The sequence below is a fragment of the Sphingopyxis sp. genome (assembly GCF_016704835.1).
Lineage (GTDB): Bacteria > Pseudomonadota > Alphaproteobacteria > Sphingomonadales > Sphingomonadaceae > Sphingopyxis.
Window position 1 is genome coordinate 283347 of sequence record NZ_JADIZJ010000001.1, and the last position, 110186, is coordinate 393532.

Below are 110186 nucleotides of genomic sequence, written 5' to 3' on the forward strand. Positions count from 1 at the left end.
ATATGCTCGAGGGTGGCGGGTCGCGGCCCTATGGCCGCGACACCGGCTGGGTTGGGCGGCTGCTGACGCTGCTCCCCGCCGCCGAACGCGACGCGATCGCGATCGCCCCCGCAGTGCCGCTCGCGCTGCGCGGCACGGTTCAGGTCGGCACCTACGCGCCCAGCCGGCTGCCGCAGGCCGACAGCGACCTCATCGCGCGACTGACCGCGCTCTATGCCGACGATCCACTGCTCCATCCTTTGTGGGACAGCGCGGTCAAGACGCAGGAGCTGGCGAGCGACATCGGCGGTAACAACGGCCGCAACGGCGCCGATCTCGGTAAGCTCGCCGCCTCGCTGATGCTGCCTGCCGACGGCGCACGCGTAATGATGGTCGAAACGGGCGGCTGGGACACGCACAGCGGCCAGCGCGGCCGACTCGCGGCGCAGCTGCGCGGGCTCGATCAGCTCGTCGCCGCGCTCCAGACGGGTCTCGGGCCTGCGTGGGCGGACACACTCGTTCTCGTCGCCACCGAATTCGGCCGGACGGTCGAGGTCAATGGCACCGGCGGCACCGACCATGGCACCGCATCGACTGCGATGCTGCTCGGCGGCAGGCTGGCTGAGGGTGGAGAAATTTCGGCGGATTGGCCCGGACTGGCGTCGTCCGCACGCCTCGACGGTCGCGACCTCAAGCCGACGCGGTCATTGGAAAGTGTGATCGCCGCAGCGGTCGCGCATCATTATGCCTTCAGCCCGACGCGCGTGATGACGACGCTTTATCCCGACGCCTGAACCCAAGATCCAGCGTCCTTGCTTCGCTACGCGCGCAAGGACGCTTCGATTAGACTAGCACAGCGCGCTTTACGCCAGAACCGCCCATGTAGGCGCATGGTCGCTCGCTTTTTCGCGGCCGCGGTGATCCTTGTCGACCCCGGCGTCGACCAGCCGGTCGGCAAGCGCCGGGCTGAGCAGCAAGTGATCGATGCGAAAGCCATGATCGCGCTGCCAGCCGCCCGCCTGATAGTCCCAGAAGGTCCAGACGTGGCCGCCGGGATGGCGGCTACGGATCGCGTCGGTCCACCCGTCGCCGAGCAGGCGGAACCAGGCATCGCGCGATTCAGGCTGCATCAGTGCGTCGGTGGCCATGGCGCGCGAATCCCACACATCGTCGTCGTGCGGGATGACGTTGTAATCGCCGGTCAGGATCGTCGGAATCTCGGACGCAAGCAGGAATTTCGCGCGCTCGCGCAGCCGCGCCATCCAGCGCAGCTTGTAGTCGAATTTCGGCCCTGGCTGGGGGTTGCCATTGGGAAGATAGATCGAAGCGACGCGCAGGCCGTGAACATCGGCCTCGAGATAGCGCGACTGCTCGTCTTCTTCCTCGCCTGCGAGGCCGCGCTGCGTTTCGACCGGCTGGGTGCCTTTGGCGAGGATCGCGACGCCGTTGAAGCCCTTTTGCCCATGATAGAGAAACCCGTAACCCGCCGCCTCGATCTCCTTGGTCGGCATGGTTTCGTCGCTCGATTTCAGTTCCTGCAAACAGGCAACATCGGGCTGTGTTTCCTCGAGCCATTCGACGAGGCGCGGCAGACGGGCCTTGATCCCGTTGATATTGAAGGTCGCGATTTTCATCGCGCACCTATGCCAGCAAGCACGGCGCGGCGAAAGGCGTCAGATCGAGAAGCTGGACCCGCAGCCGCAGCCCGAGGCCGCGTTAGGATTCTCGACCTTGAACGACGATCCGCCCAGCGAATCGACGAAATCGACGATGCAGCCGCGAACAAGGTCAATGCTGACCGGGTCGACGACCAGCTTCACCCCGTCGGTCTCGGCAATGATGTCGTCGGCGTCGATACGCTCCGCCAAGCCGAAGCGATAGGTGAAGCCCGAACAGCCGCCGCCATCAACGGCAAGGCGCAACGCCGCGTCGGCCTCACCCTTACGGTCGGCGATCCAGCGGACGCGCGCCGCAGCGGCGGGCGACAGGGTGATAGTGGAAAGCTGCGTGGCCATGGTCGTTAGATAGGCGTTCTGAACCAAATGAAAAGGGCGCCGCGACGGTTGACCCGCCTGGCGCCCCTCCTCTCCGACCCAGGAAAGCTCATATAGTCTTATTCAGGACCGCCCATCGCGACATTCTTGCCGGTGATCGCTGCGATCGCCATCTGATCCGACCGCACGAACGGCATCGGGTTGACCGGTGCGCCTTCGATGCGGACTTCATAATGCAGGTGGTTGCCGGTCGAACGGCCGGTTGAACCGACGTAACCGAGGACGTCGCCCTTCTTGATCGATTGGCCGGGAATGACGACGTAAGAAGACATATGGCCGTAGCGCGTCTGGATGGCGTTGCCATGTTCGACTTCGACATAATTGCCGTAGCCGCCAAGGCGCTGGGCGCGGCCGACGATGCCGTCAGCGGTGGCGTAAATCGGGGTGCCATGCGGCGCCGGGATGTCGATGCCGTTGTGCCGGGCGACCTTGCCGGTAACAGGGTGGACCCGCATGCCGTACGACGACGACAGCGACATCTGGTCAATCGGGCGGCGCGACGGCACCGCAACGCCGATCGAGGCGGTCAGGCCGGTGTCGAGGCGCTTCCAGGCTTGGAAAATGGCGCGGGCTTCGCTGTCTTCGCCGACCGACGGAATGCCAGCGGTAAAGCTGTCGTCATCGGGTTCGTCAGGAGCGATAATACCAGCATCGGCGCTGGTTTCAGCGGCTTGAACAGCCGGAGTGGCCAGAGCGAAACATGCTGCGGCGCAGACGATTGCGACTTGATGCAACTTCTGCGTCAGAAAAGTGTTTATCAAAATACGACCCCGCGTGTGCCATGTCGCCAAAGTCATAAGAAGGCCTTGGCGCCGGTGTTTGTTGGTTTGGATGATTGCTCATCCCCCGCGGAAGCCTGTGTGCTGCCCCAATGGTTAAGACGCAATAACAGCATAGTATTCTTGCGTTAAACCGGCGTCGTGGCGCGCCGAGTCGTTGAACGGAGCTTTGATCGCCCCGCGAAAGCGCGCTTTGACGAGCGCATGCCACGTTTCAACGGCGTTGAATCCCCGTTCGTCGCACAGCCAGCCGAACCAGGCTGTGCCCGCGCGCACATGGCGGATTTCATCGCTGTAAATACGCGATAAAATCTTCGCCGATGACTCGTCGCCTGCAGCGTGAAAGCGCTCAACCGTTGACGGTGTGACGTCGAGTCCGCGCGCTTCGAGCACCATCGGCACGATTGCGAGCCGCGCCAGGACGTCATCCGCAGTGTCCTGAGCCGATTCCCATAATCCGGCGTGTGCAGGAAGCGCGCCATAATAGCTGCCAAGGGCGCGCAAGCGCCGGTCGAGCAGCGCGAAATGCATCGCCTCGTCGGCAGCGACTCCGATCCAGTCATCGACGAACTCACGCGGAAATTGGTTGCCGAACCGACCGAGCAGATCGACCGCGAGATCGATCGCGACGAACTCGATATGCGCGAGCGCATGGAGCAACGCGATCCGGCCCCGTTCGGACCCGCCCTTGCCGCGCCGCGGCATCCGGTTAGGCGCGAGCAGTGCGGGCGCGGCCGGCCACGCCGGCTGATCGGGCATCGGCGTGTCGCAGCGATGTTCGAGCGTCCCCTGCCGCCAGGCACGCGCCATGCTGCGCGCCGCGCGGCGCTTGTCGTGCGGGCCCGCCGTCAGCAGGACCGCACGCGCGGCTTCACCCAGGGACTGCATGTCAGAGCGCTTTTGCCGCCTCCAGAACCGCGTCGGCATGACCCTTCACGCGCACCTTGCGCCACTCTTGGGCCAGCTTGCCATCGGCACCGAACAGGAAGGTCGACCGCTCGATGCCCATATAACTGCGGCCGTAATTCTGCTTTTCGACCCAGGTGCCGAACGCCTCGCACACCGCGCCCTCCTCGTCCGACGCGAGGCGAACCGTCAGGCCATATTTATCGCGGAACTTGCACAGTTTTGCGGGTGCATCGCGCGACACCGCAAGGATCTGTGCGTTCAGTTTCGCAAATTCGGGCGCAAGCCGCGTGAAATCTTGCGCTTCGGTCGTACAGCCGGGCGTATCCGCCTTGGGATAGAAATAGACGACCAGCGGCGCGCCCTTCACTGCGGCAAGGTCGATCGCCGCGCCGTCGGCGTCCAGAAGCTTCACTACGGGGAAAGCATCTCCGATTTGGGGCGCGCTCATTTTATCGTCTCCTTGATAAATAGGGACAGTTCTTATTCATTATTCTGCCGTGGGCGGGCGAATCGACGCCCACCAGTTGGCGATCTCCTGCCGCGCCGCATCGTGCGCGGCAAGCAGTTGCGGCCAGCCGGGCTCGCCGCACTGGCTCGCCACCAGCTGACGCGCGGCGGCGGTCGGCGGCTCGCCCTCGGGCGCCGTGAGGCGCAGCATCACGAGCATCCGCGCGAGCAGACCGTGCGCCTCGATCACCTCGGGCGCGACGAGTCCCACCGCCTTCATGCACGCGAGCGCCGCGGCGATATTCGGGTCGTGGCATTGTCCGCTCACCAACTGTGTAACCTGCATCGCGAATTCGAGGTCGACGAGCCCGCCCGGCCCGCCCTTGATGTCGAGCGCGCCCATCGCGGGCTTGTGCGCCGCGATCTTGCCGCGCATCTCGGCAGCGTCGGCGGCGAGCTTTACCGGATCACGCTGAATCGTCAGCAGTTCGGCAATGATCCGCCCGACCTCGGCGCGCGCCTTGTCCGACCCATAGACCGCCCGCGCGCGGAGCAGCGCCATATGCTCCCACGTCCAGGCTTCCTCGCGCTGATAGCGTTCGAAGCTGTCGAGCGTCACGACGAGCGGCCCCTGCGCCCCCTGCGGGCGCAGCCGCGTGTCGACGTCGTAGAGCTTGCCCGCCGCGGTCGGCACCGACATCGCCCCCGACACGCGCTGTGCGAGGCGGTTGTAATAGGTCGTCGCGCCCAGCGGACGCGCGCCGTCGGATTCGGCGAGATGGTCGCCGGTGAACAGATAGATGAGGTCGAGGTCGGACGCATGCGTCAGGGCGCGGCCGCCGAGGCGCCCGAGCGCGAGCACGACCAGTTCGCTGTCGGGGACGACACCGTGCGCCGCGACGAATTCGGCGACCGTCGCGTCTGCGAGCACCCCGAGCGCCGCTTCGGCCAGGTCTGAATAACCGCACGCGACGGTCAGCGGGTCGGTCGCGCCCGCGACAAGCTGCGCGCCATAGGCGAAGCGCCGCTCGCCGACATGGTCGCGCACGCGGTCGAGCACGCGCTCATAGTCGAGCCCAACGAGCCCCGGGCCCCATTCGGCGCGCAGCTGGGCCACGTTCGCCGGCGCGTCGAACGCCCGCTGATCGATCAGCCCCTCGATCAGTTCGACGCGCACGCCGAGCGCGTCGGCGAGCGTCGGCGCGAGCGACAGGATGCGCGTCGCGATCCGGGCGAGCGCGGGTTGCGCGCCGAGCAGATGAAAGAAATTGATCGCGCTCGGCAGCCCCGCGACGAGTTTATCGAAGCGCGTCAGCGTCGCGTCGGGATCGGGCGCCGCGCCGAGCGCCTTGATCAATTCGGGCAGCATCGTTTCGAGCGCGTCGAGCGCCGCCGGGCTGCGCAGCGCGCGCAGCTTGCCGCCGCGCCATTCGGCGATTGTGCGCAGCGCCGCTTCGGGCGGATCGAAGCCCGCCGCGATCAATTGGGCGGCAAGGCTGTCGTCGTCGCGGGGCAAGCCGGTCGCGACCGCGCGCTCGGCGACAATCCGGTCGTAACAGGCGCCGACGTCGGCGGCGACGGGTGCAAGCATCGCGAGCAGCGCAGCGCCGTCGGCTTTGCCGTCGAGCCGCGCAACGCCGTCGAGCGCGGCGGGCTGAATCGGCAAGCAATGCGTCTGCTGGTCCTCGACCATCTGCAAACGGTGCTCGATCCGGCGCAGCGTCGCATAATGGCCCGACAGACGCGTCGCGACTTCAGGCTCGATTCGCCCCGCCGCCGCGAGCGCCGCGAGCGCGTCGACCGTCGCGGGGACGCGCAGCGACGAATCGCGCCCGCCATAGATGAGCTGGTGAACCTGCGCGAAAAACTCGATCTCGCGGATGCCGCCGCGCCCGCGCTTCAGGTCGAAGCCCGGGCCGAACGCCTGCCCCTGCGCGAAATGATCGCGGATGCGATCGCTCATCGCGCCGATTTCCTTGAGCTGGCGGAAATCGAGGCTGCGGCGCCAGATGAACGGCTGGATCGCGGAGAGAAATTGTTCGCCGAGCGCGCGGTCGCCCGCCGAGGCGCGCGAGCGGATGAACGCTGCCTGCTCCCATGCCAAGGCTTCGGATTCATAATAGGAAATTGCCGCATCCACCGGCAGCACGATCGGCGTCACTTCGGGATGCGGGCGCAGCCGCAGGTCGACGCGCAGGACATGGCCGTCGCCGGTGCGCGCCGACAATATTTCGGTCATGCGCCGCGCGATTCGCACCGCCGCCTCGCCCGGATCGTCGCGCGACCGACGCGGCAGCGTGTCGGGGTCGAAGATCAGGATCGGGTCGATGTCGGAGGAATAGTTGAGCTCGTGACTGCCGAGCTTGCCGAGCGCGATCACCGAAAGCCCGCGCGCTTCCTCCCCCGGAATGCGCTCGGCAAAGGCAGCGTCGAGCGCGGTATCGCACGCCTGATCGGCAAAGTTCGACAACAACCGCGTCGTTGTCGCCACATCATGTTCACCCGACAGATCGCCGAGCGCGAGCAGCAGCGCGATGCGGCCGCGCCATTGGCGCAGCGCGCGCATGATGTCGTCATCGACAGGCGGCGCGGAGACAGCCGAAAGCGCGGCGTTAGTACCGTCGGTCAGGAAGCGCGTGACGTCATCGGGGTTGAGTTCGGCGAGCCGCGCCAAAAATGGCGCGTTGGCGGTGAGCCGGTCAAGCGCCGAGTGGCGGCTGGAAGGGTCGAGGATTGTCATCGAACGCCGCTATCGCTCGCACCCAATGAGGTAGCAACCCCCGCCCCGTCATTGCGAGCGTAGCGAAACAATCCAGAGCGGTTTACGCGGGCTCTGGATTGCTTCGCTATGCTCGCAATGACGGCTTTTCCATCTGGGCCTGCCTCAGGCGGGAACCGTGTTTTCGTCGAAGAACAACACCTGCGAAATCGCCGCGCGCAGCGTTGCGGGCTGGTACGGCTTGGTGAGCAGGAACGCCGGTTCGGGACGATCGCCGGTGAGCAGCCGTTCAGGGAAAGCGGTGATAAAGATGACCGGCACCTTCAGCGCGGTCAGGATTTCCTGCACCGCCTCGATCCCCGAGCTGTTGTCGGCGAGCTGGATGTCGGCAAGGACGAGACCCGGTTGATGCTTCTGCGCCTCGGCGACGGCTTCGCGATGCGTGGTGGCAACCGCAACAACGTCATGGCCGAGGTCGCGAACGATCATCTCGATGTCCATCGCGATGATCGGTTCGTCCTCGATGATCAGGATGCGCGCGCGGGTCTGACGGTCGATTTCGTGGGTCGCCTCGGCGATCAGCGTCTTAACGTCGTCGGTATCGCGGCCAATGATGCGGCCCGTATCCTCGGCATTGAACCCTTCCACCGCAGTCAGCAGCAATGCCTGCCGGGCCAGCGACGGAATGCGGCGTAACCGCGCGTCGGCGATTGCGATGTCGGTCAGGTCGGCGGTGTCGCCAGCATCGGCAGCATTTGCCATCAGGCCGAAATTATCATGGACCATCCGGTACAACTGAATTCGCAGATCATTGCCGGTATCGACAGCCGCGGGATCTGCGACCAATGTTTCAAGCAAACGCGCGACCAGCGCGTCGCCATTCTGCTGGCTACCTGAAATCGCCCGACCATAACGTCGCAAATATGGAAGATGCGGGGCGATCGCCTGACCCAATGACATAAATTTCCCTCCTGATGCGGGTCTTAACCCGCCGAAAACCCAGCAAACACGGCTCACAGCCGCACTCGCCGACATAATTTCACCCCATGGGAACGATTTAGCCGCAAATTAGTTTCATGGGGAAGAACAAACGCGCCATTGCGGTTTGATAAATGCGCGGTTAGCAACAGGCCCCATGTTCAGCGGATGCCCCGATAATGTCGTCTAAGACCGGTTCGCCACGCGGCGTGACTTCGGCGAAGGACGCGGAAAAGAAATCTTCCACCAAGGGACAGGACGTCAATGGCGCCCTGCGCCGCGCTTATGAATCGACCGTCGATGAGTCGATTCCGCAGACTCTGTTGGACCTTCTCAGCAAGCTTGACTGAGCTTATCGCCGGTAGCGCGCGTCAAAATCGCTTTGAAATGCTGCGAATTTTCCGGCCGCAATCGCATCACGCATCGCCTGCATCAGCGCCTGATAGAAATGCAGATTGTGCTGCGTCATCAACATCGCACCGAGCATCTCGCCCGATCGCACGAGATGATGCAGATAGGCGCGCGACCAGGTTGAGCACACCGGGCAGCCGCACGCCGCAGCGAGCGGCTCCCGATCGTCAGCAAATCTGGCGTTGCGAATATTGATTGGGCCGTCCCAGGTAAACGCCTGTCCGTTGCGCCCCGACCGCGTCGGCAGCACGCAATCGAACATGTCGACCCCGCGCGCGACTGCGCCGACCAGATCGTCGGGCTTGCCGACACCCATCAAGTACCGCGGGCGGTCGGCGGGTAGCTGCGCCGGCGCATAATCGAGCACGCCGAACATCGCCGCCTGCCCCTCGCCGACCGCCAACCCGCCGATCGCATAGCCGTCGAATCCGATGTCGGTCAGCGCCGCCGCCGATCGGGCGCGCAATTTTTCGTCGAGCGAGCCCTGCTGGATGCCGAACAACGCTGATCGCGCCGCATGCTCGCCGCCCGCATCAAACCCGGCGCGGCTGCGCGACGCCCAGCGCATCGAGCGTTCCATGCTCGCCTCAGCGCGCTTGGCATCGACGCCGTTCGGCGGGCATTCGTCGAACGCCATGACAATATCGCTGCCCAGCTGCCGCTGGATTTCCATCGACCGTTCGGGGGTCAGCATATGGCGCGAGCCGTCGAGGTGGCTTTTGAAAGCCACGCCCTCTTCGCTCTGCTTGGTCAGCGCCGACAGGCTCATCACCTGATAACCGCCGCTGTCGGTCAGGATGGGCCGGTCCCAAGCCATGAACTTGTGGAGGCCGCCCAGCCGCGCCATGCGTTCGGCGGTCGGGCGCAGCATCAGATGATAGGTGTTGCCGAGGATGATGTCGGCGCCGGTGGCGCGCACTTCTGCGGGGCGCATCGCCTTCACCGTCGCGGCGGTGCCGACGGGCATGAAGGCGGGGGTGCGAATTTCGCCGCGCTGCATCGCGATCACGCCGGTGCGCGCGGCGCCGTCGGTTGCGGCGATCGAAAAGGCGAATCTGTCGGTCATGGCGGGCGCCTATGGCGGGGAAGGCGCCGAAAGTCGAGCGCTAGGCCGATCCTCCCCGTCGCGCAGCCATGGGCAGGGGGAGCGTCGCCGAAGGCGATGGTGGAGGAGCGGCGACAGCAGCGCTAAGGTCGCTCCGCCACCGCTGCGCGCTGCCAACGCCCATGGCTTCCCCACAGGGAGGATGGGGACTTGGCTATTCCTTATCGTCCTCGCTCGACGGCTCTTCGGCCGCCGCCTTGGCCTTTTCCTTCGGCTTTTCCTTCTCGAAAATCGCCGCGAGTTCCTTCTTTTTCGCCTCGGACAAGCCCTCCTCGGCCTCGGGGAACATCTCCTCCTCCTCCTCGTCGATATGGTGGAGGTAACGATGCTTCATCGTGCGGAACCGTGTCAGCCAGCCGGTCGAGGCAAAATCCATCTCGTAGAGCTCGGTGAGCATATCGTCGATTTCCTTATGCTCGGACACACTGTGCTGCGCGTCCTCGCGCAGATCGGGCTTGCCGAGCATCGTCGCATAGAGCGACATTTCTTCCGACGCAGCGTGCGCGGTGACCTCGACGCGGAACGCCTCGAACAGTTTTTCGCGCTCGGAGCTGTCACCTTTGGTTTCGTCGATCTGGTCGAGCAATTTGCGGTGCCGGTCGTGATCGGCCTTCAGCCGCGCAAAGATTTTGGTTTCGGCCATGTTCGTCTCCTGTTTCGGAGCAGAACGGGCGATCACGCGGACGGTTCCCCGCCGTCAATCAGACGGCTTTCCAGTCGCTCGTTGTCGTAAACATCGGCAACGCCATCGCGGCGGTCGATTGCGTTGCTGCGGCGATCAGATAGGGGGACACACGGTGGCGTGTGCACAGCCCGCCATTGCCGTCGCTGACCATCGTCTGTTCGAATTCAACGCCCTGCTGGTGCTTCATCGACCGACGAACGGTGGCGGTGACCAGTTGGCCTTCGCCGAAATCGATGACGAACTGGGTACCAAGTGGCACGTCCAATATCCCCTCGATAAAAGCGCCGGTCGACGACAGGTTGCGGATGACGACATCGTAGCGGTGATTATCATGGATCGCCCCGACCTTGCGGAAGAGCGAAAATCGATCGTTGCGCTGCCGTGCAGGGCCAGCGGGCTTGATCGTCCACGATCCCGCCTCGGCATGATCCAACAGCTCGGCATGCGGCACCGGCTTGCTGTAAACATAGCCCTGCACATGGCTGACATTGAGCTTACGGATGAGTTCTAGCTGATCGAGCGATTCGATGCCTTCCGCCGTCGTCTCCATTTCGAGCGCCTCGGCGAGCGCGACGATCGCCGCGATGATCGCGCCATTGCGCGATCCGGCGACCGTGGCATCGCGCACAAAACTCTGGTCGATCTTGATCTTGTCGAACGGCGCGGTCTGAAGGTAGCTTAGCGACGAATAGCCTGTGCCGAAATCGTCGAGCGCGAGGCGGACGCCGAGCCCCTTTAACGCCTTGAACATTTTGGCCGTGTCGGCCGAATCGCCGAGGAAGACGCTTTCGGTGATCTCGAGTTCGAGCCGATCGGGCGCCAGCCCCGTTGTCGCCAACGCATTGGCGATGATCTTGGGCAAATCGTCGTTCGCAAACTGGATCGGCGATACATTCACCGCGACGCGCATGTCGCCTGGCCAATTGACCGCATCCTCGCACGCTTTGCGCAGCACCCATTCGCCGAGCGGCCAGATCAGATTGGCTTCCTCGGCGATCGGGATGAAGACGCTAGGTGAGATTACGCCGCGATCGGGGTGCGTCCAGCGAATCAGTGCCTCGACCCCCGTCACCATGTTCGACTTGGCATTGACGACGGGCTGGTATCGCAGTTCCATCTCTCCGCGGACCAGCGCGTCGCGCAGATCGTCCTCGAGCGCGCGGCGGATCTCGGCAGCCTGATGCAAATCGCTCGAATAGAAGCTGAAGCGGCCGCGCCCATTGCCCTTCGCGGCATAGAGCGCCAGGTCGGCGTTGCGCACGAGATCGTCGCTGCTCAGGCCGTCGAAAGGTGCAATCGCCACCCCGACCGATGCCCCTATGATACAACGGCTGCCCTCGACCGAATAGGGTTGCGACAGGCTGGCGATGATATCGGCGGCCATATCGCCGAGCTTGCCGCGGTCCTCGAGGTCAGGAAGGATGATCTGGAATTCGTCACCGCCCAGCCGGCTGACCATTTCCTTGTCACCGACAATCTTGAGCAGCCGCTGAGCAACCTGTTTGAGCAGCGCGTCGCCCGCCGGATGGCCGAGCGTGTCGTTGACCTGTTTAAAACGATCGAGATCGAGCAGCATGATCGCGCAGACGCGTTGCTGCTGGGCAAAGGCGGCGAGCGTGGAGTCGAGTTTTTTTGAAATGTTGAAGCGGTTGGCAAGCCCGGTCAGCGAATCATAGAGCGCCAGCCGCGAAGCATCCTCGGCCGATCGGCGCTGCGCGGTGATGTCCGTACCGCTGCCGCGATAGCCGGTGAACTTGCCGCTGCCCTCGAACTGCGGCCGTCCCGAAATCGCCCACCAGCGGTCGTCGCCCTCGAACGCGCTGCGCAGTGGCAGTTCGTCGAACTTCGACTGTTTGGTCAGCAGGAACGGCAAGGTGCGTTGGCGTTCGCCGTGGCTGTCGACCGGCAGGAACAATTCGGTAAAGCTCGTTCCGAGCAATTGCCCACTGGTCCGCCCCATCAGCCGCGCGACCGAATCGGTGATATAGGTCAGCTGCCCCTTGGCATCGGTCGACCAGAACCAGCCCTGCCCACTTTCTTCGTAATTCTGGAGCAGGAGCAGTGCTTCGCGTGTGTGCAGGTTCGGCACGACGTCGCCCCGCTGTTTGCCGATGCGCGATCCGATCATGCCAAAAAAGCCACGCTGGCTGTCATCGGCTCCATCATCCCGCCGCTCGTCGGAATCGATCCGCGATGGCACTTCCATCAAATCAAACTCTTGCTGATCCCCACATTGCATCCGATATGCGCCCAATGCCTTGCGATATTGTAAATAAATGGGCAACCACATGCCCGGGACCATTCCTGCCGCGGAACGACAACGCAGGAGCAAATTGTTAACCAGCGTTGGCGAACGCATGGCCGCACTGTTGCCCCGCCCCCCCTAGCTCCGCTCCGCCGACCAACGCGCGCAATGTCAATTCCAGCAGGTATCGACACAATGGCGCCATTCGGCACCAAGAGCAGCCGCGCGCGACGAAAACTTCGTCTGCAATTGCAAGGAACCAAGGCGAGCGGCATCGAGGTCGAAGTGCTGGTGCATAATATTTCGGCAGCAGGACTATTGCTGGAAGGCAACGCTGGCGCTTGGTGACGCGATCGAAGTCGCCTTGCCGCACGCTGGCGCAACCGCCGCCAAGATGATCTGGGTCAGCGGCATCCATGGCTGCCAGTTCGATACGCCCAGCTCATCTGTCACGCTCGGCGCCGCGCAATTGTGCGCCGTCGTTGCCGCGGATCGCGGCGCGGCGCTAGATCCAATGCGCATCCAACCGAAGCCTTTGGCGACCGGCTGCATCGGCTGCACATAATCAGGCGGCTGACCTACGGACATAGCCGCCGATTCAGGCGTTAGCGAACCTTCCATCCCGGCGTGGAAAGAGGTTGAGGCACGGCCCAAGGCTGATGAATCGATACGCGTGCAGCGCTGCTTGGTGCAGAGGCCACCGAACTGCTTGGGATCGACGAACCGAAACGCCCTCGACGTGGTCGCGCGCGCCAAAGCGCAGCTTGCCGACGCCGCCGACGTCAGCGCCGACAACGTCAAAATCATCATCGAGATTTAACCCGCGCGGCATTGCTCAAGCCGAGTAATCGGGCAGCAGCAAGCTGGCATCACCATAGCTGTAAAAACGGTAATCGTTGGCGATGGCGTGGGCGTATGCCGCCTGCATCGTCTCCAGTCCCATCAGCGCACTGACCAACATGAACAGCGTCGAGCGCGGCAGGTGGAAATTGGTCATTAGACCGTCGATCGCCTTGAACCGGTAACCGGGGGTGATGAAGATCGCGGTGTCGCCGGCGAAGGGCGCAATCGTGCCGTCATCCTGCGCCGCGCTTTCCAGCAAGCGCAGGCTGGTGGTGCCGACCGCGATGATCCGGCCGCCAGCGAAACGCACGGCGTTGAGCCGCGCCGCGGTGTCGGCGTCGATCCGCCCCCATTCGGCGTGCATCACATGGTCTTTGGTGTCATCGGCCTTGACCGGCAGGAACGTGCCGGCGCCGACGTGCAAGGTCAGTGTCTCGGTGGTGACGCCCGCGGCTCCAAGCGCGGCGAGCAGGCTGGGCGTGAAATGCAGCGCCGCGGTCGGCGCGGCGACAGCACCATCTTCGCGCGCAAACATCGTCTGGTAATCGGCGCGGTCGTCGTCATCGGTGGGGCGCTTGCCAGCGATATAAGGCGGTAGCGGCATCGTGCCTGCGCGTTCGAGCAGGACGTCGACCGGCTCGTCACCTGCAAAGCTCAGGATAAAGCTGCCATCGGCCAGTCGTTCCTCGGCCAGCGCCAAAACATTGGCGCCGAAATCGACCGTCTCGCCCACCCGCAGCCGTTTAGCGTTGCGAACGAACGCTTGCCAGCGGCGCAGGTCGATCCGCTTATGCAGCGTCGCGCCGATTTTTGCGTCGCCCCTCCACCCCTCTAGTTGGGCCGGGATCACGCGGGTATCGTTGAACACCAGACAGTCGCCGGGCCGCAGCCACGCAGGCAGGTCGCCGACCCCCGCATCGATGATGGTTTCGCCGTCGACCACGAGCATCCGCGCCGTATCGCGCGGTCGCGCTGGCCGCAGCGCGATCCGTTCGTTGGGCAGGTCAAAATCGAAGGCGTCGACGCGCATGGCTTTCGGGCGCGCCTCCGCGCTTACTGCCCGATCGGCGCGTTGAGCTGGTCGACGGTGACCTCGGCGGCGGGCGCAGGAGCGGGTACCGCTTCGACCAGCGTCGACACCGGCGGCATCGGCTTGTTGTCAGCGACAACCGCCAGCTGAACGATGCGCGACATCACCGCGGGGGGTTCGCCCTTCTGGATCGCATCGACATATTGCATCCCCGATACCACCCGCCCGAACGCGGTATAACGGCGGTCGAGTGCGAAACGCGGCTGGAGCATGATGAAGAACTGGCTGTTGGCGCTATCTTCGCTTTCGGCGCGCGCCATCGACAATGTGCCGCGCAAATGTGGAGTCACGTTGAATTCGGCCTTCAGGTCGGGGAGCTGCGAACCACCCTGTCCGGTCGCGGTCGGGTCGCCGGTCTGTGCCATGAACCCGTCGATTACGCGGTGGAACTTGATCCCGTCGTAAAAGCCCGCGCGCGTGAGCTGCTTCAGTCGCTCGACATGGCCGGGCGCGACGTTTGGATAGAGCTGGATTACCACCCGGCCGCCCGTCGAAAGGTCGAGGTTGAGCATAAATTCCGGGTTATTGATGTACTGGTCGGGCGTCATCGCAGGAACCACCGGGGTTTCCGCGGCAGCTGGCGCGGCGATGGGCGTTTCTGCGGCGGGCGGGGCTTCGACCGGCGGCGGGGGTGCCTCGATCGGCAACGCGGGCTGCGCGGTCTCTGGCATCGGGTTCGGCGCGGGCGGTGCCTCCTGCGCGACGGCCGCAGCCGCGAGACCGAACGCCATCGCCGCGAGAATCATGGGGCGGAAGGAAAAAATCATGCTGGATCGGCCTCTGATAAGTAAACAGGATTTGCGCCCCGACTGGCGCGCCCTAGCGGGAAAAAGCTGAACGCTCAATGATCGGTATCAGCGATCGCCTTGCAGCAGCCCATGTTCGGCGATGCGCGCCACGACAGCATCGCGCACCGAAGGCGTCACGAATTTATGGATGTCGCCGCCAAAGATCGCGATTTCCTTGACCAGCCGCGACGCGATCGGTTGCAGGCCGACGTCGGCCATCAGGAACACCGTCTCGATACGATCGTTGAGCTGCTGATTCATCCCCGCCATCTGATATTCATATTCGAAGTCGGCAACCGCACGTAGACCGCGCACGATCATGCCCGCACCTTCGCGCTCGGCAAAATCCATCAGCAGCGAGTTGAAGCCGACGACGCGAATGTCGCCGCCCAGTGCCGCGACTTCACCGCGGACCATCTCGATCCGCTCGTCATCTTCGAACAAAGGTGATTTGGTGATGTTCGTGGTGACGCCGATGACCAGCCGGTCGACCAGCTTCGCGCCGCGGCGGATGATGTCCATATGCCCCAGCGTGATCGGGTCAAAGGTTCCGGGATAAACCCCAATGCGCATCAACGGTCCCTTTCCACCACATAGCGCGCAATGGCGCGCAGCAGCGTTGCTTCGTCGCCAAAACTCGCCAGATGCCCGATCGCCTGATCAACCAGCGCGGTCGCCTGGCCACGCGCGCGTTCGAGTCCCATCAGCGTGACAAAGGTACCTTTGCCCGCAGCTTCATCCTTGTGCAGCGCCTTGCCCGCGAGCGCCTCGTCGCCCTCGACATCCATGATGTCGTCGGCAATCTGGAACGCGAGGCCAATATCGCGCGCATAGGCGCGCAGCGCGGTGCGCCCCTCGGGCGGGATACGCGCCAGGATCGCGCCGGCCTCAACCGAAAAGGCGATCAGCGCCCCGGTCTTGAGCTGTTGCAGCCGCGTCACCGTCGGCAGGTCGAAGTTCGACGTTTCGGCAGCAAGGTCCATCATCTGGCCGCCCGCCATGCCCGCCGGTCCCGCCGCGCGCGCGAGCTCGCCGCACAATTCGCCGCGTACGAACGGATCGCTGCTCGTCGCCGGATCGCACAGCCACTCAAACGCCAGCGCGTGGAGCGAATCGCCCGCGAGCACCGCGGTCGCCTCGTCGAACGCCTTGTGCACGGTCGGCTTGCCGCGGCGCAAATCGTCATCGTCCATGCACGGCAGATCGTCGTGGATCAACGAATAAACGTGCATCGCCTCGACCGCCGCGCCGACGCGCAGGCTCAGTCCACGATCGACATGAAACAGATCGCCCGCCGCGCGGACGAGCAGAGGGCGCAACCGCTTGCCTCCCGCGATCGCGGCGTGGCGCATCGCTTCGTAGAGCGGTGCCCGCGGGTCTTTGGGGACGGGCAACAGCTGGTCGAACAGCCGGTCGATGCCCGCCATCACCTCGGCCTGCGTGTTCAGCAGCAACTGCGTTCCGCCCGAAATATTATCGCTCGCCGCCGTCATGATGCGATCAGCTTTCGCCGAAGGGAGTGGTTCCCGTCGGCCGCCCATCGGCGCCCAGGCTCACTTGCTCGATCCGCGCCTGTGCGGCGGCGAGCCGCGCTTCGCAATGCCCGCGCAGCGCATGGCCGCGTTCATAGAGCGCGACCGATTCTTCCAGGCTGACATCGCCGCTTTCCAGCCGCCGCACGATCGTCTCGAGCTCGCCCATCGCCGCTTCGAACGATAGCGCGGCGATAGCAGGGTCGGGGGCAGGGGCAGCAGCAGCGTCGGGGGTGTCCGTCATGGCCCTGCTTTGGCCCTTTCGCCCCCTTGCGGTCAAGCTTGACGTCGCACCATGTGTGCCTACGCTGCTGTCCTAATAATCGGCCAGGACATTCGTCGGACGGTCGCCATGGGAGCCTCGCCTTGACCCTGCAAACCATCGGCGCCTACGTCGCCACTGCGCTCATCTTCGGCATCATCGACGCGCTTTGGCTTCGCACGATGTTGGTCAAAGTCTATCGCCCCGAAATCGGCGCGTTGTTGTTGGACGGCTGGCGCCCCGCCCCGGCACTGATTTTTTACGCGCTCTATATGCTCGGAATCCAGATTTTTGCTGTTGCGCCCGCGCTGGCGGCAGGAAAATGGCAGGTCGCGGCGCAGTGGGGCGCGATGTTCGGCTTCTTTTGTTATATGACCTATGACCTTACCAACCATGCGACGATGAAAATCTGGTCGACCAAGGTGACGCTGCTCGACATTGCGTGGGGGACGCTCGCGACCGGATTTGCCGCGGGCGCGGCGGCGTGGCTGGTGCTGACCCTGATGCCGCGCGCCGCTTAGGCCCGCTTCACTTCCGACAATAACGATTCCGCTTTTTGCAATTGCCGTGCAGCGCGCGGCCAATCATGCTGCGCTGCACAAGGGAGAGGGGCGTAAAGGCGAGTTTTGTTCTCACAAACAAGGACTTGCATCATGAAGAAGATCATTCTCCCCGTCCTGACGCTGTTCGCCGCGGTTCCGTTCATTGCCCACGCTGAGGAGGCCGCAACGCAGCGGTTCGAGCATCAGGGCAGCAGCTACAGCTACACCGTCACCCAGGTTGGTGACGTCCGCGTCATCAGCGGCGTCGAGGAACGCACCGGCAAACCGTTTACACTGCGCGTCGGTACCCACCGCGTGCGCGGTACCGTCGGCTCGCAGCAGGTGAGCTTCCCGCTCCGCGACGTCGAGCCGCTCGCCAAGCCCGCGACCACCCTCGCCTCGCGCTGATACCCTCTCCGACTGCAGACCCCATGGTGCTTTTCGCATCATGGGGTCTGTTCGTTTTGCGCCTACATCGCTAAAGGCGCGCCATGACTCAGACCGCAACCGCGCCCGCCTCCGTCATCACCCCTCAGGTCGTTGCCGACCATGGCCTGTCGCCCGAGGAATATGAGCGCGTCCTGCACGCGATTGGGCGCGAGCCGAACCTCGTCGAGCTCGGCATCTTCTCGGTCATGTGGTCCGAGCATTGCAGCTACAAAAGCTCGCGCCTCCATTTGAAAAAGCTGCCGACCGAGGCGCCGTGGGTGATCTGCGGCCCCGGCGAAAATGCCGGCGTCATCGACATCGGCGAAGGCGCCGGCGGCAAGAAGCTCGCCGCGATCTTCAAGATGGAGAGCCACAACCACCCGTCGTACATCGAGCCCTATCAGGGCGCGGCGACCGGGGTCGGCGGCATCCTGCGCGACGTCTTCACGATGGGCGCCCGCCCCGTCGCGAACCTCAACGCGCTGCGCTTCGGCCGCCCTGACCATCCGAAGATGAAGCATCTGATCTCGGGCGTCGTTCACGGCATCGGCGGCTATGGCAATTGCGTCGGCGTCCCGACGGTCGGCGGCGAGGTCAATTTCCACAAGGCCTATGACGGCAACATCCTCGTCAACGCGATGACCGTCGGCATCGCCGAACAGGACAAGATCTTCTATTCGGCCGCGAGCGGCGTCGGCAATCCGATCGTCTATGTCGGCTCGAAGACCGGCCGCGACGGCATCCACGGCGCGACGATGGCGTCGGCCGATTTCGGCGAGGATGCCGAGGAAAAGCGCCCGACGGTGCAGGTCGGCGACCCCTTCACCGAAAAACTGCTGATCGAGGCGTGCCTCGAACTGATGGCGTCGGACGCGATCGTCGCGATCCAGGACATGGGCGCCGCGGGCCTCACGTCTTCGTCGGTCGAAATGGCGTCGAAGGGCGGCGTCGGCCTCCATCTCAAGATGGACGATGTGCCGCAGCGCGAAACCGGCATGACGGCGTATGAGATGATGCTGTCGGAAAGCCAAGAACGCATGCTCATGGTGCTCAAGCCCGGCCGTGAGGATTTCGCCGCAGCGATCTTCCACAAATGGGAACTCGACTTCGCGGTCATCGGCACCGTCACCGACACCGGCCGCATGGTGCTCGAACATCATGGCGAGATCGTCTGCGACATCCCGCTCGCCCCGCTCGCCGACGACGCGCCGCTCTACGACCGGCCGCATGTGCCGACGCCGAAGCCAGCCGCGCTGACGAACCTCCCTGAGACGAAGGACATCGCGGCCGATCTCAAGACCTTGATGGGCACCCCCGACATCGCGAGCCGCCGCTGGATCTGGGAGCAATATGACAGCCAGGTCGGCGCCGATACGGTGCAGACGGGCGGCGACGCCGCGCTTGTCCGCATCCACGGCACCAACCGGGCGCTCGCGATCTCGACCGACTGCACCCCACGTTATTGCTACGCCGACCCGGTCGAGGGTGGCAAGCAGGCGGTCGCCGAAACCTGGCGCAACATCAGCGCGGTCGGCGCAACCCCGCTCGCGATCACCAACTGCCTGAACTTCGCCAACCCGCAGCGCCCCGAAATCATGGGCCAGATCGTTGGCTGCCTCGACGGCATGGCGCAGGCGTGCCGCGCACTCGACTATCCGATCGTGTCGGGCAACGTCAGCCTCTATAATGAATCCAAGGCGACCGGCGGCGGCAGCGCGATCCTGCCGACACCCGCGATCGGCGGCGTCGGCGTGATCGAGGACCTGAGCAAGGCGGTCGGCATCGGCTTCAAGCGCACCGGCGACATCGTGCTCGCGGTCGGCGAACGCGCCGGCCATCTCGGCCAGTCGATCTGGCTGCGCGAAATATTGGGCCGCGAAGAAGGCCCGCCTCCCGAGGTGAACCTGCGCTGCGAAAAGCGCACCGGCGACTTCATCCGACATGCGATCACCGCTGGCTGGATCACCGCCTGCCATGACGTGTCCGACGGCGGCATCGCAGTGACGCTCGCCGAAATGGCACTCAAATCGAACATCGGTGTGCTGGTCAGCGAAGAACAGCCCTTCGGTATCGCCGAAAGCTTCTTCGGCGAGGATCAGGGGCTGTACCTCGTCACCGTCTGCGACACCTGCCTCGCTGACTTCCTCGACGCCGCGGGCCGTGCCGACGTGCCCGTCGATCCGCTTGGCCGCACGATCAAGGACCGCATTGTCTTTGAGCTGGAGGGCAGCGATCATCAGGTCACGCTCGACGAACTTCGCGAAGCGCATGAGGGGTTTTTCCCGACGCTGATGGGAGCCGACGCGGCGCTCACCTAGTTCGTCATCGCGAGTGTAGCGAAGCAATCTCCCGCAACCGTCCATTCAAGACGACAGCACAAGATTGCTGCGTCGCCTTTGGTTCCTCGCAATGACGAGACAAGGCTTGCGGGTGGAGGAATGAAGTCATGAGCATCCATATCGGCATCGGCGGCTGGACCTTCGAACCGTGGCGCGGTCCCTTTTACCCCGCGGGCCTCGCTCAAAAGCGCGAGCTCGAATATGCGGGTAAGCGGCTGACCGGGATCGAGATCAACGGCACCTATTATGGCAGCCAGAAACCCCAAACCTTCGCCAATTGGGCCGCATCGGTCCCAGACAACTTGCAGTTCAGCGTCAAGGCGTCGCGCTTCGCCACCAACCGCAAGATCCTCGCCGAAGGCGCCGCATCGATCGAGAAGTTCCTGGCCCAAGGCATCACCCGCCTCGGCGACCGCCTCGGCCCGATCCACTGGCAATTCATGGCGACGAAGAAGTTCGTGCCCCACGATTTTGCGGGCTTCCTCGACCTGCTCCCCGACAGCCAGGACGGCCTGCCACTGCGCCACGCGATCGAGGTTCGCGACGAAAGCTTCCGCGATCCGGCGTTCGTTGACATGCTGCGCGAGCGCAACATGGCGGTCGTTTACGCCGACAGCGACGAATTTCCGTGCATCGACGAACAGACCGCCGACTTCACCTACGCGCGGCTCCAGCGATCGCAGGAGGATATCGAAACCGGCTATGACGACAAGGCGCTCGACCATTGGGCCGATCAAGCCCGCGATTGGGCGAAAGGCGACCGCGACGTCTACATATTCTTCATTTCCGGCGCAAAGGTCCGCAACCCGGCAGCCGCGCAGGCGCTGATCGCGAGGCTAAAATAGTTCCTCCCCGTCGCGTAGCGATGGGAGGATCAAAGGTTCAGGCCGCCATCGCCTGTTTTGCCGCGAGGAAATTATACGGATCGATTCCGCGGTTGCGGTAAGCGCGATGCGCTTCATGATACAGCGTCGGCTCGCCAATCCCGAGCCGCGCACGCGCGGCTTCGAGCGGTTCGGCGAGCAGCGCGCGGATATCCTGCTCGATGATCGCCTGCGATGCCTTGCCATGGCGCTGGCCCTGCCGGATCGCGCCGAACACGGGGGCGTCAGCTTTCACCCCGCGCTTCACTTCGTAGCCGCCAGCATAGGCGATGAAGAAATTGCCGTAATTGCCCGTCTGGCCATAGGTGAAGCCGAGCACGCACTGTTCGCCGAGCGCGTCGCGGCCATAGCCGGTCAGGATGTGGAACAGGTCGTGCGTGTCGCGCAGGCGATTGGCATACCATTGCACCTGATCGTCAAATTTGGGACGACCCATTTTGTCGGCTTCGGCGACGAGGCCAGCGGCCGACAGGCCCTCGCGGCGCATGAAGGTGACATAGGCGTGGCCGACGCTGCCTTCGGGCAGCTGGTCAATCCAGGCATGATCGTCGAGCAGGTCGGGCAGATAGGGCTCGCTCGCCATCAGCTGCCTCCCCTTGTCGCTTTCGACGAAGGCGCGCGCATCGTCCATGAAGCCCTTGCGCGGCAGGCTTTCAAAGATGTGGAACACCTGTTCGGTGTCTTCCTTGTCCTTGATCAGCTTGCGGAAATGCGACAGCGCCTTGAATGGCCGAAACGTCGGCATCTTGCGGTCGGGATGAGAGAAGATGGGCGGGGTCATGGCGGGTCTCATGCGAATCAGGGTGTGGAATCGCACTAGCACTACTGACATATATGTCAATAGTGCGTTGATCGTCGACATGAGAAAGCGCTCGACGCTACCGAACCCGCGGGATAGCTCTGCCGCTTGCGCAAAGGGGGAGTAGACCGTGACCACAGCCCGATACGAAAGCCTCGATGCCATTCGGGGGGTTGCGGTGATGGGCATATTGGCGATGAACATCGCTGCGTTCGCCCTCCCCTTCGCCGCTTATTCGAACCCGGTCGCGGGGGGGCCGGTGAGCGGGATCGACCTTGGCACCTGGTTCGTCAATTTCGTGCTGATCGATTCCAAGATGCGCGGCCTGTTTTCGATGCTGTTCGGGGCGAGTACCTTGCTCGTCATCGAAAGCGCGACCAGCGGGAACCGCAATGCGGCGGGTGCGCATTTTTCGCGGATGGTCTGGCTGGGCATCTTTGGCCTGCTGCACTTCTACCTCATCTGGTTCGGCGACATCCTGTTTCTTTATGCGATGTGCGGCCTGCTGTTGTTCGCGTTCCGCAACCTGTCGGTGAAGGCTCTGACGATCTGGGCCATAGCGTTTTTCGTCGTCGGAATCGGCTTCCTCGCGCTCGGCTGGGCGACGATGGCGCTGACCGAAGCGGGCAAAATGCCCGCCGAAATGGCTTCGAAATTGAGCGCCGGCCTTGCCGAGATGAATGCCGAGATGGGCCCGGGCGCCACCGGCTACGCCAAGGAAATGGCGATCTATCTGGGCAGCTATGCCAACATTGTCGCGCACCGCACCGGAAACATGCTGACCGAGCCGTTCGTCATGGTGCTGATGTTCCTGTGGGAAACGATGGGGCTGATGCTGGTCGGCATGGCGTTGTTCAAATCGCGAATGCTGACCGGCGACTGGGAGGCCGCGCGCTATCGCAAGTGGGCGCTGCGCTGTTTCCTGTTCGCCGTGCCGCCGCTGGTGGCGCTCGCGCTCTATCAGGTCCGCAGTGGGTTCAGCGCGGTATCGACGTTCGGCGCGTCGCTGTCGCTGTCTGCGCCGTTCGACATCGTGATGACGATCGGTTGGGCGGCGCTGATCATGTGGCTGATCAAGGTGAAGGCGAACGAAGCGCTACGCGCGCGGCTCGCGGCAACCGGCCGCATGGCGTTCACCAACTACCTGGTCACCTCGATTATCATGACCACGATCTTCTACGGATATGGGCTGGGACTTTTCGGCAGTGTGGGACGCGCTGCGCTTTACCTGTTCTGCTTCGGCATGTGGGCGGCGATGCTATTGTGGTCCAAACCGTGGCTCGAACGCTTCCAATATGGGCCGCTCGAATGGCTGTGGCGGAGTCTTTCGCGCTGGCAGGTTCAACCAATGCGGAAAATTCCGGTGGCTTAATACCCGACCGCGCGGCCAAACCCAGCCGGGCGGCGCTGAACGAGCGGATTGGCCTCACGCTCGAGCGCTCCCAGCGTTTCCTCAAACAACCGCCGCAATTCGACGACGCGCGGCAGATATTCTTCGGGGCTGACCTGGCTTTCGACGCAGTGGCGGGCGAACATTTCAATGTCTTCGGCGACCGCGCCGAGCTTTTCACCACCAAACTGGCGCGCTTCGCTTTTCAACGTGTGCGCCGGCATCACCATGCCGCCTGCATCGCGGGCGCGCATCGCCTCTTCGATCGCCGCCACCGACTTGGTGCCGTCTTCGCGAAAATAGCCGAGAATCCGCACGAACGCGGCGCCCAATTGGGTGCGCGTAGCGCGGAATTCATCCCAATCGACCAGGATTTCGTCCAATGTAATGTCCCTTGGTGTGCAAAGTTGGTCGTGGTCCCAACCGATGCATGCCCAAGTTCGGTAAAAAAGACGTTACGACGCACGGCGCTTGTCAGCAAAGCCGCCCCAATTTGGGTCAGCGACGCACGCGCCAGCGGCCCGCGTTATCCGCCGCGGTTTCCGCCTCGACCAACCAGCCATGTTCGGTAGCCAGCGCCGCGACTTCGCGCCCCGCCTGCGGATCGTCGGCGATCAGCAGCACATCAGCGGCATCGCGCAACGCGCGCGCCAGCCGGAGCGCGGGCCAGGGGCAGCGCATCCCGCGAGCGTCGACGACCAGCGTCGACACCTCATTCGTCATAGGGATTGCGCGAATTGCGGAAGTTGAGACGCACCGGTACACCCTGGAACCCCAATTCCTTGCGCATGCCGTTGACCAGATAGCGTTCATAGCTGCCGGGCAACGAGTCGGTTCGCGTTCCGAACACAACAAAGGTCGGCGGGCGCGTGCGCGCCTGGGTGATGTAACGCAGCTTGATGCGTTTACCGCCGGGGGCGGGCGGAGGATTGGCATCGACCGCGCGCTCGAACCAGCGATTGAGCGTCGATGTCGAGACGCGATTGGTCCAGATCGCGCGCTGTTCGAAGGCAACACGCACCAGCGTATCGATGCCTTTGCCGGTCGCGCCGGAAATCGTCAGTACCGGCACGCCCTTGACCTGGCTGAGCCCGTCCTCAAGCGCGCCTCGCACGCCATTGAACAGCGACGACGGCTCTTCGGCGACGTCCCATTTGTTGAGTGCGACAACCAGCGCGCGGCCTTCCTGCAGCACGCGGTCGGCGATATGCAGATCCTGCGATTCCAGCCCTTTGGTCGCATCGAGCAGCAGGACGACAACTTCGGCGAAATCGACCGCGTGGAGCGCGTCGGCAACCGACATTTTCTCCAGCTTGTCCTGCACCTTGGCGCGCTTGCGCATTCCTGCGGTGTCGAACAGCTGGATTTCGTGAACCTCGCCGTCGTCTTCCCATTTCCAGTCGACGCGGATCGAATCGCGGGTAATTCCCGCCTCGGGTCCGGTAATCAGGCGGTCCTCACCGATCATCCGGTTGATCAGCGTCGATTTGCCCGCGTTCGGGCGGCCGACAATCGCCAGCTTCATCGGGCCAAGCGGCGCATCCTCATCGTCGGACGCGGCGGCAACCTCCTTCTCGATCTCATCGAACGGCTCGACGATCGGGCGCAGCAGGTCGAACAGGTCGACCATCCCGTCGCCATGCTCGGCGCTGAGCGCGACCGGATTGTCAAAGCCGAGCGAATAGGATTCCATCAGGCCGTTTTCGCCCTGCTTGCCCTCGGCCTTGTTGACCACCAGGATGATCGGGGTGTCCTCGCTGCGCAGCCAGCGCGCGATTTCTTCGTCGAGCGGGACGACGCCGGCGCGGCCGTCGATCATGAACAAAGCGGCATCGGCCTCGCGCACCGCCTTTTCGGTCTGGACGCGCATCCGCCCGGGCAGGGTCGCGGCGTCCTGATCTTCGAAACCAGCAGTATCGACAATGCGAAATTCCAGCCCGAGCAGATTGGCGTCGCCTTCACGCCGGTCGCGCGTCACCCCGGGCTGGTCGTCGACCAGCGCGAGACGCTTGCCGACCAACCGGTTGAACAGCGTCGATTTGCCCACATTCGGGCGGCCAACAATGGCTATCGTCGCGAATCGCGACATCGTTGATTCCTTTAATAAATAGGGACAGTCCCTAATGAATAGGGACCGTCCCTATCTAATCAGCGCCAGGCCGTGATCTGCCCGTCATCCGCCAAAATATACAAAATATTGTTCGCCACCACCGGCGCCTGTGACAGCGACGATTTGAATTCAGTCGATCCGAGCAGCGTACCGTCGGTCGGCGAATATTCCGCCATGATCCCCTCGCTGTTAACCGCGATCAGGCGGCCACCCGCCAGAATCGGTCCGGTCCAACGAATGGGATCCTTTTTCTTCTTTTCGGTTTCGACGCGAAAGCGCGCGAGCTGCTGAAGCCAGCGCACCTTGCCCGACGTGCGCGCGACGCACAGCAATTTGCCGTCGTCGGTCATCGCATAAACCCACTCGCCGACGACATAAGGCGTCGAGATGCCCGCGATCGAGATTTCCCAGGTGCGCTGACCGGTCAGCAGTTCATAGCTCGCCATGCGGCCACCCTGACCCAGCGCGAAGACGCGGCCATTGTCGACGACCGGATCGGCATCAACGTCGGTGAGCGTCGAAACCGACAACGCCATCGAGGTGCGCGCCAGCGCGTCTTCCCAAAGATCGCGGCCGTTTTCGTACCGATAGGCCTGAACCTCGCCCGACGAGAAGCCGGCGACGATCGTCCCCTGCCCCGCCGCGGGCGATGCCGCGCCGAACACGCTGCCGGGTTCGAGTGACGCCGTCGCCTGCCACAGAACAGCGCCATTGGCAGCGTTGAGTGCGATAATCTGATTGTCCTGGGTGATCACATAGACACCGCCAAAGGCGATTGTCGGGGCGCCGCGCAGCGGCCCCGCGGGTTTGACCTTCCAGATCACCGATCCGTCGGCGACATTCAGCGCCGCAACGTCACCCGCACCGCTGGTCGCATAAACGACCGATCCGTCGACCCCCGCGCCGCCGCCGAACAGCGAATCCTTGAAATCCTTGCCCGTGCTGCCGATTGCGGTTCGCCACAACGGCGCGCCGGTGTCGGCGGCCAGCGCGGTCACGACGGCATCGGTGCCGACGGCGAACAGACGGTTGTCGGCGATCACTGGCGACGCGGCGAGGCGCTGCTTGTTGGTGCTGCCGGCGATATTGCCCTGCCACAGCTTGCTACGCGTCGCGGCCAGCGCCGGGTGACCCATTGATTTCGACGCGTTGCCGCCCGACTGTGCCCAGGCCGCGTTGACCGCGGGTTCGGGTAGGACGACGGCAATCGCGGCGGTGGCCGGATCGACCTTGATGCTGGCATCGTTCGACAGAATCGACACGCGATCACCGATCGTCGGCGTCTTCGGTCCACCATCGCCTTTGAACACGCCGCAACCTGCAAGCGACAGCGCCAGCAGTGCTGCGGTCATTCCTAAACGCGTCTTCCGCATATTAATTGGCTTTCTCAACTGGGGCGGCTGCCGCTGCTTTCGACGCGGCATTGCCTGTCTGGTCCTTGGCGGCGCTTTCATCGGCGCGATCGGCGACGGCATCGACGCCGAGCATGCCCGCCATCTGCACCGAGCGCGATTGCAGTGATTTGGCGACGCCGGGCAGCTTGGCGATGCGGCCGTAAAGGGCGCCCGCCTGATCATATTGGCCGAGCTGATAATGGGCGGTCGCCGATAGTTCGGCGGCGCTGGCGAACCAGCTCGAAACGGGATCGTTGGCATCGACCAGCGGCTTCATGCGCGCAATCACGGCTTCGGGCTTCAGGCTGTCATATTCGAAGGCGGTCTGGCGGATCAGCGCCAGATCGCGCAGCGCCTGGTCGAGCTTGGTATCCGCAGCGACTTTCGCCATGAGCGCGGCAGCGGCCTTCAGGTCGCCGGCCTGCGCCTTGGCATTGGCCTGCTGCATAACCGCGGCAGCGCGATAGGCGGGATCGCCGCCGGCAGCGATTTTCTCGAGGTCGGTGGCCGCGGCGCGGGGTTGGTTCGTCGAGAGTTTCTCGAACGTCGCGATCAGTTCCTCGGCCTGTTCACCACGAGCCACATCCTGACGATGGTTCCAGTACAGATAGCCGCCGAACGCCAGCAAGGCAGCCAGCACGCCGCCGATGATCCACCGGCCATAGCGCTGCATGATCGTATCGAGCCGGTCCTTGCGGACCGCTTCATCGACTTCCTGCAACAGCGCGGCATCGTTGGTCGGGCTCAGGGCCAATCAAACCTCCATTTATCATTCAGGGCTTTGGGCATATATCCCGCCGCGGCTTCCTTAGCGACGGTGCGGAAAAAGGCCAAGCGATTCACTTGGCCCGAACCTTGCCAAACGCTCGCGTCAGCCAGCGTAGATCTGATCCTCGGTCGGGAATGAACGAGACCTGACCTGCTCGGCATATTCCTTGACCGCGCCGCTGACGACGCCAGCCATGTCCTGATAGCGTTTGACGAATTTCGGGACGCGCTCGAACATGCCCAGCATGTCCTCGGTGACCAGCACCTGTCCGTCGCATTGCGCCGATGCACCGATGCCGATCGTCGGGCAAGCGACCTTGCTCGTCACCTCGATCGCGATCGATTCGAGCACGCCCTCGATCACCAGCGAAAAGGCGCCGGCCTGTGCCACCGCGATCGAATCGTCGACGATCGCCTTGGCCTCTTCCTCGCTCTTGCCGCGCACGCCGTAGCCGCCAAGGATATTGACCGCCTGCGGCGTCAGCCCGACATGCCCCATCACCGGAATGCCACGCTGGGTCAGGAATTCGATCGTCGGGGCCAGGGCCCGCCCGCCCTCGAGTTTCACCGCCGCGGCGCCGGTTTCCTTGAGCAGATGGGCAGCGTTGGTGAACGCCTGTTCGGGGCTCGCTTCATAGCTTCCGAACGGCATGTCGACGATGACCGCGGCATGATAGCTGCCGCGCACCACCGCGGCGCCGTGCAGCGCCATCATTTCCATCGTCACTCCGACCGTATGCGGCAGGCCGTAAATCACCTGCCCCAGCGAATCGCCAACGAGCAGCATATCGCAATGCGGGTCGAGCAGCTGCGCCATGCGAACGGTGTAAGCGGTCAGCATTACGATCGGCTCACCGCCTTTGCGCTGGCGGATGCGCGGCACCGTCAGGCGCTTCATCGGCTGCGGCGTCGGGTTCGCGCGGCTGGTCGAGGTGTCGAAGGTGAGCGTTTTGGGCAGGGTGGACATGGGGCGGTGGCCTAGCGACTAATCGGAGCGGACAAAAGGCGGAAAGCATCTCAATGTGATCTGCACTTGACTCAATGTTATATATTTTTTACACAAAGTGTATCAGGACTAACAATGGAAAGCATGTCATGTCATTTCGGGAAAAAACGCATTGGGTCGCGTTCATCGCCATCGCGCTCGCATTCGGCTGGTATTTTCTGAGCTATCCATGGGCGCTGTCGCATAGCAACGCGGGCATGGGCGCCGCGGGCGGGATGCTGGTGGTGGTCACATTGGCGATCATTCTGATGATGAGTATCGTCGTCGGCGTCATCGCCGCACGCGCGCCCGCAGACGCAAGCCTGAAGGCTGACGAGCGTGAACAGCATATCCATCAGTTCGGCACGCATTTGGCCTATTACCCGCTGGTGCTGGGCGTATACGCCAACATCGTCGCTGCGTTCAATCAGGTCAGCCCGGCGATCATGCTCAACCTGCTTTTGGCAACGGTGGTTCTGGCCGAGCTGGTGCGCGTTGGGGCACAGCTGTGGCGCTATCGCCGGGGCATTTGACGTGGCGCTCCCTTTCACCAACGACATCCGCACGCTGCGCTTTCTGGCGGGCGAAATGACGCAAGGCGACCTTGGCAACCGGGTGGGCGTGACGCGGCAGACGATCGCAGCGATTGAGCAGGGCAAATATTCCCCTTCGCTCGAGGTCGCGTTCCGCATCGCGCATGTTTTCGGCAAGCCGCTCGACGCGGTGTTCCAATGGGAAACCGGAACGGTTTAACGACCGCGCCGCCGCGCGGTACGGCCCACGCCTCTCCCCGGGGGCGTCGGGCCGGGTTTGCACTTATGGCTCTACCGGTTTTCTGACCGCCGTCACCGCCTCGCGCGGGTTATCGCTGAACAATCCGTCGATCCCGGTGCGCAAGTATGCTGCGATCTCGGCTCCCAGATCGCCATGCCCCGCCGGGTTCACCCCGCCCTTGTCGCCAAGCGGCAGAAAATAATTCTCGCGGCGAAACGTCCACGGATGCACTTTCAGCCCCGCGGCATGGGCGTCGCGGACTAGGCTGGTCGGTTCGGCCAGCGATCCCAGCGCCCCGCGCGGGATCACCATCGCCTTGTTGGGGCCGATCCCATCGGCATAGGATGCGACGGACTTGAGGCCCGCGGGCGACGTCATGGCGGCATAACTGGTTTCGGGCATGTCGGGCGGTCCGCCTTCGGCGTCCAACAGCTGGATCAGCGGCAGATCGCTTTTGGCGCGCAGGTCCATCAGGTTCCGCACTTCGAAGCTCTGAATATAGACTGGCGCGTTGCGTCCGCGATAACCAAAGCGGTCGAGCAGCGCGAGCAGCGGCGCTTCGTGCGGCAGGCCGATCGATGCGAAATAGCTCGGGTGCTTGGTTTCGGGATAGATTCCGACCGGCTTTTCGCGTCCCCGGTTTACCTCGGTCAGTATCGTCAGGATTTCTTCGAAGGTCGGAATTTCGAACTGATCATCATAATCGGTCGAGCGCAGCTTCGGCAGCCGCTCGCGGGCGCGAAGGGTCTTTAATTCGGCGAGCGTGAAGTCTTCGGTGAACCAGCCGGTCGCCTTGCCGCCGTCGATCGTCTTGGTCGTCTTGCGATCGGCAAATTCGGGGCGATCGGCGACGTCGGTGGTCTCAGAAATTTCATTCTCGTGCCGAGCCACCAGCACGCCGTCCTTGGTCAGCACCAGGTCGGGTTCGATAAAGTCAGCACCCTGCTCGATCGCGAGGCGGTAGGCGGCAATCGTGTGCTCGGGCCGTTCGCCTGACGCACCGCGGTGCGCGATGACGATCGGCGGCTGGCCGTCGAGGGTCGATCGCGCGGTCATCGGGTCAGCGGAGCAACCGGCGGGCAGCGTCAGGGCCAGCAAGGCCGCCATCCATCGGATCATGCCGCAAAACGCGCCTGCCAGTCAGCGGGCGAAAAGCCGACGCAGATCCCGTCGGCGGTTTTGACGACGGGGCGGCGGATCATCGCGGGCTGGTCAAGCATCAGCGCTTTGGCCGATGCTGTGTCGAGGCCGCCTTTCTGTGCTTCGGGCAGCTTGCGGAAGGTCGTTCCCGCCTTGTTGAGCAGCCTTTCCCAGCCTAGCGCATCGATCCAGCTTTGCAGCATAGCCGCGTCGAGCCCATCCTTGCGAACGTCGTGAAAGCGATACGCCACGCCCTGCTCGTCAAGCCAGCGCCGCGCCTTTTTCACCGTGTCGCAATTCGAAATGCCGTAGAGAATCATTGTCATGACGCGGCGATTAGCAGGCAGCGATGACAAGTTCGAGGCGTGCGATCGCAAATATGGTCAAACGATCGGCGCCCGATCGGCCAGCCGCGTGTTCGCGCTCGCCAGTTTGCCGCGTAGCGCGCGCGCGAAGCCCTCATGCAGCGCGCTCGCGATCGCGGGGTTCGCCGCCAGATACGCGCGAAGCGCTGCCGCCGGCACAAACCACAACCGCGCGTTGCTGCCCAGCAGCACCGTGCCGGTCGCATGCGTGCCGTCGAGCACCGTCGCCTCGCCAATCAGCGCGCCGTCGATCAATTTGCCGACCTCGACGCCGTCGCGCTGGATCGCCGCCTGCCCTTCGGCGAGGTAGAACAAACTGGGGGCTGCCTGGTTTTCGCGGATCAAAATCTCGCCGCGGCGCGCCGTAATCCAGTGGCCCTGATCAATCAGGCCGCGTGCTGCAACGGGGTTGAGGGCGCCGAAATGCTCGCGCCGAAGCGCCTCTTCCTCAGTTGAAAAACTGACTTTATTCTCGCGCAGCCACAAACGCGCCAAAATGCCGATGTTGACGACCAGGATCGCCAGCACCAACATCCCATAGCCGACATCGGGTTCGCGGAACAGCACCAGCGGCACTGCCACCAGCGCCGCCGCGGCCAGCCCGATCCGGACATAATCGATGCGCACGACAAAGCTGGTCGCCAGCAGCAACAGCAATGCCCCATATACAAACCATGCGGACTCGAAATTCGCCATAGCCGATCGCTTCGCGTGGAGACCCAAGATCAGGTCGCTGGATGTATAACGTCGCCGATATCCAGATGCCTTGGATGCACTGGCTACATTTCAAAACGCTGAAACAAACTATCAGTTTTTGGTCCCCAAGAAAAGTATAGGTGCGCAAACGTCACGAAAATGCTAATTTTATCGTTCGCGGGATGGCGTGCATTGCGTCCGACCGACATTAGCGCCATGGCGGCGCCCAGATTGAACATAGAAGAACAGGCTGATGACGAAAAACTGGCAACCGCATAGCTGGCGCTCGCACGAGGTCCGCCAACTCCCCACCTATCGCGACGCCGATGCGCTCGCGGCGGCGGAACGCGAACTCAGCAATTATCCGCCTCTGGTGTTCGCCGGCGAGGCGCGCGATCTGACCGCTGACCTCGGCCGCGTCGCCGAGGGCAAAGCGTTCCTGCTCCAGGGCGGCGACTGCGCCGAAAGCTTTGCCGAATTTCATCCCAACAATATTCGCGACACTTTCCGCGTGCTGCTCCAGATGGCGGTTGTCCTGACCTTCGCGTCCAAAATGCCCGTGGTGAAGCTCGGCCGCATGGCGGGCCAGTTCGCCAAGCCGCGCTCGGCCGATATGGAAGATATCGAAGGCGTGTCGCTGCCGAGCTATCGCGGCGACATCATCAACGACATCGCGTTCGAGGATGCCGGCCGCGAGCCCGACCCGCAGCGCATGGTCAAGGCGTATAACCAGTCGGCGGCAACGCTGAACCTGCTGCGCGCCTTTGCGAACGGCGGCTATGCAAATCTGCGTCAGGTCAATGCCTGGACGCACGACTTCATGGACCGCAGTCCATGGGCGAAAAAATATCAGGAAACAGCAGGCCGCATTTCCGAAGCCCTTGCCTTCATGGAAGCTTGCGGCGTGACGCCGGAGACGGTGCCGCAGATCAAAGGCACCAGCTTCTACACCAGCCACGAGGCGCTGTTGCTCCCCTATGAGCAGGCGCTGACGCGGCAGGACAGCCTGACCGGCGGCTGGTACGACACCTCGGGTCATTTCCTGTGGGTCGGCGATCGCACCCGCTTCGAAGGGTCGGCCCATATCGAATATTTGCGGGGTATCGGCAATCCGGTCGGCATGAAGTGCGGACCGAGCCTCGAACCTGACGTGCTGCTGCGCCTGCTCGATACGCTAAACCCGAACCGGGTGCCCGGCCGCATGACGCTGATCACCCGCTATGGCCATGACAAAATCGAGGCGCATCTGCCCAAGCTGGTCCGCGCGGTGAAGGAATCGGGGCATCCTGTCGTCTGGTCGTGCGACCCGATGCACGGCAATGTCATCAAGACGAACAACGGGTACAAGACGCGCCCGTTCGAGCGCATCCTGGCCGAAGTGCGCGGCTTCTTCGCCGTCCACCGCGCCGAGGGCACGCATGGCGGCGGCATCCATATCGAGATGACCGGGCAGAATGTCACCGAATGCACCGGCGGTGCGATGGACGTGACGCAGATGGACCTCGCCGATCGGTACCACACGCATTGCGACCCGCGGTTGAACGCGGGGCAGTCGCTGGAACTGGCGTTCCTGCTGGCCGAGATGCTCAATCAGGAAATGTCGGAGCGGGCGAAGCAAGCGGCGTAAAACTAGCCTCTGCATTGCGAGGAGCGAAGCGACGCGGCAATCCAGAGTTTGCGTAAACCGCTCTGGATTGCTTCGCTTGGCTCGCAATGACGATGTGGAAAGTTACTTCCCCGGCCACGCCTTCACATCGGCAAACGCCCGCCCCAGCATGACATGCAGATCGGCATCTTGCGCCGCTCCGCCGAGCGGGATCTTGTCGCTGAAATTGTCGTTTGGGCCGTGATAGTCGCTGCTCAAAAATGCCTCCAGTAGCGGCATGTCCGAAAAACTGCCGCCGACCATGAGCGACGTCACGCCCTTGGCGCCAAGCGCCCAGCCGTCCTGTCGCTGGATGAAGGCATCGGCGTCGCCATCTTCGTCGAGCGTGCGGCCAAGCTTGGTCGCAGCGGCGCGAACGACCGCGTCGTAGGCGGGCTTGCCGCGACCGATCGTCGCGACCGGGGTGCCGCGCGGTGAGATGGCGATGGTGTCGATATTGAGCGCGACGGTGATGTCGGTGAGTGGCACAACCGGATGATCGGCAAAATATCGCGCGCCGAGCAGACCTTTTTCTTCCGCCGTCGTGGCGAGGAAATAAATGTCACGATCGGGACGGCGGCCCGACGCCAGCCGCTTGGCCACCTCGATCAGCACCGCGATGCCGCTCGCATTGTCGACCGCGCCGTTGCAAATGCGATCGGCCTCGCCGTCCTTGCCGCAGATACCGAGATGGTCCCAATGGCCGAGGAACAGCACGGCTTTGCCGTCGGGCTTGGCGCCGGGCAGCTTGGCGATGACATTGTTGCTAACGAAGGGTCGGACTGCCGATTGGGTGGCGAGATCGGCGGTCACCGGCAACACAATGCCGCGATAGTCGGGCGACTTAGCTGCCTCACGCGTCGCCGCACCATCCTGCCCCGCCTTCTTCAACAGCGCGTCGGCGGATTCGAGCGACAGGAAGCCGCTCACCGGCGCGCCGGGCTGGGCGTCGGCCAGTCGCACCGCGGCGCTGCCGGCGCTGTCGCGCAACTGCGCCCAGGGCAACGCGTCGGTCGCGATCACCAGCACCGCCGCAGCGCCCGCGTCAGCGAGCATCTGCCGCCGTTCGCGATAGCGCGGCAGTTTGTCGCCGAACGGCGCATTGTCGAACAACATAATCGCGAGCTTGCCGGTGACGTCGGCGTTAACCTTGCCCGCGCCATCGACGCCGTAACCCACAAAGATTGCCGAAACATTGGTCAGCGCGACCGACGCGTCGCGTCCGGTCAGAATGATGCCATCATTCTCCAACTTGAAATCGCGGCCATGCACCTTGAACTTGGCGCTGCCTGCGACCGCCTTGCTCTCGACGAACGGCACCGGCTGCAACCATGGCGTCGCGCTGCCCGGCACCGCTTCTAGTCCGGCTTTCGCCCATTCGCCGACGATATAGGCGATGGTGCGGTCCTCGCCATCGCTCCCCGGCGCCCGGCCTTCGAACGCATCATCGGCCAGCGCCTTGATATGCGCGGCAAGCTGCGCCTCGGTGACTGGCGGGTCAGCTTTGGCGGGCGCCGCCGAAGCGGCGGAAGGGGGGCAGGCGATGAGGGCGACGGCCGCAATAACGGTGTGGAATCGAATGATCTTCATGGGGCCGCCGCATGGCATTTCCGCCCCGGTCAGGCAAGGCGCGTTCGTCGAACGACGAATGGCCCACACCTTCATCATCCCGGCGGAGGCCGGGTTCTCAACCTCGCGGCCGAACGTGCCGGCGAGATCCCGGCCTTAGCCGGGATGACAGACTTGCTCAGCGCCCCGCCCGCGCCAGCAGCGCCCGCGCCGCCGCGACGTGCATATCCTCGATCATCCGCCCGTGGTAGCGCTGCGCTCCGCCGGTCGCTGCAGCGACCAGCGCCTCGGCTCCGGCGATCTCGCGCGCCGACGGCGCGAAGGCGGCGTTGCACGGATCGACCTGCGACGGGTGGATGAGCGATTTGCCATCGAAACCGAGCCGCCTTCCTTCGGCCGCTTCGGCCGCGAAACCCGCGGCATCATCAATCGCGTTATAGACCCCGTCAAAACCCCACACGCCCTCCGCGCGCGCCGCCAGCACGATCGCCTGGATCGCGTGGCTCATCGCACCGCGATCCATACCGTCCGGCAACTTCAATTCATGTGCCAGATCGTTAAGCCCTGCTATCAGCCCGACCACCGCCGGATCGGCGGCAATGTCGCGCGCGGCATAGATCGCCGTCGGGGTTTCGATCATCGCCAGCACCGGCAGGCCCAACCCGCGCGCGGGGCCAAGGTCGGCGGGCGCATCGACCTTGGGCAGCACCAAGGCGTCGAGCTCCAAATCCGCTAGCGCGTCGATATCCGCCGCCTGCTCGGCCGTCCCGGTTGCGTTGATCCGCACCGCGACGCGCTTGCCCGGAAAACCCGCCGTTACCGCGGCGCGCATCGCGACGCGCGCTTCGCCCTTGCGATCCGAAGGCACTGCGTCCTCCAGGTCGATGATCAACATGTCAGCGGCCAGTCCGCTCGCCTTTTCGAGCGCGCGAGCGCTCGAGCCGGGGACATAAAGCAGCGATCGCGGAGCAAATTCAGGGTGAGTCATGCGCTTTTGTCTGGCGCACTGCGGCCATTCTCGCAATAACGGAGTGAGGCCACACGGTCAGGTTCGCAGAGGGGATTTTCGATGGACTATTGGTTTCCGATCGCACTCGTCGTGCTGGCGGCGGTGTTCCTGTTGTGGGCACTGACCCCGGTTCGGCAGGGTTTCAGCTACACGATCGAACGCTTTGGTCGCTACACGCATACCGCGCAGCCGGGGCTGAACTTCATCATGCCGATCTTCGATCGCGTCGGCCGCAAGGTCAATATGATGGAGCAGGTGCTCGACATTCCCGGCCAGGAAATCATCACCAAGGACAATGCGATGGTCGCCGTCGACGGCGTCGTCTTCTTTCAGGTGCTCGACGCCGCAAAGGCTGCTTATGAAGTCAGCGACCTCTATCTGGCGATCATGAACCTGACGACGACGAACCTGCGCACCGTCATGGGGTCGATGGACCTCGACGAAACGCTGTCGAAGCGCGACCATATCAACGCGCGCCTGCTGGTCGTGGTCGATGAGGCGACGACGCCTTGGGGGGTCAAGATCACCCGCGTCGAGATCAAGGACATCCGTCCCCCCGCCGACATTTCGAACGCCATGGCGCGGCAGATGAAGGCCGAGCGCGAGAAGCGCGCCAACATCCTCGAAGCCGAGGGCATGCGCGCTTCGGAAATCTTGCGCGCCGAGGGTGAGAAGCAGGGCCAGATCCTGCAAGCTGAAGGGCGCCGCGAGGCCGCCTTCCGCGACGCCGAAGCGCGCGAACGCGAGGCCGAAGCCGAAGCCAAGGCGACCCAAATGGTGTCCGACGCGATCGCCGGCGGCAATGCGCAGGCGATCAACTATTTCATCGCGCAAAAATATGTCGAAGCGGTCAGCCAGTTCGCTACGAGCCCGAACAGCAAGACGATCCTGTTCCCGGTCGAGGCGACGCAGCTGATCGGCACGCTCGGCGGTATTGGCGAACTCGCCCGCGATGCCTTCGAGCGCGGCCCGACGCCGCCGACCGCTCCCGGAGTGCGCTGATATGACCGAATGGCTGAACAGCATGGCGCCGCACTGGGCCTGGCTAACCGTCGGGGTGCTGCTGTGCGCCGCCGAAATCATCGCGCCAGGGTTCTTTCTCGTCTGGCTCGGCGTCGCCGCGATTGCGACCGGCGTGCTGGCCTTTCTGCTCCCGATCGGGGTACCGATGCAGCTCGGCGTCTTTGCCGTGCTCGCCTTCATCGCACTTTATGGCGCTCGGCGCTGGCTCAAGGCCAATCCGATCGTGTCGAGCGACCCGTTGCTTAACCAGCGCGGCGGACGGCTGATCGGCGAAGTGCTGACGCTGGTGACCGCGATCGAAAACGGCCGCGGCCGCGCCCGGGTCGGTGACGGCGAATGGCCTGTGCGCGGGCCGGACGCCGCCGAAGGGACCAAGGTCCGCGTTGTTAGCGCCGACGGCGGGGTGCTGGTGGTCGAGGCGGCCTGAACCCGTTCACATGCGTCATTGCAAGCGAAGCGAAGCAATCCAGGGCGGTTTACGCAACTCTGGATTGCAGCGTCGCTTGCCTCGCAATGACGAAGATTGATTACCCCCCGCGTGGCCGCCCGTAGATTCCGACCACATGCCCGAGCGCATCGCTCCTGCCAATCCACCGAAACCCTAGTTTCGCCGCAACGCGCTCCGACGCGTCATGCCCCGGATCGATGATGCAGCGCACCTCGGCGGCATCAAGATTGGCATCGGCCCAACCAAGCGCCGCGGTCATTGCTTCGGTCGCATAGCCCGCGCCCCAATGGTCGGCGTCGAACGCCCAGCCGACCTCGGGATAGCCCTCCAGCTCCGCTATTCCGCGGCCGAAATAGCTTAAGCCTCCCATGCCGATCAGCGCGTCGTTTGCCTTCTCTGCGAACACCCAATATCCGAACCCCATCACCGGCCATAGCCCCGCTGAGCTCAAAAACTTACCCCAGCTGACGTCGGGCGCGCGCGGTTCGCCGCCAATGAAGCGCGTGACCCGGGCGTCGGCCCACATCGCAATGTGGGTGTCCTTGTCGGACAGGCGACCCGGGCGCAGACGCAGGCGATCGGTCTCGATAACGGGGGCGATACTGAGCATGCGCGTGGGTGTGCCGAAGCACGTTCGGTGGGTCAATCGGGGATCAGATAATGGTCGAACAGATCATGCAGCACCGCCTTGCCATCGACCTGCTGTTTTGCGCGCATTACCGCGAGCGTATCGACGCGGGTCAGCACATCAACGTGCTTCAGCACGACGTGATAATGCGGCCGATTGGTAAAATCGTGGAAGAGCAAGATGCAGTCGGGTTTGCAGTGAATGATCGCCTGCAACAGGCACGCGACGCGAAACCGTCCGTCGATCAGCACCGCGTCGGGGCTGCCGCTCATGCCTTGCCAGATCCGCGTGTGGTACCGCGGCCAGTCGCGCAGGCGGCTTTCGTCGGTCGGATAGCCCCATTCCCCGACCGCGCCGATATCGGCGTGAAAAGGCGTGAATTCGATCGCCTCACCCGCAATGTCCGCCTGCACTTTGGCCAGCCAGACAGGATCGCTGTCGACGCTGACGATCCGCCGCACCTGCCGCGCCGCGACCAGCGTGCTTCCACCGCAGCCGAATTCGAGCAGCGACGATAGCCCCGCCAACTGCAGCTCGAGCTGCGTGACTTCCGCCGCGGTCATCTGTGGTTGCATGGTCCCCTCCACCCGCAGGGGGATATGGGACGGCGGCCACCGCGTCCAGCCCGGCATTGTCGGTCGCGCGCGGGGCTGATAATGTCGCGTCATGTTGACGCCCCTCTGGCCGCAGCGCCTGCTCGCCCTTCCCTTCTTGATCCTTGGCGCCTGGTGCCTCGTCGCGCCGCACATGGTCGAACGGCTCGGAGTAAATCCCGAATATCAGCATCTCAGCACGACGAGCGCGCTCTTGATGGGCTGTTTCGGGGCGCAGGCGGTGCTTGGCGGGCTGTTCATCGCCTTCAGCCGCTGGACGAAGGCCACTTTCGTGATCTACGGCGTCGCCCTTTTGCCCTTCTTTTGGTTTAACTATTATTTCGTGTTCGTCGTGCCAGTGATGACGCGCTGGATGGCGCTCGATCTCGTCTCGAACCTGTTCATGCTCGGGCTGTGCTTTTGGGGCTACCGCATTGCGCCGCGGTCACTCGTCGCTGCCGACGGCTGAACCTCAGGCCGCCGCGGCGACCAAATCCGGCCCCGATGCATGCGCCGGCATGACGGCGTCGGCATAGTCGCTTTCATATTTCTGGATCAGCGCGCGGTCGTCGTGGTTCCACGGGTGGAAGCCAGGCATAAAATAGCTGAGCCACGGCAGGAAGCTTTTGCGAAGCACTCCCGGAGAACCGAGCAGATACCACCAGATGCGGGCGGTGACGCGCCAGCCGGTCAGGCCGTCCTGCTTGAGCAAATTCTTCATGCCCTTCACCCGCTTGGGCCAGAAGCGCGTCGTGACGAGGATCATCATCAGCGACTTGGCGCGCCAGCGTTTCCAGCGGCTCCAATCCTTCGTCGCGTGCAGCCAGGTGTCGTAAGCGACGCCCTTATGCTCGATCTCTTCGATCGCGTGCCATTTCCATAAGCTGGCCCATTCGGGCTCGGCGCCCGCGTACATGCTCTCGTCGCGCAGCATCACCGACGCCATCATCGCGGTATAATGTTCGAGCGCAATCGTCGCCATCAGGTTGACGATCTGCGGGCGCTGCTTGATCAGGTCGAGCACCTGATTGACGTCGGCCTCAAGTTCGCTGAGGTCATAACCCGCTTCTGCCGCCTTTTTGTTGAACACGACATGTTCGCGACTGTGGATCACTTCCTGCTGCGTAAACGCCCGGATTTCGCGCGCCAGCTTGTCGGGTACGCCGTCACGGTGCGCCTTTACCGCTTCGATGAACATCGCCTCGCCGCGCGGAAAGGTGACGGACAAGGCGGTGTGGAAGGCCGACGCGATCGGGTCGCCGTTCAGCCACCAGCGGCCCTGGTTGTCGTCGCGGCCAAAGCGCATATCGCGCGGAGTGATCGACAGGTCGGCGGGGGTCGGGGAGAGGGAAAGGCTGGACATATGGATCATACCGTCGAAAAGGGACAATGGGGAATAAGAATAGGGTTTACTTACATACATGTCAATAGTGAAGAAGCGCCTGAGTCCCGAGGAAAGCCGGTTCGTTGCCCTGCAAGCCGCGCGCCAGATATTGATTGAAACCGGGCCGGCGGCGGTGACGCTGAAGGCCGTGGCAGGGCGCATCGACCGCACCCACGCCAACCTGCTCCACCATTTTGGCAGCGCCGCAGGGCTGCAAAAGGCGCTCGCCGCCTATCTCGCCGAAACGGTGTGCGCGACGATCGGCGAGAAAATGGCCGAATCGCCCGCGGGCGAGCGCAATGTGCGCGAGATCGTCGACCTGGCTTTTGACGCCTTCGACAGCGGCGGCGCGGGCGCGCTCGCAACATGGATGGCAGCAACGGGCAATGAGGACGCACTCGACCCGATCGTCGATGCGATCCACAAGCTGATCGATGGCATGGCCCCCGATGCGCATGAAAAACGGCTGATGCACGAGGACACGCTGGCATTGGTGCTGATGGCACTCGGCGATGCTCAGCTGGGGGGCGCGATGGCCGAAGCGCTCGGCTTGCCCCGCGACACCGCGCGCGCGTTGGCGTGCGAGTTGATCACCGGGCGCATCGCGAACTTCTGGGCGGCGCAGAACGCCAAATAGAAACGACGGCCCCGATTGTTCGGGACCGCCGTTTCCATGCTTCTCCGGGAGGGTGGGAGAAGGTCTTAGCTGGCGTTCAACTGATGCTTGAGCGCCGACATCTGGTCATGGCCTTCGCGAACCGAGGCAAAGCTGGATTGGATCAGCTGCTGCACGACCGGGTCCAGATCCCCGTCCTTCAGCGCGCTTTCAAACTTCGCCTTGATATGATCTTCGCCGCGTTCGACCTCGGCAACGACCGCCGAATCGTTGCGGTCACCGGTCAGCGCGTCGCGCAGGCCCAGAAAAGCGCGGTGCGCCGACGCGAGCACGGTACCATCATCTTCGGGATTGCCGCCGAGCTCTCGGACCTTTGCTTGAAAAGCGGTGACAATCGTCTGGCGCTCGTTCGCGCGGCTGAGAAAGATTTCGCGAAACTGCGCTGCGTTCGCTTCTTCGGCGGCCTTGCGATAGCCATCGACGCTGTCGAGCGTGGTGGCAATCAGGGAATTGAGCGTGCTGACATTCTTGTTGTCAAACATTTGAAATCCTTTCGGGAAAATATGGGGCAAGCATCGTACGATGCCTTACCCACCCAACGAGCACTGGCCCGTAAAGTTGCGTCGCCTCGGCGCTAGGCCAGCGCATTTCATCGAACTGATGGCTGACGCATGACAAAACTGGCCATTTCGGTGCGCTGCGACTAAGGGGAGCGCCACCCACCCACCATATTCGTGCCGAGCAACGTCGCCAGATGCGACGCTGCCACACGAACCAGGACCACCGCCGACGCCGCTTCACGTGATGCGAACGCGATTGTTTCCGCTCCAGAGGCTCCCCATGCATTTCCTTGATCAAGCAAAAATCTACATCAAGTCTGGCGACGGCGGCCCCGGTGCCGTCAGCTTCCGGCGCGAAAAATATGTCGAATATGGCGGTCCCGACGGCGGCAATGGCGGCAAGGGCGGTGACATCATCTTTGAGGCCGTCGCCGGTCTGAACACGCTGATCGACTTTCGCTACACCCAGCATTTCAAGGCGAAGCGCGGCACCCCCGGCGCGGGGCGCGACCGCACCGGCGCGGGCGGCCCCGACCTGGTCATCGAGGTCCCGATCGGCACCCAGATCCTCGACGACGATGAAGACCGCAGCCTGCTCGCCGATCTGACCAAGGAGGGCGAAACGCTCGTATTCTTGCGCGGCGGCGACGGCGGGCGCGGTAACGCATCGTATAAGACGAGCACCAACCGCGCCCCGCGCCAGCACGGACCGGGCTGGCCGGGCGAAGAAAAATGGGTGTGGCTGCGGCTCAAGCTGCTCGCCGATGCAGGCCTCGTCGGGCTGCCCAACGCGGGCAAATCGACTTTCATCAACGGTGTCACCAACGCGCAGGCCAAGGTCGGCGCCTATGCCTTCACCACCCTGCGCCCGCAGCTTGGGGTGGTCAGTCACAAGGGCAATGAGTTCGTCGTCGCCGACATCCCCGGGCTGATCGAAGGTGCCGCCGACGGCGCCGGGGTCGGTGACCGCTTCCTTGGCCATATCGAACGCTGCCGCGTGCTGCTGCATCTGGTCGACGCCAATGATGAAGATGTCGCCACCAGCTACCGCATCGTCCGCGACGAGCTGGAGGCCTATGGCGCCGATCTGACCGACAAGCCCGTGATCGTGGCGCTGAACAAGATCGACACGCTCGACGACGAACTCGTTACGGCACTGTCGGCCGAGCTTGCCGAAGAAAGCGGCCATCCCGTGATGGCGTTGTCGGGCGCGAGCGGCGCCGGGGTGCCCGCGATCCTCGACAAGCTGCTCGAGATCATTGGCCCCGAAAAGCGCGTGGTTGTCCGCAATGACGATGGCGAAGAAACGACCGATTGGTCGCCGGTCTAGGAACGAATGGGTGCGGAAAGCCTTGTAGCATAAACAACAAGGAATTCCGGATGTTCACTGCCCCTCGTGCAATCAAGTTTCTGCTCTGCGTTTCGCCCATTCTCGGCGTCGCCGCCCTTCCGGCCCATGCGCAGGACACCGCGAGCGGGGCCGAAAACCGCACCCGCGTCATATTTGGACCGCAACTGTCGCCGTCATGGCCGGGATCGAAAGATCTGTCGATCGGTCCCTATGTCGATGTCTCGCGCGAGCGGGTAGGAACCGAATTTACCTTCGAGGCGGCTGACGAGAGCTTTGGCGGGCCACTGATCCAATCGGGCAACTTTGCTTTTGGACCGGCGCTGGGATTCATTGGCAAACGCACCGGCGCCAACATCGGCGCCGATCTGCCGAAGGTCGGCTTCTCCTTCGAAGCCGGCGGTTTTGCGCAGGTTTCCCTCACGCCAGCCATCCGCGTCCGCGTTGAAGGCCGTAAGGCGCTAAGCGGCCATAAGGGCTGGGTCGGCGAAGTCAGCGCGGACTATATCGCGCGCGAGGGCGACGACTGGCTGTTTTCGATCGGCCCGCGCGTGACGTTGGGCGATGCCAAATATACCAACGCCTATTTCGGGGTGACCCCCGCTGCCGCCGCGACCTCAGGCCTCGCCGCCTACGACGCGGATGGCGGGATCCAGTCGGTGGGTGTGACCGTCGGCTATCACCGGATGCTCGGCCGAAATTGGGGCGTCGCCGTTTACGGGCGCTATGACCGGCTGATCGGCGATACGGCCGACTCGCCGGTAACGCGCCAACTCGGTAGCCGCAGCCAGCCGTCGGTCGGCCTCGCGCTTAGCTACACGTTCGGCGGCTCTCGCTGACGTAATAGCATTGGCGCGGGGGCCGCCGCGCGCTATCGGCGGCGTCATGTTGTTCGCGCCCTCCTCTTGTTCCAGATTGATCGTGAAGATCGGATCCGCGCTGCTGGTCGACCCCGATGGCACGGTGCGACGAGAGTGGTTGACAGGAATCGCCGCCGACATTGCCGAGCGAACGCGCGCGGGTCAGCAGGTCGCCGTCGTCTCATCAGGCGCGATCGCGCTTGGCGCGCGGCGGCTTGGGTTGGCGAAGGGTGGCCGGGGCACATTGGAAGACGCGCAGGCCGCGGCGGCGACCGGTCAGATTGTGTTGTCGCAAGTCTGGGCCGAAGTGCTGGCCGCCGTAGGGTTGACCGCCGCACAGATTTTGGTGACACTCGACGATCTGGAAGAGCGGCGGCGTTATCTCAACGCCAGCGCCACCCTCGACCGGCTGCTCAGCTTGGGCGTCGTTCCGATCATCAACGAAAATGACAGCGTCGCGACCGAGGAAATCCGCTTCGGTGACAACGACCGCCTCGCCGCCCGCGTCGCGCAGGCGGCGGGCGCCGGCGGCGTCGTGCTGCTCTCCGATGTCGACGGATTATACGACCGCAACCCGGTGCAGCCGGACGCGGTGCATATCGCCCGGGTCGAACGCATCGACGCCGCGGTGGAGGCAATGGCCGATACCGGCTCGGCGTCAGGTATGGGATCGGGAGGCATGGTGTCGAAAATCGCCGCCGCGCGCATCGCCAACGCCGCGGGCGCGCATCTGGCGATCGCCTCAGGACGGATCGACCGGCCGCTGTCGACCGCGGCGCGGCACACCTTATTTGTCGCCGAAAAAGGCGCGAGCGCGCGCAAGGCGTGGCTCGCGGGCGGGCTGACCGCCAAAGGGCGGGTGACGATCGATGCTGGTGCGGCGCGCGCACTGCGCGGCGGGGCGAGCCTGCTTGCGGCCGGAGTGAGCAGCGTGGTTGGTGTATTTGCCCGCGGCGACGTGCTCGACATAGCCGGTCCCGACGGCGTTATCGTCGCGCGCGGACTGTCCGAATACCCGGGACTGATGCGGCCGCAATCATGGGGCTTGGTCGCGACGCGCAGGAGGCCGCGCTCGGCTACGCGCCGCGCAGCGCGATGGTCCACCGCGACCATATGGTGCTGCTGTGACTCAGCACCTGCTGGCGATGACCGGCGCGACCGGTTTTGTCGGCGGCGCGACGATGCGGCAGGCGATCGGCGCGGGCTGGCACATCCGCGCGCTCACCCGCCGCCCGCAACCCGCGCGCGAAGGCGTGACCTGGATCGCGGGCGCGCTCGATCGGCCCGACAGCCTTGCCGAGATGGCGGCGGGCAGCGACGTGGTTATGCATATTGGCGGCGTCGTCAACGTCCCGACCCGCGCCGCCTTCGAAGCGGGCAATGCTACCGCGACGCGTCATGTCGTGGACGCAGCGCGCGCCGCCGGGGTGACGCGCTTTGTCCATGTCTCGTCGCTTGCGGCGCGTGAGCCCGACCTCTCCGACTATGGTTGGTCGAAGGCGCGCGCCGAAGTCATCGTGCGCGACAGCGGGCTCGACTGGACAATCGTTCGCCCCCCCGCCGTCTTCGGCCCCGGCGACACCGAAATGCTCGACCTGTTTCGTATGGCGCGGCGCGGCATTGCGCTGCTGCCTCCCAGCGGACGCATGTCGGCGATCTATGTTGACGAGCTGGCGCGCCTTCTCGTGGCGCTCGCCGCCGATCGCAGCACGAGTATCGGCGCGATTTACGAGCCCGACGACGGTCGTCCGCAAGGCTGGTCCCACCGCAGCTTTGCGCGCGCGATCGGGCGCGCGGTTGGGCGCAATCATGTCGCGACGCTCGCCATCCCAATGACAGTGCTCAAGGCGGGCGGCCGGATCGACACGTTCGTCCGCCGCAGCCGCGCCAAGCTGACCCCCGACCGCGCGCGTTACATCGCGCACCCGGACTGGGTCGCGGCACCAGGTGCCCATCCGCCTACCACCCTGTGGCGCCCGGAACGCGGCACAGACGTAACACTCACCGAAACCGTACGCTGGTACCGCCGCGAAGGCTGGCTCTGACGTCGTCGACAGGCCCCGGTGACCCGCCGGTCGAAGCGTGCATTGCCAAGGGCGAGCCGCACCCCTAGATCTGCAGCATGACCGAAACCACCGCCACCACCCCGAACGATCCCGCTGGCCCCTGGGCGATCCCCGTGCGCCGCCCCCTCCCCGGCGACGACAAGTCAAGGTCGCGGACCAGTTTCCCGCGCAAGGTTTGGAACCTGCTCGTCGGGATCAAGGACGCGCTCGCGCTGATCTTCCTGCTGCTGTTTTTCGTTGCGCTGTTCGGTCTGCTCGCCGGACGCCCCAACGCCGGGTTGCCGGTCAGCGAAGGCGCGCTGTTGATCGAACTCGACGGGGTGGTCAGCGAACAACCCGCAGAGGTCGACACCCTCTCTGCCCTGTCGGGCAACGCCCAGCTTCAGGAAATCCGGGTCCGCGACGTCGTTCATTCGCTCGAAACCGCCGCGAATGACAAGCGCATTACCTCGGTCGTTCTCGACCTCGACCGCTTCCTCGGCGGCGGCCAGGTCTCGCTCGCCGAGATCGGCGCCGCGGTCGACAAGGTCCGCGCCAAGAAAAAACCCGTGCTGGCCTTTGCCACCGCCTACACCACCGACAGCTATCAGATCGCGTCGCACGCCAGCGAAGTGTGGGCCGACGGCATCGGCGGCGTCGCCATCGCCGGTCCCGGCGGATCACGCCTCTATTACAAGGGGTTGATGGATCGGCTGGGGATCACCGCCAACATCTACCGCGTCGGCACGTTCAAAAGTGCGGTCGAACCATATCTCCGCAGCGATCAATCGCCCGAAGCGAAGGAAGCCAATCTCGCTTATGCCAGTGTGCTGTGGGACAATTGGCTGACCGACGTCAAAAAGGCGCGCCCGGCAGCCAAGATCGACGCCTTTATTGCCGACACTGCGGGCGCAGTGCGCGCCGCAGGCAACGATCTGTCCAAGGCATCGCTCGACGCGGGCCTGATCGATAAGCTCGGCAGCCGGATGGCGTTCAACACCCGCGTCGCGGAAATTAGCGGCGCGTACGACGACAGCAAGCCGTGGGAATATAACGCGATCCCGCTCGAAAACTGGGTCGCAGCGAATCCGCCCAAGACGAAAGGCAGCGCGATCGCGGTCATCCCCATCGTTGGCGAAATCGTCGATGGCGAGGCGCCGACCGGCACCGCCGGCGGTACCACCGTCGCCCAGCATATCCTCGACGCCGCCGCCGACAGCGGCACCAAGGCGATTGTGCTCCGCGTCGATTCGCCCGGCGGATCGGTGCTCGCGTCCGAAGAAATCCGTCAGGCGTTGCTCGCCGCCAAGGCCAAGAAGCTACCGATCGTGGTGTCGATGGCGAATGTTGCGGCATCAGGCGGCTATTGGGTCTCGACCCCCGCCGACCGCATCTTTGCCGAACCCGAGACGATCACCGGATCGATCGGGGTGTTTGGCATCCTGCCGAGCTTCGATCAGGCGCTCGCCAAGATCGGCGTCACCGCCGACGGGATCGCAACGACACCTTTGTCGGGCCAGCCCGACGTGTTCGGCGGCGTCAACGAAGAGTTCAACACGCTGGCGCAGGCGAGCGTCGAGGACATCTACGCCCGCTTCACCGGGCTGGTGGCGAAGAGCCGTAAGCAGCCGATCGAAAAGATCCGCACGATTGCCGAAGGGCGCGTTTGGGCGGGCGGCACTGCGCGCCAGCTGGGCTTGGTCGATCAGTTTGGCGGTCTGCCCGACGCGCTCGCCGCAGCGGCCAAGCTCGCCAAGGTCGACGGAGATTTCCACGCCAAATATTATGAGGACGAGCCGAGCGAATTTTCGAAAATGCTCGCCAGCTGGGGCAAAGGCGAAGAGGAAACCGCCGCCGCGCCGCGCGGCTGGTTCGGCATTGCAGCGATGAACCGCCAGCTGACCGAACGGCGGCTGATGCAGGATATGGCGATGCTCACCCAAACCGGCTCGGTGCAGGCATCGTGCCTCGATTGCCGAGGCTACCTGCCTGCGGTGCCGCGCCCGGGCAAAGCTGGGGCGAAGGGCTTCTTTGCGACTATGGCGCTGCTGCTGAAGTAGCCGTTCGTCATGACGAGGAGCAAAGCGACGCGGCGGTCCAGAGTTTGCGTAAACCGCTCTGGATAGCTTCGCTTCGCTCGCAATGACGCACGTTGAAAGCTGGGCGGTTCGCTACGCAGCGACCCCATCACTTTTCGCATGCCCCGCAATCGCATCAGCCAGCGTATCAACCAGCGCCAGCGGCAGATCATGCCCCATGCCGGGAATCGTCAGCAACCGCGCCCCCGCGATATTATCCACCGTGTCGTGCCCCGCCGCGAGCGGCACGAGGGGGTCATCCTCGCCGTGGACAACCAACGTCGGCGCGATGATCGATTTCAGCAGCGCGCGCCGGTCGCCATCGGCGACAATCGCCGCCATTTGCCGTGCGACGCCCTGCGGATACCAGCCGCGTTCGAAATCGGCACGTACGCGGCGCTGGAGGCGCTCTTCGGCCGCCGGATAGCCGGGGCTTCCAATCACCCGCGCAGCGCGCACCGAATAGGCGATCATATCCTCGGGGTCACCGCTCATCGGCCGGTTCGCCAACACCTGCATCGCTTCCTTGCGCGCGCGCGGCAGGCGGCGGTTTCCGGTGCTCGACATGATCGAGGTCAGCGACAACGTGCGATCAGGGTAGCGCGCCGCGATATGCTGCGCGATCATTCCGCCCATCGACGCGCCGACGATGTGTGCGTGCGCGACGCCGAGGTGATCGAGCAACGCAACCCCGTCGGCGGCCATGTCTGCCAGCGTGTAGGCGGGGCGCACCGGCAACCCGATTGCCGCCTTCACAAACATCCATTTGAGGTTTGGCACCCCCGCCGCGTCAAAGCGCGTCGAAAGACCGACGTCGCGATTGTCATAGCGGATGGTGCGAAACCCGTGGACATTCAGCGCGTCGACGAACTCGTCGGGCCACAGCGTTAACTGCCCGCCCAACCCCATCACCAGCAGGACCACCGGTGCATCCTTCGGCCCCTTGTCGTCATAGGTGATGCTGATGCCGTTGGCAGTCGTTTGCGCGATGGTCATTCTGCGGTGTCCTTTGGCCGAATATCCGCCACCATGGCGCAGTTGACGCGAACGTCAAGCCGGGCGCCTAAGCACCTGTTTTGGGATCACGATAGGCGGGCAGCGCGAGCGACCAGCGGATCGCCGCGCCGCGCAGGATGAATCCTGCAACCGCACCAACCACCGCGGCAACCGGCGTGCCGACGCCGAGCCACATCAGGAACAGAAACAGGCCTGACGCCAGCGCCGCCGCGGTGACATAGATTTCGGGGCGCACAATGATCGACGGCACCCCCGCCAATATGTCGCGGATGGTGCCTCCGACGCACCCGGTGATCACCCCCATCAAAAGCGCGGGCGCAGGTGGCACGCCCCACGCCAGCGCCTTGGCCGTGCCGAACACGGCATAGGCCGCTAGCCCGACGGCGTCGGCCCATTCGAGCAATTGCCCCTGCCACCAGCGTTCGGGGGTGAGCCAGACGATCAATGCGATCGCGATGCATACCGCCGAAATCGCTCCATCCTGCACCCAGAACACCGGCGCGCCGATCAGCAGGTCACGCACGCTGCCGCCGCCGACGCCCGTCACCAGCGCAAAAAAAGCGGCAGTGACGAGCGTCTGCCGCAGCCGCACCGCCATCAACGCCCCCGACAGCGCAAAGACGCCGATGCCCGCCAGGTCGAGCAGGCGAACGATCAGCGCATTGTCGAAATCGGGCATGATGCCCTCCGCGTCAGACGTGGATCGGCTTGCCCGTCACCGCCATCGCCGCTTCCTTGATCGCCTCACTGTGCGTCGGATGCGCGTGGCAGGTGTAGGCGATGTCTTCGGACGTGGCGCCAAATTCCATCGCCTGCGCAGCCTGCGCAATCATTGTGCCGGCGACGCTGGCGATGCACCACACGCCGAGCACGCGGTCGGTCTTGGCATCGGCAATGATCTTCACGAATCCATCGGGTTCGTGATTAGTCTTGGCGCGGCTGTTGCCCGCCATCGGGAACTTGCCGACCTTGACCTCGCCGCGTTCCTTCGCCTGCTCTTCGGTCAGGCCGACCCCGGCGATTTCGGGCCAGGTGTAGACGACCGACGGGATGACATCATGGTTCACGATGCCCGTCTGGCCCGCGATATTCTCGGCGCAGGCGATGCCTTCGTCTTCGGCCTTGTGCGCGAGCATCGGGCCGGGGATGACGTCGCCGATGGCCCAGATGCCGGGGACCTGGGTGCCGAATTCATTGTCGGTTTCGATCTGGCCGCGCGCGTTGACGGCGAGCCCCGCCTTGTCGAGCGCCAGCCCATCGGTGTTCGGGCGCCGCCCGATCGACACCAGCACGACATCGGCTTCGAGCGTTTCCGCGTCGCCGCCTGCGGCGGGTTCGAGCGTCAGCACGGCCTTCTTGCCCTTGACCGCGGCGCCGGTGACCTTGGTCTTCAGCTTGAACTCGATGCCTTGCTTCTTGAAGATGCGATTCGCATCCTTTCGGATATCGGCGTCCATGCCGGGCAGGATCTGGTCGAGGAATTCGACGCAGGTGACCTTGGCGCCCAGTCGGCGCCACACGCTGCCAAGCTCAAGCCCGATCACGCCGCCGCCGATGACGACCATATGACCCGGCACCTTCGCCAGTTCGAGCGCGCCGGTCGAATCGACAATGATCTGCTTGTCATTATCGACATCGACACCCGGCAGCGGGGTCACCGACGAGCCCGTCGCAATGATGATGTTCTTGGCGCGATAGGTCTTGCCCGCAATCTCGACACTGTCCTTGCCGGCGAACGCAGCATAGCCTTTCAGCCAGTCGACCTTGTTCTTCTTGAACAGGAATTCGATGCCGCCGGTCAATCCTTTGACCGCGTCGATCCGCTGCGCGTGCATCGCGGGCAGGTTCAGCCTGGGGGTCACGTCGATCCCCATCTTCGCCATCGCGCCGTTTGCCGCGGCGTCATAATATTCGGACGCATGGAGCATCGCCTTCGAAGGGATGCAGCCGACGTTGAGGCAGGTGCCGCCGAGCGTTGCACGGCCATCGGCGCACGCGGTCTTGAGCCCAAGCTGCGCAGCGCGGATAGCCGCGACATAACCGCCGGGACCGGCACCGATGACAAGAACGTCGTAGTCGTAATCAGCCATTTGTCGTTCCTTTACCCCTCGGGGGGACGGGGAGAAGTCTTTTAGAGGTCGATGAGGAGGCGCGTCGGATCCTCGATCGCTTCCTTGATCGTCTTTAGGAAGGTCACCGCCTCACGCCCGTCGATTAGGCGGTGATCATAGCTGAGCGCCAGATACATCATCGGGCGGATGACGATCTCGCCATTCCGGACGACCGGGCGGTCCTCGATGCGGTGAAGGCCGAGCACCGCCGACTGCGGCGGGTTGATGATCGGCGTCGACATCAGGCCGCCGAACACGCCGCCGTTCGAGATGGTGAAGGTGCCGCCGGTCATGTCGTCCATCGTCAGCGTGCCCTCCTTGGCGCGCTTGCCGAGGTCGGCGATCGCTTTTTCGATTTCGGCAAAGCTCAGCCCGTCGGCGTTGCGGACGACCGGCACGACGAGGCCGTTCGGCGCGCTGACCGCGACCGAGACGTCGAGATAGTCGTGATAGACGATCTCGTCACCGTCGATGCGGGCGTTGACCGCGGGAATGTCATGCGCGGCGAGTGCCACCGCCTTGGTGAAAAAGCTCATGAAGCCGAGGCGTACGCCATGCTTCTTTTCGAACGTCTCGCGATATTTGTCGCGCGTTGCCATCACCGCCGACATGTCGACGTCGTTGAACGTCGTCAGCATCGCCGCGGTGTCCTGCGCCGCCTTGAGGCGCTTGGCGATCGTCTGGCGCATCCGGGTCATCTTGACGCGCTCTTCGCGGCGGCCCGGCGCGCCCGCTGCGGCGGGAGTCGCCGCCGGCGCTGGAGCCGCGGCGGGCGCCGCCTCCGGCGCCGCGTTCGCCGCGGCGAGGACGTCTTCTTTGGTCAGTCGGCCATCCTTGCCGGTGCCCTTGATCTTGCTGGGGTCGAGGCCATGCTCGAGCACCAGGCGGCGCACCGCGGGCGACAGGGTGGTGACGCCATCGCCGCTGTCCTCGGTTACGGGCGCGGGGGCGGTCGCACTAGGAGCCGGAGCCGCCACCTCGGCTTTTGCCGCAGGGGCAGCCGCGGGTGCAGGGGCCTTGCCGTCACCGGCGTCGATCGTCGCAATGGTCGCACCGACATTGACCGTATCGCCGACCGCGGCGACCTGCTGGCCCATCACCCCGGCCACCGGCGAGGGCACTTCGACCGCAACCTTGTCGGTCTCTAGGCTGGCTATTGGTTCGTCGAGCGCAACCGCGTCACCCGGCTGTTTCAGCCATTCGCCGATCGTCGCTTCGGTAACGCTTTCGCCCAGCGTGGGGACTTTGACTTCGGTGCTCATCGATACAGTTCCTTGGGGGCTCAGGCTTTGTTCTTGCTTCGGCGGATTTCGGCGCGGACGCTCAGGCCCAGCGCATCGGCGACCAGCGCCGCCTGCTCAGTCTGGTGGCGGCTCATCAGGCCCGTCGCGGGCGATGCCGCGGCGCCGCGTCCGGCATAGCGCGGGCGCATGCCCTTCTTGCCCGCTGCGGTCAGCGCGTCTTCAATGAACGGCTCGACGAACGACCAGCCGCCATTGTTGCGCGGTTCCTCCTGCGCCCACACCACATCCTCCAGCTTCAGCATGCGCTTCAGGCGCACCGCGAGCGGATCGCCGGGGAAGGGATAGAGCTGTTCAATGCGGATCACCGTGGTGTCGGTCAGCCCCGCGGCGTCGCGCGCTTCCATCAGGTCGTAACCGACCTTGCCCGAGCACAGCACCACGCGTTTGGTATCAGCGTCCGCGGGCGGGGCGCGGTCGGACATGATGCGGCGGAAATGCGCTTCGCCGATGAAGTCGCTGCGCTGCGACACGGCCAGCTTGTGGCGGAGGAGCGACTTCGGCGTCATGATGATCAGCGGCTTGCGGAACGGGCGCAGCATCTGGCGGCGCAGGACGTGGAAATAGTTCGACGGGGTTGAAATATTGCACACCTGGATATTGTCGCCCGCGCACAGCTGCAGGAAGCGTTCGAGCCGCGCCGAGCTATGCTCCGGCCCCTGTCCTTCATAGCCGTGCGGGAGCAGCAGCACGAGCCCGTTGGCGCGCAGCCATTTGGCCTCGCCCGACGCGATGAACTGGTCGATCATGATCTGCGCGCCATTGGCGAAATCGCCGAACTGGGCTTCCCAAAGCACGAGGCTTTTCGGATCGGCCATCGCATAACCATATTCGAAGCCGAGCACGCCATATTCGGACAAGGGGCTGTCGAGCACTTCGAACCGGCCGTGTGGCACGATGGTCAGCGGCACATATTTGCGTTCGTCCTTCTGATCGACCCAGACCGCGTGACGCTGGCTAAAAGTACCACGCCCCGAATCCTGCCCCGACAAGCGGACCTGATAGCCCTCGCTGAGCAAGGTACCAAAGGCGAGGCTTTCGGCGGTCGCCCAGTCGAACACTTCCTTGTCGCTCTTGTCGGCGAACATCGCACCCCGCGCGTCGATGACGCGGCGCAGCGTCTTGTGGACGTCGAGGTCGGCAGGGACAGTGGTCATGATCCGGCCGATCGAATCGAACAATTTGTCGCTGACCCCGGTCGAGATATTGCGGCGGGCATTTTCGGGATCAGCGGGGGCGTGCAGCCCCGACCAGCGCCCAGCGAACCAGTCCGCCTTGTTCGGCTTGTAACTTTTAGCGCCCTCGAAATCATCTTCGAGCCGCGCGATAAACTCGGCGCGGCGAGCATCGGCCCAACCCGCGTCGATCACGCCTTCGCTTTCCAGCTTGGCGGCGCAAAGCTGCGACACCGGCGGATGCTGGCGGATACGCGCATACATCAAAGGCTGGGTGAACGAAGGCTCGTCGCCCTCATTATGGCCAAAGCGGCGATAGCACCACATGTCGATGACAACGTCGCGCTTGAACTGCTGGCGGAAATCGATCGCGAGCTTGCAGGCAAAGGTCACCGCTTCGGGATCATCGCCGTTGACGTGGAGGATCGGCGCCATGACGCCCTTTGCCACATCGGACGGATAAGGTGACGAGCGCGCATATTGCGGGCTGGTGGTGAAACCGATCTGATTGTTGACGATGAAGTGAATGCAGCCGCCTGTGTTGTAGCCGCGAATGCCCGAAAAGCCGAGGCATTCCCAGACGATCCCCTGCCCCGCGAACGCTGCGTCGCCGTGGATCAGCACCGGCAGCACCTGCTCATGCTTTTCCAGGTCGTCACGCACCACCTGCTGCGCGCGCACCTTGCCGAGCACGACCGGGTCGACGGCTTCGAGGTGCGACGGGTTGGGGACCAGCGACATATGCACCGATGCGCCGCCGAAGTCGCGATCGGTCGAGGTGCCGAGGTGATATTTGACATCGCCCGAACCGCCGATGTCGTCGGGGTTCGCCGATCCGCCGGCAAATTCGTGGAAAATGATTTTGTACGGCTTTGCCATCACGTTCGCGAGCATGTTGAGGCGCCCACGGTGCGCCATGCCATAGACGATTTCCTTGACCCCGTACTGGCCGCCATATTTGATGATGGCTTCCATCGCGGGGATCATGCTCTCGCCGCCATCGAGCCCGAAACGCTTGGTCCCGACATATTTGCGCGCGAGGAATTTCTCCCATTCCTCGGCCTCGATCACCTTGTTCAGGATGGCGCGTTTGCCCTCGACCGAAAATTCGATGATCTTGTCGGCGCCTTCCATCCTCTCCTGCAGGAACTGACGCTCTTTCAGGTCGGCGATGTGCATATATTCGAGGCCGACATTGCTGCAATAATTGGCGCGCAGGATCGCGACAATTTCGCGCACCGTTGCGCGCTCGAGCCCCAGCGTCCCACCCAGCCACACCGGGCGGTCCTGATCGGCGCCGACAAAGCCATGATATTCGGGGGTCAGATCGGCAGGGAGTTCGCGCTGGGTCAGCCCGAGCGGGTCGAGATTGGCGGCCAGATGCCCGCGCACCCGGTAGGTGCGGATCAGCATCATCGCGCGGATTGAGTCATTCGCGGCGCGTTCGACTTCGGCGTTCGACAGCGGCGCGCCGCCCTTCGCAGCGGCCGCCTTGACGGCGATCTGCATCTGCTGCGGATCGAGCGCAGCGGTCAAGTCGTCGCTGTCGATCTGCGGCCAGTTTTTCGGCGCCCAGCTGGGGCCGGCCTGCGGCGCGTCGATGTCAAAGCTTTGTCGTTCGAGGTTCATTGTCTTTTCCATTCTCGACAGAGAAATGGCTCCGGGGAGGATATTGGGGAGCAACGCCCGCTAACAACGACTCTTGCCAGCGGGCGCTTAAATCAAACGCGTTCTTTCAGCACTTCGACGAGCGTGGTGCCGAGCTCGGACGGGCTGGCCGACATGGTGATGCCCGCGGCTTCCATCGCCGCAATCTTGCTTTCGGCGTCGCCCTTGCCGCCCGACACGATCGCACCGGCATGGCCCATGCGGCGGCCCGGGGGCGCGGTACGGCCCGCGATGAAGCCCGCCATCGGCTTTCTGCGGCCGCGCTTGGCTTCGTCGATTAAGAACTGCGCCGCCTGTTCTTCGGCGTCGCCGCCGATTTCGCCGATCATGATGATCGATTTGGTGGCTTCGTCGGCGAGGAAGAGCTCGAGCACGTCGATGAAGTTGGTGCCGTTGACCGGATCGCCGCCGATGCCGACCGCGGTCGTCTGACCCAGCCCCGCATTGGTCGTCTGGAACACCGCCTCATAGGTTAGCGTGCCCGAGCGCGAGACGACGCCGACGCTGCCCTTCGAGAAGATGCTGCCCGGCATGATGCCGATCTTGCATTCGCCCGGAGTCAGCACGCCGGGGCAGTTGGGGCCGATCAGGCGCGATTTCGAACCCGAAAGCGCGCGCTTGACCTTGACCATGTCGAGCACCGGAATGCCCTCGGTAATACAAACGATCAGCTCCATCTCGGCATCGATCGCCTCGAGGATCGAATCGGCGGCGAACGGCGGCGGAACATAGATGCAGCTCGCGGTCGCGCCGGTCGCGGCCTTCGCTTCTTCAACCGTATTGAAGTTCGGCAGGCCGATATGCGTGGTGCCGCCCTTGCCCGGCGTCACGCCGCCGACCATCTGGGTGCCATAAGCCAGCGCCTGTTCGGTGTGGAAGGTGCCGGTGGCGCCGGTCATCCCTTGCGTGATGACCTTGGTATTCTTGTCGATGAGGATGGACATAATCAAATTCTCCTGGGGAGAGCCAGCGCGCCCAACGCGAAGCGCCGGGCGCGCCAAAAAGGAATCAGGCGAGGCTGGGATCCAGCGCCTTGCATGCGTCAAGCAGTTCCTTGACCGCATCGACCGAGACCTGAAGACCGGCCTTGTCGTCGGCATCGAGTTCGATCTCGACGATCTTCTCGACCCCACCTGCACCGATCAGCACTGGAACACCAACATACAGTCCGTCGAGCCCATACTGGCCATCGACATAAGCGGCACAAGGCAGGATGCGCTTCTGGTCGCCGAGGTACGCTTCAGCCATCGCGATGCCGCTCGCGGCCGGGGCGTAAAAAGCCGAACCGGTGCCGAGCAGCGCGACGATTTCGCCGCCGCCGCCGCGCGTGCGCTTGACGATCGCGTCGATCTTGTCCTGGCTCGACAGGCCCATCTTGACGAGGTCGGGAACGGGGATGCCGTTGACGGTCGAATAGCGGACGACCGGGACCATCGTGTCGCCATGGCCGCCGAGCACGAAGGTGTTCACATCCTTCACCGACACGTCGAACTCGTCGGCGATAAAGTGGCTGAAGCGCGCCGAATCGAGCACGCCGGCCATGCCCACAACCTTGGTGTGCGGGAGCCCCGAGAATTCGCGCAGCGCCCAAACCATGGCGTCCAGCGGATTGGTGATGCAGATGACGAACGCTTCGGGGGCGTTGGCCTTGATGCCCTCGCCGACGGCCTTCATGACCTTCAGGTTGATACCGAGCAGGTCGTCGCGGCTCATCCCCGGCTTGCGGGCAACACCGGCGGTGACGATGATGACGTCGGCGCCGGCGATGTCGGCATAGTCGTTCGTGCCGGTGATCTTCGCGTCGAAGCCCGCGATCGGGCCGACCTGCGACAGGTCGAGCGCCTTGCCCTGCGGCACGCCTTCGACCACGTCGAACAGGACGACGTCGCCGAGTTCCTTCTGTGCGGCGAGCAGCGCCAGCGTCCCGCCGATATTTCCGGCTCCGATCAATGCGATCTTCTTGCGTCCCATGGCGCGCGGCACTCCCTTCCTGGCAAGCCCGGCAATGCTTCACAGACCGGCGGCACACGGGCTAAAGTGCCATGCCGATCCCAAGACTGGGGTCGCCCCTACGCCGATTCCGTTAACGAAACAACCGCGAAAAGCTCGAAAAACTGGCTTTTTTTGCAAATAGTTCGCAATACTAATAAACAGCATCACCGACGGCTTTTTGACACTGAAACGCGCAATCCGCAGCGCGCACATGGCATTGACTTGGCCTCGGACCACCATCGCGCTAGACCTGCACGGTGACCAAAGGGAGAGCCTTTCGGGAGAGACGCATGCGCAGGAAAACCACCACCGGATTCGCCCTTGTGCTGGCACTTGGCGTGGCGGTGCCCGCACAGGCCAGTGAGGATGACTGGAACGACGCCGGGACGATCGCCAAAAATGCACTTGTCGTCGCCGCTTTTGGCGTACCCGCTGTTCAGGGCGACTGGGACGGCGTCCTTCAAGCGGGCGGAAGTATTGCAGGTACGATCCTGATCACCCAGGGGCTCAAGGAAGCATTCCCATCGCGCCGCCCCGATGGCAGCGACAATAAGAGCTTTCCGTCAGGCCACACATCGACCAGCTTCGCTGCAGCCGCGACGCTCCACAACCGCCACGGTTGGGAAGCGGGATTACCCGCCTATGTGGTTGCTTCCTTCGTTGGGCTTTCGCGCGTCGAGGCGCGAAAGCACCGAGTCGGCGATGTACTGGTTGGCGCGGTCATCGGCACATCGGTTGGCCATCTCATCACGAGCAAGGCGGACGCGCGAGTCCAGATCGTACCATGGGGCGATACCCAAGGCGCAGGAGTACATGTGTCGGCGCGCTTCTAGATACGGTCGGCAACCGATGACTGCGCCTGGTCACAATCGCCGGTTAACCGTCCCTTATTGCCATGCCGCTAGGATTCGAGGGTGACGCGGGCAATCATCAGTGTCGATACCGAGCTGTCCGCCGGGCTGTACCAGCGCGGCGCCGATGCACGCGCGAATTTCGAAAGCTCGATCCTCGGCCGGTGCCGCGACGGCGATTTCGGCATTTATTTCCAGATGGATATGCTCGAGCGCCACGGCCTGACCGGGGTGTTCTTTGTCGATCCGATGCCAGCACTGGTTTACGGTCCCGAGGTCATCGACGCAATCGTGCGTCCCGTCGTCGAGCGCGGGCACGAAGTGCAGGTGCATATCCACACCGAATGGCTGGCCTTCGCGCGCTTCAATCCTGTGGGGCGGTTGACCGGCCGCAACATCGGCGATTTCCCGCTGACGGCGCAAAAGAAGCTGATCAGTCTCGCCCGCGATATCCTGGTCGGCGCCGGTGCCCCGAAACCGACCGCTTTTCGCGCCGGGAATTTCGGCGCCAACGACGACACGCTGCGCGCGCTGGCGGCGCTCGGCTTCCGTTTCGACAGCAGTTTTAATGGCGCCTATTTGGGCCATGGCTGCGCGATATCGCTTGATGTCGGCAACATGGGTATGCGCGTTCACCACGGCGTGGTCGAAGTGCCAGTGAGCGGGCTGATGGATCGCGCCAGCCGCTTCCGCCCGGCCCAGTTATGCGCGATGTCCGAAGAGGAAATGCGCGACGCGCTCGACCATAGCGCCGCCAGCGGCGCTATCCAGTTTTCTGCGTTCAGCCACAGTTTCGAATTGCTCAGCCGCGACCGCCGCGTCGCCAATCGCCTCGCCATTTCGCGGATGGAGGCACTTTGCCGCGCCGTCGCTGACGATCCGCGCGTCACCAGCGGCGGGCTTGCTACCCTCCCCGCGCCGCCCGCGCGTCCGGCACGGATCCATGTTCCCGCGCCGCGGCCGCTTCGCACCTTACGCCGTGTCATTCAACAGGGGTTCGGACATCTCGCCCATGAGGTGCGCTATGTCCGCGACGTCGTCGCGGTGACGATCAACTCCTCACGTTGGGGAAAGATTGCCAGCGGCGTCCTGTTGGCCATGGCCTAACGCCAGATAATCGTCCGACTGCATCTCGGACAGGCGGCTTGCGGTGCGTTCAAATTCGAATGCGCCATCGCCCGCGACATAGAGGGCATCAGGCATCGTCGCCGCGCTCGCGAGCAGCTTGACCTTATACTCGTAGAGTGCGTCGATCAGGGTGACGAAGCGCGCCGCCTCGTTGCGGTTCTCTGGGCCCATGCGGGGAATGCCGACGATGATGACGGCGTGAAAATGCCGCGCGACCGCCAGATAGTCGGCCGCCCCGCGCGCTTCGGCGCACAGCCGTTTGAAGGAAAAGACTGCAACGCCTTTCAGCGCCTTGGGAACATGCAGCGTCCGCCCGCCACCGAGATCAAGATCGAGGGTCGGGACATGCGCGCGATCCTCGGGCGGATAGTCGGTCAGGCGGAAAAAGGCGGCCGACAGCGCCGCGCTCGCCGCCTCGTCGGCGGGAACGAACCAGCGCGCGCCGTCACCGAGCCGGTCGCGGCGATAATCGGTCGGGCCATTCAATCCCATCACGTCGAGCTTTGCCTCGACCAGCGCGACGAACGGCAGGAAGTGCTCGCGGTTGAGCCCGTCCTTGTACAGGTCAGACGGCGGGCGGTTCGAGGTCGCGACCACCGTCACCCCGCGGTCGATCAGTGCGGTGAAAAGGCGCGAGAGGATCATCGCGTCGGCGCTGTTGTTCACCACCATTTCGTCGAACGCCAGACAGCGGACGTCGGCAACCAGTGCATCGGCAACGAGCGGAATAGGATCGCCCGCCTCGCTTTTGCGCACCTCGCGCATACGCAAATGGACATCGAGCATGAAGGCGTGGAAGTGGACGCGCCGTTTGCGCTGGATGTGAAGCTGGTCGTAAAACAGGTCCATCAACATCGACTTGCCGCGCCCGACCGCGCCCCACAAATAGACGCCGCGCGGCGCCTCGGGCTTGCGCCCGGTCAGCCGCCAGAGCAGGCTGCCGCGCGGCGGCACCGCTTCGAGTTCCGCCTGCAGTGCGTTCAGCCGTTCCGCGGCGGCGCGCTGCTCGGGATCGGGCTTGAGTTCGCCCGCCGCGACGAGCGCGTCATAAGCCGACAGCACCGACATCAGCCCCGATCCTTGCTCGCTTTGCGAATGGTTCCGGCGAAGGTCAGGACGATATGTTCGTCGGCGTCACCCTGCACCACCAGCCCGCGCAGGAAGATCAGGCGTCCAGTCTCGCGCACCAGCTCGACCACGGCGTCCAACGGCTCGCCCAGGCGGCCCGCGCCGACAAACTGCGTCGACAGGTCGAGCGTCACCGAATGCCCTGCGTTGAGCGACCCGAACTGATGCGACGCGGCAAATAACGCGATGTCGACCAGCGCCAGCGTCACCGCGCCATGAACATTGTCGCCCAGATTGCTGTGTTTGCGCTCGGCGACCATCCGCACCCGCGCGCAGGGGCGGCCATCCGCTGTCGGCGGCTCGACCCGCACCGTCAGCGGCTCGATAAAGCTGTTGAAGCGGCTCGCGTCCTTGAGATCCCAGCTCAGCCAGCCATTGTCCAGCGCCTCGGCGCTGAAATGGTCGCGGCGCTTCGGTTCCTCGATCCCGTCGTTCACACCTGCCGCTCGGCCTCGAGTTTCTTGATCTCGGCGATCGCACGTGCCGGGCTCAGCCCCTTGGGGCAGGCGTTCGAGCAGTTCATGATCGTGTGGCAGCGATAGAGGCGGAACGGGTCTTCCAGCTCGTCGAGCCGCTCGCCGGTCATCTCGTCGCGGCTGTCGGCGAGCCAGCGATACGCCTGGAGCAGGATCGCGGGGCCGAGGAACTTGTCGCTGTTCCACCAATAGCTCGGGCAGCTCGTCGAGCAGCAAGCGCACAGGATGCACTCGTACAGCCCATCGAGCTTTTCGCGCTCGGCGGGCGACTGGAGCCGTTCCTTGCCGCTCGGCGTCGTCGTCTTGGTCTTCAGCCACGGTTCGATCGACGCATATTGCGCATAGAAATGGGTGAAGTCGGGGACCAGATCCTTGATCACATCCATCGCCGGCAGCGGGGTGATCGTGATGTCACCCTTCAGATCCTCGATCGCGGTGGTGCAAGCCAGACCGTTCTTGCCGTTCATGTTCATCGAACAGCTGCCGCAAATGCCCTCGCGGCACGAGCGGCGGAAGGTCAGTGAGCTGTCCTGCTCGCTCTTCATCTTGATCAGCGCGTCGAGCACCATCGGACCGCATTTTTCGGTGTCGATCTCGAAGGTATCGAAGCGCGGATTCTGGCCGCTGTCGGGATCGTAGCGATAGACTCGGAACGTCTTGACCGCCGCCGCGCCTTCGGCCTTGTGGGTCTTGCCCGTCTTTTGCGGGCGGCTGTTCTTGGGCAGGCGGAATTCGGCCATGTCGCGGGCTCCCTGTGCAATTGCGGGCTGACTAGACCCGATTGGCGGGGACGACAAGGGGGTGATCGGGGCCTGCGCGCGCGAAAGCCGCTGGCAGGGGCGCGGGCAAGTCGCTAGGGCGGCAACGATGAGCGAAAGCGCCGCCCAACCCGCCGTCACCAGTCGCAGCGTCGCACGCGGGCTTGGCACCACGGTGCTCGCACGGCTCGGCGCGGTCGTCGAAATCGTCGCGCAGCCACTCTATGTGCTCATGTTCGGACTCGCCGGATACGGCCTCTATGCGGTGCTGTGGGCGACGATCAATCTGCTCGAAAATATCTTCGACATGGGCATGACCAGCGCAATGCAACGCACCGTTCCGCAATCGGCGAGCGATGCCGAGGCGGCGGCGGCGCTGCGGACCGCGATGATTTTTGGCGTCGGCCCGTGCATCGTCGTCGCCGCGACGATTGCCATCTTTGCCGCTGACCTTGGCCCGCTGCTCAATGTCGCCGCGAAGGACCGCGAACTCGTTACCCCGGCAATCCGGATTTTCATTTGGGCACTGCCACTGTGGGCCTTTGTCGAGATTGCAACCTCGGCGATGCGCGCGCGGATGGTGTTCGGCGCGGAAATCCGGCTGCGGATCGTGTGGGAACAGATCATGCGGCTGGTATTCGCAGGGATGTTCTTTGGGGGCGGCCTCGGGCTCAAGGGGCTGTTTATCGCCCATCTTTGCTCGCTTGGTATCACTGCGATCCTCTGCGTCCGTCTGCTCGCGCGCTATTATAATTTCGCCGACCTGTGGCGCGGCGGGCGCGGTAGTGACGTCGAGCGTCAAACCTTCTGGGCCGGTCTTTCGATCCTGCCGTCAAATGTCATTGCGCGGCTGTTCGGCGACGCACCCGCGCTGATCCTGAATCTGCTGCTCCCCGGTGCAGCCGGTGCCGCAGCCGCCGGTCTGTTCACAATTGCGCGCAAGCTGTCGAGCGTTGTTCAGCTCGTCCGAATTGCCTTTGTGTATGTGATGGCGCCACTTGCAGCCAGCGCCGAACGCGAAGACCGTGCGCAAGTCGCCGACATCTACGCCTATGCAACACGCCTGATTTCGGCGATCGCGCTGCCCCTCACCGCGGTGCTGGCGGCGGGCAGTTCATCGCTGCTTGGCCTGTTCGGGGCTCAGGCGCAGGTCGCAGGGGCTGCTTTGATCATCCTTCTCTTTGCGCGCGCGATCGAGGCGGTCCTGGGCATTTCACTCCCCGTGCTGCAGGTTGTTGCGGCGTTCCGACATCAACTCACTGCCAGCATCGTTGGCGTCCTCGTCGCCATCGGCGCTGGCTGGCTGATCGTCGGCCATATGGAGGCACTGACCGGCGTGACGCTCGCCATGTCGATCGGCCTCGTCGTCATGGCCGCAATTCCCATGGTGCAGCTGGCAGTTGGCGAACGGCTGCACCCGTTCGATCATCAATTCCCGAAAGTCGCGCTGCGCAGCCTTGCAATCACACTCGTCGCCGGCGGGTTGGCTCTCCTTGTCAGCCGCTTGCCCGACGCGGCGGCGCTACCGTTGATCATTGCCATTGCGGCGGCTGCGATCTGGTTGTCGCTGCGCTTTGCGCTACCCCACGCCGACCGCGCTTCACTCGGCAAGACTGGGCGCAAGCTGCGAATCGTGTGATTCGGTCTTAATTTGGCCGCAAAATCGGTTAGAGGAGACGCCACGTATTTGCCGCGATCTGCGGCCAACAGGCGGAATCCTATGTACCAACAAGAACTCGCCCGCAGCGGCAAGCGTCTCTTTTTCATTCGCGGCACCTATATTTACATCACGATCGCGATTTCAGTCCTGATTGCCTGGTGCAGCAAGGATTGGGGTCCGTTCCAGACCGCCACCGGCGACTGCACCTGGTTCTGGCTGTCGCTCGGCGTCGCCAGCGCAGGCGCGATCGTCCGCGTTTTCACCAGTGGCTGGGCCGCGCTCGGCACCTCGGGCCGCGCGAAAGTCGCTGCCGAGGCAAGCGAACTCAATACGACCGGGCCTTATAGCCTGGTGCGCAACCCGCTTTACGTCGGCCGCATCCTCAATTTCACCGGGCTGGCGATGCTGTCGGGAAGTTGGGTGTTCGGCGCAATTGTCTTCCTGCTCGCGATCCTGATCTACGAACGCATCTCGATCTACGAGGAAGAATATTTGCGCGAAAAATTCGGCGCAGCGCATGCAGAATGGGCGAAAGACGTCCCCGCGCTGCTCCCCCGCCTGCACGGCTGGGTGAAGCCCAAATACCCCTTCTGGTGGAAGCGGATGATCTGGCGCGAACAGAACAAACTGTTCCTGCTCGCCACGACCGTTTTCCTGACCTGGTTCGCACGCCTCGACTTCGACTTCGGCGCTCTGACCGCCGAGCAGTGGAACTGGGTCTATGCATATGCCGCGCTCGTCGTCGTCCGCTTCATTGTCGGCGGGCTGAAGATGATCGGTTTTTTCAAGGAACTGAGCTGAGCACATGGGGGACGAAATCGGTCCCCCCATTTCTGCAGAGTCAACACTCGCTCCCCTCGTTGCTGTGGTCGGCAGCGACGGGTCAGGAAAATCGACCCTTTCGGCCGACCTGCTCGCGCATATCCAGAAGACGCGCGCAGCGGAAAGCGGTTATCTTGGCCTCGGTTCAGGCGAACAAGGGCGACGCATCGGACGTTGGCCGATCATCGGCCCGCCGCTGCATCGCTTCCTTGATGGTGTTGCCGATAGCCTGCGCGAACCCGGTGGGCCGATCCCGGGCTACCTCGCAGCACGCTACGCACTGATAAAGTCGAGCAAACGCCGTGCGAAGTTCGAGCAGCTGGTTGAGCGCCGCCGCGCGGGTGTCACCGTCGTCACCGACCGCTATCCGCAGATCGAAGTGCCGGGCCTCCACGACGGCCCAATCCTCGCCGGCTACGCGACGGACGCGCGTCTCGCCGCCATGCAAGCCAAGGAACGCGCGCTTTATGTCGAAATGGCGGCCTATGTTCCAACGCTCGTCATCCGTCTGCACGTCGACGTCGAGACGGTGATGGCGCGCAAACCCGACCATAACCGCGCCCTGATCACGCGCAAGGTCGAGACGGTGCCAATGCTCGCATTCAGCGGCGCGCCGATCGTCGATATCGACGCGACGATTCCGTATGAAGAAGAGCTGGCGTTGGCGATTGCGGCGGTGGACGACGCGCTCGGCGCAGCCGAAAGCTAAGGTACGGACTTGGCCGCCTTAATCCGCTCAATCAATTCGATATCAACAGGCTTGTCGGCGTCGATGCACGCTTCGGCCTCAGACATCGGCACCACTTTCGCCGTCAGCCCGAAACGCAGCCCGGCGCGCGCTACGCCCTGCTGAATCGTGAACAGACGCAGCAGCGCGCCAATCAGCAGCCACGGGCCGAAGGCGGCAATGATCTTGAGTCCCTTTTTGCGGTCGCGTTCGATCCGGCCCCAGAAATCGAGCAGCGGCAGAACCCGGCGCCCGCGCAGGTAGAACATGTTCGCCCCCGACCACCAGCCGCCGCGAAACTTGAGCCACGTCCGCTTCGATTCCGGATAACGTAGGAGCAGCACGGCGCGCTCGACCATCGCCACCGCCACATCGCTGTCTGCCGCGCCGCTCAGAAATTCGGCGATCATCGTGGGCGTCAGCAGGACATGGTCGGCAGTGGTTACCAGCAGGGGGGCGTCGCCGGGGGGCAGTGCTGCGGCAAGCGAACTGCTGATCCCCTGCCCCGAATCCGCAAAATGGAGGTTCGCGAGCTCCGTCAGCGCCAGTTCGGCTGCAAGTTCGGCGCTGTTCTGCGCCAGGATCGTGATTGGACCGACCAGCGGCGAGGCGCGCAGCGCGCGCACGACATGAACCAGCATCGGCTGCCCGGCGATCGGGAGCAGCGCCTTCGTCAATACGCCGCTGCCGGTGAGCAACGGGTCGAGACCGGGGCGGCTGCCCGCAAGGACGATCGCCGGGATCATTGGGCAATTGGCGCTTGCGAGACGCGGCGCGCGGTGACGCCGCGCAGGAAATCGGTCATCTCGGGCAAGATCGGCCCCTTGTACGCCAGCGGCTTGGTCAGCGCCATCACCAGGTCATTGTGGCTGAGCCCGCCATATTCGCGCAGCGTCGCCGAACCGCCAACCTTGTGCATCGCCGCAGCCAATCTTTGGCTGTTGCGCACCCGCACGACGGTGTCGGCGGTGCCATGGCCCAACCACAAAGGCGGCGCATCAGCGCGGACGAACGTAATTGGCTGCGTTTGCTCGACCGGCCTGATGTCGCCCATCGCGACGTCGGCCCGGCCGCCCTTTTCGAACGGGTAAAAATCGGCCGGCCCGGCGAGCGCTGCGACGCCGCGGATGACCGACGCATCGCTGCCCGCCGCTTTCATCCACCGCGGGTCAAGCGCCAGCATCATCGCATTATACGCGCCCGCCGAATGGCCCGACAGCGCGATGCGATCGGGATCGCCGCCGTAGCGTGCTATATGCGCGTCGGTCCAAGCTACCGCGGCGGCGCTGTCGTGCAGGAAATCGGGCCAATGGCCCTCGGGCACGATGCGGTAGTCAGGGATGACGACAACAAAGCCCTGCTTGGCGAAGGCGCGACCAGCAAAGCCATAATCGTCGCGCACACCGCTGTACCAGCCACCGCCATAGAGGAAGACAAGCACCGGCAGCTTGTCGGTTTTCTTGGTCCCCGTCGGTACCCAGATATTGAGCTTGTTGCGCTCCCCCGCACCATAGGGCTGCCCCGCAACCTGCAATGTCGCGCCAACGCTGTCGCCGAGCACTCGGTCGCCAAGGTTGAGCGACTTCGCGCCGCCCGCGACGATCATCCGCGCCGCGCCGCCGAACAAAAGCACGAGCAGGGCGGCCACCACCAGAAACTTGATCACTCGCGGTCCTTTGGTAGCCTGTGCGTTCATCGTTTCGCCCTACAGGGCGGGAACGCGGGGAACAAGGAGGGCGGTGAGACCACACCCTACTTCGTCTCTCGGACTTGATCCGGGGTCCTCGAATGCTCAAGCGGGTTTGCGGTAAAGGGTCGATGGATCCCCGATCAAGTCCGGGGTGACGAAAGAACCGTCCGCCACCTTTTTCGCGCTCATGCGTAGGACAGGGCGATGCCCAGCCCCTTCTCCCGCCCCGCCCTTGTCTGCAATACCCAGAGCGGCAGTCATGACGACGCTGTCCGGGAGCAGATCGTCGAACTCTGCCGCGACTGCGGCGCCCCGCTCGTTGCGACCTTTGCCTTGCCCGACGGCGACATTCCCGACGCCGCCGAGCTGACACGGCAGGGCATCAATCTGCTGCTCGTGTGGACCGGCGACGGCACGATTAACGCGGCGGCGACGAGAGCGGCGGGCTGGGACGGCGCAATCCTGGTGCTGCCGGGGGGGACGCTTAACCTGCTGTCGAAGGCGCTGCACGGCGACCGGCCGGCACCGGAGATTTTGGCCGATGCCCTGCAGGGCAAGGTGCGGCGCAGCCCGATCCCGACCATCGTTTCCAACGCCGGCACCGCCTTCATCACCGTCGTCGCCGGCCCGGCGACGCGCTGGGCCGAAGTGCGCGAGACGATGCGGCAGGATGGACTGATAGAGGCGAGCCGCGCAGCCCCCGACGCGCTCGACGAGATGATGAACGCCCCCGGCGTGCGTATCGGCACGGACGGCAAAGCCTATCCGGCGGTGATCCTGACACCCACGCCCGGCGGCATCCGCGCCGATGGCATATTGACCGAAGGCACCGGCGATGTGCTGCGTCACGGCCTCGCGTGGCTGGGCGGCGATTTTCGCGACGGGCCGAGTGAACCGATCGTGACCGGCGCGACGGTCGTGCTCGAAAGCGACAAACCGATCAGTCTAGAGTTCGACGGCGAAATGGCCGACATGGCGTCGCCCGCGAAATTTTCGCTCGGCTCCAGCGCGGTCGACTTCCTCGCGACGGCATGACGCGGCTATTCCACATCAGCGACCTGCATTTCGGACTCGAGGATCGCGCCGCGCTCGACTGGTTTCGGGAATGTGTCCGCCGCGAACAGCCCGACGCGGTGCTGATCACCGGCGACCTCACGATGCGCGCCCGCAGCCGCGAGTTTGCGGCGGCATGCGACTGGATCGAAACGCTCGATGTGCCGGTCACGGTCGAGGTCGGCAATCACGACCTGCCCTATTTCAATCCGCTTGCGCGCTTTTTCTGGCCCTATCGCCGCATTCGGCGGATCGAGCGGCTCGTCGAACGCGAGCTTAATCTCGCGGGGGTCGCGGTCGTGCCGCTCAAGACCACCGCGCGCGCACAGTGGCGGCTCGATTGGTCGAAAGGCTGGGTGACACGTCATGCGCTCGCCAAGACGCTGGCTGCGATCGACACGCTGCCCGCCCAGACTCTGACACTGGTCACCGCGCATCACCCGCTCGTCGAAGCAGGCACCAAAGGCCGCGCTCTAACCCGCGGCGGAGCCCGCGCACTTGAGACACTGGCGTCGCGCGGCGTCGCCGCGGTACTGACGGGCCATGTCCACGACGCGTTCGATCTGGTCGCGCCGACTGCCGCTGGTCCGATCCGTATGATCGGCGCCGGCACCTTGTCGCAGCGCATCCGCTCAACCCCGCCCAGCTTCAACGAACTACGTATCAAGGATGACGACGTGGCCGTCCGCGTCCGCAACGTAGAAGCGGTGCCGACCCCCGATATGCAGATCGCCGACGTTCCGCCAGACGCGCTGCCCCCGCGCGAACCCGGCGAGCCAGTGGCGCCTATCCATGCCGTTCCCCCGGTCGATCCGCCGGTGCATTGACGCCGCGTCCCATCGCGTTAGGTTGCAAGAAAAAACGGGATGAGGAACGACGATGCTGACCAAGGGCGACGATTTCCCGCTGCACCAGAGCGCCGAGCCGATCGCGTTCGCCGGCACCGACCGCAATTTTTACGACCGCTATTTCTTCAACGGCTATGCGCCCGACGGATCGATATTCTTCGCCGCCGCGATGGGATTTTATCCTCAGCTGGGCATCGTCGACGCGGCATTCTGCGTCCTGATCGACGGGGTGCAGCATAACCTCCGCGCCAGCCGCCGCTCGGCGGGCGAGCGGCTTGACCTGGCGGTCGGCCCGATTGCGATCACCATCGACGAACCGCTGGAGCGACTGACGCTGACAATTGCCGCCAATGACGGACCGCTCGCCGGCGAGCTGCATTTCACAGCGCGCCATTTCCCTATCGAGGAACCCCGCTTCACGCGCCGCAACGGCACCCGCCTGTTCATGGACTATACCCGCATGACGCAGAACGGCCACTGGTCGGGCTGGCTGGCAGTCGATGGCGCGCGGATCGAAGTGGGAGCCAACTGGGCTGGAACACGCGACCGCAGCTGGGGCATCCGCCCGGTCGGCGCCGCCGAACCGCAGCCGCCGCCGCAGGGCAATTTCAACCAATTCTTCTGGCTGTGGACGCCGTGCAACTTCGCCGATCGCTCGCTGTTCTTCCACAGCAATGACGATGGTGAAGGCAATGCGTGGAATCGCCGCTCAGTACTGGTGAGCGGAAATGGCGGTGAACGCCATTTCGCCGATCCGGCGTTTGCCGCCGAATGGCAGTCGGGGACGCGGCGCCTGACCAGACTGACCGCCGATTTCGATGGCAGCACGCGCCTGATCCTTACCCCCATCGGACCGCTATTTGCAATGAGTGGGCTCGGGTACACGCATCCCGCCTGGGGCCATGGCTTCGACCATGGCGACCTCAAAGTCGCGCACGACCGCCTGTCCGAAGCCGAGCGGGAGTGGGGCAACCCCCTGGCGATGCATGTGCAGGCACTGGTTCGCGCCGAGCTGACGGACGGCGATCGCACCGATCACGGCCTCGGGGTGCTCGAACAATTGTTCGTCGGTCCGCATGCGCCCACTGGCCTCGCAGGCCTGTTGGAACCCACCCCATGAGCTTTCCGACGTCGCCCGAGGCGATCAGCGCCGACTGGCTCGGCGCCGCGCTTGGGCAGCCGGGAAGGCTGAAGGGTTTCAGCGCGGCCAAGGTCGGCACCGGGCAGATGTGCGACAGCTACCGCCTCATGCTCGATTGGAAGGATGGCGACTGGCAGGATGGCGCCGACGCCCCCGCTACCGTCATCGCCAAATGCCCAAGCCATGACGAGGCCAGCCGCAATATCGCTAAACTCACTGGCACCTATGTCAAAGAAGTCAGCTGGTATCGCGAGCTTGCTACCACAAGCGGCGTTCCGGCACCGCGCTGCTACCATTCGGAGATTGCGGACGACGAGGTCGACTTCATCCTGATCCTCTCCGACCTCGCCCCGGCGCGGCAGGGCGACCAGCTGACGGGGCTAGGCCTCAGCGGCCTCATACCGTGCATCGAGTCCGCAGCGAAGCTCCACGCCTACCTCTGGAACGATCCACAGCTGGCACAAATGCCATGGCTCGCGCGCGACAATGGTGATCTGATCCGCGCGCTGTTCCCGCAACTCTACTTGGGATTTCGTGAACGTTATTCGGGCCGCCTCGTGCGCGAAATCCTCGACATCGGCGCGGGCATCGTTGCTAAGCTCGACGCTTATCTGTCGCGCGAACCCGCAGCGCGGACGCTGGTCCATGGCGACCTGCGCATCGACAATATCCTGTTCTCCCCCGACGGCAACGCCTGCTGGCTCGTCGACTGGCAGACACTGGGGCGTGGCAGCGGCGCGGCGGACCTCGCTTATCTGGTCGGCACCAGCATCGCCGACCCGCTCGAGCGTGCCGCCGCCGACCGACCTGCCTTCGACCACTGGATCGCAGCGCTGGGCTCGCACGGCGTCGATTTCGATACGGCGGCACTTTGGGACGATTACCGCGTCGGCGCCTTGAGCGGGTATTTCATGGCGGTCTTTGCGTCGATGAACGTCGAGCGCACTGACCGCGGCGACGAAATGTTCGCGGTGATGGCCGAGCGACCAGCGCGGCAGGCGCTGGCGCTCGGGAGTTTGGATTTGTTCTGATTGTTCCGCAATCAGGCTTCAACGCGGCTTTCAGCCACCGCTTCAATTATTGCATCGCAAAAAGCAGGCAGAGCGTCGGGACAGCGGCTGGTGATAATATTGCCGTCGACCACGACCGCCTCGTCGACAAATTCGGCGCCCGCGTTGACGACATCGGTGCGGATCGACTTGTAACTGGTCAGGCGCTTGCCCTCGGCGAGTCCCGCCTCGATCAGCAGCCACGGGGCGTGACAGATGGCGGCGATCGACTTGCCAGCGCGGTCAAAGTCGCGAATGAGCGCCACCGCGCTTTCCTCGACGCGCAAGAGATCGGGGTTCATCTGACCGCCGGGCAAGACGAGAGCGGCGTAATCATCGATATTGACGTCAGCGATCTTCAGGTCGACCTCGACGTCATCGCCCCAATCGTCGCCGTCCCAACCGGTAATGTCTCCTGTGGCGAGCGACGCGATATCGACTTCGGCCCCTGCCGCCTGGAGCCGCTCCAGCGGCACCTCGAGTTCGGACTGTTCGAAGCCGTCGGTGGCCATGATGAGAATACGCTGCGATGCGAGCGGTTTGGAATTGGCCATAAAATGTTCCTTTCAAGGTTGAACATCTCCAACGCCGCCTCCAGCGAGGATGTTGCGTCGCGCCGCAGTCGCCGCGCCACGAAAAAAGGGCGGCCCGTCGCCGGACCGCCCTTCCCCCTTTGTTCGGTTTTCGCTCAAAAGTGGAAGGTCACCGAACCGCGATGACGCGGGGTCGATACATCCTTGCACCTGATCGTCGTGTCGGCGCCGATCGACAGATGGACATGCCGGTGGTGACGGTGATGCCGCCGCCGATTCGAACCCGTCCTTGCCGGTCCCGGGCAAGCCGCACACCGACGCCAGCAAGCCTCTGCGGCGCACGCGCGCCGAATCGAAACTAAGCCTTACCAACTACCCCCTTAGCATTGGAGCATACCTCGTCCGGATCAGGACTTGGCGCATTGGGATAGGTTAACTGCCCATGACGATCGGATAATTACTGAATGACCAATATTAACTCCGTTCGTCGCGTTCGCCGCAAGCATGAAAAAGGGCGGCCCGTTGCCGGACCGCCCTCCTCTTCTCCACCCGTCGGTGGAAAAAGCTCTTATCGCTTCGAGAACTGGAAGCTGCGGCGGGCCTTGGCCTTGCCGTACTTCTTACGCTCGACTGTGCGGCTGTCGCGGGTCAGGAAGCCGGCCGTCTTGACGACACCGCGCAGCGCGGGCTCAAAACGGGTCAGCGCCTGCGCGATACCGTGCAGCACGGCGCCCGCCTGGCCCGACAGGCCACCGCCCTTGACGGTGGCGACAATGTCGTAGCTGCCGATGCGATCGGTCAGGCCGAAAGGCTGGTTGATCACGAGGCGCAGCGTCGGACGCGCGAAATATACTTCCTGGTCGCGGCCGTTGATCGTGATCTTGCCCGTGCCGGGCTTGAGCCATACGCGGGCGACGGCGTCCTTACGGCGGCCGGTCGCATAAGCGCGGCCTTGCTTGTCGACGATCTTCTCGCGCAGCGGTGTGGTCGAGACCGGAGCTGCGACAGTGCCTTCGACGGCGCCGGCGAGGTCCTTGAGATCGGTCATGGTCTGTTCGTCAGCCATTATGCACCCACCTTGTTCTTGCGGTTCATCGACGCGACGTCGATCACTTCGGGGCTCTGCCCTTCATGCGGATGTTCCGATCCAGCGAAGATGCGCAGGTTGCGCATCTGCTGGCGGCCGAGTGGGCCACGCGGGATCATGCGTTCGATGGCCTTTTCGAGCACGCGCTCGGGGAAACGGCCTTCGAGGATCTTCGCCGGGCTGGTTTCCTTGATGCCGCCGGCATAGCCGGTGTGCTTGTAATAGCGCTTGTCCTGCAGCTTCTTGCCGGTGAACGCTACCTTCTCTGCGTTGATGACGATGACATTGTCACCGCAGTCGACATGCGGGGTGAAGCTCGGCTTGTGCTTGCCGCGCAGGATATTGGCGATGATCGTTGCCACGCGGCCCACGACCAGGCCCTCGGCGTCGATCAGCACCCATTTCTTTTCGACCGTTGCGGCGTTTGCCGATACAGTCGTCTTGGTCAGCGCCTTCATCATGGCACGCTCCTTGACAGATAGGGACTGGGCGATGGAGCAATGCCCCAAGGCCCGAAACAAACTGCGCCGCCTGATCCACGAGGGACGCAGCGGCGCTTCGGAGCGGGCCAATGACGCCAAGCGGGCGTAAAGTCAAGCATATCGCGGCTTTGCTGACGGGTATTATGATACCCTATGCTTCACGAGGCAGGCTCGAACGCCCGCATCCGCTCTTCGACGAGCGTCTGTCCGGCGCCCCCGGCCTCGACAATCCAGCTCTGTCGCCTTTCCTGCATCACCAGCCCGGTGGCGGTACGACGGTCCACAGATGGTCGATTTGCAGCGGGGCGCTGTCCCCGGCTGCCATCGGACTGTGCTCAACCTTTGAGATCGTGCGCAGCGTACCGTCGTGCATAATCCTTACGTTCGCGCCATCGAGCGCTGCCTTAGCGGGATCGCGGCATTCGCGGGGGCGACCAGTGCGCGCACGTCGGCGGTCGCCAGCCGGCCGCGTTTGGCGGTCGGCAGTCGGCAGTCGGCAGTCGCCGGTCGGCGGTGCGGCGATCAGCTGCGCCAGCTGCTTGGCAAGCAGCATCATGCGGCGGTGCGGCCCAGCCGGTGCAGCGCCGCGGCGGCGATGCCGACCAGGAGGGCACCCACCACCTGATGCGCGACGGCGACCCACATCGAGACGCCCGACACTACGGTCCAGATGCCCAGCATCATCTGCGCCCCGACGACCACGATCAGCAGCCCGGCTTCGCGCTTGGCCCCGAAACGCAACAAGCTGCGCGCGAGCAGCAACAACGCCAGCGCGGCGATCCACGACCACCAGCGATGCAGGAAATGGATCAGGAAGGGATCATTGGTCAGCGCCCACCACGCGCCGCCCGTCCAGTCGATTCCTTCGGGTACGAAATGTTCGTTCATTAACGGCCAGCTGCTGGCAACGAACCCGGCATTGAGACCCGCGACCCACGCGCCGAGCAGCAGCTGGACGAACAGGATCGCGATCACCGCGATGCTGCCGCCGGTCAGCCGCGTGGGCCGTTCCGCCGGATCGCGCGCCAGTGCGTCAAGGTCGCGCGCAGTCCAGACAAGGCCCGCGAGCAGAAAAAGCGCCGTCAGCAAATGCGCGGCAAGGCGGAAATGACTGACGTCGGTGCGATATTCGAGCCCCGATGCGACCATCCACCAGCCGAGCGCGCCTTGCAGCCCGACGAGCGAAGTCAGTGCCAGCAGACGCCCGCCATACCCCGCCGGGATCGCGCGCCGCCAGGCGTACCAGGTCAGCGGCACGACCATCGCCATACCGACCAAGCGTCCGAGGATGCGGTGCAGCCATTCCCAGAAAAAGATCGCCTTGAACCCGGCCAGGGTCATGCCGAGGTTGATCTCCTTATATTCGGGGATCTGCTTGTATTTTTCGAATTCCGCAATCCAGTCGGCCTCGTTCAGCGGCGGCAGAACCCCCGAAACCGGACGCCATTCGGTGATCGACAGCCCCGATTCGGTCAGGCGCGTGATCCCGCCAACCCCGACGACGATGACCACCAGCAATGCGACCGCCCACAGCCAGCGCGCGAGCGCGGCGGGGCGGGCTTGGCGGGTGGCGGGCGGGGACAATGGCGAGGCGTGCGTCATCGCTTCGCCCTATCGCCGCTTGGCCGTCGATAGGCAAGCGTCAGGCAGGTACGAACAGCGGGAAATTCATGGCCGCGACAGGCGCGCGTTGATATGCGGTGCCGATGCTGCATCGTGCTTCCGTCCTTTCTGCCGCCCTGTCGCTGCTCGCCGGTGCACCAGCGAGCGCGGCGGCGCCCGCCGATCCGTCGCTATATGCATCGCTGGCGGCGCTGGAGGCGCGCGTTGCCGCGATCGGCTTTCGCCTGACCACCGCCAATGCCGCCTGGTGCCCCGTGCAGCAGCCCCAATTCGGTTGGGTCTGGGGCGATCCGCGCCTTTATGACGCGGATCGGCGGCCAGAGGCGCTCGCCGCCTATGGCGCCGTGGATCGCGACGCGCCCTTTGTTGCGGCGCTTGCACCAGCCTCGCCAGCCGCAAAGGCGGGACTGCGCGTCGGCGTGGCGGTCGTTGGCATGCAAGGCAGGGCGGTGCCCGATGGCGCGGACGGCCACCCCTTCGCCCGGATCACCGCTGTCGAGATAAAACTCGCGGCTTTACCGCCCACCGCCCCGCTCGCGCTCGACACTGGCGATGCTGGCGCGATGAACCTCACCCCCGTCGCCGGTTGCGTCAGCGATTTTCGCGTCGAGGCGAGCGAGAAGGCTGGCGCTGTCGCCGACGGCCGAATGGTGCTGGTCAATCAGGGCCTCACCGAATTTGCTCACGACGACGATGAACTGGCGGCGGCGATCGCGCACGAGCTGGCCCATAACATCCTGCGTCACCGCGCCCGCCTTGATGTCGCGGGGGTCGATCGCGGGCTCGGCAAGCAGTTCGGGCGCAGCGCACGGCTGTTCAAGCAGACCGAGGTCGAGGCCGATCGGCTGTCGGTTTGGCTACTCGCCGGTGCGGGGTACGACTCGCTCGCCGCGGCACGTTTCTGGACCTCTTTCGGCCAGCGCAAGGGTCGCCCGCTGTTCCAGGCCGGAACGCATCCCAATTGGCGCGACCGCGTCGCGTCGCTGGAAACCGAAGCAGCACGGATTGAAGCGGCGCGCGCCAAGGGCGAAGCGCTCCACCCGCCGCTGATCGACGCGCCGCCGCCCTTGGAATAGCGCCGCGCACCTCCTATTTTGGGGGCATCCGCTTCCCCCGAGCTTTCCCAGACAAGGATCGATGCCATGACCCAAGAAATCGCCATTTTTGCCGGAGGCTGTTTCTGGTGCACCGAGGCGGTGTTCCAGTCGCTGGCCGGGGTCGAGCGCGTCGAAAGCGGTTACATCGGCGGTCATGTCGCTGATCCGACCTATAAGCAGGTATGCGGCGGCGACACCGGCCATGCCGAAGCGATCCGGATCACCTTCGATCCCGCGGTCATTTCCTATGACGACCTGCTCGATGTCCATTTCGCGACCCATGATCCGACGACGCTCAATCGCCAGGGCAATGACGTCGGCACACAGTATCGCAGCGCGCTTTTCCCACTCGATGCCGGGCAAGACGACGCTGCGCCCGCCGCGATCGAACGGGCGCAAGGCGATTGGCCGGCGCCGATTGTCACCACGATCGAAGCCGCATCCGACTGGTACCCGGCTGAGGATTACCACCAATCCTATTGGGATGGCGAAGGGCAGCGCAATCCCTATTGCATGGCGGTCATTCCGCCGAAGCTTGCGAAACTGCGCAAGGGTTTTGCTGACCGCTTGCGCGCCTGATTTCGTCGGACCGTCATTCCAGCGAAGGCCGGGATCTCGATTTGGCATCGTGATGCAATGGCGAGATCGCGGCTCTTTCGGCGGCCTTCGAGGCGCTCAGGATAGGCTTCGCCTGGATGAAAAAATTGGTGCGTGTTGGCTTGGCATTCGGTCCCGGAGGACCCTTGCCAAATGGCCGCATGACGTCACTTTTCCTTGACTTTCCAATCCTTTTGACTAGCGGACACCCCCTCGCTCGGGCAGACCAGGTCCAGGCGCAGTTGGGGGTCGCGGCAAGGTGCTGGCATCGCTGTTTCTGATCGGCGCGTCGCTGACGACGCCCCAGATGTCGGTTCAGGCCGTAAGCCAGACGATCGTCGTGGACAGTGACGATGCGATGGCGCGCGCGGTCAACCGGATGGTCGGCGGTATCGTCAGCTATGCGCGCTGGCCTGACGGATCTATGGGTTCGGCGCGCGTGATGTGCGTGATCGGAACGCCGCAACTGACCGATCGCATGGCGCCCGATGTCCCCGGTGCTGGTTCGGTGACGGTAAGGCGGCTCGCTGTAGGGGCAGCGACCAGCCGCAAAGACTGCGACATCCTGTTCCTCGGCCAAATGGCGGTAACCGACCGGCGGCAACTCATTGCATGGGTCCGCGGCCGCCCCATCCTGACGATCACAGATGATGACGCCGCGTGCATTTACGGCGCGATGTTCTGCGTCAGTGGCCGCGCCGCAAGCCTCAGCTTTTCGGTCAACCTCGACGCTATCGGGCGCGGGCCACTGCGGATCGACCCGCGCGTGCTGACGATCGGGCGTAGCACGGGAGCCCCGCCATGACGGGAAAAAGCCCCGAACGGATCGGCGCGCGCACGACACTGCAAAAGCTGCTCTCGCGCTTTCACTTCGGCATCACACTGTTCGCGGTCGCGCTGTCGGGCCTCACCATCCTGCTCGCCGGGGTTTCGGCGCTGCGCGGCTATGCCGATCGCAACATGGAGCTGGCCGCGCAGCTTGGCGCTTATGGCATCGAGCCCGCGCTGGTATTCAACGATCCGCAGGCAGCGCGCGAGGGATTGGAACCGCTGACCCGTATCCCCGGGATCGCGCGGCTGCGCGTGCTTAACGATGTCGGGCAGCCGCTGACGCAGTGGACCTCGCCGCTCGCGGACCCCGCGCCGTTACTGACCCGGATGTTTTTCCCGCGCCCCTTCGCAGTGGCTGTCAAACGCAACGGCTCGGCAATCGGGACGATCGAGGTCTGGGGCGATAGCTCGACGCTGATCGACTATGTCCGCATCGGTCTGCTCGCCGGACTCGGCTGCCTGCTCATCACGGCGTTCGGGACGATCTTCCTGGCGCGTCGGTTCGAATATGAACTGGTCAAGCCTTTGAACGAGATCGCGACCGTCGCACATGACGTTCGGCTCCACCGCCGGTTCGACAAGCGCGTCAAACCCTTAGGCATCGCCGAACTCGATCGGCTGGGCGGCGACATCAACGCGCTGCTCGACGAATTGCAGGGCTGGCAGGGGCATATGGAAAGCGAACGCGCGATGCTTGCGCACCGCGCCTCGCACGACACGCTGACCGCGTTGCCGAACCGCGATTCCTTTGACGAGCAGCTCGCGCTGCGCATTGCATCGACCGAAGCGCGCGGCGAACGCTTTGCCCTGCTGTTTATCGACGCCGACAATTTCAAGGCCGCAAACGACAGTTTCGGCCACGCCGCGGGCGACGCGGTGCTGATCGCATTGTCAGCGCGTATCAAGGAAACGCTGCGCAAAGGCGATTTCGCCGCGCGCGTTGGTGGTGACGAATTCATTGTCATCGTCGATCCACTCGACGCTGACGCCGCCCCCTACAACCTGGCGAATAGCATTCGCGCCTGCGTCACCCAGCCGGTCGTACTTCCCGGCGGCGCGACTTATCACGCGTCGGTCAGCGTCGGCGTCGCCGTCTATCCCGACAACGGCGGTGATGCGACGGCGCTGCTGACCGCGGCCGATGCCGCGATGTACGCCGACAAACTGAGCAACCGTTCCTGAGTTTAACCATCGGAGTGATGCCGTGACCCAGACTATGCTCCAATCGGTCAAAAGCTTGCTACTTGTCCTCGGCGCTTCGCTGCTCGCGGCCTGCCAAAGCGTGCCGCCGCAGGTCGGGTTCTCTCCGCAACAAATTGCCGTGCTGAAGGCCGAAGGCTTTGTCGACAAGCGTTTCGACTGGACGTTAAACATGCCCGAACGCTTGCTGTTTTCCACTAATGAAAGCCGAGTGTCGACTGAGCAACTGGACTATGTTGCCGGTATGGCGGAAAGGCTCTTAGCGGTCGGAATCACGACAGCGCGGGTCGAGGGCCATACCGATTCAATGGGGACGGCCGCCTATAATCTGACACTGTCCCAAGCGCGCGCAGCGGCCGTCGCCGTGCCGATGCAGGCCAGCGGGATGCAAATCACCGCCGATCAGATCGTCGGCCGCGGCGAAGCGGTACCGATGTCGAGCAACGATACCGATGAAGGGCGTCAGGACAACCGCCGGGTGGTGGTGATCGTGACGCCACGATAGCCGAGGTATCGGCGGCTCGTTCGACTTTCCTTGTCAACCTTTCGCAGCTAAGCCCCGCGCATGAAACCGATCCGCAAAGCCGTTTTTCCCGTTGCCGGTCTCGGCACGCGCTTTTTGCCGGCGACCAAGGCGATTCCGAAGGAGATGCTGCCGATCGTCGATCGGCCGTTGATCCAGTACGCGGTCGATGAAGCGCGCGAGGCGGGGATCGAGCAGATGATCTTTGTCACCGGCCGCGGCAAGAGCGCGATCGAGGATCATTTCGACATCGCGTTCGAGCTGGAAAAGACGATGTCCGAGCGCGGCAAGGATCTCTCGGTGCTTGCGCCGACGCGGCTCGGGCCGGGCAATTGCGCCTATGTCCGCCAGCAGGAGCCGCTGGGGCTCGGTCATGCGATCTGGTGCGCGCGGTCGATCGTCGGCGACGAACCCTTTGCGATCTTCTTGCCCGACGAGTTCATGCACGGATCGCCCGGCTGCATGAAGCAGATGGTCGATGCCTACCACCAGGTCGGCGGCAATCTGATCTCGGTGCTCGAAGTGCCGCGCGACCAGGTGTCGAGCTATGGTGTCATCGCGCCCGGCGCGCAGGACGGATCGCTGACCGAAGTCACCGGGCTGGTCGAGAAACCGTCGGTTGCCGATGCGCCGTCGAACCTGATCATCTCGGGCCGCTACATCCTCCAGCCCGAGGTGATGCGCGTGCTTGAGGGGCAGGAGAAGGGCGCGGGCGGCGAAATCCAGCTGACCGACGCGATGGCTAGCATGATCGGCACCCAGCCGTTCCACGCCGTGACCTTTGACGGGGCGCGCTACGACTGCGGATCGAAGGCGGGCTATATCCAGGCCAATCTGGCGGTGGCGCTGCAACGCCCCGATATCGCCGCCGAAGTGCGCGCCTTTGCGATCGATTTGCTGACATAAGACCGGCGGAGGCGGCTAGCCCCCGCCGGATCGGCGACTATGCGCCTTCGATATTCGGTTTCGGGAAGGTGTCGGCCCCTAACGTCTTGTACAGCAAGCCGCCCACCGCGCCGCCGATCAGCGGTGCGAGCCAGAACAGCCACAATTGCTGGATCGCGAGCCCGCCGACGACGAGCGCCGGGCCGGTGCTGCGCGCCGGGTTGACCGAGGTGTTGGTGACCGGAATCGAGATCAGATGGATCAGCGTCAACGCCAGCCCGATGGCGAGCGGGGCAAAGCCTGCGGGCGCGCGCCCATCGGTCGACCCCATGATGATCCACAGGAAGAAAGCGGTGAGCACGATCTCAATCAGGAACGCCGACCAGATGTCGTAACCGCCCGGCGACCCGGCATCAAAACCATTGGCTGCGAGGCCGTTGGTTGCCAGATCATAGCCGGGATTGCCGCTGGCAATGTAGAACAGCAGGAACGCCGCGATCACCGCGCCGACCACCTGCGCGCCGACATAAAGCGGGATATCGCTCGCCTCGAAGCGCCCGCCCGCCCACAGCCCTACGGTCACCGCGGGATTGAGGTGACAGCCCGAGATATGGCCGATCGCATAGGCCATGGTGACGACCGTCAAGCCGAACGCGAGCGACACACCGAGCAGGCCAATGCCGACATCGGGAAATGCTGCCGCCAGCACCGCACTGCCGCAGCCGCCGAAGACAAGCCAGAATGTGCCGATCAGCTCGGCCAAGCCTTTTTGTATGTTCGTCATATGACCCTCCTCCCCACCGGTGGCCATGGACGCCCCCGGCGCAGCGTCAACCTAACACCGCGAGGCGCCGCCGCAAGCCTTCTAATCCTTCGCGCAGCGCTTGGTCTGGGCCGTCCGTCGCAATCTGCTGTTCACATCCCGGCCGCTATGCAATGGGCGAAATTCCGTAAGGGAGACGACGACCATGCGTGCCATCATCATCACCCTTGCGGCGCTGCCGCTACTCACCGGCTGCATCAGCGCGGTGAAAACCGTCGTCACCGCGCCGGTCAAGGCCGTTGGGCAAGTCGCCGACTGGACGACGACTAGCCAGGACGAATCCGATCGCAACCGCGGCCGCGAGATGCGCAAGCGCGAGGAGCAGCTGGGCAAGCTGTCGCGCCAACGCGACAAAGCCGCCGGGAAATGCCGCGACGGCAACGAAGAACAATGCCAGCGCGCCGAAGTACTCGAGCATGAAATCGAAGCGGTGATGGCGGCGCCGCGTTAACGCGGCGGAACGCTGCCTGATCCCCCCTCCGCGAAGCGATGGGGATGATCAGGTTACCGCACCCGCCGCCCCGTCCACACAACGCGGCCCACCAGCCGCACCGACGCCATCGGCAGGTCGTCCCAGCTGCGATAATGCGGATTGTCGCTGATCACCGAAATCCGCCCCGGTCCCGGTGCGCGCGCGACGCGCTTGACCATCAGCACATCGTCCATGCGCAGGACATAAATGCCGTCGCGCAGCCGCGCCGCGGTGTCGCCACCGTCGACGAGTATGTCGTCGCCATCGTCCAGCGTCGGCGCCATCGAATCGCCCTCGACGCGAATAATGCTGAGCGCACGCGGATCAGCGCCGAGGTCGCGCAGCCATTTGGGGTCGAACGCGACCTCGCCCTCGACCGGTTCGCCCTCGACGCTGGCCCCCGCGCCCGCCGAGGCGCCGATCGCCAGTTTCGGGACCAGGATCATCCCCGGGCCGCGCATCCACGCCGCGCTCGCAACACGCTGGATCGGCCCGCCGAGCAGGGCTTCTGACACCCCCAAATAGGCGGCGATCCGCGCGCGGTCCTGTTCGGCGAGCCGCCGCGGTGAGCCGCGCTTGATATATTGCTGGATATAAGCAGGGTTGCGCCCGATCACCTGCGACAGACGCGCATAATCGATGCCCTTGTCGATCAAGAGGCGGTCGAGCGCGGCGCGCGGGTCGGCAACATGGTCGCTCATGGGGTAGTGCAATTGTCCTTCCTATTTCGTCCCTAGCAAGCGGATTTTTCCTAGACAAGTAGGAAAATGAGCATCAGATAGGATTTCTCCTATCGGGTGAGTCGCCCGGTTGTCAACACGATCACGGAGGAAATTATGGAGCGCACATTGTTGCAACGGATCGACGCCTTTTTGAAGGAGTCGGCGATGCCGCCCACCGTGTTTGGCCGCGCCGCGGTGCGCGACCCGCGGCTGGTCCGCGATTTGCGTGACGGTCGCGAACCTGGCGTTCAGCTGATCTGTCGTGTGGAACATTACATGAACGCGTGGCGTACCGAGTGTCATGCGGGCCGGGTCGCACCGCAGGGCGACCGGCGGACACGGCTCTTTCGGGAATCCGCCAGGGGAGCACAGGCATGACGCGCTGGTCGCCCGCGCAGTCGCCCCGTCCCGGCTGCCCGCACCGCCGTTTGCGCCACCTACTTGGCGGCGCTTTACCGAGCGGACTGGCGATCGGCGCGTCGACGCTCCGGCCGTGGGCGAGCGCGAATTTTGTCGGCGCGCGCCACATCTTTCCCTGCGTTCTGGCGGAGGGTGACGCAAAAACGGTCGGCGCCGCGTTACAGGGCGCGTTGAACGCGGCCGAATGGCCGCTGCCCGGTCATGTCGTCGCCGATGTCGTCGCTGAATGCGGCAAGGCGCCGGCCGCATTGCAGATCGAAATTCTGACGGTGGAAGATTGAGCGGGCGGACGCTAGCCGACCGACTGACGCGTCATCCGCTGCAGGGTGCTGAGCGCAGCTTCGAGCGCAAAATCAACCTCGGGATCCGCGACGGCGCCATCACCAGGCGCCGGACTCGCAGTCGTCGCAGCCACCTCGCTTGCCGGTTCGCGGCGGCGGGCAAGTCCCGCCTCGAGCCGTGCGACCATCGCGCCCAGCGAATTGTCCGTGGGCGCGGGCAGCGGCGGCGCGTTCATATCGGCGGGCTGGAGCCAAGGCTCGTCGCCGGTGACCACCACTTCGCCGGGGGCGAGATCGGCAAGCACCAGCTCATCGGCATTTTGTTCGGTAAATTCATCGAGCCACAGGTCGGCCTCGGCGCTATGGTCGGCAGCGGTGGCGCCAGTCAGCGGTCCTAGTCCGCCCGCGGGAAGATCGCGGCCGGCACGGATCGGCGGGCGCAGCGGATCGTCGGGATGCAGATCGACACGGCGGCGGCGCGTCCAGAAGGCGTCGCTATCCTCGTCTGCATCCGCATCGGGCGCGCGGCGGAAACGTCCGCGCAGAGAGGTCAGGCCCGCCGCTTCGGGCTGCGCGATCAGCAGCGCGACCAAGCCCGCGATCAGCGCGGCGATCGCTGCCATGCCGAGCGCCAGCACGAGCCGTCCGGCATTGCCGATCGGCGGCACAAAATAGTCTGACAGCCGATCGAGATAGAGGTTCCAGCCGATCCCCGCGATCCACGACATCGGCATCACGGCGGCGAACAGAAAGATCAGCGCCGCAGCGCCAATCACGGCCGGCACGGCGGGGCGCAGCGCACGGAGCAGCGCGCTCGATACGGCCTGGCCGGGGTTGTCGCGGGTCTCGTCCATAACGTCCAGTTCCGTGCGGCCCGTCGGGCCAAAAAAAATCGTCGCGGCGCTGGTGCGTTCAGGCGGCGCCGCGCAGCAATCGCTGGTAAACCGGCTCGTAACGTAAAATGTTTGATGACCAGTTACGATGGGTTTCCACAAAAATACGTGCTGTCCGCCTTCGTTGCGCCCAAATCCCCCGATTTTCGAGTAGCTTCGCCAGCGCATCGGCAATCGATTTGGGTTCGTCGGGGGCGAATAGCGTCCCGGTGACGCCGTCCTCAATCAATTCGCGGTGGCCGCCGACATCCGAGGCCGCGACCAGCTTGCCCTGCGCCATCGCCTCGAGCGGCTTGAGCGGGGTAACCAGATCGGTGAGCCGCATCTTCTTGCGCGGATAGGCGAGGATATCGATCAGCGAATAATATCGCTCGACCTCGTGATGCGGCACGCGGCCAACGAAATGGATCTGCGCAGCAGCACAGGACACCGCGGCCTGCGCCTTCAGCGCCGCCTCCATCGGCCCGCCGCCAACAAGCAGCAGCCGCGCGCGAGGCTGCACAGCAACCAGCGCGGGCATCGCGGCGATCAGGTCGTCGATCCCCTCATAATCGTAAAAGCTGCCGATATAGCCGATCACCGCGTCGTCGGCGGCAATCCCCAGCGTGTCCGCCAAACTATTGTCGCGCGGTGGCGGATCGCCGAACAGCTCCAGGTCGACGCCGTTTGGCGAGACAGTAATTTTGTCCGCATCGATCCCGCGCGCGATCAGGTCGCCGCGCAGTCCCTCACAGATCACCGCGACTGCATCTGCCGATTTCGCCGCATGCGTCTCAAGCTGCCTGGTCAGCCAGTAACGCAGGCTTCCCTCGCGCCCGGTGCCGTTGCCGACCGAGGCATCCTCCCAGAACGCGCGGATTTCATAGATGACCGGGATGCCCAGCCGCTTGCCGACGCGCAGCGCCGCGAGACCGTCGAGCACCGGCGAATGCGCGTGCAGCACATCGGGCTTCCATTGCCTCGCCAACGCTTCGACCCGCTTAGCCAGCGCGCCGATTTCGCGCCATTCGCGGATCGGCGCGCGCGCGGGCGCGATGGGCGGGGTGCGGTAAAAGGTCAGCCCGTCGACCGTTTCGCCGTCCGGCCCAGGCTCAGGATGGCGCAGCCCGGTTACCCCAGCAACGTCCCAGCCCTTTGACGCCTGCGCCTTCATCAGCGCGCGGGTGCGAAAGGTGTAGCCGCTGTGCGTCGGCAGGCTATGATCGAGGACGTGCAATATTCGGGTCATTATGTTGGCCTCTGGCAGACAAGGCTTAACGCCGCGTCAACCCAGATAGCCTAGGCGAATGGCGACATGGTCGACAATTTTTCCATTGGTCTAACGCACGCCTTGATGGCGATTGCATTATGGCGACTGCTCCATCGCGACGATCTCGATCGCGAGGTCAGCCCGCGTATGCAATGGCAGCAAAACCGCGACGCGGAACCGGAAGACCACCCCGATGCGTGACATTGCGTTCGTCGCCTTTCTGTTCGCCTTCATCGGGGTCGGGGTCCGCAAACCGTTCCTGTTTGTGCTGTGCTTTTGCTACATCGACATCGTCGCGCCGCAGCGGCTAAGCTATTTTCTGATCAACTCGATCCCGATCTCGCTGATCGTCTTTGGGCTTGCGATCCTCGGCTGGCTTGCCGCCGACGACAAGCGCGATACGCGCTGGTCGGGGCGGCAGATGCTGCTCTTGCTGCTCCTCGCCTATTGCGGAATGACGACGATGTCGGCCGACTTCCCGGTCGAAGCGCAGGATAAATGGAGTTGGGTTTGGAAGGCGCTCGTTTGGGCGATTTTCCTGCCGCTCACACTACGGACCAAACTGCGGATCGAATCGCTTGCGCTGATCCTGCTGCTCTCGGCCGCCTCGATTGCGATTGCGGGCGGGATCAAGACCGCTGCGGGCGGCGGCGGCTACGGGTCGCTACAGCTGCTGCTCAACGAAAATTATGGGCTGTACGAAGGCAGCACGATGTCGACCGTCGCCATTTCGATCATCCCGCTCATCCTGTGGTATCGCCGTCATGGCACCATTTTTCCGCCTGACTGGCGTGTCTCTTTATTCTGTTTTGCGCTCTGTTTCGCCTGCATGTTGCTGCCGGTGGGAACGCAGGCGCGCACCGGACTTGTGTGCCTGGCTGTCCTGGCAATCCTGTCGCTGCGCGCGGTCAGGCATCGCTTTCTCTATATCACAGGCGCCGGGCTGCTAGCCATCGCCGTAGTCCCGTTCCTGCCCCAAAGTTACACCGAGCGGATGGAAACGATTCAGGGCTACAAGGCCGACCAATCGGCATCGACTCGGGTCGCGGTATGGGCCTGGACATGGGACTATGCGAAGGAGCACCCCTTCGGTGGCGGCTTCAACGCGTATATCCAGAACCGTGTCCGCGTCGAAAAAGCCGGAAGCGCTTACGACCCATCGGCGCCACAGGACGCCGCGGCCACGGTTTATGAGGAACAGTCGCGCGCCTATCACTCGAGCTATTTCGAGATGCTGGGCGAACAGGGCTATCCCGGCCTTGCCCTGTGGCTGCTGCTCCACGCTGTCGGGCTGGCCCGGATGGAAGGATTGCGCCGTCGTTATCTCAAGACGCGGCGGGCCGAGGAGCAATGGATCGCGCCGCTGGCCACTGCGCTCCAGCATGGCCATATCGTGTATCTGGTCGGGTCGCTGTTCGTCGGCATCGCATTCCAGCCTTTCATTTACATGATGCTGGCGCTCGAGATCGGGTTGTCCACTTATTGCCGTCGCCGCGAGCGCCAATCGGGGATGCGGCCGATGACGCCGCGCCAGGTCGGTGTCGCGGCATGACTGCATCTGCGCCGGTGACCATGCTGCCAACGCTGACCGGCTTGCGCGGGATCGCCGCGCTGGCGGTGCTATTCTATCATATCCGCGGCGCGATGACGGGCTTTCTGCCCGAACAAGGCATCGCCGTTCTGGCGCAGGGCTATCTGGCAGTTGACCTGTTCTTCGTCCTGTCGGGCTTTGTCCTGTGGTGGAATTACGGCGCGCAGTTCGGCGAGCAAGGCATTCGCGCCGCGCCGCATTTCATCGTCCGGCGCTTCGCGCGAATCTTTCCCTTGCATCTGGCGATCTTGACGGCAATGGCCCTCTTCGCGGTGGCGCTGATCATCAGCGGACGCGACCCCGGCGCACAATATCACTTCAGCGCGTTGCCCGCGCATTATCTCCTGGTCCAAAATTGGGGATTCGGCGATCAGTTGGCATGGAACGATCCGGCGTGGTCGATTTCAACCGAATGGGCAGCCTATCTGGTGCTCGCCGTCACGGGCGGCTGGCTGGCACGCCTGCGCATCGACGCGTGGCGTTTTCCGCTGCTCGCTCTTGCATTGGCGGCGGGGGTTGGATGGTGGTTTGCGGCAACCGGACGGACCAGCATCGGCGACGCCATTCCAACCACGGGACTGATCCGCTGCCTCGTCGAATTCGGCCTCGGAATCATCCTCTGCCAATGGTGGATCGGGCAGCGCGAACGAGTGCATGGCTCCGTAATCATTTACGCCACCGCGTTTGGGCTGGTCGGTGCGAGCACGTTGCTGCTGATCGGCGCCCATTCGCAGCCGGCGGCGGTACCGCTGATCATGGCGGCCGTCGTCATTCTGGCGCTCCAGGCATCGACGGCGCCGCGCCCGATGTTGTCCGGCCGGGTCGCGCAATGGCTCGGCGATATCAGCTACGCAGTCTATCTGTCACACTTCTTCCTGTGGATCCTGTTCAAGCTCTTTTTCGTCGATGACCTGGCGCTGGTACATCCGGCGATGATCCTGGCCTTTGTCTTGCTGACGCTCGCCGTGTCGCATATTGTGCATGTTGGCCTGGAAGTGCCTGGACGGCGGATCGTCCAGCGCGCCGGCGACCGCCTGCTCGCCACACCGCAAACGGCTTTCGCGGCGGACCCGGGCAAGAGCTAATATGCTTTTCGGGAACCATCGGCCACATCGGGGCGCTAATGCGCCATGTCCACTCCGCGCCTGATCCATGTTGACGATGGCTTGCCAGGCATTACGCGCGAACGTGTCGGCGAGGGATGGCGGTACCGAGACAGCAGCGGGAAAATCGTTCGCGACCGCCACGAAATCGCGCGGCTCAATTCGATCGCGCTGCCCCCAGCCTATGAGGATGCGTGGTACTGCCCCGCTGCCAACGGCCATATCCTCGCCACCGGTTTTGACGCACGCGGACGCAAGCAATATCGTTATCATCCCGATTTCCGGCTGGCGCGCGAAGCCGACAAATATGACCGCTGCGCCGCCTTTGGCCATGCGCTGCCGCTGCTGCGCGCGCGGCTGGTGGACGATCTGGCGCGGCGTAACCTGTGTCAGGAACGCGTCGTCGGCGCGGTCGTCCGGCTGCTCGACCTTGCGGCGCTACGCGTCGGCAACGAACAATATGTCGCAGCGAACAAAAGCTTCGGTGCAACCACGTTGCGTCAGCGGCACGCCAAACTGATCGGCAAGACGCTGCGGCTGAGCTACCGCGCCAAGGGCGGCGCCCAAAAGGAGGTAATGATCAGTGACCGCAACCTGACGACATTGGTACGCCGCTTGCAGGATCTGCCGGGGCAGAATCTGTTCCAATATGAAGACGATAGCGGAGTCTGCACGGTCGCGTCCGAAGATGTGAACGCCTATATCCGCGAGGCGATGGGCGACGAATTCAGCGCCAAGCATTTCCGTACCTGGTCGGCGAGCGTCGAGGCCTTTTCGTTCCTGTATGACGCCGCTGAACCACCCACCCTCAAGGCGATGCTCGAACATGTCGCCGACCGGCTCGGCAACACCCCGGCGATCGCGCGCAAGGCCTATGTCCACCCTGCGATGATCGCAGCGGCGCAGGACCGGAGCGACTTTGCCGCGGCAGTCGGACCGTTGCCGCGCGTGGCCAAATATCTTTCGCGTTACGAACGCGGATTTTTGGCCTATCTGGAGCGCGCCCCCGCCGCTGCGGCGCTGCTGCAATCCGCCTGACCCCAGACCCAAGAGGACCGACGTGACTTTCTCCATCCTTGCCGCGGCGCAGTCTGTTGCCGCCAAGACCGTCGCCGAGGCTCCGACCCGCAACCCGCTTGCCGACATACGCGCCTGGTGGGACAGCAGCGTCGCGTGGGTGAACAGCCATTGGCTCCAGATCGGCATCGCGATCGCCGCGGGTCTCGCGATCTATTTCCTGCTTTCCATGATCCGCGGCTTTGCGCTGAAGCGCGCGCAGGCCACGCCGGGCGAATTCACCCTGACCCACATCGTCGGGCGGGTGATCCACAAGACCAAGTCTTTCGTGCTCGCCATTGTCGCGGTCCGCATGGTCGCCGGCTATGCCCAGCCCCCCGCGGTGATCATGCAGATCATCCAGCTGGTGTTCACCGTCGCGGTCGTGCTGCAGGTCGCGATCTGGGCGCGAGAGGTCATCCTTGGGCTGATCCAACGCCGCGCATCGGACGGGCATAACGAGACGCTGGCGAACGCGATGGGGATCATCCGCCTGCTGATCAGCGTCGCGCTGTTCGCGATCGCGACGATCGTCATTCTCGACAATATGGGGGTCAATGTCACCGGACTGGTCGCGGGTCTGGGCATTGGTGGTATCGCTATCGGTCTTGCCGCGCAGGGTATTTTTTCGGACTTGTTCGCGTCGCTGTCGATCATTTTTGACCGGCCGTTTCGCGTCGGCGAGACGATCAAATATGACACCAGCACCGCGACGGTCTAGGTGGTTGCGTCGGGGCAGGAATTCATCCGCTCGAGCTTCCTGACCTTTGGTCCTTCCAGTCTCGATTTCGAATTGCTGTTCGATGTGTTCAGCGACGAATTCGACGTCGTCGCCGCAGCGCGCACCGACGTCGGCATTCGCGTGTTCGAGGCGATGGCCAAGGCCGGTTACGAATTTGCCTATCCAACCCAGACGACCTTCACCGCCGCGCCCGACGGCACGATGATCATGCCTTTTGCCGAGTCCCCGAAACCCAAGGCCAATGCGGAGAAGACCGCCAAGCGCAGCTGACGCTACGGCGCCTTGGGATGGCGGCTTGGGCCTTGTGCAAGGCGTCCAGACAGGCCTAGAACGCGCGCCGAACCAATGATCGAGGGGATGAGCGATGGCCACAATCACGCCGCAGGAATTGCAGACCAAGGTCGGTGAACATCTCGGCACTTCCGATTGGGTGCTCGTCGATCAGGACATGATCAACAAGTTCGCCGACGCGACGGGCGACCACCAGTTCATCCATATCGACGAAGAAAAGGCCAAGCTGACGCCGTTCGGCGGCACCATCGCGCACGGTTTCCTGACCCTGTCGCTGATGCCGATGCTCGGCCAGAGCACCGACGGCCCCAAGGTGGGCGGCGTCAAGATGGGCGTCAATTACGGCTGCAACAAAGTGCGTTTTCTGTCGCCGGTTCGCTCGGGCAAGCGCGTGCGCAGCCATATCAAGCTGCTCGAACTGGAAGAAAAGCGTCCCGGCCAGTGGCAACAGACCAATGAAGTGACCGTCGAGATCGAGGGCGAGGAAAAGCCCGCCCTGATCGCCGAATGGATCAGCCAGTTTTTCGTTTGAGCGCCGCCCTCCCCGGCAAAGATTCTCTCAAACTCTTCGAAGAGGAATATCAACATGCGTGACGCCGTCATCGTTTCCACCGCCCGCACTCCGCTGACCAAGTCAGGCCGCGGCTCGTTCAACAACACCTTGTCGCCGACGCTCGGCGCTTACTCGGTCAAGGCCGCGGTTGAACGCGCCGGCCTCGACGGCGGCGAGATCGACGACGTGCTGTTCGGCGCCGCCATGCAGCAGGGCTCGCAGACGATGAATGTTGCGCGCCTGATCGCGTTGCGCGCCGGGCTGCCCGTCACTGTCCCCGGCATGTCGATCGACCGCCAATGTTCGTCCGGCCTGATGACAATCGCGACCGCCGCCAAGCAGATCATCGTCGACCGCCAGGACATCTGCGTCGCCGGCGGGGTTGAAAGCATCTCGAAGGTCAGCGGCAGCGGCAAGGTCTTCATCGAGACCGACGCCGAGCTGATCGCGATGCACAAGGACACCTATATGCCGATGATCGGCACCGCCGAGGTCGTCGCCAAGCGCTACAACATCAGCCGCGAAGCACAGGATGAATATTCGCTCCAGTCGCAGCAGCGCACTGCCGCGGCGCAGGCCGCGGGCCTCTATGCCGACGAAATCGTCGCGTGCAACGCGACGATGGGCGTGATGGACAAGGAAACCAAGGAAGTTTCGTTCAAAGAGGTTACCGCTGACAGGGACGAGTGCAACCGCGCCGACACCACGCTCGAAGGGCTGTCAAGCCTGAAACCGGTGATGGGTGAGGGTCACACGATTACCGCGGGCAACGCCAGCCAGCTCGCCGACGGATCGTCGGCGTGCGTCGTAATGGAAGCCAAGGTCGCCGAAAAGCGTGGCCTCCAGCCGCTTGGCCGCTATGTCGGCATGGCGGTCGCGGGCACCGAACCCGACGAAATGGGCATCGGCCCCGTGTTCGCGATCCCCAAGCTGCTCGAACGCTTCGAGCTCAAGATGGACGACATCGGCCTGTGGGAACTCAACGAAGCCTTCGCCGTGCAGGTGCTGTACTGCCGCGACAAGCTCGGCATTCCGAACGAGCTGCTCAACGTCAACGGCGGCTCGATCTCGATCGGCCACCCGTTCGGTATGACCGGCGCGCGCTGTGTCGGCCACGCGCTGCTCGAAGGCAAGCGCCGCGGCGTGAAATATGCCGTTGTCACGATGTGCATCGGCGGCGGTCAGGGCGCAGCGGGCCTGTTCGAGGTCTTCTGATTTGCGCCTAGGTAAATCGCGTATCGAGCCGGTCGATCTGGGCCGGCTCGATACCGATCAGCGCGCGGCGCTTGAACCCTTCCTTGCCTCCGATGGAGGCAAGGTCGGCGGCGGCAAGATCCTCAATATCTTCCGCACCCTCGCCCATGCGCCACGGGCGCTGACCGCCTTCCTCGCGTGGGGAAATTACATCCTGTCGAAGCGCAATGCGCTCACCGCGCGCGATCGCGAACTCGTTATCCTGCGCACCGGCTACAACTGCCGCTCGGGCTATGAGTGGACGCAGCACAAGCGCATCGGCCTCGACTGCGGCCTCACCGAAGCCGAGATCGCGCGCGTCAAGGCCGGTCCCGATGCCGTCGGCTGGAGCGACCTCGACCAAGCCATGCTGCGCGCTACCGACGAACTCACCTGCGATCATTTCGTCACCGATGCCACTTGGGCGGCGCTCGCCCGCCTCGGCAACAAGGGCCGGATGGATCTGGTGATGACCGTGGGCCAATACACCCAGGTTTCGATGATCCTGAACAGCTTCGGCGTTCAGGTCGAGGACGGCTGGGACGTCGACCCCGATTTGAAAGCCTGAACTTTAGGGAGAATGACATGAGTGCCATCGGTATCATCGCGACGATCCGCGTCCAGCCCGGCAAGGAAGCCGAATTCGAGGGCGTCTTCGCCGAGCTTGCCCCCGCGGTCGCCGCGAACGAGCCCGGCAACAGCTACTATCGATTGTTCCGCACCGACGAGACCGGCATTTACAAGGTCATGGAATGCTATGACGACGGCGCGGCGGTCGATGCGCACCGCGCCTCCGACCATTTCCGCACCCTCGGCGCGAAACTTGGTCCGTGCCTGGCGGGCGCACCGGAGATTGAAAAGCTGAGCGCAGTTTAAGGCCCTCACGGCGTAGCCGACTTCAATCCTCAGATTGTCGGCTTTTCGACGGTGGTTGCAACGGATGGGGGCAACGCATTAATCTTTGGAAGAAGATGATGTTGAGCTCTGTCAGGCCTTCGAAAACGGGATAGTGGCCGACTGGGACCGTCGGCATTGAGAAACGGCTAGGCGGAAAGCGGCCTTTCCTTTTGGCGCGTCGACGACAGCTTCTGCCAGCTGGCTAGCAGCAAAGCCGAACCCATTTACGGCAGCCTGTGAGCGGAATGCCCACGCACGCGCTTGGCTCCCAGCATCATCTCGCTGATATCACCCTGATGACGAAAGCTGAGGATGATCAGATAGACCGAGAGAAATAGCATTCCGCCCAATACCGCGAGCAGGCCAAGCGCAATGCCGCTAAGGGTGAAGTCGTTGCGCCAAGCGGTCCAAAGTCCTGAGAGCAAAAGGAAGGTGAAAAAGTCAAAATTGAACTGGCCGGGCCACGCCATGGCAGCCATGTCGCCGAAGAAAATTGGCAGCAGATTCCATCCATGCGCGCCAATCGTGACGCCGGTATAAATGAGAATAGACAGCAGGCACGCCGCGAGAAAAGTTCTAAACCAAATCATCGTCCCCTCCCCTATTGAAGCATTTCGCGAGAGGAGAGATCACAATTCGCCTCCGCTGACAATTACCTCCAAATTCGCGCCCCTCCCAAAATGGCCGTCAGCGGTCCGCAAGTGCTTCGCCCCACAGGACTGGGGGTGGCCGCTTGCCGACTGGCGTCTATGGATGGCTCCCGCCTTCCAAGTGCAAAGTGATGATCTGGCCCTTGTCGGGTGCAGTCGTTTGTCCGGCCTGTTGATGCAGTCGGTATAGGCCGCTGTCCCCGACGGGTTCACGAACAAGGTCCGGTCGGCATTGCAGAATCAAGGCCAGATCGTGAGAAACTTGCTTTGTGAGGTCTACATCATTCATTTCGTTTTGCGACCATATGTCCACCACTCCCAAAACCTGCACCTTTATGGCGTAGGTCAGGTCGTCATGATTGATAGAATCGATTCTTAATTGGGAAGATAAGCGACCGGCTTTGACCAGACCGGATAGCGTCTCATGGAGAAACCAGAGAAACGTCGTGGACCACGTTAAATTAAAATTCTGAACGCTAAGCCATTGAAAATGGTGCACCCGGCGGGATTCGAACCCACGGCCCCCAGATTAGGAATCTGATGCTCTATCCTGCTGAGCTACGGGTGCGCTGCGATTCGTTTAGCGGCGCCGGATGCGCAGCGTCAATTAGCTTGGCTCAATTGACGGCGTCCGGCGGGACGATCGGGACCAGCAAAGGCATCGCCGCAATCCCGTCGTCGCGTAGCGCCTGCGCCTCCTGCGGCGAGGCCTGCCCGTGGATCAGAACCTCGGCGGCGCGGCCTTCGTGCATGGCGCGCGCTGCGTCAGCAAAATCGCGCCCGACCCAGCGCGACTGCGGCAGCATCTCGGCCTGTTTCGCTGCGATTTCGGCCATCACTTTACGCACCAGTTCGGGCGAAATTTCGGTCGCAGCAGGGGAATGGTCGCGAGTGGTCGGCACTTTGAATGTCAGCTGGTTCGACTTGGCGCCAATACGCGGCGCCATCACCGCTTTTACGACCTCACTGTCGCCGCACACCGGACAGCCAATCAGACCGCGCGCCTGTTGGTCGGCAAAGCTGTCGCTGCTCGCGAACCAGGCTTCGAAACGGTGATCTCCGGCAGCGCAGCAAAGGTCAAAAACGATCAAGGTCAGCCGAGCCCCAGCAGTGGGTCGAGCCCGCCGCGCGCGTCGAGTGCAGCCATGTCATCGCTGCCGCCGATATGCTGTCCGTCGATGAATATCTGCGGTACGGTGCGTGCACCGCCGGCGCGTTCGATCATCGCGTCGAACCCGGCGCGGTCCATCGTCACGTCAATCTCTTGATATTCAGCGCCCTTGCCATCGAGCAGCGCCTTGGCGCGCGAGCAATAGGGGCAAAGAAATTTGGTAAAAACTTCGATCTTGGCCATTTGGCTATCCTGTCATCATCTAATCCGACATATCGGAATCCAACGAAGCAAAGTCAAATATGTTGCTCGTCATCAGTGCCTCGGGAATAACCGCGCCCAAGTCAGCGCCGACACGCGCACCGCGACGCTGCGCCGCAGCACTTTTACCGCAGCGCACAATGTTGCGCCGCTGGCATGGGCATCGTCGATCAACATGATGTGGCGCCCTGTAGCGCGCGCTGTGGCATCGCCCGCAAGCGCAAACGCCCCGGCGACGCTTCGCTCACGCTCGCGCCGCCCATTGCCGCGGAGCGATGCGGTCGATTTGACCGGTACAGAAGATGATGGTCGCGTGGCGCTCCGCTTACCCGCGCCAGATCGTCCGCGACCGGTGCCGCCTCGTTGAAGCCGCGCGACCACAGGCGCCAACGGTGCAGCGGCGGCGACCAGCAGGTCAGGCAACTGGCGATCTTCGCCGACGATGAGGCCGCAGCTGGGGCAACGCGTAATCGACGATCGCACGCGCCGCGATGCGCAAACCGCCGAGCAACTCGCCGGCCGGCGCATCTTCTTTTTCGACATCACCCGTCGCACTCGCCATCACCAGCTTGTGAAGCAACGCCGCGGACGGCACAAGCGGCGCATGTCGCAGTCGCCCCGCCCGCTTTTTTCGTCCGCCCGCCACGGTGCCCAACGCGACCGCATGGCGTGGCAGCCCGCATCGGCCAATTTCCTCGCGCCCATCGTCGCCGAAACCCTGCTCGACCGACTGGCGATGGTTACGCGCAAATTTCCGCGCGCATTGCTCATCGGTGCGCATGATGCTGCGCTCGCCGAACATCTGCGAGCGCTCTGCGCCGACCTGACCATTGTCGAGGCGGGGCCGCGCCTCGCAGCCGAAAGCGGCGCCATCGTGGTCGAGGCCGACGCCATCAATCTGCCTTTTGCCAGTTTCGACCTCATTCTCTGGCCCGGCGGGCTCGATAGCGTCAACGACGTGCCCGGCGCGCTGGTCCGCCTGCGCGCGCTGCTCGCGCCGGACGGCCTCCTGCTCGGCGCGTTCGTGGGCGACGGCAGTCTGCCGCGGCTGCGCCGCGCGGTGATGGCCGACGGCGTCCGCCCGATCGCGCGGCTGCACCCACAGATCGACCTCGCGGCGATGGGCAATTTGCTTCAACGTGTGGGTTTCACGCTGCCCGTGGTCGATGTCGAGGCACTGACCGTACGCTACGGCGACTGGTTCGCGCTGGTCCGCGACTTACGCGCCGCTGGACTGTCGAGCCGACTTGCGCCCGCCCCGTCGCCGCTGACGCGCGAGGAAGTCGGAAGGATCGCCGCTGTCTTTGCCGCGCAGGCCGATCCCGACGGACGCATCGCCGAAAGCCTGCGCATCATCCATTTCAGTGGCTGGGCGCCGCATCCGGACCAGCCGCAGCCGGCCAGACGTGGCAGCGGCACCGCCTCGCTCGCCGCCGCTTTGAAGCCGAAAAGCTAGATCAACGCCTCCAGCAGGCCGATCAGCGGTTTGTCGGCGGGCGGCATCGCCAGACCATGCAGTTCGACCGGCCTCGCCCAGCGGAGCGCGCTGGCGTGCTGAGGCGTCGGCGTACCGCGCCATTTCCGGCACACATAGAGCAGTAGCAACAGATGCCGGTCGCCTAGCATGTCGCTGGCAAAACAAGCTGGGGCCAGACAGGCCTGCTCGACGTCGATAGCCAGTTCTTCGGCCAACTCGCGCACCAGCGCCTGTTCCGGCGTTTCGCCAGGTTCGATCTTGCCGCCGGGAAATTCCCATAGCCCCGCCATCGACAGGCCTTCGGGGCGCTGCTGTACCAGCAGCCGGCCGTCACGATCGACAAGTGCGGCAGCAACGACAATCAGGCTGCTTTTCGGCGGTTTTCCGGGGTTGGTCGCGGACAAATTGTTAACTTTCCTGTGCGATCATGGGCATCCTCGGGAACTATACTTCAGTCAGGGGTGGAACAATGCGCAATCTTTACAGGCTGATGCGGTCGACCAGGGCCGCTACAGCCGTCGAATATGGGCTGCTCATAGCCCTTATATTTCTGGCGGCTGTCACCGCCGTCGGCAATGTGGCGAATAGCACCGGAACCATGTGGAATGAGGTTTCGACAGCCGCCCAAACCAACATGTAGCGTTACGATGGCTGTCTCCTTTCTGGACTGTCGTTCCAGTTTTTCGGTATCGGCCATTAAGATTTTCAAAACCTATTCGCCTTAAACCAGCCAGTGTTGACCCAGACCAGACCGTCAACAGGGTAAGTGAAATTAGGAGACCAGTCATGAAGTTCATCAAAAAGTTCGTCCGCGACACCAAGGCCGCTACCGCCATCGAATACGGCCTGATTGCCGCTCTCATCGCCGTCGCCGGCATCACTGCGATGACTGCTGTTGGCGAAAGCGTCGGCAACACCTTCAACGAAGTTTCGACCGAACTGGACAAGTAAGGTTCGGCGTTCGCGCCTCTGGGCGCGAGCGGCAAAAGAGAGGGCGGTGGAGCAATCCACCGCCCTTTTTTTTCTCGCGCTTCTACCGACTGGCGTAAACGACAATTTTCACCTTCTGCCCCGGGGTCAAGCGGCTTGATGCGGTCAGCCGGTTAAGCACCTGAAACCGTTCGGCCTGATAATTGCTGTACGCCATACGCCGCGCCAAGCTAGCCATCGTATCGCCGCGGGCCACCGTCACCACATCGATCCGCCGCGGTTTGATCGCCGCCGCCTCAACCGCGCTCAGGCGCCGGACGCTGTTGAACATCGAATTGAACGCACCCGTTCCGCCAGCCTTGGTCAAGGTGACAAAGTGGAAGGCGCTGCTCCGCGAAAATTCATAGGCGAAGACGGTCACATCGACCTGCCCCGACTGGCTGGCGACCCGCGCCGTCGAATAGGATGCGGGGATGCCGCCCACGGTGGTACGCTGGACCGCGCTGGGGCTGATCGCAGTGTTGCCCGCGACCGATTTGAACGCGGCCGCGATATAGGCGTTCATGTCGCCGTTAAATGGGCCGGTCGTGAATTGCGCCTGCCCGCCATTGCCGCTGATCGACACCGCAGTCGCGCCGTTTTGCATCGCGTAGCCGCTGGGCACCGAGAAGCGCAACTGCAGGTCGGGGTGGAGGAACTCATTGCCCTCAACCACGCCCTGCGCCGGATCGTCGCCATAAAGGACATTATCGATCGAGTTCAAAAATGCATCGGTGTTCCGCGTCCCCCCGGTACCGCCAACGCGGCTCGCCAGTATCTGCGCGTTGCGGACGCGCGAGGCCGGGTCGGGGTGCGTGCTCGCCCACGCAGGCAGCGACCGCGCATCGCCGCCCGACAGGCGTGCGTCGAGATTGGTCTGATTGGCAAGGCTGGCCAGCATTGTCGACAGCGCGAGCGGGTCATAGCCTGCGCTGCGCAAATATTGCACGCCAAGCTGGTCGGCCTGCAATTCCTGGCTGCGTGAAAAACCCAGCGTCGCAAACTGCGCGACTTGCATAGCATTGTTCTGGAGCAACCCGCCAAGCCCACCGAGCACACCGCCGCTATCGCCGATCGCGCCGCCCAGCACCGCCCCCAGGACGCCAAGGATCGTGTTGCGCGTCGCCGCCGACTGGCGTTTCTTGCTGTGTTGGGCCGCGACGTGGCCAACCTCATGCCCCAGCACCCCGGCAAGTTCGGCCTCATCGTTCATCAACGCCATCAGCTGACGGGTGACATAGACATAGCCACCCGGGATCGCGAAGGCATTGTTCACCGGCGAATTGAGCAAGGTGACGGTGAAGTCGCTGCGCGCGTTCGACAATCCCGATTGCAGTGCGATATTCTGACCGACGCGATTGACGTAGGCCGCTTGCGGGCCGCTGTACGGGCCGCCGAATTCGGCCAACAGTTGTGGATGGGCCTCGTCGCCCTGCTTTCGTTCGGCGGGTGAGATATTGGTCGCGGTCTTGATCGCTTTGAGCTGCGCATCGGCGACGCCGGTGAGGGCGAGACTGCCGAGCGCGACCGATGCTGCGAGCGTGATCGCCATACCATTTTTCCTGATTTTGGTCATCGATGCACCTCCCACATGCTGCTCGTCATTCGAAGGATATCCCTAATTCACCGCCAGGCAAGCGCTCGCTGAACCGCAGCTTGCCGGTGCCGTGGCCAATATCGTGCGGATGAACGCAAATTGCAGCGCTCGGGTTCCGCTATCGCGGTGCCTCAGGCGCGCCCCATGGCGAGAAACTTCTCCTCGCGCGCCGCCAGAATCGTATCGCGCGGCAACCCTGACAGACTGTCCAGTTCCTGCGCAATCGCGTCGCCAAGCGCCGCAATTGCGACGTCGGGATCGCGATGCGCGCCGCCGACCGGTTCGGGAATGATGCGATCGATAATCTTCAATCCGAGCAGATCCTGGGCCGACATCTTCATTGCGGCGGCGGCATCGGCGGCCTTGTCCGATGTCCGCCACAGGATCGATGCGCAGCCTTCGGGCGAAATCACCGAATAGACGGCATGTTCGAACATAAGCACGCGGTTGGCCGCGGCAAGTGCGATCGCGCCGCCTGAACCACCCTCGCCGACGATCGCCGCAACCATCGGGACGCCGAGTGCAAGACATTGTTCGGTCGAGCGCGCGATGGCTTCGGCCTGACCGCGCTCTTCCGCCTGGATGCCTGGAAAGGCGCCCGAGGTGTCGACCAGCGTGATCACCGGCAGCCCGAAACGGTCGGCGAGTTGCATCAACCGGATCGCCTTGCGGTAGCCCTCTGGCTTCGCCATCCCGAAATTATGCTTCATGCGCGAGGGAATATCGTCGCCCTTTTCATGGCCGATCACCATCACGCGGCGGCCGCGAAAGCGCGCAAGGCCGCCGAGGATCGCCTGATCGTCGCCGAAATTGCGGTCGCCGGCGAGCGGCATCCAAGCGTCGAACATCTCCGCAATATAATGTTTGAAATGCGGCCGATCGGGGTGGCGCGCGACCTGCGTCTTTTGCCACGGTGTCAGCTTCGTGTAGATATCGCGCAGCAATTTCGAGGATTTGTCCTCCAACCGCGCAATATCATTGTCGATGTTGAGCGTGGGGTCGTCGCCCATTTCGCGCAGCTCGGCAATCTGCCGATCGAGCGCGGCGACCTGTTTTTCGAAGTCCAGAAAGGCTGTCATCGTCGGACCGCTAAGCCGATGGCTCGGCAACGTCAACGTCTGCTGATGCGTGTCCGACGTGCATCGTTGCGAGCGGATGGCGGCGGTTGACCAGTTCGACCAGGCGTTGGCTGTCGACATGGGTATAGATTTCGGTCGTCGCGATGTCGGCATGGCCGAGCATCAGCTGCAGCGCGCGCAGGTCCGCACCGCCTTCGAGCAAATGGGTGGCAAAGGCGTGGCGCAGCACATGCGGGCTGACGGCAGTCGGATCGATCCCGGCGCGGCCCGCGAGGTCACGCAGCATCTGGAACAGCCGGACGCGCGAGACATGGCTCTTGCCCGACGGAAACAGCCAGGGCGAACCGTCGGCGAGCAACTCAAGCCAGCGAATGAGCGCGCCGCGGGCGCGATCTGACAGCGGCACCAGACGCTCCTTGTCGCCCTTCCCCCGGACGATGAGATATTCGCGCTCGCCAGTGATCGCGCGCCGCGGCAGCGACACCAGTTCGCTCGCGCGGAGCCCCGATCCATAAAGAAACTCGAGTAACAGTAGCATCCGCACCGCGGGCGCAGGCGGCGCTTCGCCCGCGGCTTCTCCTTCGGCCTGCGCGAACAGCCGCTCGACATGCTCATGCGTCAAGATGCGTGGCAGCGGGCGGCGAGTGGTGGGCCGCGCAATATCAAGCGCGGGATTGTCCGCCCGGTCGCCCTCGTCGAGCAGAAAAGCAAAGAACTGGCGAAGCGCCGACAGCTTGCGCGCCGCACTGCTTGCCGCAAGCGATTGATAATCGGCCATCAATTTTCGAAGTGCTGCCAAGTCGGCATCGGCCAGTCGGCCCGTCAAAAACTCTGCCGCCTGCTCCAGATCGCGGCGATAAGCCGCGAGCGTGTTGCGCGAAGCGCCGCGCTCGGCCGCCATCATCTCCAGAAAACGGTCAATCGCCATCCCGTCAGACATGATCGATGTCCGACGCGTTTACGGGTTCACACACGCACCAGCGCTTCGGCGGCGATCATCCGCGCTTCGGACGCCAGGCCCACCTCGCGCAGCGCGCGGACAATATAATAGAGATGATAGGGCGGCACTTTCGACCATTCACCCTGCATTCCTGCCGCGGCCAGCAAGGCAACCATCCCGGGTTCGCGCCGTTCGGCCGCGGCCATGATGGCGCGCGACCAGCGCGTCTGCTTGCCAAGATCGACCTCAAGGTCGCTCGCCGCCGACGCCGCGGCGGCCGCATCGATCCTACCTAGACCCGCCAGTCCGGCAAGCAGGAACTTCGAGCGCAGAAAATCAACGCTGTCGTCATCGCCCGAAAACTGCCCGACAGTGCCCGCCGTCGTCCCGTTCAGGGGCCGTGGCGATCCGACCGCGAGCACGCCCCAAGCGTGGCTGCCCACCGTGATCGTCGGCACCCAAGCAATAGCATTGTCGTCATAACCGCCCGCGAGCATTGATCCAAGCAGTTGCCAGGGATCGTCGCCGACCACGGTGCCGACCGGCAGCGCGGCGGCGGCGCGCGCAGTCGAAACCATCGCGGCATAGCGCTGCACCGGCGTCGTACCCGCAGCCCAGATCCCCTCCATCGCGGCATAACGGTCTGCGCCCTGCGCCGAACCAAAGGCAGCGCGGAGCTGGTCGGATTGCGCGGCGAGAGCTTCAGAAGGTTCTTCTTCGCTCGCCGCCGCGCTCAGCAGCGACACATAGGCTTCGCTCGACAACACCCCGCGCGCCGCCGCTTCGGGCGCGGCGGCAACACGGCTTGCCATGTCGGTCATCGGCGCAAGCACCGTCCAACCCTTCATATTGGCGGGCGCGGCGGTGCGCAGTGCTTCGGGAACGGGGACTGCGGTTGCCGTCGCCATGCCAAAGCGCCAGCTGCTCAGGCGATCAACATTGTCCCACTCGATCGTTGTCGACCGGCGACCGCTACCCGTCGCGCCGAGCACGCGTTCGGCGAGTAATATGTCGAAGTTGGAAATCCTGCCGCTCGACCGCACCCGGCCGATCGCCCAGCCCGCTGGTCCGGCTTCGCCGGCCAGCCCCGAGCAGATTGCGGCCGACAGTCGCCACGTCTGCTCATCGCCACCCGCCAAGCCCGCGGGCACATAGGGACACATGCCGGCGGGATCGGCATTGGCAAGATAGGTCTGCTGCGCGGCGGCGACCAAGCGCGGGGTCGCTCGGTCATAATCGACTGCCTGGACGATCCAGCGCGCCGCGATCGCTTCGCCCATGCGAAGGAGGAGAGACGCGCGTTCGGCGGCAAGATCAGCGCCGTTGATCGTGTCGGGGGTGTCGATCGCCGAGGCAAGCGAGCGGCGGAGCAGAATCTGGCCCCAGCGCGACGCAAACTGTCCGTTCGTCCGGCGCATGATCGCCGCCGCATATTGGCCGCGCACGCCAAAGGCATCGGGGGCGAGCCCGCCGGTTTCGGGGGTCAGCGGCCCGATGCGGGTAAGCAGGCGCCGTGCGCCCGGCGGCAGGTCGTATTTCAGCGTGCCGCGTTCGACCTCTTCGCCGTCTTCGCCCTCATCTGCAGCGGCTTCGGCGGGCGTTCCGGCGGTGTCGGTGGCGCCGACCGTCGACGTGACCGGCGGCGGGGTCGTGCTGTTCTTGGGGGTCGATGCTGGCGCCGGAGTTTGCGACGGCGTCGGCGTCGGGCGGGGCGCCGGGGTCTCGGCGGGGTTGCCAAAGCCTTCGGGCAGCAGCGACTCCTGCGCGATCGCGGGCAGCACCAGCATGGCAGTCAGCGAAGTACCGGACAGGGCCAAGGTCAGCGTCAGCAGTTTTTTCGTCATCGCGCCACGCTTTCGCCAATCTTGTCGGCCACGTCCACCTCAATCCTGCGTACCCGACCGGCCACGCCTTCGTTTATCGGCGAAAACCGTTGTTCCGCGCGTCGCGAGCGGTATAGCCGCGCGCATCATGTCGCGAAACCCGAAAAGCCCGGCGCCAAGCAGCTCCAGCGCAATCCCCGCCGCGATCCGCGACCGGTCGATCGTGCTCGTCGGGTTGATGGGGTCGGGAAAATCGACCGTTGGCCGCCGTCTGGCCGGGCGGCTCGGGATGCGCTTTGCCGACGCCGACGACGAAATCGAACGCGCCGCAGACATGACGATAACCGATATTTTCGAACGCTTTGGCGAAGCGCATTTTCGCGATGGCGAGCGGCGGGTGATTGCCCGGCTGCTCGCGGGCAAACCGATGGTGCTGGCGACCGGCGGCGGCGCCTTCATCAACTCCGAAACGCGCGCGCTGATCCTGCGGGACAGCCTCTGCATCTGGCTCGACGCCGACATAGAGACATTGGTCGAGCGCGTGGGCCGCCGCAGCCACCGGCCGCTGCTCAAGAACCGCGACCCCCGCGAGGTACTGCGAGAACTGGCGGCGGTGCGTAACCCCATCTATGCTGAAGCACATCTACGCGTCAGCTCGGCGAGCACGCCGCACGATCACACTGTGCGCGCGATTTTGGAGGCCCTGTCAAAGGGGGAATATCCGCAATGGAACAGCTGACCGTTGACCTTGGCGCTCGCAGTTATCCGATCCTGATCGGCGACGGGTTGATTCGCAATATCGGCCCGCATGTCGCGCCGCTGCTCAAGCGCCCGCGGACGATGATCGTCACCGACGCCCATGTCGCCGAGCATTACCTGGTTCCGCTCGGCACGGCGCTGGCGATGGAGAATATCTCCTTTTCTTCGTTCGTCCTCGAACCCGGCGAGGCCACGAAAAGCTGGGCGGGGCTCGCGCGCTTGGCCGAATGGCTGATCGGCGAAGGTATCGAACGCAGCGACCATGTCGTCGCGCTCGGCGGCGGCGTGATCGGCGACCTCGTCGGCTTCGCCTGCAGTATCGTTAAACGCGGCTGCAACTTCATTCAGGTGCCAACCACCCTGCTCGCGCAGGTGGACAGCAGCGTTGGCGGCAAGACCGCGATCAACGTCGCCGCGGGCAAGAATATGATCGGCGCCTTTCACCAGCCTGCGTTGGTCGTGGTCGACCCGACGACGCTCGAATCGCTGCCGCGCCGCGATCTGGCAGCGGGTTATGCCGAAGTCGTCAAATATGGCCTGATCAACGACGCTGATTTTTTCGCCTGGTGCGAAGCGCATGGCGCTGAGCTGCTCGCAGGCGACAGCTCAGCGCGGCACAAGGCAATCGCCCATAGCGTAGCGGCAAAGGCCCGCATCGTCGCCGCCGACGAGCGCGAGACACAGGACATCCGCGCGCTGCTCAATCTCGGCCACAGCTTCGGCCACGCGCTCGAGGCCGAAACCGGCTATTCGGACAAGCTGCTCCACGGTGAAGCGGTCGCGGCGGGCATGGCGCTCGCGCATCGTCTCTCTGCGGCGCAAGGCCTGTGCACAGTGGCCGACGCCGACCGCGTCGCGGCGCATCTCGCCGCGGTCGGCCTGCCATACGATCTGGCCAGCGCCGGGGTCGATGCCGACGGAGCGACTCTTGCAGGGCATATGGCCCACGACAAGAAGGTGCGCGGTGGCAAGCTGCCATTGATCCTGACGCGCGGGATCGGTCAGAGCTTCGTTACCGACGAATTTGGCCTTGATACAGTGGCGGCATTTCTGGACGGCGAGCAAACGCGTTAGGCGCCAGCCGCTTCGCCCTCTTCCTTTGCCAATTTCGCCGCGCGGCGCCGTTCGCGCAGCGTTTCGAGCACGCTCGCTGCCTGTCGCCCACCGCCCGCTATAAAACGATGGTCCATCCCCGCGGTCAGATCGCCCTCGCTGATCTGCGCATGCAATCGCTCGGAATCGAGATGACGCAGCGCCTGTTCGACATCGGCGATCTCGGCGTCGCTGACGTCGATCTGCTTGAGCGCCAACAGCCCGAGCGCGATCGAGCTTTCAAAGGTTTCGCGCACCGCGCCGTCGACCCCCGCGCCGTCGATCGCCATCAGCTGGCGGCGATCGAAGACGCGGGTCAGGATTTTGGCTTTGGGAAACGCCTCCACGATCGGCGCGAGAACGGCGGCGTTGAAGCCGCGATCGTCGGTGCAAAATATGATCAGTCGCGCATCCGCGGCATCCGCGCGGCGCAGCACATCGACTTTCAAGCCGTCGCCGTAATAAACCTTGGTGTTATAGCGTCCCGACGTTTCGATCTGGCTCGGCTTCTTGTCGATCAGCGTCACCGAACAATCGACCGCGTGGAGCATCTGTGTCACGATCTGCCCGAAGCGGCCGTAACCAACGACGATCGCCGACCCGCGCGGGGCGTTTTCTGGATCGTCGAGATCGGCTTTGACGTTTTCGGGCGCGAACTCCAGATTGCGCGCGAACAGCATCAGGAACGGCGTCGATATCATCGACAGCGTGACGACTGCGCTGAACAGGCTCGCCGCCTCGGGCGCGATCAGCTGCGCATCGGTCGCTTGGGTGAACAGCAGAAAACCGAACTCGCCGCCCTGACTGAGCAACAGGCCGAGCCCGAGCGCGACGTTCCACGGCTTGCCGAACAGGCGGACGATCACAGTCAATACCGCGACCTTCACTGCGACCAGCGCGGCAGCGAGCGCGACGACGCGCAGCGGGTCTTCGCGAATGACATTGAGGTCGAGCACCATGCCGACCGCGAGGAAGAACAACCCGAGCAGCACGAGGCGGAAGGGCTCGATATCGGCCTCGATCTCGTGGCGGTAGGGCGAATCGGCGAGCATCACCCCAGCAATGAAAGCCCCGAGCGCGGTCGACAGATGCAGGCTGTGCATGAAGGCAGCGCTGGCAAGCACGACGAGCAGCCCGACGACCACAAACAGCTCGCGCTCGCCATAACGTCCGATGATCCGCAGCAGCGGGTTGACGACGAAGCGCCCGACGACAACGAGAACGATGATCGCAGCAACGGTGTAGAGCGCCATCTGCCATCCGGGTGGCGCGTCGGGATTGCCGGGTGCGCGCGACAGCACCGCGATGATCGTGATCATCGGCACGATTGCCAGATCCTGAAACAGCAGTACCGAAAACGCCTTCTCGCCGAACGGCGAATTGATCCGACCAGAGCTTTTGAGGCCGGGCAGCACCTGCGCGGTTGACGACAGCGCAAGCGGCAGACCGAGCGCGAGCGCCGCCTGCCAGCTAAAGCCGAGCGTCAGAAAGAGGAGGGCGGAAAGGATCAGTCCTGTGATCACGACCTGCGCCAGACCTAGCCCGAAGATCGCACGCCGCATATCCCACAAACGCCGTGGATGGAGTTCAAGCCCAACGAGAAACAGCAGAAAGGCGATGCCGATTTCAGCAAAGGCGAGCTTCGATTCGCCGCCCCCGACCAGGCCAAGGCCATAGGGGCCGACGAGCGAGCCCGCGACCAGATAGCCCAGCACCGCGCCGAGCCCGAGGCGGCGGAACAGCAGAACGAACAGCGTCGCGACCCCGAGCAGGATCGCCCCCTCGATCAGCGCGGTGTCGCTCGCCTGCTCGGCGGCCACTTCGGCTGCCACCGCGGTCAGCGCGAGCAGGGTCATACGCGCACGCCCTGTTTCTCGAGCGCCAGGATCGCGGCGTCGAAGGGCAGCAGGATCGCCCCCTGCCGCGCCGGATAATCGCGCGCGGGGGCAAGCAAATCGAATCCCGGCCAGTCGGGCACTTCGCCGGTGCCGCCGAACCAGTCGGCAATCGCATCGCGCGCACCGCGAATCTCGTCGCGGCTGCGCCCCGTGACGTGACGTGCCAGCAGCGTCGCGGCGGCCTGTCCCAGCGCGCAGGCTTCAACATGCATGCCGATACCGGTCACCCGTCCCGCCTCATCGGCATCAAGATCAAGCAGGATGCGGCTGCCGCACAGCGGCGCGCGTGCGGTAGAATGGTAACGGGCGTCGGGATTGGGCAGATGTTCGGAGGTCGCCACCGCCAGCGCCAATATGTCGCGGTTGTACAGGGGGGCGCTCATGGCGTCGGCGCTTCGGCTTCGGCCTCGCGCGCTTCCGCCCGACGCTCGGCGATCACCTTGCTCAGCGCCTGACTCGACGCATTGAGCGCGGGATAGGTGCGGCTGTCGGTCATCCACGCCGGACGCTGCGCGTTGCCGTAGCCGATATCATAGAGCAGCGTGACGAGCATGAAGCCGATTGCCGCGATCAGCAGCCCCTTGACCGCACCAAACCCCGCACCCAGCCCGCGGTCGAATCCGCCAACGAGCGACGCGCGGCTGCGCTGCCCCATCGCGCGCGATCCCCATTTGGCAAAGGCAAAGACGCCGCCAAACAACAGCACAAACGCCAGCATCGCGGCGGCGCCGCCACTGCCGACCCAGCCCGTCAACAAGTCGGTCACGAGCGGATGAAAAAAGCGCACCGCAGCGATCGCCAGGATCCAGGCGAGTAACGTCGTTACTTCCTGCACCAGGCCGCGCGTAAAACCGAGCACCGCGCTGCCGCCGACGAGCGTCAGCACGAGGATATCCAGAGCTGTCAGACTTCCCATTCAGGGGTGGCTAGTCGCGACCGAGCATCAGGTCAACGAGTTCGCCGAGCCGTTCGAAACCGGTCACCGATATTCCTCCGACCGGCTTCATTCCCTTTGGCCCCCAACCGCTGGAAAAACCCAGCTTTGCCGCCTCGCGCAGCCTGAGCCCATCATGCGAAACCTGCCGCACCTCGCCCGAAAGCGACAATTCGCCAAAGACGATCGCGTCGGCGGGCACCGGCCGTTCGCTGAACGCCGAAATCAGCGCCGCGGCGACCGCGAGGTCGGCGGCGGGATCAGTGAGCCGGTAGCCGCCCGCGATGTTGAGATAGACCTCGGCGGCGCCCATCGGCAGCCCGCAGCGCGCTTCGAGCACCGCGAGCACCATCGCGAGCCGCCCGCTGTCCCAGCCGACCACCGCACGGCGCGGCGTCGCCCCGCTCGCCAGCCGCACGGTCAGCGCCTGGACCTCAACGAGCACCGGACGGGTCCCTTCCAATGCCGGAAATACCACCGATCCCGGCACGTCGCGGCTCCGGTCGGTCAGGAACAGGCTCGACGGGTTCGAAACCTCGCCCAGCCCCTCCTCGCCCATCGCGAACACTCCGATCTCGTCGGTGCCGCCAAAGCGGTTCTTTACGGCGCGCAGGATGCGATACTGGTGGCTGCGCTCACCCTCGAACGCCAGCACGGTGTCGACCATATGCTCAAGCACGCGCGGCCCTGCGATGGTCCCGTCCTTGGTGACATGCCCGACCAGCACGATCGCAGCGTCGCTATCCTTGGCGTAACGGATCAGTTCCTGCGCCGACGCGCGGACCTGACTGACCGTGCCGGGGGCGCTGTCGATCAGGTCGCTGTGCATCGTCTGAATCGAATCGATCACAACGAAATCGGCGGTCTGCCGGTCGAGCGTCGCCAAAATGTCGCGCACCGACGTCGCGCTCGCCAGCGCGACGGGCGCATTGCCGAGACCGAGCCGCTGCGCCCGCAGCCGCACCTGCGCCGCCGCCTCCTCGCCGCTGATATAGACCACCGACTTGCCCGCCTTTGCGAGCCGCCCGGCCGCCTGCAGCAGCAAGGTCGACTTGCCTATTCCCGGATCGCCGCCGATCAACGTCGCCGACCCCGCCACAAAACCGCCGCCCAGCGCGCGGTCGAATTCGGCGATCCCGCACAGCATGCGCTCGGGCATCTTGCTGTCGGCGTCGAGCGTTTCGAGCGCAATTGTGCGCCCGCCCTTGCTCAGGTCGTGCTTGGCCGAGAATGCCGTTTCCCCGGTCTCTTCGACCAAAGTGTTCCACTCGCCGCAATCGGCGCACTGCCCCTGCCAGCGATAGGTGGCGGAGCCGCAATTCTGACAGACATATTGGCGTTTCGCTTTGGCCATGCGTCGCGCATAATCGGAACAAAGATGGAACGCCAGCCCTTTCCGCCGTCGTCATTGCGGGGAGCGGAAGGCGGTGCTGCAATCCCCAGCCATCGACCTTGCGCAAGGCCGATGGCTGGAGATTGCTTCGCTCCGCTCGCAATGACGTCCAAAGGGCTTTAGGAGATCGGCAGCCGAATCATCAGAAAGCCCCGCGCCATGAAATTCTTCGCCGACACCGCCGAAATCGCCGACATTCAGGAACTCGCCGCGACCGGCCTGCTCGACGGCGTGACCACCAACCCGTCGCTGATCGCCAGATCGGGTCGCGATTTCAAGGAAGTGACGAAGGAAATCTGCGCGCTCACCACTGGTCCCGTGTCGGCCGAAGTCGTTGCGCTCGACCATGAAACGATGATGAAGGAGGCCGAAATCCTCCGCCGCATCGCGGATAACGTCTGCATCAAGGTTCCATTGACGATCGACGGCCTGAAAACCTGCAAAGCGCTGACCAGCGACGGCACGATGGTCAATGTCACGCTCTGTTTCTCGGCCGCGCAAGCGCTGCTCGCCGCCAAGGCCGGCGCGACCTTCGTTTCGCCCTTCGTCGGCCGCCACGACGACAATGGCTTCGACGGGATGCAGCTGATCTCCGACATCCGGCTGATTTACGATAACTATGGCTACGCGACCCAGATCCTTGTCGCCAGCGTCCGCCACGGAATCCATGTACTCGAAGCCGCCAAGATCGGCGCCGATGTGATGACCGCGCCGCCGTCGGTGATCAAAGGGCTGTTTAAACATATTCTGACCGAAAAGGGGATCGAGGGTTTCCTGGCCGACTGGGCGAAGACCGGGCAGTCGATCTGAAGCAAAATCCTCCGTGTCGCACAGCCATGGGGAGGTGGCAGCGGGTAGCCGCTGACGGCAGGGCTATGACGCAGCGTTGCCGCCCCTCCACCATCTTGCGGACGGTCCCCCTCTCCTTGGCTTCGCTACAGAGAGGATTACAGTTGACGTAAACGTCAACCAACCGCGATACTCCCGCCAAAGGGAGAGATTCGCGATGACCGACACCACTATCCTCACCGAACGTCGCGGCCACATCCTGATCGTCACGATCAACCGGCCCGAGGCGCGCAATGCGGTCAACGCCGCGGTCCACATCGGCATCGGCACCGCGCTCGAAACCGCCGAGAACGACCCCGAAATCCGCGCCGTCGTGATCACCGCCGCGGGCGACAAGAGCTTTTGTGCGGGCGCCGACCTCGTCGCGCTGTCGCGCGGCGAAAGCCTCTATCCCGATGATCCGGCCCAGCAGGCGTGGGGTTTCGCTGGCATGGTGTCGCACCCGATCTCGAAACCGATCATCGCCGCGGTCAACGGCTTCGCCTTGGGCGGCGGCTGCGAGATTGCTCTCATGAGCGACATCATCGTCGCCGCCGACCATGCTCAGTTCGGCCTGCCAGAAGTGAAGGTCGGGCTGTTCGCCGCGGCGGGAGGTGCCTTCCGCCTCGCGCAGCAAATTCCGCGGAAGCTCGCGATGGAATATATGCTGACCGGCGACCCGATCCCCGCCGCGCGCGCCGCCGAATTCGGGCTGGTCAATCATGTCGTACCGCTCGCCGACCTGCTTCCCACCGCAATCGCGCTCGCCGAAAAGATTGCCGGCAACGCGCCGCTATCGGTGCAGGCATCGAAGCGCGTCGCGCTCGGCATCCACGACGGCCGCATCGCCGCCGACGCGCCCTATTGGGAATCCAACACGCTCGAGCGCACCGCGCTGATGCGCAGCGAGGACGCCCGCGAAGGCCCGCGGGCCTTTGCCGAAAAGCGTAAGCCCGAGTGGAAGGCGCGCTGACATGACGATGACCGACCCCGAGCGCATCCCCGTCATCATCGGCGTCGGGCAGGTGAACGACCGGCCCGAGGATCCCGACGATGGTCTCGATTCGCTCGGGCTGATGATCGCGGCGCTGAAAGTTGCCGCCGATGACGCTGGCGTATCACTGGCCGACCTCGACAGCCTCGCGATCGTCGATCAGATCAGCTTTCACCATCTCGGCAAGCTATGCGAGCCCCTTGCCGCCGCGATCGGTGCGACTCCGGCGATCAACTACCAGTCCGCCGCACCGCACGGCGACACCCCGGTGCGCCTGCTCAACGAAGCCGCGAACCGCATTGCCGCAGGCGAGGTCAAACTCGCGGCGATCGTAGGCGGCGAGGCGCTGCGCACTGCCGCCGGCCGCGCCGCCAAGGCCGCCAGCGGCGAAGACAAGAGCTATAACGCAATCCGTCAGGTCGCGACGCGGCGCGAACCCAATTATGCGCAAAAGCATGGCCTCGCGGCGCCGGTCGACGTCTATCCGCTTTACGAAAATGCGACACGCGCCGCCTGGGGCCAGAGCCTCGAAGACGCGCAGTTCGAGAGCGCCGAAATCTGGTCGCGTTTTTCCGAGGTTGCCGCCGCGAACGAAGACGCGTGGATTCGCAAGCCCGCCTCGCCCGCCGACATCCTGCGCATCGACGAACGCAACCGTCCGATCGCCTTCCCCTATTCGAAACTGATGGTCGCCAATTCGTCCGTGAACCAGGGCGCCGGCTTCATCGTCGCCAGTCTTGCCGAGGCATGGCGCCGCGGCATCCCCGAAGATCGCCTGATCCATGTCGGCATGGGCGCCGCGGCGAAGGAGCCCGCGAGCATCCTCCATCGCGACCGGTATGACGGCAGCGTCAGCATGGAGACATCGATCACACGCACGCTCGAACTCAACGGCTTGACCGCTGGCGATTTCGATTTCGTCGAACTCTATAGCTGCTTTCCCTGCGTTCCGAAAATGGCGCGGCGCATCCTCGGCTGGCCGTGGGACCGCCCCGCGACGGTGTTCGGCGGATTGACCTTTGGCGGCGGCCCGATCGCCAACTATATGAGCCACGCCATCGTTTCGATGGTTGATCACCTGCGCGTTGAGGGCCGCTATGGCTTTCTGTTCGCGAACGGCGGATTCGCGACCGACAACCACTGTATTGTGCTGGGTAGCAAGCCGGTCGCCGCGGCGAGCTTCCCGCAGGATTTCGACTATCAAGCCGAAGCCGAAGCGAAGCGTGGCGCAGTGCCCGCGCTGGTCGAGGATTACACCGGAGCGGCGACGATCGAGACCTATACGATCTTCTACGGCCGCGACGGTGCCCCCCGCGCAGGGGTGGTGGTTGCCCGCACCCCCCCTGGTGCGCGGA

At 64.0% G+C, this 110186-nt stretch carries 121 protein-coding genes, 1 tRNA gene and 1 pseudogene (2 of these 123 cut by a window edge); 56 read left to right on the plus strand and 67 right to left on the minus strand.

What is annotated here, in order from left to right:
- A protein-coding gene (locus IPF76_RS01435; protein WP_293838654.1) for a DUF1501 domain-containing protein crosses the window boundary here: on the plus strand, window positions 1-773 show its 3' portion. It extends 349 nt beyond the left edge of the window; the window shows 773 of its 1122 coding nt (coding positions 350-1122); its start codon lies off the left edge, out of view; it ends in the stop codon at window positions 771-773.
- A gap of 69 nt (window positions 774-842) precedes the next feature.
- Here the strand turns inward: IPF76_RS01435 and xth are convergent, their stop codons facing one another.
- From xth to IPF76_RS01470, 7 genes are all read right to left on the minus strand, one after another.
- Complete coding sequence (xth, locus tag IPF76_RS01440; protein WP_293838655.1) at window positions 843-1613, minus strand: exodeoxyribonuclease III; 771 nt, start codon at window positions 1611-1613, stop codon at window positions 843-845.
- Window positions 1614-1652: 39 nt separating this feature from the next.
- On the minus strand, window positions 1653-1994 hold the full coding sequence (erpA, locus tag IPF76_RS01445; RefSeq protein ID WP_293838656.1) for an iron-sulfur cluster insertion protein ErpA: 342 nt from the start codon (window positions 1992-1994) through the stop codon (window positions 1653-1655).
- A 98-nt stretch (window positions 1995-2092) separates the two neighbouring features.
- Window positions 2093-2794, minus strand: coding sequence for a M23 family metallopeptidase (locus IPF76_RS01450; protein WP_293838657.1), 702 nt, complete (start codon window positions 2792-2794; stop codon window positions 2093-2095).
- 114 nt (window positions 2795-2908) lie between these two features.
- Window positions 2909-3700 (minus strand): ferritin-like domain-containing protein, encoded by a 792-nt coding sequence (locus tag IPF76_RS01455; RefSeq protein ID WP_293838658.1) that lies wholly within the window; start codon window positions 3698-3700, stop codon window positions 2909-2911.
- Between the two features lies 1 nt (window position 3701).
- Window positions 3702-4169, minus strand: a complete 468-nt coding sequence (locus IPF76_RS01460; protein WP_293838659.1) for a peroxiredoxin — start codon at window positions 4167-4169, stop codon at window positions 3702-3704.
- A gap of 39 nt (window positions 4170-4208) precedes the next feature.
- Window positions 4209-6908, minus strand: coding sequence for a bifunctional [glutamine synthetase] adenylyltransferase/[glutamine synthetase]-adenylyl-L-tyrosine phosphorylase (locus IPF76_RS01465; RefSeq protein ID WP_293838660.1), 2700 nt, complete (start codon window positions 6906-6908; stop codon window positions 4209-4211).
- 144 nt (window positions 6909-7052) lie between these two features.
- The gene (locus tag IPF76_RS01470; RefSeq protein WP_293838661.1) at window positions 7053-7847 is read right to left on the minus strand and encodes a response regulator; all 795 of its coding nucleotides are present in this window, start codon (window positions 7845-7847) and stop codon (window positions 7053-7055) included.
- A 197-nt stretch (window positions 7848-8044) separates the two neighbouring features.
- Between IPF76_RS01470 and IPF76_RS01475 the strand changes: the two genes are divergently transcribed.
- Window positions 8045-8215 (plus strand): NepR family anti-sigma factor, encoded by a 171-nt coding sequence (locus IPF76_RS01475; protein WP_293838662.1) that lies wholly within the window; start codon window positions 8045-8047, stop codon window positions 8213-8215.
- A gap of 2 nt (window positions 8216-8217) precedes the next feature.
- Here IPF76_RS01475 and tgt read toward each other — a convergent pair whose 3' ends face one another.
- From tgt to IPF76_RS01490, 3 genes are all read right to left on the minus strand, one after another.
- A complete protein-coding gene (gene tgt, locus IPF76_RS01480; protein WP_293838663.1) occupies window positions 8218-9342 on the minus strand; it encodes a tRNA guanosine(34) transglycosylase Tgt in 1125 nt (374 codons plus the stop codon).
- Between the two features lie 193 nt (window positions 9343-9535).
- Window positions 9536-10024 carry a hemerythrin domain-containing protein gene (locus tag IPF76_RS01485; RefSeq protein WP_293838665.1) on the minus strand — a complete coding sequence of 163 codons (489 nt, stop codon included), beginning with the start codon at window positions 10022-10024 and terminating at the stop codon, window positions 9536-9538.
- 58 nt (window positions 10025-10082) lie between these two features.
- The gene (locus tag IPF76_RS01490; RefSeq protein WP_293838667.1) at window positions 10083-12272 is read right to left on the minus strand and encodes an EAL domain-containing protein; all 2190 of its coding nucleotides are present in this window, start codon (window positions 12270-12272) and stop codon (window positions 10083-10085) included.
- 207 nt (window positions 12273-12479) lie between these two features.
- Here IPF76_RS01490 and IPF76_RS01495 point away from each other — a divergent pair, with 207 nt between their 5' ends.
- Window positions 12480-12659 carry a hypothetical protein gene (locus IPF76_RS01495; RefSeq protein WP_293838669.1) on the plus strand — a complete coding sequence of 60 codons (180 nt, stop codon included), beginning with the start codon at window positions 12480-12482 and terminating at the stop codon, window positions 12657-12659.
- 487 nt (window positions 12660-13146) lie between these two features.
- On the opposite strand, the gene queA is transcribed toward IPF76_RS01495, so the two are convergent.
- From queA to IPF76_RS01520, 5 genes are all read right to left on the minus strand, one after another.
- Window positions 13147-14184: a tRNA preQ1(34) S-adenosylmethionine ribosyltransferase-isomerase QueA gene (queA, locus tag IPF76_RS01500; protein ID WP_293838671.1), complete on the minus strand. Its 1038-nt coding sequence runs from the start codon at window positions 14182-14184 to the stop codon at window positions 13147-13149.
- Between the two features lie 23 nt (window positions 14185-14207).
- The gene (locus tag IPF76_RS01505) at window positions 14208-15011 is read right to left on the minus strand and encodes a peptidylprolyl isomerase (RefSeq protein WP_293838672.1); all 804 of its coding nucleotides are present in this window, start codon (window positions 15009-15011) and stop codon (window positions 14208-14210) included.
- A gap of 87 nt (window positions 15012-15098) precedes the next feature.
- Window positions 15099-15605, minus strand: a complete 507-nt coding sequence (coaD, locus tag IPF76_RS01510; RefSeq protein WP_293838674.1) for a pantetheine-phosphate adenylyltransferase — start codon at window positions 15603-15605, stop codon at window positions 15099-15101.
- Window positions 15605-16525: a polyprenyl synthetase family protein gene (locus IPF76_RS01515; RefSeq protein WP_293838676.1), complete on the minus strand. Its 921-nt coding sequence runs from the start codon at window positions 16523-16525 to the stop codon at window positions 15605-15607. The genes coaD and IPF76_RS01515 overlap by 1 nt, the downstream gene beginning before the upstream one ends.
- A 7-nt stretch (window positions 16526-16532) precedes the next feature.
- Complete coding sequence (locus IPF76_RS01520; protein ID WP_293838678.1) at window positions 16533-16808, minus strand: exodeoxyribonuclease VII small subunit; 276 nt, start codon at window positions 16806-16808, stop codon at window positions 16533-16535.
- Window positions 16809-16930: 122 nt separating this feature from the next.
- Here IPF76_RS01520 and IPF76_RS01525 point away from each other — a divergent pair, with 122 nt between their 5' ends.
- From IPF76_RS01525 to IPF76_RS01540, 4 genes are all read left to right on the plus strand, one after another.
- Window positions 16931-17347, plus strand: coding sequence for a DUF2177 family protein (locus tag IPF76_RS01525; RefSeq protein ID WP_293838680.1), 417 nt, complete (start codon window positions 16931-16933; stop codon window positions 17345-17347).
- A 132-nt stretch (window positions 17348-17479) separates the two neighbouring features.
- Window positions 17480-17776 carry a hypothetical protein gene (locus IPF76_RS01530; protein WP_293838682.1) on the plus strand — a complete coding sequence of 99 codons (297 nt, stop codon included), beginning with the start codon at window positions 17480-17482 and terminating at the stop codon, window positions 17774-17776.
- An 83-nt stretch (window positions 17777-17859) separates the two neighbouring features.
- On the plus strand, window positions 17860-20115 hold the full coding sequence (gene purL, locus IPF76_RS01535) for a phosphoribosylformylglycinamidine synthase subunit PurL (RefSeq protein WP_293838684.1): 2256 nt from the start codon (window positions 17860-17862) through the stop codon (window positions 20113-20115).
- A 128-nt stretch (window positions 20116-20243) separates the two neighbouring features.
- Window positions 20244-20981: a DUF72 domain-containing protein gene (locus tag IPF76_RS01540; RefSeq protein ID WP_293838686.1), complete on the plus strand. Its 738-nt coding sequence runs from the start codon at window positions 20244-20246 to the stop codon at window positions 20979-20981.
- Between the two features lie 37 nt (window positions 20982-21018).
- On the opposite strand, the gene IPF76_RS01545 is transcribed toward IPF76_RS01540, so the two are convergent.
- The gene (locus IPF76_RS01545; protein WP_293838688.1) at window positions 21019-21801 is read right to left on the minus strand and encodes a Coq4 family protein; all 783 of its coding nucleotides are present in this window, start codon (window positions 21799-21801) and stop codon (window positions 21019-21021) included.
- A 148-nt stretch (window positions 21802-21949) separates the two neighbouring features.
- Between IPF76_RS01545 and IPF76_RS01550 the strand changes: the two genes are divergently transcribed.
- Entirely contained in the window at window positions 21950-23191 is a 1242-nt protein-coding gene (locus tag IPF76_RS01550) for a DUF418 domain-containing protein (RefSeq protein ID WP_293838690.1), read from the plus strand.
- On the opposite strand, the gene IPF76_RS01555 is transcribed toward IPF76_RS01550, so the two are convergent.
- The 6 genes from IPF76_RS01555 to panB all read right to left on the minus strand — a co-directional run bounded on the left by IPF76_RS01555 (window position 23188) and on the right by panB (window position 28448).
- Window positions 23188-23592: an Hpt domain-containing protein gene (locus IPF76_RS01555; RefSeq protein ID WP_293838693.1), complete on the minus strand. Its 405-nt coding sequence runs from the start codon at window positions 23590-23592 to the stop codon at window positions 23188-23190. The genes IPF76_RS01550 and IPF76_RS01555 overlap by 4 nt on opposite strands.
- 115 nt (window positions 23593-23707) lie before the next feature.
- Complete coding sequence (locus tag IPF76_RS01560) at window positions 23708-23932, minus strand: sulfurtransferase TusA family protein (RefSeq protein ID WP_293838696.1); 225 nt, start codon at window positions 23930-23932, stop codon at window positions 23708-23710.
- The gene (gene der, locus IPF76_RS01565; RefSeq protein WP_293838700.1) at window positions 23922-25298 is read right to left on the minus strand and encodes a ribosome biogenesis GTPase Der; all 1377 of its coding nucleotides are present in this window, start codon (window positions 25296-25298) and stop codon (window positions 23922-23924) included. The genes IPF76_RS01560 and der overlap by 11 nt, the downstream gene beginning before the upstream one ends.
- Before the next feature lie 59 nt (window positions 25299-25357).
- Window positions 25358-26692, minus strand: a complete 1335-nt coding sequence (locus IPF76_RS01570) for a PQQ-binding-like beta-propeller repeat protein (protein ID WP_293838703.1) — start codon at window positions 26690-26692, stop codon at window positions 25358-25360.
- A gap of 1 nt (window position 26693) precedes the next feature.
- A complete protein-coding gene (locus tag IPF76_RS01575; RefSeq protein ID WP_293838706.1) occupies window positions 26694-27467 on the minus strand; it encodes a tetratricopeptide repeat protein in 774 nt (257 codons plus the stop codon).
- Window positions 27468-27584: 117 nt separating this feature from the next.
- On the minus strand, window positions 27585-28448 hold the full coding sequence (panB, locus tag IPF76_RS01580) for a 3-methyl-2-oxobutanoate hydroxymethyltransferase (protein ID WP_293838709.1): 864 nt from the start codon (window positions 28446-28448) through the stop codon (window positions 27585-27587).
- Window positions 28449-28576: 128 nt separating this feature from the next.
- Here panB and IPF76_RS01585 point away from each other — a divergent pair, with 128 nt between their 5' ends.
- The gene (locus IPF76_RS01585) at window positions 28577-28999 is read left to right on the plus strand and encodes a hypothetical protein (protein ID WP_293838712.1); all 423 of its coding nucleotides are present in this window, start codon (window positions 28577-28579) and stop codon (window positions 28997-28999) included.
- 1 nt (window position 29000) lies between these two features.
- A complete protein-coding gene (locus IPF76_RS01590) occupies window positions 29001-29219 on the plus strand; it encodes a helix-turn-helix transcriptional regulator (protein WP_293838715.1) in 219 nt (72 codons plus the stop codon).
- Between the two features lie 63 nt (window positions 29220-29282).
- Here IPF76_RS01590 and IPF76_RS01595 read toward each other — a convergent pair whose 3' ends face one another.
- From IPF76_RS01595 to IPF76_RS01605, 3 genes are read right to left on the minus strand one after another with little or no spacing between them, the layout of a single operon-like run.
- Window positions 29283-30359 (minus strand): glycerophosphodiester phosphodiesterase, encoded by a 1077-nt coding sequence (locus IPF76_RS01595; RefSeq protein WP_293838718.1) that lies wholly within the window; start codon window positions 30357-30359, stop codon window positions 29283-29285.
- A complete protein-coding gene (locus tag IPF76_RS01600; RefSeq protein ID WP_293838721.1) occupies window positions 30356-30706 on the minus strand; it encodes an ArsC family reductase in 351 nt (116 codons plus the stop codon). The genes IPF76_RS01595 and IPF76_RS01600 overlap by 4 nt, the downstream gene beginning before the upstream one ends.
- A gap of 57 nt (window positions 30707-30763) precedes the next feature.
- Window positions 30764-31441 (minus strand): cyclic nucleotide-binding domain-containing protein, encoded by a 678-nt coding sequence (locus tag IPF76_RS01605; protein WP_293838724.1) that lies wholly within the window; start codon window positions 31439-31441, stop codon window positions 30764-30766.
- A gap of 253 nt (window positions 31442-31694) precedes the next feature.
- Here IPF76_RS01605 and IPF76_RS01610 point away from each other — a divergent pair, with 253 nt between their 5' ends.
- On the plus strand, window positions 31695-33068 hold the full coding sequence (locus IPF76_RS01610; protein WP_293838727.1) for a class II 3-deoxy-7-phosphoheptulonate synthase: 1374 nt from the start codon (window positions 31695-31697) through the stop codon (window positions 33066-33068).
- A 102-nt stretch (window positions 33069-33170) separates the two neighbouring features.
- Here IPF76_RS01610 and IPF76_RS01615 read toward each other — a convergent pair whose 3' ends face one another.
- On the minus strand, window positions 33171-34676 hold the full coding sequence (locus IPF76_RS01615; protein ID WP_293838729.1) for a M28 family peptidase: 1506 nt from the start codon (window positions 34674-34676) through the stop codon (window positions 33171-33173).
- A 157-nt stretch (window positions 34677-34833) separates the two neighbouring features.
- Window positions 34834-35643: a CoA ester lyase gene (locus tag IPF76_RS01620; RefSeq protein ID WP_293838734.1), complete on the minus strand. Its 810-nt coding sequence runs from the start codon at window positions 35641-35643 to the stop codon at window positions 34834-34836.
- A gap of 81 nt (window positions 35644-35724) precedes the next feature.
- On the opposite strand from IPF76_RS01620, the gene IPF76_RS01625 reads away from it, so the two are divergent.
- Window positions 35725-36666, plus strand: a complete 942-nt coding sequence (locus IPF76_RS01625) for an SPFH domain-containing protein (RefSeq protein ID WP_293838737.1) — start codon at window positions 35725-35727, stop codon at window positions 36664-36666.
- Between the two features lies 1 nt (window position 36667).
- Window positions 36668-37114 (plus strand): NfeD family protein, encoded by a 447-nt coding sequence (locus tag IPF76_RS01630; protein ID WP_293838739.1) that lies wholly within the window; start codon window positions 36668-36670, stop codon window positions 37112-37114.
- A 100-nt stretch (window positions 37115-37214) separates the two neighbouring features.
- Here the strand turns inward: IPF76_RS01630 and IPF76_RS01635 are convergent, their stop codons facing one another.
- Window positions 37215-37745 (minus strand): GNAT family N-acetyltransferase, encoded by a 531-nt coding sequence (locus IPF76_RS01635; RefSeq protein WP_293838741.1) that lies wholly within the window; start codon window positions 37743-37745, stop codon window positions 37215-37217.
- Between the two features lie 32 nt (window positions 37746-37777).
- Complete coding sequence (locus tag IPF76_RS01640; RefSeq protein ID WP_293838742.1) at window positions 37778-38326, minus strand: hypothetical protein; 549 nt, start codon at window positions 38324-38326, stop codon at window positions 37778-37780.
- Window positions 38327-38429: 103 nt separating this feature from the next.
- Between IPF76_RS01640 and IPF76_RS01645 the strand changes: the two genes are divergently transcribed.
- Entirely contained in the window at window positions 38430-38825 is a 396-nt protein-coding gene (locus tag IPF76_RS01645; RefSeq protein WP_293838746.1) for a hypothetical protein, read from the plus strand.
- A gap of 3 nt (window positions 38826-38828) precedes the next feature.
- Here IPF76_RS01645 and IPF76_RS01650 read toward each other — a convergent pair whose 3' ends face one another.
- A complete protein-coding gene (locus IPF76_RS01650; RefSeq protein ID WP_293838748.1) occupies window positions 38829-39719 on the minus strand; it encodes a metal-dependent hydrolase in 891 nt (296 codons plus the stop codon).
- Window positions 39720-39777: 58 nt separating this feature from the next.
- Here IPF76_RS01650 and IPF76_RS01655 point away from each other — a divergent pair, with 58 nt between their 5' ends.
- Window positions 39778-40377: a TetR family transcriptional regulator gene (locus IPF76_RS01655; protein ID WP_293838750.1), complete on the plus strand. Its 600-nt coding sequence runs from the start codon at window positions 39778-39780 to the stop codon at window positions 40375-40377.
- A 65-nt stretch (window positions 40378-40442) separates the two neighbouring features.
- Here the strand turns inward: IPF76_RS01655 and IPF76_RS01660 are convergent, their stop codons facing one another.
- The gene (locus IPF76_RS01660; protein ID WP_293838752.1) at window positions 40443-40898 is read right to left on the minus strand and encodes a PA2169 family four-helix-bundle protein; all 456 of its coding nucleotides are present in this window, start codon (window positions 40896-40898) and stop codon (window positions 40443-40445) included.
- Window positions 40899-41196: 298 nt separating this feature from the next.
- Here IPF76_RS01660 and obgE point away from each other — a divergent pair, with 298 nt between their 5' ends.
- The 5 genes and pseudogenes from obgE to sppA all read left to right on the plus strand — a co-directional run bounded on the left by obgE (window position 41197) and on the right by sppA (window position 47229).
- A complete protein-coding gene (obgE, locus tag IPF76_RS01665) occupies window positions 41197-42246 on the plus strand; it encodes a GTPase ObgE (RefSeq protein ID WP_293838754.1) in 1050 nt (349 codons plus the stop codon).
- A 50-nt stretch (window positions 42247-42296) separates the two neighbouring features.
- Window positions 42297-43103, plus strand: a complete 807-nt coding sequence (locus IPF76_RS01670; RefSeq protein WP_293838756.1) for a MipA/OmpV family protein — start codon at window positions 42297-42299, stop codon at window positions 43101-43103.
- Window positions 43104-43149: 46 nt separating this feature from the next.
- Window positions 43150-44252: pseudogene (gene proB / locus IPF76_RS01675) on the plus strand (glutamate 5-kinase).
- A 17-nt stretch (window positions 44253-44269) separates the two neighbouring features.
- Window positions 44270-45169 (plus strand): NAD(P)H-binding protein, encoded by a 900-nt coding sequence (locus IPF76_RS01680; RefSeq protein WP_293841838.1) that lies wholly within the window; start codon window positions 44270-44272, stop codon window positions 45167-45169.
- A gap of 77 nt (window positions 45170-45246) precedes the next feature.
- A complete protein-coding gene (sppA, locus tag IPF76_RS01685) occupies window positions 45247-47229 on the plus strand; it encodes a signal peptide peptidase SppA (RefSeq protein WP_293838759.1) in 1983 nt (660 codons plus the stop codon).
- Between the two features lie 111 nt (window positions 47230-47340).
- Here sppA and IPF76_RS01690 read toward each other — a convergent pair whose 3' ends face one another.
- The 7 genes from IPF76_RS01690 to mdh all read right to left on the minus strand — a co-directional run bounded on the left by IPF76_RS01690 (window position 47341) and on the right by mdh (window position 56490).
- The gene (locus tag IPF76_RS01690) at window positions 47341-48243 is read right to left on the minus strand and encodes an alpha/beta fold hydrolase (RefSeq protein WP_293838762.1); all 903 of its coding nucleotides are present in this window, start codon (window positions 48241-48243) and stop codon (window positions 47341-47343) included.
- A 67-nt stretch (window positions 48244-48310) separates the two neighbouring features.
- Window positions 48311-48943, minus strand: a complete 633-nt coding sequence (locus IPF76_RS01695; RefSeq protein ID WP_293838765.1) for a trimeric intracellular cation channel family protein — start codon at window positions 48941-48943, stop codon at window positions 48311-48313.
- A gap of 13 nt (window positions 48944-48956) precedes the next feature.
- The gene (gene lpdA / locus IPF76_RS01700) at window positions 48957-50354 is read right to left on the minus strand and encodes a dihydrolipoyl dehydrogenase (protein ID WP_293838768.1); all 1398 of its coding nucleotides are present in this window, start codon (window positions 50352-50354) and stop codon (window positions 48957-48959) included.
- A 41-nt stretch (window positions 50355-50395) separates the two neighbouring features.
- On the minus strand, window positions 50396-51637 hold the full coding sequence (gene odhB, locus IPF76_RS01705) for a 2-oxoglutarate dehydrogenase complex dihydrolipoyllysine-residue succinyltransferase (RefSeq protein WP_293838771.1): 1242 nt from the start codon (window positions 51635-51637) through the stop codon (window positions 50396-50398).
- 20 nt (window positions 51638-51657) lie between these two features.
- Window positions 51658-54480: a 2-oxoglutarate dehydrogenase E1 component gene (locus IPF76_RS01710; protein ID WP_293838774.1), complete on the minus strand. Its 2823-nt coding sequence runs from the start codon at window positions 54478-54480 to the stop codon at window positions 51658-51660.
- A 92-nt stretch (window positions 54481-54572) separates the two neighbouring features.
- The gene (gene sucD / locus IPF76_RS01715) at window positions 54573-55463 is read right to left on the minus strand and encodes a succinate--CoA ligase subunit alpha (RefSeq protein ID WP_088444074.1); all 891 of its coding nucleotides are present in this window, start codon (window positions 55461-55463) and stop codon (window positions 54573-54575) included.
- Window positions 55464-55527: 64 nt separating this feature from the next.
- Window positions 55528-56490 carry a malate dehydrogenase gene (gene mdh / locus IPF76_RS01720; RefSeq protein ID WP_293838779.1) on the minus strand — a complete coding sequence of 321 codons (963 nt, stop codon included), beginning with the start codon at window positions 56488-56490 and terminating at the stop codon, window positions 55528-55530.
- A gap of 311 nt (window positions 56491-56801) precedes the next feature.
- Between mdh and IPF76_RS01725 the strand changes: the two genes are divergently transcribed.
- Window positions 56802-57344 (plus strand): phosphatase PAP2 family protein, encoded by a 543-nt coding sequence (locus tag IPF76_RS01725; protein WP_293838782.1) that lies wholly within the window; start codon window positions 56802-56804, stop codon window positions 57342-57344.
- An 81-nt stretch (window positions 57345-57425) separates the two neighbouring features.
- Window positions 57426-58469: a hypothetical protein gene (locus tag IPF76_RS01730; RefSeq protein ID WP_293838784.1), complete on the plus strand. Its 1044-nt coding sequence runs from the start codon at window positions 57426-57428 to the stop codon at window positions 58467-58469.
- On the opposite strand, the gene zapE is transcribed toward IPF76_RS01730, so the two are convergent.
- From zapE to IPF76_RS01745, 3 genes are read right to left on the minus strand one after another with little or no spacing between them, the layout of a single operon-like run.
- A complete protein-coding gene (gene zapE, locus IPF76_RS01735; protein WP_293841841.1) occupies window positions 58422-59561 on the minus strand; it encodes a cell division protein ZapE in 1140 nt (379 codons plus the stop codon). The genes IPF76_RS01730 and zapE overlap by 48 nt on opposite strands.
- Window positions 59558-60055, minus strand: coding sequence for a PaaI family thioesterase (locus IPF76_RS01740; RefSeq protein ID WP_293838787.1), 498 nt, complete (start codon window positions 60053-60055; stop codon window positions 59558-59560). Before IPF76_RS01740 ends, zapE begins: the two co-directional genes overlap by 4 nt.
- Window positions 60052-60834 (minus strand): succinate dehydrogenase iron-sulfur subunit, encoded by a 783-nt coding sequence (locus IPF76_RS01745; protein WP_293838790.1) that lies wholly within the window; start codon window positions 60832-60834, stop codon window positions 60052-60054. Before IPF76_RS01745 ends, IPF76_RS01740 begins: the two co-directional genes overlap by 4 nt.
- A 127-nt stretch (window positions 60835-60961) precedes the next feature.
- Between IPF76_RS01745 and IPF76_RS01750 the strand changes: the two genes are divergently transcribed.
- The 3 genes from IPF76_RS01750 to IPF76_RS01760 all read left to right on the plus strand — a co-directional run bounded on the left by IPF76_RS01750 (window position 60962) and on the right by IPF76_RS01760 (window position 64043).
- A complete protein-coding gene (locus tag IPF76_RS01750; protein WP_293838793.1) occupies window positions 60962-62491 on the plus strand; it encodes an oligosaccharide flippase family protein in 1530 nt (509 codons plus the stop codon).
- Window positions 62492-62572: 81 nt separating this feature from the next.
- Window positions 62573-63313, plus strand: a complete 741-nt coding sequence (locus tag IPF76_RS01755) for an isoprenylcysteine carboxylmethyltransferase family protein (RefSeq protein WP_293838795.1) — start codon at window positions 62573-62575, stop codon at window positions 63311-63313.
- A 4-nt stretch (window positions 63314-63317) separates the two neighbouring features.
- Window positions 63318-64043 carry a nucleoside triphosphate hydrolase gene (locus IPF76_RS01760; protein ID WP_293838797.1) on the plus strand — a complete coding sequence of 242 codons (726 nt, stop codon included), beginning with the start codon at window positions 63318-63320 and terminating at the stop codon, window positions 64041-64043.
- Here the strand turns inward: IPF76_RS01760 and IPF76_RS01765 are convergent.
- Together IPF76_RS01765 and IPF76_RS01770 are read right to left on the minus strand one after the other, a co-directional pair.
- A complete protein-coding gene (locus IPF76_RS01765; RefSeq protein WP_293838799.1) occupies window positions 64040-64807 on the minus strand; it encodes a nucleotidyltransferase family protein in 768 nt (255 codons plus the stop codon). The two genes, IPF76_RS01760 and IPF76_RS01765, sit on opposite strands and share 4 nt — an antisense overlap.
- The gene (locus IPF76_RS01770) at window positions 64804-65727 is read right to left on the minus strand and encodes an alpha/beta hydrolase (protein WP_293838801.1); all 924 of its coding nucleotides are present in this window, start codon (window positions 65725-65727) and stop codon (window positions 64804-64806) included. The genes IPF76_RS01765 and IPF76_RS01770 overlap by 4 nt, the downstream gene beginning before the upstream one ends.
- A gap of 228 nt (window positions 65728-65955) precedes the next feature.
- Here IPF76_RS01770 and IPF76_RS01775 point away from each other — a divergent pair, with 228 nt between their 5' ends.
- From IPF76_RS01775 to IPF76_RS01790, 4 genes are read left to right on the plus strand one after another with little or no spacing between them, the layout of a single operon-like run.
- Entirely contained in the window at window positions 65956-66786 is an 831-nt protein-coding gene (locus IPF76_RS01775; protein ID WP_293838804.1) for a diacylglycerol kinase family protein, read from the plus strand.
- On the plus strand, window positions 66783-67631 hold the full coding sequence (locus IPF76_RS01780) for a metallophosphoesterase (RefSeq protein ID WP_293838807.1): 849 nt from the start codon (window positions 66783-66785) through the stop codon (window positions 67629-67631). The genes IPF76_RS01775 and IPF76_RS01780 overlap by 4 nt, the downstream gene beginning before the upstream one ends.
- Window positions 67632-67683: 52 nt before the next feature.
- On the plus strand, window positions 67684-68772 hold the full coding sequence (locus IPF76_RS01785) for a hypothetical protein (RefSeq protein WP_293838810.1): 1089 nt from the start codon (window positions 67684-67686) through the stop codon (window positions 68770-68772).
- Window positions 68769-69824 carry a phosphotransferase gene (locus IPF76_RS01790; RefSeq protein WP_293838813.1) on the plus strand — a complete coding sequence of 352 codons (1056 nt, stop codon included), beginning with the start codon at window positions 68769-68771 and terminating at the stop codon, window positions 69822-69824. Before IPF76_RS01785 ends, IPF76_RS01790 begins: the two co-directional genes overlap by 4 nt.
- A gap of 11 nt (window positions 69825-69835) precedes the next feature.
- Here IPF76_RS01790 and IPF76_RS01795 read toward each other — a convergent pair whose 3' ends face one another.
- From IPF76_RS01795 to IPF76_RS01815, 5 genes are all read right to left on the minus strand, one after another.
- Window positions 69836-70396 carry a type 1 glutamine amidotransferase domain-containing protein gene (locus tag IPF76_RS01795; protein ID WP_293838816.1) on the minus strand — a complete coding sequence of 187 codons (561 nt, stop codon included), beginning with the start codon at window positions 70394-70396 and terminating at the stop codon, window positions 69836-69838.
- 547 nt (window positions 70397-70943) lie between these two features.
- Window positions 70944-71441: a 30S ribosomal protein S9 gene (rpsI, locus tag IPF76_RS01800; protein WP_293838819.1), complete on the minus strand. Its 498-nt coding sequence runs from the start codon at window positions 71439-71441 to the stop codon at window positions 70944-70946.
- Window positions 71441-71920: a 50S ribosomal protein L13 gene (rplM, locus tag IPF76_RS01805; protein WP_293841844.1), complete on the minus strand. Its 480-nt coding sequence runs from the start codon at window positions 71918-71920 to the stop codon at window positions 71441-71443. Before rplM ends, rpsI begins: the two co-directional genes overlap by 1 nt.
- Before the next feature lie 277 nt (window positions 71921-72197).
- Window positions 72198-72500 (minus strand): hypothetical protein, encoded by a 303-nt coding sequence (locus IPF76_RS01810; protein WP_293838822.1) that lies wholly within the window; start codon window positions 72498-72500, stop codon window positions 72198-72200.
- On the minus strand, window positions 72497-73546 hold the full coding sequence (locus tag IPF76_RS01815; RefSeq protein WP_293838825.1) for a COX15/CtaA family protein: 1050 nt from the start codon (window positions 73544-73546) through the stop codon (window positions 72497-72499). Before IPF76_RS01815 ends, IPF76_RS01810 begins: the two co-directional genes overlap by 4 nt.
- Window positions 73547-73650: 104 nt before the next feature.
- Between IPF76_RS01815 and IPF76_RS01820 the strand changes: the two genes are divergently transcribed.
- From IPF76_RS01820 to galU, 6 genes are all read left to right on the plus strand, one after another.
- On the plus strand, window positions 73651-74643 hold the full coding sequence (locus IPF76_RS01820; RefSeq protein ID WP_293838828.1) for a M48 family metallopeptidase: 993 nt from the start codon (window positions 73651-73653) through the stop codon (window positions 74641-74643).
- 66 nt (window positions 74644-74709) lie between these two features.
- The gene (msrA, locus tag IPF76_RS01825; protein WP_293838831.1) at window positions 74710-75243 is read left to right on the plus strand and encodes a peptide-methionine (S)-S-oxide reductase MsrA; all 534 of its coding nucleotides are present in this window, start codon (window positions 74710-74712) and stop codon (window positions 75241-75243) included.
- A gap of 277 nt (window positions 75244-75520) precedes the next feature.
- Window positions 75521-76066: a YfiR family protein gene (locus tag IPF76_RS01830; RefSeq protein ID WP_293838834.1), complete on the plus strand. Its 546-nt coding sequence runs from the start codon at window positions 75521-75523 to the stop codon at window positions 76064-76066.
- Window positions 76063-77274: a diguanylate cyclase gene (locus IPF76_RS01835; protein ID WP_293838837.1), complete on the plus strand. Its 1212-nt coding sequence runs from the start codon at window positions 76063-76065 to the stop codon at window positions 77272-77274. The genes IPF76_RS01830 and IPF76_RS01835 overlap by 4 nt, the downstream gene beginning before the upstream one ends.
- Window positions 77275-77296: 22 nt before the next feature.
- Window positions 77297-77797: an OmpA family protein gene (locus IPF76_RS01840; RefSeq protein WP_293838840.1), complete on the plus strand. Its 501-nt coding sequence runs from the start codon at window positions 77297-77299 to the stop codon at window positions 77795-77797.
- 60 nt (window positions 77798-77857) lie between these two features.
- Window positions 77858-78721, plus strand: a complete 864-nt coding sequence (gene galU, locus IPF76_RS01845; RefSeq protein WP_293838843.1) for a UTP--glucose-1-phosphate uridylyltransferase GalU — start codon at window positions 77858-77860, stop codon at window positions 78719-78721.
- A gap of 37 nt (window positions 78722-78758) precedes the next feature.
- On the opposite strand, the gene aqpZ is transcribed toward galU, so the two are convergent.
- Window positions 78759-79484, minus strand: coding sequence for an aquaporin Z (gene aqpZ, locus IPF76_RS01850; protein WP_293838846.1), 726 nt, complete (start codon window positions 79482-79484; stop codon window positions 78759-78761).
- Between the two features lie 184 nt (window positions 79485-79668).
- On the opposite strand from aqpZ, the gene IPF76_RS01855 reads away from it, so the two are divergent.
- Window positions 79669-79974, plus strand: coding sequence for a hypothetical protein (locus tag IPF76_RS01855; protein ID WP_293838849.1), 306 nt, complete (start codon window positions 79669-79671; stop codon window positions 79972-79974).
- A 53-nt stretch (window positions 79975-80027) separates the two neighbouring features.
- On the opposite strand, the gene IPF76_RS01860 is transcribed toward IPF76_RS01855, so the two are convergent.
- A complete protein-coding gene (locus tag IPF76_RS01860; protein ID WP_293838852.1) occupies window positions 80028-80696 on the minus strand; it encodes a S24 family peptidase in 669 nt (222 codons plus the stop codon).
- Between the two features lie 135 nt (window positions 80697-80831).
- Between IPF76_RS01860 and IPF76_RS01865 the strand changes: the two genes are divergently transcribed.
- Both IPF76_RS01865 and IPF76_RS01870 read left to right on the plus strand, forming a co-directional pair.
- Window positions 80832-81095, plus strand: a complete 264-nt coding sequence (locus IPF76_RS01865) for a hypothetical protein (protein WP_293838855.1) — start codon at window positions 80832-80834, stop codon at window positions 81093-81095.
- Window positions 81092-81418: a hypothetical protein gene (locus IPF76_RS01870; RefSeq protein ID WP_293838858.1), complete on the plus strand. Its 327-nt coding sequence runs from the start codon at window positions 81092-81094 to the stop codon at window positions 81416-81418. Before IPF76_RS01865 ends, IPF76_RS01870 begins: the two co-directional genes overlap by 4 nt.
- An 11-nt stretch (window positions 81419-81429) precedes the next feature.
- On the opposite strand, the gene IPF76_RS01875 is transcribed toward IPF76_RS01870, so the two are convergent.
- Entirely contained in the window at window positions 81430-82272 is an 843-nt protein-coding gene (locus IPF76_RS01875) for a hypothetical protein (RefSeq protein ID WP_293838861.1), read from the minus strand.
- A gap of 58 nt (window positions 82273-82330) precedes the next feature.
- Window positions 82331-83539, minus strand: coding sequence for a TIGR04063 family PEP-CTERM/XrtA system glycosyltransferase (locus IPF76_RS01880; protein ID WP_293838864.1), 1209 nt, complete (start codon window positions 83537-83539; stop codon window positions 82331-82333).
- 66 nt (window positions 83540-83605) lie between these two features.
- Here IPF76_RS01880 and IPF76_RS01885 point away from each other — a divergent pair, with 66 nt between their 5' ends.
- The 10 genes from IPF76_RS01885 (at window position 83606) to IPF76_RS01925 (ending at window position 91005) form a co-directional block, all read left to right on the plus strand.
- Complete coding sequence (locus IPF76_RS01885; protein WP_293838866.1) at window positions 83606-83761, plus strand: hypothetical protein; 156 nt, start codon at window positions 83606-83608, stop codon at window positions 83759-83761.
- Window positions 83754-85112, plus strand: coding sequence for a putative O-glycosylation ligase, exosortase A system-associated (locus IPF76_RS01890; RefSeq protein WP_293838868.1), 1359 nt, complete (start codon window positions 83754-83756; stop codon window positions 85110-85112). Before IPF76_RS01885 ends, IPF76_RS01890 begins: the two co-directional genes overlap by 8 nt.
- Window positions 85109-86236, plus strand: coding sequence for an acyltransferase (locus tag IPF76_RS01895; protein WP_293838871.1), 1128 nt, complete (start codon window positions 85109-85111; stop codon window positions 86234-86236). The genes IPF76_RS01890 and IPF76_RS01895 overlap by 4 nt, the downstream gene beginning before the upstream one ends.
- 45 nt (window positions 86237-86281) lie before the next feature.
- Window positions 86282-87292: a DNA topoisomerase IB gene (locus tag IPF76_RS01900; protein WP_293838874.1), complete on the plus strand. Its 1011-nt coding sequence runs from the start codon at window positions 86282-86284 to the stop codon at window positions 87290-87292.
- Between the two features lie 22 nt (window positions 87293-87314).
- Window positions 87315-88031, plus strand: coding sequence for a mechanosensitive ion channel domain-containing protein (locus IPF76_RS20690; protein ID WP_366498949.1), 717 nt, complete (start codon window positions 87315-87317; stop codon window positions 88029-88031).
- The gene (locus IPF76_RS20695; protein ID WP_366498951.1) at window positions 88032-88322 is read left to right on the plus strand and encodes a hypothetical protein; all 291 of its coding nucleotides are present in this window, start codon (window positions 88032-88034) and stop codon (window positions 88320-88322) included. It abuts the gene before it with no gap.
- Between the two features lie 94 nt (window positions 88323-88416).
- Window positions 88417-88875, plus strand: a complete 459-nt coding sequence (locus tag IPF76_RS01910) for a MaoC family dehydratase (protein WP_293838877.1) — start codon at window positions 88417-88419, stop codon at window positions 88873-88875.
- A gap of 54 nt (window positions 88876-88929) precedes the next feature.
- Window positions 88930-90111, plus strand: coding sequence for an acetyl-CoA C-acyltransferase (locus IPF76_RS01915; RefSeq protein WP_293838880.1), 1182 nt, complete (start codon window positions 88930-88932; stop codon window positions 90109-90111).
- A 1-nt stretch (window position 90112) separates the two neighbouring features.
- Window positions 90113-90697 (plus strand): carboxymuconolactone decarboxylase family protein, encoded by a 585-nt coding sequence (locus IPF76_RS01920; protein ID WP_293838883.1) that lies wholly within the window; start codon window positions 90113-90115, stop codon window positions 90695-90697.
- A gap of 17 nt (window positions 90698-90714) precedes the next feature.
- Window positions 90715-91005 carry a putative quinol monooxygenase gene (locus tag IPF76_RS01925; RefSeq protein WP_293838886.1) on the plus strand — a complete coding sequence of 97 codons (291 nt, stop codon included), beginning with the start codon at window positions 90715-90717 and terminating at the stop codon, window positions 91003-91005.
- A 245-nt stretch (window positions 91006-91250) separates the two neighbouring features.
- Here the strand turns inward: IPF76_RS01925 and IPF76_RS01930 are convergent, their stop codons facing one another.
- The 6 genes from IPF76_RS01930 to IPF76_RS01955 all read right to left on the minus strand — a co-directional run bounded on the left by IPF76_RS01930 (window position 91251) and on the right by IPF76_RS01955 (window position 93703).
- The gene (locus tag IPF76_RS01930; protein ID WP_293838889.1) at window positions 91251-91616 is read right to left on the minus strand and encodes a hypothetical protein; all 366 of its coding nucleotides are present in this window, start codon (window positions 91614-91616) and stop codon (window positions 91251-91253) included.
- A 551-nt stretch (window positions 91617-92167) separates the two neighbouring features.
- A tRNA-Arg gene (locus IPF76_RS01935) sits at window positions 92168-92244 on the minus strand.
- 49 nt (window positions 92245-92293) lie between these two features.
- Window positions 92294-92767 carry a DUF1178 family protein gene (locus IPF76_RS01940; protein ID WP_293838892.1) on the minus strand — a complete coding sequence of 158 codons (474 nt, stop codon included), beginning with the start codon at window positions 92765-92767 and terminating at the stop codon, window positions 92294-92296.
- 2 nt (window positions 92768-92769) lie between these two features.
- Window positions 92770-93030, minus strand: coding sequence for a glutaredoxin 3 (gene grxC / locus IPF76_RS01945; protein WP_293838895.1), 261 nt, complete (start codon window positions 93028-93030; stop codon window positions 92770-92772).
- Window positions 93031-93102: 72 nt separating this feature from the next.
- The gene (locus IPF76_RS01950) at window positions 93103-93471 is read right to left on the minus strand and encodes a hypothetical protein (RefSeq protein ID WP_293838898.1); all 369 of its coding nucleotides are present in this window, start codon (window positions 93469-93471) and stop codon (window positions 93103-93105) included.
- Complete coding sequence (locus IPF76_RS01955; protein WP_293838901.1) at window positions 93464-93703, minus strand: hypothetical protein; 240 nt, start codon at window positions 93701-93703, stop codon at window positions 93464-93466. Before IPF76_RS01955 ends, IPF76_RS01950 begins: the two co-directional genes overlap by 8 nt.
- 9 nt (window positions 93704-93712) lie before the next feature.
- Here IPF76_RS01955 and IPF76_RS01960 point away from each other — a divergent pair, with 9 nt between their 5' ends.
- Window positions 93713-94504: a methyltransferase domain-containing protein gene (locus IPF76_RS01960; protein ID WP_293838904.1), complete on the plus strand. Its 792-nt coding sequence runs from the start codon at window positions 93713-93715 to the stop codon at window positions 94502-94504.
- On the opposite strand, the gene IPF76_RS01965 is transcribed toward IPF76_RS01960, so the two are convergent.
- Window positions 94501-94929, minus strand: coding sequence for a (deoxy)nucleoside triphosphate pyrophosphohydrolase (locus IPF76_RS01965; protein WP_293838907.1), 429 nt, complete (start codon window positions 94927-94929; stop codon window positions 94501-94503). The two genes, IPF76_RS01960 and IPF76_RS01965, sit on opposite strands and share 4 nt — an antisense overlap.
- An 86-nt stretch (window positions 94930-95015) precedes the next feature.
- Here IPF76_RS01965 and IPF76_RS01970 point away from each other — a divergent pair, with 86 nt between their 5' ends.
- On the plus strand, window positions 95016-95165 hold the full coding sequence (locus IPF76_RS01970) for a Flp family type IVb pilin (protein WP_366499281.1): 150 nt from the start codon (window positions 95016-95018) through the stop codon (window positions 95163-95165).
- Between the two features lie 146 nt (window positions 95166-95311).
- On the plus strand, window positions 95312-95476 hold the full coding sequence (locus tag IPF76_RS01975; RefSeq protein WP_293838913.1) for a Flp family type IVb pilin: 165 nt from the start codon (window positions 95312-95314) through the stop codon (window positions 95474-95476).
- A gap of 82 nt (window positions 95477-95558) precedes the next feature.
- Here the strand turns inward: IPF76_RS01975 and IPF76_RS01980 are convergent, their stop codons facing one another.
- From IPF76_RS01980 to IPF76_RS01995, 4 genes are all read right to left on the minus strand, one after another.
- The gene (locus IPF76_RS01980; RefSeq protein WP_293841846.1) at window positions 95559-97046 is read right to left on the minus strand and encodes a M48 family metalloprotease; all 1488 of its coding nucleotides are present in this window, start codon (window positions 97044-97046) and stop codon (window positions 95559-95561) included.
- A 176-nt stretch (window positions 97047-97222) separates the two neighbouring features.
- On the minus strand, window positions 97223-98170 hold the full coding sequence (locus IPF76_RS01985; protein ID WP_293838916.1) for an acetyl-CoA carboxylase carboxyltransferase subunit alpha: 948 nt from the start codon (window positions 98168-98170) through the stop codon (window positions 97223-97225).
- A 10-nt stretch (window positions 98171-98180) separates the two neighbouring features.
- A complete protein-coding gene (locus IPF76_RS01990; protein WP_293838919.1) occupies window positions 98181-99110 on the minus strand; it encodes a tyrosine recombinase in 930 nt (309 codons plus the stop codon).
- 26 nt (window positions 99111-99136) lie between these two features.
- Window positions 99137-100954 (minus strand): hypothetical protein, encoded by a 1818-nt coding sequence (locus IPF76_RS01995; RefSeq protein ID WP_293838922.1) that lies wholly within the window; start codon window positions 100952-100954, stop codon window positions 99137-99139.
- A 127-nt stretch (window positions 100955-101081) separates the two neighbouring features.
- Here IPF76_RS01995 and IPF76_RS02000 point away from each other — a divergent pair, with 127 nt between their 5' ends.
- Both IPF76_RS02000 and aroB read left to right on the plus strand, forming a co-directional pair.
- A complete protein-coding gene (locus IPF76_RS02000) occupies window positions 101082-101672 on the plus strand; it encodes a shikimate kinase (protein WP_293838925.1) in 591 nt (196 codons plus the stop codon).
- Window positions 101660-102766, plus strand: coding sequence for a 3-dehydroquinate synthase (gene aroB / locus IPF76_RS02005; protein ID WP_293838928.1), 1107 nt, complete (start codon window positions 101660-101662; stop codon window positions 102764-102766). The genes IPF76_RS02000 and aroB overlap by 13 nt, the downstream gene beginning before the upstream one ends.
- Here the strand turns inward: aroB and IPF76_RS02010 are convergent.
- Genes IPF76_RS02010 through radA form a run of 4 tightly spaced genes read right to left on the minus strand, consistent with a single transcriptional unit; the run spans window position 102763 to window position 106970 of the window.
- On the minus strand, window positions 102763-104640 hold the full coding sequence (locus tag IPF76_RS02010; protein WP_293838931.1) for a cation:proton antiporter: 1878 nt from the start codon (window positions 104638-104640) through the stop codon (window positions 102763-102765). The two genes, aroB and IPF76_RS02010, sit on opposite strands and share 4 nt — an antisense overlap.
- The gene (locus IPF76_RS02015) at window positions 104637-105065 is read right to left on the minus strand and encodes an iron-sulfur cluster assembly scaffold protein (RefSeq protein ID WP_293838934.1); all 429 of its coding nucleotides are present in this window, start codon (window positions 105063-105065) and stop codon (window positions 104637-104639) included. The genes IPF76_RS02010 and IPF76_RS02015 overlap by 4 nt, the downstream gene beginning before the upstream one ends.
- Complete coding sequence (locus IPF76_RS02020) at window positions 105062-105598, minus strand: CvpA family protein (RefSeq protein WP_293838937.1); 537 nt, start codon at window positions 105596-105598, stop codon at window positions 105062-105064. The genes IPF76_RS02015 and IPF76_RS02020 overlap by 4 nt, the downstream gene beginning before the upstream one ends.
- A gap of 10 nt (window positions 105599-105608) precedes the next feature.
- Window positions 105609-106970: a DNA repair protein RadA gene (gene radA / locus IPF76_RS02025; protein ID WP_293838940.1), complete on the minus strand. Its 1362-nt coding sequence runs from the start codon at window positions 106968-106970 to the stop codon at window positions 105609-105611.
- A gap of 198 nt (window positions 106971-107168) precedes the next feature.
- On the opposite strand from radA, the gene fsa reads away from it, so the two are divergent.
- From fsa to IPF76_RS02040, 3 genes are all read left to right on the plus strand, one after another.
- Entirely contained in the window at window positions 107169-107819 is a 651-nt protein-coding gene (gene fsa / locus IPF76_RS02030) for a fructose-6-phosphate aldolase (RefSeq protein WP_293838943.1), read from the plus strand.
- 196 nt (window positions 107820-108015) lie between these two features.
- Entirely contained in the window at window positions 108016-108810 is a 795-nt protein-coding gene (locus IPF76_RS02035) for an enoyl-CoA hydratase-related protein (RefSeq protein ID WP_293838946.1), read from the plus strand.
- A gap of 1 nt (window position 108811) precedes the next feature.
- Window positions 108812-110186 carry the 5' portion of an acetyl-CoA acetyltransferase gene (locus IPF76_RS02040; protein WP_293838949.1) on the plus strand. The gene runs 128 nt beyond the window's last position, so only the first 1375 of its 1503 coding nucleotides appear in the window; its start codon is at window positions 108812-108814; its stop codon lies off the right edge, out of view.

Coding starts and splice junctions, on each gene's coding strand:
- IPF76_RS01495 (WP_293838669.1), top strand. CDS start 12,480: ATGTCAATTCCAGCAGGTATCGACACAATGGCGCCATTCGGCACCAAG.
- IPF76_RS01900 (WP_293838874.1), top strand. CDS start 86,282: ATGTCCACTCCGCGCCTGATCCATGTTGACGATGGCTTGCCAGGCATT.
- IPF76_RS01540 (WP_293838686.1), top strand. CDS start 20,244: ATGAGCATCCATATCGGCATCGGCGGCTGGACCTTCGAACCGTGGCGC.
- IPF76_RS01960 (WP_293838904.1), top strand. CDS start 93,713: ATGGCGTGGCAGCCCGCATCGGCCAATTTCCTCGCGCCCATCGTCGCC.
- IPF76_RS01890 (WP_293838868.1), top strand. CDS start 83,754: ATGCGTGACATTGCGTTCGTCGCCTTTCTGTTCGCCTTCATCGGGGTC.
- IPF76_RS01775 (WP_293838804.1), top strand. CDS start 65,956: ATGCCCAGCCCCTTCTCCCGCCCCGCCCTTGTCTGCAATACCCAGAGC.
- IPF76_RS02010 (WP_293838931.1), bottom strand. CDS start 104,640: ATGACCCTGCTCGCGCTGACCGCGGTGGCAGCCGAAGTGGCCGCCGAG.
- IPF76_RS01885 (WP_293838866.1), top strand. CDS start 83,606: ATGGTCGACAATTTTTCCATTGGTCTAACGCACGCCTTGATGGCGATT.
- msrA (WP_293838831.1), top strand. CDS start 74,710: ATGACCCAAGAAATCGCCATTTTTGCCGGAGGCTGTTTCTGGTGCACC.
- galU (WP_293838843.1), top strand. CDS start 77,858: ATGAAACCGATCCGCAAAGCCGTTTTTCCCGTTGCCGGTCTCGGCACG.
- IPF76_RS01855 (WP_293838849.1), top strand. CDS start 79,669: ATGCGTGCCATCATCATCACCCTTGCGGCGCTGCCGCTACTCACCGGC.
- IPF76_RS01780 (WP_293838807.1), top strand. CDS start 66,783: ATGACGCGGCTATTCCACATCAGCGACCTGCATTTCGGACTCGAGGAT.
- IPF76_RS01880 (WP_293838864.1), bottom strand. CDS start 83,539: ATGACCCGAATATTGCACGTCCTCGATCATAGCCTGCCGACGCACAGC.
- IPF76_RS01785 (WP_293838810.1), top strand. CDS start 67,684: ATGCTGACCAAGGGCGACGATTTCCCGCTGCACCAGAGCGCCGAGCCG.
- IPF76_RS01910 (WP_293838877.1), top strand. CDS start 88,417: ATGGCCACAATCACGCCGCAGGAATTGCAGACCAAGGTCGGTGAACAT.
- IPF76_RS01765 (WP_293838799.1), bottom strand. CDS start 64,807: ATGATCCCGGCGATCGTCCTTGCGGGCAGCCGCCCCGGTCTCGACCCG.
- xth (WP_293838655.1), bottom strand. CDS start 1,613: ATGAAAATCGCGACCTTCAATATCAACGGGATCAAGGCCCGTCTGCCG.
- rplM (WP_293841844.1), bottom strand. CDS start 71,920: ATGAAGGCGCTGACCAAGACGACTGTATCGGCAAACGCCGCAACGGTC.
- mdh (WP_293838779.1), bottom strand. CDS start 56,490: ATGGGACGCAAGAAGATCGCATTGATCGGAGCCGGAAATATCGGCGGG.
- odhB (WP_293838771.1), bottom strand. CDS start 51,637: ATGAGCACCGAAGTCAAAGTCCCCACGCTGGGCGAAAGCGTTACCGAA.
- IPF76_RS01925 (WP_293838886.1), top strand. CDS start 90,715: ATGAGTGCCATCGGTATCATCGCGACGATCCGCGTCCAGCCCGGCAAG.
- IPF76_RS01465 (WP_293838660.1), bottom strand. CDS start 6,908: ATGACAATCCTCGACCCTTCCAGCCGCCACTCGGCGCTTGACCGGCTC.
- IPF76_RS01620 (WP_293838734.1), bottom strand. CDS start 35,643: ATGACTCACCCTGAATTTGCTCCGCGATCGCTGCTTTATGTCCCCGGC.
- IPF76_RS01815 (WP_293838825.1), bottom strand. CDS start 73,546: ATGACGCACGCCTCGCCATTGTCCCCGCCCGCCACCCGCCAAGCCCGC.
- IPF76_RS01595 (WP_293838718.1), bottom strand. CDS start 30,359: ATGATCCGATGGATGGCGGCCTTGCTGGCCCTGACGCTGCCCGCCGGT.
- IPF76_RS01870 (WP_293838858.1), top strand. CDS start 81,092: ATGACGCGCTGGTCGCCCGCGCAGTCGCCCCGTCCCGGCTGCCCGCAC.
- IPF76_RS01545 (WP_293838688.1), bottom strand. CDS start 21,801: ATGACCCCGCCCATCTTCTCTCATCCCGACCGCAAGATGCCGACGTTT.
- rpsI (WP_293838819.1), bottom strand. CDS start 71,441: ATGGCTGACGAACAGACCATGACCGATCTCAAGGACCTCGCCGGCGCC.
- purL (WP_293838684.1), top strand. CDS start 17,860: ATGACTCAGACCGCAACCGCGCCCGCCTCCGTCATCACCCCTCAGGTC.
- IPF76_RS01990 (WP_293838919.1), bottom strand. CDS start 99,110: ATGTCTGACGGGATGGCGATTGACCGTTTTCTGGAGATGATGGCGGCC.
- IPF76_RS01515 (WP_293838676.1), bottom strand. CDS start 16,525: ATGACGGCGGCGAGCGATAATATTTCGGGCGGAACGCAGTTGCTGCTG.
- IPF76_RS01980 (WP_293841846.1), bottom strand. CDS start 97,046: ATGGCGATCACGCTCGCAGCATCGGTCGCGCTCGGCAGTCTCGCCCTC.
- erpA (WP_293838656.1), bottom strand. CDS start 1,994: ATGGCCACGCAGCTTTCCACTATCACCCTGTCGCCCGCCGCTGCGGCG.
- IPF76_RS01810 (WP_293838822.1), bottom strand. CDS start 72,500: ATGATGCTGCTTGCCAAGCAGCTGGCGCAGCTGATCGCCGCACCGCCG.
- lpdA (WP_293838768.1), bottom strand. CDS start 50,354: ATGGCTGATTACGACTACGACGTTCTTGTCATCGGTGCCGGTCCCGGC.
- IPF76_RS01995 (WP_293838922.1), bottom strand. CDS start 100,954: ATGACGAAAAAACTGCTGACGCTGACCTTGGCCCTGTCCGGTACTTCG.
- IPF76_RS01490 (WP_293838667.1), bottom strand. CDS start 12,272: ATGGAAGTGCCATCGCGGATCGATTCCGACGAGCGGCGGGATGATGGA.
- coaD (WP_293838674.1), bottom strand. CDS start 15,605: ATGCGCATTGGGGTTTATCCCGGAACCTTTGACCCGATCACGCTGGGG.
- IPF76_RS01690 (WP_293838762.1), bottom strand. CDS start 48,243: ATGACCATCGCGCAAACGACTGCCAACGGCATCAGCATCACCTATGAC.
- IPF76_RS01505 (WP_293838672.1), bottom strand. CDS start 15,011: ATGATTTTTTCCTTCCGCCCCATGATTCTCGCGGCGATGGCGTTCGGT.
- IPF76_RS01625 (WP_293838737.1), top strand. CDS start 35,725: ATGGACTATTGGTTTCCGATCGCACTCGTCGTGCTGGCGGCGGTGTTC.
- obgE (WP_293838754.1), top strand. CDS start 41,197: ATGCATTTCCTTGATCAAGCAAAAATCTACATCAAGTCTGGCGACGGC.
- fsa (WP_293838943.1), top strand. CDS start 107,169: ATGAAATTCTTCGCCGACACCGCCGAAATCGCCGACATTCAGGAACTC.
- IPF76_RS01485 (WP_293838665.1), bottom strand. CDS start 10,024: ATGGCCGAAACCAAAATCTTTGCGCGGCTGAAGGCCGATCACGACCGG.
- IPF76_RS01650 (WP_293838748.1), bottom strand. CDS start 39,719: ATGTCCAGCCTTTCCCTCTCCCCGACCCCCGCCGACCTGTCGATCACT.
- sppA (WP_293838759.1), top strand. CDS start 45,247: ATGACCGAAACCACCGCCACCACCCCGAACGATCCCGCTGGCCCCTGG.
- IPF76_RS01670 (WP_293838756.1), top strand. CDS start 42,297: ATGTTCACTGCCCCTCGTGCAATCAAGTTTCTGCTCTGCGTTTCGCCC.
- IPF76_RS01725 (WP_293838782.1), top strand. CDS start 56,802: ATGCGCAGGAAAACCACCACCGGATTCGCCCTTGTGCTGGCACTTGGC.
- IPF76_RS01915 (WP_293838880.1), top strand. CDS start 88,930: ATGCGTGACGCCGTCATCGTTTCCACCGCCCGCACTCCGCTGACCAAG.
- IPF76_RS02035 (WP_293838946.1), top strand. CDS start 108,016: ATGACCGACACCACTATCCTCACCGAACGTCGCGGCCACATCCTGATC.
- IPF76_RS01640 (WP_293838742.1), bottom strand. CDS start 38,326: ATGACCGCGGCGGAAGTCACGCAGCTCGAGCTGCAGTTGGCGGGGCTA.
- IPF76_RS01530 (WP_293838682.1), top strand. CDS start 17,480: ATGAAGAAGATCATTCTCCCCGTCCTGACGCTGTTCGCCGCGGTTCCG.
- IPF76_RS01865 (WP_293838855.1), top strand. CDS start 80,832: ATGGAGCGCACATTGTTGCAACGGATCGACGCCTTTTTGAAGGAGTCG.
- IPF76_RS01585 (WP_293838712.1), top strand. CDS start 28,577: ATGTCATTTCGGGAAAAAACGCATTGGGTCGCGTTCATCGCCATCGCG.
- IPF76_RS01605 (WP_293838724.1), bottom strand. CDS start 31,441: ATGGCGAATTTCGAGTCCGCATGGTTTGTATATGGGGCATTGCTGTTG.
- aroB (WP_293838928.1), top strand. CDS start 101,660: ATGGAACAGCTGACCGTTGACCTTGGCGCTCGCAGTTATCCGATCCTG.
- IPF76_RS01835 (WP_293838837.1), top strand. CDS start 76,063: ATGACGGGAAAAAGCCCCGAACGGATCGGCGCGCGCACGACACTGCAA.
- IPF76_RS01930 (WP_293838889.1), bottom strand. CDS start 91,616: ATGATTTGGTTTAGAACTTTTCTCGCGGCGTGCCTGCTGTCTATTCTC.
- radA (WP_293838940.1), bottom strand. CDS start 106,970: ATGGCCAAAGCGAAACGCCAATATGTCTGTCAGAATTGCGGCTCCGCC.
- IPF76_RS01635 (WP_293838741.1), bottom strand. CDS start 37,745: ATGCTCAGTATCGCCCCCGTTATCGAGACCGATCGCCTGCGTCTGCGC.
- IPF76_RS01475 (WP_293838662.1), top strand. CDS start 8,045: ATGTCGTCTAAGACCGGTTCGCCACGCGGCGTGACTTCGGCGAAGGAC.
- IPF76_RS01615 (WP_293838729.1), bottom strand. CDS start 34,676: ATGAAGATCATTCGATTCCACACCGTTATTGCGGCCGTCGCCCTCATC.
- IPF76_RS01820 (WP_293838828.1), top strand. CDS start 73,651: ATGCTGCATCGTGCTTCCGTCCTTTCTGCCGCCCTGTCGCTGCTCGCC.
- IPF76_RS01570 (WP_293838703.1), bottom strand. CDS start 26,692: ATGCGGAAGACGCGTTTAGGAATGACCGCAGCACTGCTGGCGCTGTCG.
- IPF76_RS01745 (WP_293838790.1), bottom strand. CDS start 60,834: ATGGCCGAATTCCGCCTGCCCAAGAACAGCCGCCCGCAAAAGACGGGC.
- IPF76_RS01895 (WP_293838871.1), top strand. CDS start 85,109: ATGACTGCATCTGCGCCGGTGACCATGCTGCCAACGCTGACCGGCTTG.
- IPF76_RS01985 (WP_293838916.1), bottom strand. CDS start 98,170: ATGACAGCCTTTCTGGACTTCGAAAAACAGGTCGCCGCGCTCGATCGG.
- IPF76_RS01610 (WP_293838727.1), top strand. CDS start 31,695: ATGACGAAAAACTGGCAACCGCATAGCTGGCGCTCGCACGAGGTCCGC.
- IPF76_RS01455 (WP_293838658.1), bottom strand. CDS start 3,700: ATGCAGTCCCTGGGTGAAGCCGCGCGTGCGGTCCTGCTGACGGCGGGC.
- panB (WP_293838709.1), bottom strand. CDS start 28,448: ATGTCCACCCTGCCCAAAACGCTCACCTTCGACACCTCGACCAGCCGC.
- IPF76_RS01795 (WP_293838816.1), bottom strand. CDS start 70,396: ATGGCCAATTCCAAACCGCTCGCATCGCAGCGTATTCTCATCATGGCC.
- grxC (WP_293838895.1), bottom strand. CDS start 93,030: ATGGCCAAGATCGAAGTTTTTACCAAATTTCTTTGCCCCTATTGCTCG.
- IPF76_RS01860 (WP_293838852.1), bottom strand. CDS start 80,696: ATGAGCGACCATGTTGCCGACCCGCGCGCCGCGCTCGACCGCCTCTTG.
- tgt (WP_293838663.1), bottom strand. CDS start 9,342: ATGACCGACAGATTCGCCTTTTCGATCGCCGCAACCGACGGCGCCGCG.
- IPF76_RS01875 (WP_293838861.1), bottom strand. CDS start 82,272: ATGGACGAGACCCGCGACAACCCCGGCCAGGCCGTATCGAGCGCGCTG.
- IPF76_RS02015 (WP_293838934.1), bottom strand. CDS start 105,065: ATGAGCGCCCCCCTGTACAACCGCGACATATTGGCGCTGGCGGTGGCG.
- queA (WP_293838671.1), bottom strand. CDS start 14,184: ATGCGCGTCGACGCCTTCGATTTTGACCTGCCCAACGAACGGATCGCG.
- IPF76_RS02000 (WP_293838925.1), top strand. CDS start 101,082: ATGTCGCGAAACCCGAAAAGCCCGGCGCCAAGCAGCTCCAGCGCAATC.
- IPF76_RS01560 (WP_293838696.1), bottom strand. CDS start 23,932: ATGACGAATGAGGTGTCGACGCTGGTCGTCGACGCTCGCGGGATGCGC.
- IPF76_RS01630 (WP_293838739.1), top strand. CDS start 36,668: ATGACCGAATGGCTGAACAGCATGGCGCCGCACTGGGCCTGGCTAACC.
- IPF76_RS01680 (WP_293841838.1), top strand. CDS start 44,270: ATGACCGGCGCGACCGGTTTTGTCGGCGGCGCGACGATGCGGCAGGCG.
- der (WP_293838700.1), bottom strand. CDS start 25,298: ATGTCGCGATTCGCGACGATAGCCATTGTTGGCCGCCCGAATGTGGGC.
- IPF76_RS01750 (WP_293838793.1), top strand. CDS start 60,962: ATGAGCGAAAGCGCCGCCCAACCCGCCGTCACCAGTCGCAGCGTCGCA.
- IPF76_RS01520 (WP_293838678.1), bottom strand. CDS start 16,808: ATGACGGACACCCCCGACGCTGCTGCTGCCCCTGCCCCCGACCCTGCT.
- IPF76_RS01970 (WP_366499281.1), top strand. CDS start 95,016: ATGCGGTCGACCAGGGCCGCTACAGCCGTCGAATATGGGCTGCTCATA.
- IPF76_RS01755 (WP_293838795.1), top strand. CDS start 62,573: ATGTACCAACAAGAACTCGCCCGCAGCGGCAAGCGTCTCTTTTTCATT.
- IPF76_RS01600 (WP_293838721.1), bottom strand. CDS start 30,706: ATGACAATGATTCTCTACGGCATTTCGAATTGCGACACGGTGAAAAAG.
- sucD (WP_088444074.1), bottom strand. CDS start 55,463: ATGTCCATCCTCATCGACAAGAATACCAAGGTCATCACGCAAGGGATG.
- IPF76_RS01760 (WP_293838797.1), top strand. CDS start 63,318: ATGGGGGACGAAATCGGTCCCCCCATTTCTGCAGAGTCAACACTCGCT.
- IPF76_RS01710 (WP_293838774.1), bottom strand. CDS start 54,480: ATGAACCTCGAACGACAAAGCTTTGACATCGACGCGCCGCAGGCCGGC.
- IPF76_RS01655 (WP_293838750.1), top strand. CDS start 39,778: ATGTCAATAGTGAAGAAGCGCCTGAGTCCCGAGGAAAGCCGGTTCGTT.
- IPF76_RS01660 (WP_293838752.1), bottom strand. CDS start 40,898: ATGTTTGACAACAAGAATGTCAGCACGCTCAATTCCCTGATTGCCACC.
- IPF76_RS01790 (WP_293838813.1), top strand. CDS start 68,769: ATGAGCTTTCCGACGTCGCCCGAGGCGATCAGCGCCGACTGGCTCGGC.
- IPF76_RS01645 (WP_293838746.1), top strand. CDS start 38,430: ATGTTGACGCCCCTCTGGCCGCAGCGCCTGCTCGCCCTTCCCTTCTTG.
- IPF76_RS01695 (WP_293838765.1), bottom strand. CDS start 48,943: ATGCCCGATTTCGACAATGCGCTGATCGTTCGCCTGCTCGACCTGGCG.
- aqpZ (WP_293838846.1), bottom strand. CDS start 79,484: ATGACGAACATACAAAAAGGCTTGGCCGAGCTGATCGGCACATTCTGG.
- IPF76_RS01470 (WP_293838661.1), bottom strand. CDS start 7,847: ATGTCATTGGGTCAGGCGATCGCCCCGCATCTTCCATATTTGCGACGT.
- IPF76_RS02020 (WP_293838937.1), bottom strand. CDS start 105,598: ATGGGAAGTCTGACAGCTCTGGATATCCTCGTGCTGACGCTCGTCGGC.
- IPF76_RS01460 (WP_293838659.1), bottom strand. CDS start 4,169: ATGAGCGCGCCCCAAATCGGAGATGCTTTCCCCGTAGTGAAGCTTCTG.
- IPF76_RS01975 (WP_293838913.1), top strand. CDS start 95,312: ATGAAGTTCATCAAAAAGTTCGTCCGCGACACCAAGGCCGCTACCGCC.